At 60.8% G+C, this 112044-nt stretch carries 112 protein-coding genes and 1 tRNA gene (2 of these 113 only partly in view); 61 read left to right on the top strand and 52 right to left on the bottom strand.

Features of this window, described 5'->3' with window-relative positions; translation table 11 throughout:
* The 3 genes in view from AC07OT_RS08520 to AC07OT_RS08510 are tightly spaced (at most 46 nt apart) and all read right to left on the bottom strand, a layout consistent with a single transcriptional unit that may run on beyond the window.
* Positions 1–436 carry the 5' portion of a cob(I)yrinic acid a,c-diamide adenosyltransferase gene (locus AC07OT_RS08520; protein ID WP_027605529.1) on the bottom strand. The gene continues 143 nt to the left of window position 1, outside the view, so 436 of the gene's 579 nt are visible here — the first part of the coding sequence; the start codon lies at positions 434–436; the stop codon falls past the left edge of the window.
* A gap of 2 nt (positions 437–438) precedes the next feature.
* Complete coding sequence (locus AC07OT_RS08515) at positions 439–2472, bottom strand: sensor histidine kinase (RefSeq protein WP_115487178.1); 2034 nt, start codon at positions 2470–2472, stop codon at positions 439–441.
* Positions 2473–2518: 46 nt separating this feature from the next.
* A complete protein-coding gene (locus AC07OT_RS08510; RefSeq protein WP_495107882.1) occupies positions 2519–3436 on the bottom strand; it encodes a putative 2-dehydropantoate 2-reductase in 918 nt (305 codons plus the stop codon).
* Between the two features lie 123 nt (positions 3437–3559).
* Here AC07OT_RS08510 and AC07OT_RS08505 point away from each other — a divergent pair, with 123 nt between their 5' ends.
* Both AC07OT_RS08505 and AC07OT_RS08500 read left to right on the top strand, forming a co-directional pair.
* Positions 3560–4045, top strand: coding sequence for a YajQ family cyclic di-GMP-binding protein (locus AC07OT_RS08505; RefSeq protein ID WP_003175814.1), 486 nt, complete (start codon positions 3560–3562; stop codon positions 4043–4045).
* A 135-nt stretch (positions 4046–4180) separates the two neighbouring features.
* Complete coding sequence (locus AC07OT_RS08500) at positions 4181–5023, top strand: mechanosensitive ion channel family protein (protein WP_027605532.1); 843 nt, start codon at positions 4181–4183, stop codon at positions 5021–5023.
* Between the two features lie 191 nt (positions 5024–5214).
* Here the strand turns inward: AC07OT_RS08500 and AC07OT_RS08495 are convergent, their stop codons facing one another.
* A complete protein-coding gene (locus AC07OT_RS08495; protein ID WP_098478850.1) occupies positions 5215–6513 on the bottom strand; it encodes an OprD family porin in 1299 nt (432 codons plus the stop codon).
* 744 nt (positions 6514–7257) lie between these two features.
* On the opposite strand from AC07OT_RS08495, the gene AC07OT_RS08490 reads away from it, so the two are divergent.
* Both AC07OT_RS08490 and AC07OT_RS08485 read left to right on the top strand, forming a co-directional pair.
* Entirely contained in the window at positions 7258–7683 is a 426-nt protein-coding gene (locus AC07OT_RS08490) for an HIT domain-containing protein (RefSeq protein ID WP_495107881.1), read from the top strand.
* Between the two features lie 3 nt (positions 7684–7686).
* Positions 7687–7893, top strand: a complete 207-nt coding sequence (locus AC07OT_RS08485) for a SlyX family protein (protein ID WP_027605535.1) — start codon at positions 7687–7689, stop codon at positions 7891–7893.
* Between the two features lie 70 nt (positions 7894–7963).
* Here the strand turns inward: AC07OT_RS08485 and AC07OT_RS08480 are convergent, their stop codons facing one another.
* Entirely contained in the window at positions 7964–8566 is a 603-nt protein-coding gene (locus AC07OT_RS08480; RefSeq protein ID WP_005790922.1) for a cold-shock protein, read from the bottom strand.
* A gap of 428 nt (positions 8567–8994) precedes the next feature.
* Here AC07OT_RS08480 and AC07OT_RS08475 point away from each other — a divergent pair, with 428 nt between their 5' ends.
* The 21 genes from AC07OT_RS08475 (at position 8995) to nadA (ending at position 25400) form a co-directional block, all read left to right on the top strand.
* Positions 8995–9468, top strand: a complete 474-nt coding sequence (locus AC07OT_RS08475) for a Dps family protein (RefSeq protein WP_027605536.1) — start codon at positions 8995–8997, stop codon at positions 9466–9468.
* 179 nt (positions 9469–9647) lie between these two features.
* Positions 9648–9989 carry a ribbon-helix-helix domain-containing protein gene (locus AC07OT_RS08470; protein ID WP_065939167.1) on the top strand — a complete coding sequence of 114 codons (342 nt, stop codon included), beginning with the start codon at positions 9648–9650 and terminating at the stop codon, positions 9987–9989.
* Between the two features lie 179 nt (positions 9990–10168).
* Positions 10169–10390 (top strand): FmdB family zinc ribbon protein, encoded by a 222-nt coding sequence (locus AC07OT_RS08465; protein ID WP_010208103.1) that lies wholly within the window; start codon positions 10169–10171, stop codon positions 10388–10390.
* A gap of 107 nt (positions 10391–10497) precedes the next feature.
* Positions 10498–12273, top strand: coding sequence for an aspartate--tRNA ligase (aspS, locus tag AC07OT_RS08460; protein ID WP_027605538.1), 1776 nt, complete (start codon positions 10498–10500; stop codon positions 12271–12273).
* A gap of 135 nt (positions 12274–12408) precedes the next feature.
* A complete protein-coding gene (locus tag AC07OT_RS08455) occupies positions 12409–13155 on the top strand; it encodes a YebC/PmpR family DNA-binding transcriptional regulator (protein WP_027605539.1) in 747 nt (248 codons plus the stop codon).
* A 157-nt stretch (positions 13156–13312) separates the two neighbouring features.
* Complete coding sequence (gene ruvC, locus AC07OT_RS08450) at positions 13313–13837, top strand: crossover junction endodeoxyribonuclease RuvC (protein ID WP_027605540.1); 525 nt, start codon at positions 13313–13315, stop codon at positions 13835–13837.
* Positions 13838–13904: 67 nt separating this feature from the next.
* Complete coding sequence (gene ruvA, locus AC07OT_RS08445; protein ID WP_003175802.1) at positions 13905–14516, top strand: Holliday junction branch migration protein RuvA; 612 nt, start codon at positions 13905–13907, stop codon at positions 14514–14516.
* On the top strand, positions 14517–15575 hold the full coding sequence (ruvB, locus tag AC07OT_RS08440; protein ID WP_003193867.1) for a Holliday junction branch migration DNA helicase RuvB: 1059 nt from the start codon (positions 14517–14519) through the stop codon (positions 15573–15575).
* Between the two features lie 140 nt (positions 15576–15715).
* A complete protein-coding gene (gene ybgC / locus AC07OT_RS08435) occupies positions 15716–16171 on the top strand; it encodes a tol-pal system-associated acyl-CoA thioesterase (protein ID WP_495107880.1) in 456 nt (151 codons plus the stop codon).
* A 1-nt stretch (position 16172) separates the two neighbouring features.
* Positions 16173–16868 carry a protein TolQ gene (gene tolQ / locus AC07OT_RS08430; protein WP_015885609.1) on the top strand — a complete coding sequence of 232 codons (696 nt, stop codon included), beginning with the start codon at positions 16173–16175 and terminating at the stop codon, positions 16866–16868.
* A gap of 23 nt (positions 16869–16891) precedes the next feature.
* Positions 16892–17344: a protein TolR gene (tolR, locus tag AC07OT_RS08425; RefSeq protein ID WP_161793227.1), complete on the top strand. Its 453-nt coding sequence runs from the start codon at positions 16892–16894 to the stop codon at positions 17342–17344.
* The gene (tolA, locus tag AC07OT_RS08420; protein WP_053135848.1) at positions 17344–18417 is read left to right on the top strand and encodes a cell envelope integrity protein TolA; all 1074 of its coding nucleotides are present in this window, start codon (positions 17344–17346) and stop codon (positions 18415–18417) included. The genes tolR and tolA overlap by 1 nt, the downstream gene beginning before the upstream one ends.
* 17 nt (positions 18418–18434) lie before the next feature.
* Complete coding sequence (tolB, locus tag AC07OT_RS08415) at positions 18435–19715, top strand: Tol-Pal system beta propeller repeat protein TolB (RefSeq protein ID WP_043293513.1); 1281 nt, start codon at positions 18435–18437, stop codon at positions 19713–19715.
* A gap of 55 nt (positions 19716–19770) precedes the next feature.
* Positions 19771–20271 (top strand): peptidoglycan-associated lipoprotein Pal, encoded by a 501-nt coding sequence (pal, locus tag AC07OT_RS08410; protein WP_003209827.1) that lies wholly within the window; start codon positions 19771–19773, stop codon positions 20269–20271.
* 6 nt (positions 20272–20277) lie between these two features.
* Entirely contained in the window at positions 20278–21114 is an 837-nt protein-coding gene (ybgF, locus tag AC07OT_RS08405; protein ID WP_027605544.1) for a tol-pal system protein YbgF, read from the top strand.
* Positions 21115–21277: 163 nt separating this feature from the next.
* Positions 21278–21925 (top strand): 7-carboxy-7-deazaguanine synthase QueE, encoded by a 648-nt coding sequence (gene queE, locus AC07OT_RS08400; RefSeq protein ID WP_495107879.1) that lies wholly within the window; start codon positions 21278–21280, stop codon positions 21923–21925.
* 1 nt (position 21926) lies between these two features.
* The gene (queC, locus tag AC07OT_RS08395) at positions 21927–22604 is read left to right on the top strand and encodes a 7-cyano-7-deazaguanine synthase QueC (protein WP_115487173.1); all 678 of its coding nucleotides are present in this window, start codon (positions 21927–21929) and stop codon (positions 22602–22604) included.
* Between the two features lie 63 nt (positions 22605–22667).
* Positions 22668–22743: transfer RNA gene (locus tag AC07OT_RS08390), tRNA-Lys, on the top strand.
* Between the two features lie 192 nt (positions 22744–22935).
* Complete coding sequence (locus tag AC07OT_RS08385) at positions 22936–23514, top strand: NAD(P)H-dependent oxidoreductase (protein WP_495107878.1); 579 nt, start codon at positions 22936–22938, stop codon at positions 23512–23514.
* Between the two features lie 162 nt (positions 23515–23676).
* Complete coding sequence (locus AC07OT_RS08380) at positions 23677–24060, top strand: MerR family transcriptional regulator (protein ID WP_495107877.1); 384 nt, start codon at positions 23677–23679, stop codon at positions 24058–24060.
* Between the two features lie 281 nt (positions 24061–24341).
* Complete coding sequence (nadA, locus tag AC07OT_RS08375) at positions 24342–25400, top strand: quinolinate synthase NadA (RefSeq protein ID WP_027605549.1); 1059 nt, start codon at positions 24342–24344, stop codon at positions 25398–25400.
* A gap of 75 nt (positions 25401–25475) precedes the next feature.
* On the opposite strand, the gene AC07OT_RS08370 is transcribed toward nadA, so the two are convergent.
* From AC07OT_RS08370 to gcvH, 6 genes are all read right to left on the bottom strand, one after another.
* Positions 25476–25964 carry an RDD family protein gene (locus AC07OT_RS08370; RefSeq protein ID WP_065925902.1) on the bottom strand — a complete coding sequence of 163 codons (489 nt, stop codon included), beginning with the start codon at positions 25962–25964 and terminating at the stop codon, positions 25476–25478.
* A 94-nt stretch (positions 25965–26058) separates the two neighbouring features.
* Positions 26059–26271, bottom strand: a complete 213-nt coding sequence (locus AC07OT_RS08365) for a cold-shock protein (RefSeq protein ID WP_014339904.1) — start codon at positions 26269–26271, stop codon at positions 26059–26061.
* A gap of 393 nt (positions 26272–26664) precedes the next feature.
* Positions 26665–27789 carry a glycine cleavage system aminomethyltransferase GcvT gene (gcvT, locus tag AC07OT_RS08360; RefSeq protein ID WP_495107876.1) on the bottom strand — a complete coding sequence of 375 codons (1125 nt, stop codon included), beginning with the start codon at positions 27787–27789 and terminating at the stop codon, positions 26665–26667.
* 39 nt (positions 27790–27828) lie between these two features.
* Positions 27829–29205 carry an L-serine ammonia-lyase gene (locus tag AC07OT_RS08355; RefSeq protein WP_141155893.1) on the bottom strand — a complete coding sequence of 459 codons (1377 nt, stop codon included), beginning with the start codon at positions 29203–29205 and terminating at the stop codon, positions 27829–27831.
* A 177-nt stretch (positions 29206–29382) separates the two neighbouring features.
* The gene (gcvP, locus tag AC07OT_RS08350; RefSeq protein ID WP_495107875.1) at positions 29383–32223 is read right to left on the bottom strand and encodes an aminomethyl-transferring glycine dehydrogenase; all 2841 of its coding nucleotides are present in this window, start codon (positions 32221–32223) and stop codon (positions 29383–29385) included.
* Between the two features lie 10 nt (positions 32224–32233).
* Positions 32234–32617, bottom strand: a complete 384-nt coding sequence (gene gcvH, locus AC07OT_RS08345; protein WP_065939158.1) for a glycine cleavage system protein GcvH — start codon at positions 32615–32617, stop codon at positions 32234–32236.
* A gap of 347 nt (positions 32618–32964) precedes the next feature.
* Here gcvH and AC07OT_RS08340 point away from each other — a divergent pair, with 347 nt between their 5' ends.
* Positions 32965–37632, top strand: a complete 4668-nt coding sequence (locus AC07OT_RS08340; RefSeq protein WP_495107874.1) for a hypothetical protein — start codon at positions 32965–32967, stop codon at positions 37630–37632.
* A 9-nt stretch (positions 37633–37641) separates the two neighbouring features.
* Here the strand turns inward: AC07OT_RS08340 and gcsR are convergent, their stop codons facing one another.
* The 6 genes from gcsR to arcD (AC07OT_RS08310) form a co-directional block, all read right to left on the bottom strand.
* Positions 37642–39150: a transcriptional regulator GcsR gene (gene gcsR / locus AC07OT_RS08335; RefSeq protein WP_495107873.1), complete on the bottom strand. Its 1509-nt coding sequence runs from the start codon at positions 39148–39150 to the stop codon at positions 37642–37644.
* Positions 39151–39269: 119 nt separating this feature from the next.
* Positions 39270–39632, bottom strand: a complete 363-nt coding sequence (locus AC07OT_RS08330; RefSeq protein WP_027605557.1) for a DUF5064 family protein — start codon at positions 39630–39632, stop codon at positions 39270–39272.
* 18 nt (positions 39633–39650) lie between these two features.
* Entirely contained in the window at positions 39651–40580 is a 930-nt protein-coding gene (gene arcC, locus AC07OT_RS08325; RefSeq protein WP_065925908.1) for a carbamate kinase, read from the bottom strand.
* 80 nt (positions 40581–40660) lie between these two features.
* Entirely contained in the window at positions 40661–41671 is a 1011-nt protein-coding gene (locus AC07OT_RS08320) for an ornithine carbamoyltransferase (RefSeq protein WP_141155889.1), read from the bottom strand.
* A 12-nt stretch (positions 41672–41683) separates the two neighbouring features.
* Entirely contained in the window at positions 41684–42940 is a 1257-nt protein-coding gene (gene arcA, locus AC07OT_RS08315; protein ID WP_027605560.1) for an arginine deiminase, read from the bottom strand.
* 24 nt (positions 42941–42964) lie between these two features.
* Positions 42965–44392 carry an arginine-ornithine antiporter gene (arcD, locus tag AC07OT_RS08310; protein ID WP_065939154.1) on the bottom strand — a complete coding sequence of 476 codons (1428 nt, stop codon included), beginning with the start codon at positions 44390–44392 and terminating at the stop codon, positions 42965–42967.
* Between the two features lie 442 nt (positions 44393–44834).
* Between arcD (AC07OT_RS08310) and arcD (AC07OT_RS08305) the strand changes: the two genes are divergently transcribed.
* Positions 44835–46262, top strand: coding sequence for an arginine-ornithine antiporter (gene arcD / locus AC07OT_RS08305; RefSeq protein WP_065939153.1), 1428 nt, complete (start codon positions 44835–44837; stop codon positions 46260–46262).
* Between the two features lie 30 nt (positions 46263–46292).
* Here arcD (AC07OT_RS08305) and AC07OT_RS08300 read toward each other — a convergent pair whose 3' ends face one another.
* The 7 genes from AC07OT_RS08300 to AC07OT_RS08270 form a co-directional block, all read right to left on the bottom strand.
* On the bottom strand, positions 46293–47642 hold the full coding sequence (locus tag AC07OT_RS08300; protein WP_495107872.1) for a CoA transferase: 1350 nt from the start codon (positions 47640–47642) through the stop codon (positions 46293–46295).
* Positions 47643–47682: 40 nt separating this feature from the next.
* Positions 47683–49026 carry a sensor histidine kinase gene (locus AC07OT_RS08295; protein WP_092488927.1) on the bottom strand — a complete coding sequence of 448 codons (1344 nt, stop codon included), beginning with the start codon at positions 49024–49026 and terminating at the stop codon, positions 47683–47685.
* Between the two features lie 68 nt (positions 49027–49094).
* Entirely contained in the window at positions 49095–49559 is a 465-nt protein-coding gene (locus AC07OT_RS08290) for an LTXXQ domain protein (protein ID WP_027605565.1), read from the bottom strand.
* Positions 49560–49701: 142 nt separating this feature from the next.
* The gene (locus AC07OT_RS08285) at positions 49702–50379 is read right to left on the bottom strand and encodes a response regulator transcription factor (RefSeq protein ID WP_027605566.1); all 678 of its coding nucleotides are present in this window, start codon (positions 50377–50379) and stop codon (positions 49702–49704) included.
* A 7-nt stretch (positions 50380–50386) separates the two neighbouring features.
* A complete protein-coding gene (locus AC07OT_RS08280) occupies positions 50387–50794 on the bottom strand; it encodes an SH3 domain-containing protein (protein WP_027605567.1) in 408 nt (135 codons plus the stop codon).
* Positions 50795–50900: 106 nt separating this feature from the next.
* A complete protein-coding gene (locus tag AC07OT_RS08275) occupies positions 50901–51200 on the bottom strand; it encodes a YciI family protein (RefSeq protein WP_027605568.1) in 300 nt (99 codons plus the stop codon).
* Between the two features lies 1 nt (position 51201).
* Entirely contained in the window at positions 51202–51798 is a 597-nt protein-coding gene (locus AC07OT_RS08270) for a septation protein A (RefSeq protein WP_027605569.1), read from the bottom strand.
* Between the two features lie 87 nt (positions 51799–51885).
* Here AC07OT_RS08270 and AC07OT_RS08265 point away from each other — a divergent pair, with 87 nt between their 5' ends.
* The 5 genes from AC07OT_RS08265 (at position 51886) to rluB (ending at position 56582) form a co-directional block, all read left to right on the top strand.
* The gene (locus AC07OT_RS08265; protein ID WP_141155885.1) at positions 51886–52749 is read left to right on the top strand and encodes a PHP domain-containing protein; all 864 of its coding nucleotides are present in this window, start codon (positions 51886–51888) and stop codon (positions 52747–52749) included.
* Positions 52750–52762: 13 nt separating this feature from the next.
* The gene (locus AC07OT_RS08260; RefSeq protein ID WP_027605571.1) at positions 52763–53392 is read left to right on the top strand and encodes an L-threonylcarbamoyladenylate synthase; all 630 of its coding nucleotides are present in this window, start codon (positions 52763–52765) and stop codon (positions 53390–53392) included.
* Positions 53393–54211 (top strand): segregation and condensation protein A, encoded by an 819-nt coding sequence (locus AC07OT_RS08255; RefSeq protein WP_065925916.1) that lies wholly within the window; start codon positions 53393–53395, stop codon positions 54209–54211.
* 12 nt (positions 54212–54223) lie between these two features.
* A complete protein-coding gene (gene scpB / locus AC07OT_RS08250) occupies positions 54224–55138 on the top strand; it encodes an SMC-Scp complex subunit ScpB (protein WP_115487148.1) in 915 nt (304 codons plus the stop codon).
* Positions 55139–55334: 196 nt separating this feature from the next.
* Positions 55335–56582 carry a 23S rRNA pseudouridine(2605) synthase RluB gene (rluB, locus tag AC07OT_RS08245; RefSeq protein ID WP_495107871.1) on the top strand — a complete coding sequence of 416 codons (1248 nt, stop codon included), beginning with the start codon at positions 55335–55337 and terminating at the stop codon, positions 56580–56582.
* 128 nt (positions 56583–56710) lie between these two features.
* On the opposite strand, the gene AC07OT_RS08240 is transcribed toward rluB, so the two are convergent.
* Both AC07OT_RS08240 and AC07OT_RS08235 read right to left on the bottom strand, forming a co-directional pair.
* Entirely contained in the window at positions 56711–57670 is a 960-nt protein-coding gene (locus AC07OT_RS08240; RefSeq protein WP_495107870.1) for a CgnE/CgnB domain-containing protein, read from the bottom strand.
* Positions 57671–57743: 73 nt separating this feature from the next.
* The gene (locus AC07OT_RS08235) at positions 57744–57881 is read right to left on the bottom strand and encodes a hypothetical protein (RefSeq protein ID WP_003175756.1); all 138 of its coding nucleotides are present in this window, start codon (positions 57879–57881) and stop codon (positions 57744–57746) included.
* Between the two features lie 638 nt (positions 57882–58519).
* Between AC07OT_RS08235 and AC07OT_RS08230 the strand changes: the two genes are divergently transcribed.
* Positions 58520–59941 (top strand): amino acid permease, encoded by a 1422-nt coding sequence (locus tag AC07OT_RS08230; RefSeq protein WP_146477315.1) that lies wholly within the window; start codon positions 58520–58522, stop codon positions 59939–59941.
* A gap of 66 nt (positions 59942–60007) precedes the next feature.
* On the opposite strand, the gene AC07OT_RS08225 is transcribed toward AC07OT_RS08230, so the two are convergent.
* A complete protein-coding gene (locus AC07OT_RS08225; protein ID WP_141155882.1) occupies positions 60008–60382 on the bottom strand; it encodes a c-type cytochrome in 375 nt (124 codons plus the stop codon).
* Positions 60383–60452: 70 nt separating this feature from the next.
* Between AC07OT_RS08225 and arfB the strand changes: the two genes are divergently transcribed.
* Positions 60453–60866, top strand: coding sequence for an alternative ribosome rescue aminoacyl-tRNA hydrolase ArfB (gene arfB / locus AC07OT_RS08220; protein ID WP_495107869.1), 414 nt, complete (start codon positions 60453–60455; stop codon positions 60864–60866).
* Here the strand turns inward: arfB and AC07OT_RS08215 are convergent.
* The 3 genes from AC07OT_RS08215 to AC07OT_RS08205 form a co-directional block, all read right to left on the bottom strand.
* A complete protein-coding gene (locus AC07OT_RS08215) occupies positions 60863–62059 on the bottom strand; it encodes an MFS transporter (protein ID WP_495107868.1) in 1197 nt (398 codons plus the stop codon). The genes arfB and AC07OT_RS08215 overlap by 4 nt on opposite strands.
* 104 nt (positions 62060–62163) lie before the next feature.
* Positions 62164–62337, bottom strand: coding sequence for a hypothetical protein (locus tag AC07OT_RS08210; RefSeq protein ID WP_162844272.1), 174 nt, complete (start codon positions 62335–62337; stop codon positions 62164–62166).
* A 367-nt stretch (positions 62338–62704) separates the two neighbouring features.
* Positions 62705–63016, bottom strand: a complete 312-nt coding sequence (locus tag AC07OT_RS08205; RefSeq protein ID WP_027605580.1) for an Mpo1-like protein — start codon at positions 63014–63016, stop codon at positions 62705–62707.
* A gap of 162 nt (positions 63017–63178) precedes the next feature.
* Between AC07OT_RS08205 and AC07OT_RS08200 the strand changes: the two genes are divergently transcribed.
* Positions 63179–64237: an AraC family transcriptional regulator gene (locus AC07OT_RS08200; protein WP_495107867.1), complete on the top strand. Its 1059-nt coding sequence runs from the start codon at positions 63179–63181 to the stop codon at positions 64235–64237.
* On the opposite strand, the gene AC07OT_RS08195 is transcribed toward AC07OT_RS08200, so the two are convergent.
* From AC07OT_RS08195 to AC07OT_RS08170, 6 genes are all read right to left on the bottom strand, one after another.
* On the bottom strand, positions 64194–65648 hold the full coding sequence (locus AC07OT_RS08195; protein ID WP_027605582.1) for a TrkH family potassium uptake protein: 1455 nt from the start codon (positions 65646–65648) through the stop codon (positions 64194–64196). The two genes, AC07OT_RS08200 and AC07OT_RS08195, sit on opposite strands and share 44 nt — an antisense overlap.
* 169 nt (positions 65649–65817) lie before the next feature.
* A complete protein-coding gene (locus AC07OT_RS08190; protein ID WP_495107866.1) occupies positions 65818–67161 on the bottom strand; it encodes an imelysin family protein in 1344 nt (447 codons plus the stop codon).
* A gap of 126 nt (positions 67162–67287) precedes the next feature.
* Positions 67288–69339 carry a putative bifunctional diguanylate cyclase/phosphodiesterase gene (locus tag AC07OT_RS08185; protein WP_065939140.1) on the bottom strand — a complete coding sequence of 684 codons (2052 nt, stop codon included), beginning with the start codon at positions 69337–69339 and terminating at the stop codon, positions 67288–67290.
* 585 nt (positions 69340–69924) lie between these two features.
* Positions 69925–70521 carry a superoxide dismutase gene (locus tag AC07OT_RS08180; RefSeq protein WP_003212997.1) on the bottom strand — a complete coding sequence of 199 codons (597 nt, stop codon included), beginning with the start codon at positions 70519–70521 and terminating at the stop codon, positions 69925–69927.
* A 178-nt stretch (positions 70522–70699) separates the two neighbouring features.
* Positions 70700–71299 (bottom strand): LysE/ArgO family amino acid transporter, encoded by a 600-nt coding sequence (locus tag AC07OT_RS08175; RefSeq protein WP_141155878.1) that lies wholly within the window; start codon positions 71297–71299, stop codon positions 70700–70702.
* Between the two features lie 5 nt (positions 71300–71304).
* Positions 71305–71706: an ACT domain-containing protein gene (locus AC07OT_RS08170; RefSeq protein ID WP_027605586.1), complete on the bottom strand. Its 402-nt coding sequence runs from the start codon at positions 71704–71706 to the stop codon at positions 71305–71307.
* Between the two features lie 100 nt (positions 71707–71806).
* Here AC07OT_RS08170 and AC07OT_RS08165 point away from each other — a divergent pair, with 100 nt between their 5' ends.
* From AC07OT_RS08165 to AC07OT_RS08120, 10 genes are all read left to right on the top strand, one after another.
* The gene (locus AC07OT_RS08165; protein ID WP_495107865.1) at positions 71807–72700 is read left to right on the top strand and encodes a LysR family transcriptional regulator ArgP; all 894 of its coding nucleotides are present in this window, start codon (positions 71807–71809) and stop codon (positions 72698–72700) included.
* A 52-nt stretch (positions 72701–72752) separates the two neighbouring features.
* Positions 72753–73751, top strand: a complete 999-nt coding sequence (locus tag AC07OT_RS08160; RefSeq protein ID WP_027605588.1) for an NAD-dependent epimerase/dehydratase family protein — start codon at positions 72753–72755, stop codon at positions 73749–73751.
* Between the two features lie 127 nt (positions 73752–73878).
* Positions 73879–74724 carry an ATPase gene (locus AC07OT_RS08155; protein ID WP_495107864.1) on the top strand — a complete coding sequence of 282 codons (846 nt, stop codon included), beginning with the start codon at positions 73879–73881 and terminating at the stop codon, positions 74722–74724.
* A 150-nt stretch (positions 74725–74874) separates the two neighbouring features.
* Complete coding sequence (locus AC07OT_RS08150; protein WP_495107863.1) at positions 74875–76134, top strand: D-mannose isomerase; 1260 nt, start codon at positions 74875–74877, stop codon at positions 76132–76134.
* A gap of 104 nt (positions 76135–76238) precedes the next feature.
* Complete coding sequence (locus AC07OT_RS08145; RefSeq protein WP_027605591.1) at positions 76239–77525, top strand: ABC transporter substrate-binding protein; 1287 nt, start codon at positions 76239–76241, stop codon at positions 77523–77525.
* 80 nt (positions 77526–77605) lie between these two features.
* Complete coding sequence (locus AC07OT_RS08140) at positions 77606–78514, top strand: carbohydrate ABC transporter permease (protein ID WP_003175732.1); 909 nt, start codon at positions 77606–77608, stop codon at positions 78512–78514.
* Positions 78507–79352, top strand: a complete 846-nt coding sequence (locus AC07OT_RS08135; protein ID WP_092358420.1) for a carbohydrate ABC transporter permease — start codon at positions 78507–78509, stop codon at positions 79350–79352. The genes AC07OT_RS08140 and AC07OT_RS08135 overlap by 8 nt, the downstream gene beginning before the upstream one ends.
* 2 nt (positions 79353–79354) lie before the next feature.
* Positions 79355–80515: an ABC transporter ATP-binding protein gene (locus AC07OT_RS08130; RefSeq protein ID WP_065939136.1), complete on the top strand. Its 1161-nt coding sequence runs from the start codon at positions 79355–79357 to the stop codon at positions 80513–80515.
* An 87-nt stretch (positions 80516–80602) separates the two neighbouring features.
* The gene (locus AC07OT_RS08125; protein ID WP_027605594.1) at positions 80603–81949 is read left to right on the top strand and encodes a carbohydrate porin; all 1347 of its coding nucleotides are present in this window, start codon (positions 80603–80605) and stop codon (positions 81947–81949) included.
* A 100-nt stretch (positions 81950–82049) separates the two neighbouring features.
* A complete protein-coding gene (locus tag AC07OT_RS08120; RefSeq protein ID WP_495107862.1) occupies positions 82050–82895 on the top strand; it encodes a D-hexose-6-phosphate mutarotase in 846 nt (281 codons plus the stop codon).
* A gap of 136 nt (positions 82896–83031) precedes the next feature.
* On the opposite strand, the gene AC07OT_RS08115 is transcribed toward AC07OT_RS08120, so the two are convergent.
* Positions 83032–83892: a MurR/RpiR family transcriptional regulator gene (locus AC07OT_RS08115; protein ID WP_495107933.1), complete on the bottom strand. Its 861-nt coding sequence runs from the start codon at positions 83890–83892 to the stop codon at positions 83032–83034.
* A 219-nt stretch (positions 83893–84111) separates the two neighbouring features.
* Here AC07OT_RS08115 and zwf point away from each other — a divergent pair, with 219 nt between their 5' ends.
* From zwf to AC07OT_RS08100, 3 genes are read left to right on the top strand one after another with little or no spacing between them, the layout of a single operon-like run.
* Complete coding sequence (zwf, locus tag AC07OT_RS08110) at positions 84112–85578, top strand: glucose-6-phosphate dehydrogenase (protein ID WP_495107861.1); 1467 nt, start codon at positions 84112–84114, stop codon at positions 85576–85578.
* Positions 85565–86278, top strand: coding sequence for a 6-phosphogluconolactonase (gene pgl, locus AC07OT_RS08105; RefSeq protein ID WP_027605597.1), 714 nt, complete (start codon positions 85565–85567; stop codon positions 86276–86278). The genes zwf and pgl overlap by 14 nt, the downstream gene beginning before the upstream one ends.
* A 17-nt stretch (positions 86279–86295) precedes the next feature.
* Positions 86296–86961, top strand: a complete 666-nt coding sequence (locus AC07OT_RS08100) for a bifunctional 4-hydroxy-2-oxoglutarate aldolase/2-dehydro-3-deoxy-phosphogluconate aldolase (RefSeq protein ID WP_026067364.1) — start codon at positions 86296–86298, stop codon at positions 86959–86961.
* A gap of 101 nt (positions 86962–87062) precedes the next feature.
* Here the strand turns inward: AC07OT_RS08100 and AC07OT_RS08095 are convergent, their stop codons facing one another.
* Both AC07OT_RS08095 and AC07OT_RS08090 read right to left on the bottom strand, forming a co-directional pair.
* Entirely contained in the window at positions 87063–88238 is a 1176-nt protein-coding gene (locus AC07OT_RS08095) for an aminotransferase class V-fold PLP-dependent enzyme (protein WP_495107860.1), read from the bottom strand.
* 10 nt (positions 88239–88248) lie between these two features.
* Positions 88249–88485 (bottom strand): DUF3820 family protein, encoded by a 237-nt coding sequence (locus tag AC07OT_RS08090; RefSeq protein ID WP_017139191.1) that lies wholly within the window; start codon positions 88483–88485, stop codon positions 88249–88251.
* A 207-nt stretch (positions 88486–88692) separates the two neighbouring features.
* Here AC07OT_RS08090 and AC07OT_RS08085 point away from each other — a divergent pair, with 207 nt between their 5' ends.
* On the top strand, positions 88693–89160 hold the full coding sequence (locus AC07OT_RS08085; protein WP_010208206.1) for a ferritin-like domain-containing protein: 468 nt from the start codon (positions 88693–88695) through the stop codon (positions 89158–89160).
* A gap of 136 nt (positions 89161–89296) precedes the next feature.
* Here the strand turns inward: AC07OT_RS08085 and AC07OT_RS08080 are convergent, their stop codons facing one another.
* Positions 89297–89767: a MaoC family dehydratase gene (locus AC07OT_RS08080; protein ID WP_024077080.1), complete on the bottom strand. Its 471-nt coding sequence runs from the start codon at positions 89765–89767 to the stop codon at positions 89297–89299.
* A gap of 57 nt (positions 89768–89824) precedes the next feature.
* Entirely contained in the window at positions 89825–90769 is a 945-nt protein-coding gene (locus AC07OT_RS08075; protein ID WP_495107859.1) for an alpha/beta hydrolase, read from the bottom strand.
* A 223-nt stretch (positions 90770–90992) separates the two neighbouring features.
* Between AC07OT_RS08075 and fadD2 the strand changes: the two genes are divergently transcribed.
* A complete protein-coding gene (gene fadD2 / locus AC07OT_RS08070) occupies positions 90993–92681 on the top strand; it encodes a long-chain-fatty-acid--CoA ligase FadD2 (protein ID WP_495107858.1) in 1689 nt (562 codons plus the stop codon).
* 336 nt (positions 92682–93017) lie between these two features.
* Complete coding sequence (gene fadD1 / locus AC07OT_RS08065; RefSeq protein ID WP_495107857.1) at positions 93018–94709, top strand: long-chain-fatty-acid--CoA ligase FadD1; 1692 nt, start codon at positions 93018–93020, stop codon at positions 94707–94709.
* 54 nt (positions 94710–94763) lie between these two features.
* On the opposite strand, the gene AC07OT_RS08060 is transcribed toward fadD1, so the two are convergent.
* Positions 94764–95141, bottom strand: a complete 378-nt coding sequence (locus tag AC07OT_RS08060; protein ID WP_027605603.1) for a hypothetical protein — start codon at positions 95139–95141, stop codon at positions 94764–94766.
* Between the two features lie 201 nt (positions 95142–95342).
* Between AC07OT_RS08060 and AC07OT_RS08055 the strand changes: the two genes are divergently transcribed.
* The 3 genes from AC07OT_RS08055 (at position 95343) to def (ending at position 97195) form a co-directional block, all read left to right on the top strand.
* The gene (locus tag AC07OT_RS08055) at positions 95343–95528 is read left to right on the top strand and encodes a CsbD family protein (protein WP_016973106.1); all 186 of its coding nucleotides are present in this window, start codon (positions 95343–95345) and stop codon (positions 95526–95528) included.
* Between the two features lie 167 nt (positions 95529–95695).
* Positions 95696–96652 (top strand): YihY/virulence factor BrkB family protein, encoded by a 957-nt coding sequence (locus tag AC07OT_RS08050; RefSeq protein WP_115487127.1) that lies wholly within the window; start codon positions 95696–95698, stop codon positions 96650–96652.
* Positions 96653–96655: 3 nt separating this feature from the next.
* A complete protein-coding gene (gene def / locus AC07OT_RS08045) occupies positions 96656–97195 on the top strand; it encodes a peptide deformylase (RefSeq protein ID WP_027605605.1) in 540 nt (179 codons plus the stop codon).
* Positions 97196–97234: 39 nt separating this feature from the next.
* On the opposite strand, the gene AC07OT_RS08040 is transcribed toward def, so the two are convergent.
* From AC07OT_RS08040 to gntR, 7 genes are all read right to left on the bottom strand, one after another.
* Complete coding sequence (locus AC07OT_RS08040; protein ID WP_141155868.1) at positions 97235–98053, bottom strand: class I SAM-dependent methyltransferase; 819 nt, start codon at positions 98051–98053, stop codon at positions 97235–97237.
* Between the two features lie 60 nt (positions 98054–98113).
* Positions 98114–98551, bottom strand: a complete 438-nt coding sequence (locus AC07OT_RS08035) for a GNAT family N-acetyltransferase (RefSeq protein ID WP_495107856.1) — start codon at positions 98549–98551, stop codon at positions 98114–98116.
* Positions 98552–98838: 287 nt separating this feature from the next.
* On the bottom strand, positions 98839–99351 hold the full coding sequence (locus tag AC07OT_RS08030) for a hypothetical protein (protein WP_419480087.1): 513 nt from the start codon (positions 99349–99351) through the stop codon (positions 98839–98841).
* A 134-nt stretch (positions 99352–99485) separates the two neighbouring features.
* On the bottom strand, positions 99486–100895 hold the full coding sequence (locus tag AC07OT_RS08025) for an MFS transporter (protein ID WP_495107855.1): 1410 nt from the start codon (positions 100893–100895) through the stop codon (positions 99486–99488).
* A gap of 12 nt (positions 100896–100907) precedes the next feature.
* On the bottom strand, positions 100908–101645 hold the full coding sequence (locus AC07OT_RS08020) for an NAD-dependent epimerase/dehydratase family protein (protein ID WP_495107854.1): 738 nt from the start codon (positions 101643–101645) through the stop codon (positions 100908–100910).
* A gap of 10 nt (positions 101646–101655) precedes the next feature.
* Entirely contained in the window at positions 101656–102288 is a 633-nt protein-coding gene (locus AC07OT_RS08015) for a glutathione S-transferase family protein (RefSeq protein ID WP_141155864.1), read from the bottom strand.
* Positions 102289–102715: 427 nt separating this feature from the next.
* Entirely contained in the window at positions 102716–103747 is a 1032-nt protein-coding gene (gene gntR / locus AC07OT_RS08010) for an HTH-type transcriptional regulator GntR (RefSeq protein WP_027605612.1), read from the bottom strand.
* A 212-nt stretch (positions 103748–103959) separates the two neighbouring features.
* Here gntR and AC07OT_RS08005 point away from each other — a divergent pair, with 212 nt between their 5' ends.
* Together AC07OT_RS08005 and AC07OT_RS08000 are read left to right on the top strand one after the other, a co-directional pair.
* Positions 103960–104493, top strand: a complete 534-nt coding sequence (locus AC07OT_RS08005; RefSeq protein ID WP_495107853.1) for a gluconokinase — start codon at positions 103960–103962, stop codon at positions 104491–104493.
* An 84-nt stretch (positions 104494–104577) separates the two neighbouring features.
* On the top strand, positions 104578–105930 hold the full coding sequence (locus tag AC07OT_RS08000; protein WP_027605614.1) for a GntP family permease: 1353 nt from the start codon (positions 104578–104580) through the stop codon (positions 105928–105930).
* A 160-nt stretch (positions 105931–106090) separates the two neighbouring features.
* Here the strand turns inward: AC07OT_RS08000 and alaC are convergent, their stop codons facing one another.
* Positions 106091–107302 carry an alanine transaminase gene (alaC, locus tag AC07OT_RS07995; RefSeq protein ID WP_495107852.1) on the bottom strand — a complete coding sequence of 404 codons (1212 nt, stop codon included), beginning with the start codon at positions 107300–107302 and terminating at the stop codon, positions 106091–106093.
* A gap of 196 nt (positions 107303–107498) precedes the next feature.
* Between alaC and AC07OT_RS07990 the strand changes: the two genes are divergently transcribed.
* A complete protein-coding gene (locus tag AC07OT_RS07990) occupies positions 107499–107978 on the top strand; it encodes a GyrI-like domain-containing protein (protein WP_115487120.1) in 480 nt (159 codons plus the stop codon).
* Positions 107979–108248: 270 nt separating this feature from the next.
* Here the strand turns inward: AC07OT_RS07990 and AC07OT_RS07985 are convergent, their stop codons facing one another.
* Complete coding sequence (locus tag AC07OT_RS07985; RefSeq protein ID WP_495107851.1) at positions 108249–108758, bottom strand: GNAT family N-acetyltransferase; 510 nt, start codon at positions 108756–108758, stop codon at positions 108249–108251.
* Positions 108759–108903: 145 nt separating this feature from the next.
* Here AC07OT_RS07985 and AC07OT_RS07980 point away from each other — a divergent pair, with 145 nt between their 5' ends.
* Genes AC07OT_RS07980 through AC07OT_RS07965 form a run of 4 tightly spaced genes read left to right on the top strand, consistent with a single transcriptional unit; the run spans position 108904 to position 111441 of the window.
* On the top strand, positions 108904–109323 hold the full coding sequence (locus AC07OT_RS07980; RefSeq protein WP_065925269.1) for a YybH family protein: 420 nt from the start codon (positions 108904–108906) through the stop codon (positions 109321–109323).
* A gap of 42 nt (positions 109324–109365) precedes the next feature.
* On the top strand, positions 109366–109710 hold the full coding sequence (locus AC07OT_RS07975; protein ID WP_495107850.1) for a YciI family protein: 345 nt from the start codon (positions 109366–109368) through the stop codon (positions 109708–109710).
* A gap of 34 nt (positions 109711–109744) precedes the next feature.
* Complete coding sequence (locus AC07OT_RS07970; RefSeq protein WP_495107849.1) at positions 109745–110221, top strand: SRPBCC family protein; 477 nt, start codon at positions 109745–109747, stop codon at positions 110219–110221.
* A complete protein-coding gene (locus tag AC07OT_RS07965; protein WP_495107848.1) occupies positions 110218–111441 on the top strand; it encodes an RNA polymerase sigma factor in 1224 nt (407 codons plus the stop codon). Before AC07OT_RS07970 ends, AC07OT_RS07965 begins: the two co-directional genes overlap by 4 nt.
* Positions 111442–111565: 124 nt before the next feature.
* Here AC07OT_RS07965 and AC07OT_RS07960 read toward each other — a convergent pair whose 3' ends face one another.
* On the bottom strand, positions 111566–112044 hold the 3' portion of the coding sequence (locus tag AC07OT_RS07960; RefSeq protein ID WP_065925265.1) for a LysR family transcriptional regulator. It continues 376 nt past the right edge of the window; only the last 479 of its 855 coding nucleotides appear in the window; the start codon falls outside the window, past its right edge — the gene reads right to left on this strand; its stop codon occupies positions 111566–111568.

Here is a 112044-nt window from a genome sequence, read left to right as displayed (position 1 = left end):
AATGCTGACAGCGCCGCTCGGCACTGCGCGCCAGGCTGCGGCACACATGGGCCTGGGCAATCAGCGCTGAACCACCGGGCAAGATGAAATTCTCCAGGGGCCCGAGCTCTTCGTTCCAGCGATCGATCGCCGCTTCCAGTCGATCCACTTCCGCCGCGTTCAATGCCTTGTACTCCGGCATGGCCAACTCCCCACCCAGATCGAACAATCGATGCTGGCAAGGCGTAAGCACCTCGATCACGTCCTGTAAGCCTGGATGCTGCCCGCCGAGGGCTTCGAGATACGCCAGCAGTAACCCCAACTGGCTATTGAGCGTATCGACCTCGCCGATGGCCTCCACCCGGGGATGGTCCTTGGGCACGCGGCGGCCGTCGCCGAGGCCGGTTTCGCCTTTATCGCCGGTGCGGGTGTAAATCTTCGACAGGCGAAAGCCCATGGTCAGTGCTCCAGTTGGGTGAGTTCGTAAGGTGGCAGTTGGCCCGCCAGGGGCAGGCGCAAGGTGAAGCAGGTGCCTTGGCCGAGGGTGGAATGCACCTCCATCTGGCCCTTGTGGTTGTTGGTGATGATGAAATACGACACCGACAGCCCAAGCCCGGTGCCCTGGCCGATTTCCTTGGTGGTAAAGAACGGCTCGAAGGTGCGTTTGCGCACGTTTTCGCTCATGCCGATGCCGTTGTCTTCCACCTGGATTTCCGCCCACGGCGGGTTAAGGCGCGTGCGCAGGATGATGCGCCCCGGTTCGCTGTCGTCCTCGCGCAGGTGAATGGCCTGGGCGGCGTTTTTCAGCAGGTTGAGCAGCACCTGTTCCAGTTCGTTGGCCGTGCCGGGCACGGGGCCCAGTTGCGGGTCGAACTGGCGGATGATCGCCTGGCCCTTGAAGTCGAAGCCAATGGCCAGGTCAAAGTCATTACCGGCGATTTCTACCGCCTGGTCGATCAGCGCCGGCAGGTCGCAAGGCGCCATCTGCCGGTTGCTGCGGCGGCTGAAGCTGAGCATGTGGGTGACGATTTTCGCCGCCCGTGCCCCCGCCTGCTGGATACCGTCGAGCAGTTGCGGCACTTCGCGGCTTTGCAGGTAGCGGTTGACAGTGTCCAGCTCAACCCCCACCTGTTCGGCGTGTTCCAGGTTCTTGGGCAAGTCGGGGGACAGGCGCCGGCGAATGTTCTGCACGTTATGCAGGATCGCCCCCAGCGGGTTGTTGATCTCGTGGGCCATGCCGGCGGCAAGTCCGCCGACGGAGAGCATTTTTTCCGACTGCACCATCATCTCTTCCAGGGACAGGCGCTGGGTGATGTCGTCGATACGGATCACCACGCCGCGCCCGGCACCGCCCATCAGCGGGTAGAAGGTCAGGGCGTAATGCTTGGGTTCGTCGTCCTTGATCCAGGTGACGCGCTCGATGCGTTCCACCGTGTGCTGCTCCACCGTGGCCTTGATCTGCGGCAGGTACGGCTTGAGCGGCTGGAAGGCGAGGTAGATCGGTTGATTCAGCGCTTCATCCAGGCGTGTGCCGGACAGAGCCGTGGCTTCCTGATTCCATTGGGTGACGTAGAGCTGTTCGTCCAGGGCGATCAGTGCCGAAGGCATCGAGTCGATGATGCTGTTCAGGTAGTTCTGGAAACCGGTGAGCTTTTTCTCGATCTTGCTGCGCACCTGGACTTCCAGCTCCAGCTTGCGGTTGGTGTGGCGCGTCTCTTCGGCCAGGCCTTGTGCCTGGTCGTAGGCCGCCTGGGAATCGTCCCGCGCGCGCTTGAGCTGCTGCTCCCGGGCTTCGATGCGCGACAGCATGGTGTTGAAGGCTTCGGCCAGGCTGCCGATTTCGTCGTGGTTGCCTGGGCCGGCGCGCAGGGCGTAGTTCTCTTCGCGGGTGACCTGGCGTGACAGCTCTTCGAGTTCATGGATCGGCCGGGTGATCAGGCGTTTGATCTGCCGGGCGATGATCAACCACAGCAGCACACTGAAAATCAGGATGCCCAGGCTCGCCGTCAATGTGCCGGTATAGAAGGCCACCGGCAGCTCACTGCTGGCCACCAGCAACAGGTGGCCGGACGGTTGGCCGGGACGGGGCAGGGTGATGACCTGGTTACTGCGAAATTCGGTCACTCGCCAGGCTTCGATATGCCGGTAGGTGTCCGGCAGGTGCAGGCGATCGCCGTGTTGCATCTGCGCCAGGCGGTTGCCTTCGCCGTCGTACAAGGCGGCGGCGCGCAGGGGCGAATAGCTGGTCAGTTCATTGAGCAGCGCATCGGCCTTGGCTGGGGACTCAAGGGCTTCGGCGGCGAGGGCCGGGTTGGACACCAGCCGGCCGATGGCCTGCAAGGCCTGGGGCGCCATGCTTTCCTGGGAGATCCAGTAGGCGGCGCTGATAAAGGTCAGGTTGGCCACCAGCAGGACGGTGGTCAGCAGCACCAGCAGGGCGGCCAGCAGTTTCTGCCCGACCGGTAGGTTTTCTAGACGCTGGCGCAGCGGCATCAGGGTTTTCCCAGGTGATAGACAGGCGGGCAGGGTAGCGCGTGGCTCAGTCGCGGGGCAATCCGCGTGCAAGTAACTGCTCGACCAGGCGCACTTGCAGTTGTTGAACATGGGGCAGGCTCAATTGGTGACGGGCGGCCGCCTGGCAAGCATAGCCCAACAAGTAGCTGATTTCGGTGCGGCGGGCGTTGGCTACGTCCTGGTACATGGAGGAATAATTGGCGGCCGTGGCCTGGATGACCCGTTCCACTTCCTGGTGCAGATCCCGCGCGGCGGCGGGTTGGCCGCAGCATTCCAGCAGTTCGGCAAGTTCGGCACACAGGGTCGCGACTTCACATTGATGGTTCTGCAGTTCGCCGTTGCGGCACTGGTAAAGCACCGTCAGCGGGTTGATCGCGCAATTGAGCGCCAGTTTGCGCCACAGACGCGTCAGGATGTCGGCACTCCATTCGTGGGGGATGCTCGCAGCGTGCAGGTCATCCAGCCACAGCGGCGGAGTAGGGTGGCTCGCATCTCCCAGCCAGGTGTAGCCATGGCCGGCGAACACCACGCGCCAGTCACCGTCGCGAAACGCGCCTTCGGTGCTGGAGGCAAAAATGCAGCGCGCCTGGGGCAGTTGCGCGGCCACCGCGTCCTGGCTGCCAAGGCCGTTCTGCAGCAGGATCAGCTCGGCGTCCGGTGCCAGGCGGTGTTGCAGTTGTGCGACAGCGCCCTGGGCGTCGTAGGCCTTGCACGCTACCAGCAGGCGATGAATCGGCTCGGGGCTGTCGGGCGTTTCGGCGAACACCGGGTAGGTGTGGGCGACGCCGTGTTCCACCAGGGTCAAGCCGGGTGAAGCCCGGTAGCTGGACAGGCGCCTGGCATCGCGCAGGATCAACCTGACGGGCAAGCCGGCACGAGCCAGGCGGGTGGCCCACAGTGTGCCCAGGCTGCCCGCGCCGAGAATATGCCAGGTGGTCGACATCAGTTTTTGCTCCGTAGGGTCGCTCACAGTGAACGGGACGAAAGAACCGCTATAATGCCCCGGCATTTTAGCTCGGGCGCGCTCCATCTCTACTGAGCCCGCCCCTTATATTGGAGAAATCACATGCCTTCGTTCGACGTGGTATCTGAACTGGACAAACACGAAGTCACCAACGCCGTCGAGAACGCCGTCAAGGAGCTGGACCGCCGCTATGACTTGAAAGGCAAGGGCAGCTTCGAATTCAAGGAAAAGGAACTGACCGTCAACCTGACCGCTGAAGCCGATTTCCAGCTGGAAGCGATGATCGAGATCCTCAAGTTGTCGCTGGTCAAGCGCAAGATCGACGCGCAGTGCCTTGAAATCAAGGACGCCTACGCCTCCGGCAAGCTGATGAAGCAGGAAGCCGTACTCAAGGAAGGTATCGACAAGGAGCTGGCGAAGAAGATCGTTGCCCATATCAAGGATGCCAAGCTGAAAGTCCAGGCTGCCATCCAGGGGGAGCAGGTTCGTGTCACCGGCAAGAAGCGCGATGACCTGCAGGAGGCCATTGCCGCCCTGCGCGCCAAGACCTTCGACATGCCGCTGCAGTTCAATAACTTCCGCGACTGATGGCACATTGGGGAACCTGTGGACGTTTTCGGCGTCCCACGCCCCAGAGCCAGCGCCCGCTCTTGAGCCCTACGGGGCTCATTTGCGTTTTCAGGCAGTCAATAAGCCGCACATCCGCCATACAGGAGAAGCTACATGGATTTAAACGCTGAAATGGATCACTTGATCAAGACGTCGCAGTCATGGATCCCGATGATCATGGAATACGGTAGCCGGGTGTTGCTGGCGGTGATCACCCTGGCCATTGGCTGGTGGCTGATCAACGTATTGACCCATCGCGTGGGCCGCCTGCTGGCCATGCGTAACGCGGACCTGGCGCTGCAGCACTTCATCACCAGCCTGGCGAACATTGCGCTGAAAGTCATGCTGATTGTCAGTGTGGCCTCGATGATCGGCGTGGCGACCACCTCGTTCGTCGCCGCCATCGGTGCCGCTACCCTGGCCATCGGCCTGGCGTTGCAAGGCAGCCTGGCCAACTTTGCCGGTGGCGTGCTGATCCTGTTGTTCCGCCCGTTCCGCATTGGTGACTGGATCGAAGCCCAGGGCACCTCCGGGACCGTCGATAGCATCCAAATCTTCCACACCGTGCTGCGTACCGGTGACAACAAGACCGTCATCGTGCCCAACGGCATCCTGTCCAACGGCATCATCACCAACACCAACCGTCAGCCGACCCGCAAGGTGGTGTTTGACGTGGGTGTGGACTACGAGGCGGATCTGCAAAAGGCCCGTGAAGTACTGCTGGACCTGGCAAAAGATCCGCGCGTACTGACGGATCCTGCTGCGGTGGCCGTGGTGTCGACCTTGGGCGATAGCTCGATCACGGTTTCCCTGCGCTGCTGGACCAATACCCCGGATTATTGGGATGTGGTGTTCATGTTGAATGAACTGGCGCGTGATCGTTTAAAGGCAGCGGGGATTGATATTCCATTTCCGCAGCGCGTTATTCGAGTGATGCAGGAAGCAGCTCCGAAGTAAGTGAAAGAAGCGCGTTTAACTTGGCCGAAAGGTCAGGTTAAACGTGTCACCTGAATCTCGTTAGTTAGCTTGCTAGTTATTTATTCGCTGAAATAAAACTGCAATAAAAAAAGCCGCTCCCTTGTAAACAGGGGAGCGGCTTTTTTGTTTAAGGCCGGGGCCTTAAGTCATCGTTGTAATTGAACCGGCAATTACAAGATGTTCAGCGGGTATTGCGCGATCAGACGCAGTTCGTCGATGGACGAAGAACCGTAGTAGACGCCGTCAGACGAGCGATAGGTCGCTTGACGAATACGCAGGCTCAGGTCTTTGGCAGGGCCGCTCTGGATCACGTATTTACCTTCGATGTCGCGTTCCCACTCTTTGCCGTTCGACGTCGTGGCGGTGTTGGCGCCGCTACCGGTCACGTAACGAGTCATGAAGCTCAGGCCAGGAATGCCGAAGGTTGCCATGTTGATGTCGTAACGAGCCTGGTAGGACTTCTCGCCTTCGGCGTTGAAGTCGGAACGGGCAACGGAGTTGGCCAGGAACACTGTGCCGCCGCCGTCTACACCGTAACCGTAGTCGCCGTCGCCGGTAACCTTCTGAGCTGCCAGAGTAAAGGTGTGAGCGCCGATGGTGTAGGCACCTTGCAGGCTGAATGCACGGTTGTCGAGCTTGGTACGCTGATCAAATGGCAGCGCGCTGTCTTTTGAGGCGCGTTGCAGGCCTTCGCCTTCGCTCTTGGTGTCGTAGATGTTGAAGTCCAAGGCGAACGACTGGTCGTCACTAAGTGCGTGGGTCCAGTTCAGGTTGCTGTAGTACTTGCGGAAGTAATCTTCGGTTTTCGCGTAGTACAGGCTGCCGGTGAACTCTGGGGTAAACGAGTAGACGCCGCCGACAAAGTCGGTCTTCGTCAGGCCCAGGCTGTCATGGTAGGTCTGGTTCTGCGCGACGCTGGAAGTGAAGTGACCGCCTTCCAGTTTCAGGCCCTTGATCTCGTTGCTGGTGATCGAGATACCCTGTGGCAGCTCTGGCAGCAGACGGCTGTCATCGGAAGCGAACACTGGAGCTGTCGTGTACTGGTCACCGATTTTCAGCACGGTATCGGAGATACGGAACTTAACGGCGCCACCGCCTTTGGAGTAATCGTCTTGTGAGCGACCATCGGAGCCGGTCGGGAACAGGCCGGTACCCGCACGACCCTTACCGCTGTCGAGCTTCACGCCCAACAGGCCGATTACGTCAACACCGACACCGATGGTGCCTTGGGTGAAGCCCGATTGGTACAGGGCGTTGAAGCCCAGGCCGGACTCTTCAGCGCGGCTTTGTGAGGTCGGGCCCGACGGGTTGTTACGGAAGTCGCGGCTGAAGTACAGAGCGCGAGTGTTAATGCTGAACGTACTGTCTTCAACAAAGCCCTTGGAATCGTCCTGGGCGGACGCCATTGCGAACTGCGAGGTGCCTGCTGAAACAGCCAGGGCGATCATGCTCCACTTCATCACGCGCATCGTGATTTGCTCCTTTGGTTTTAGGAAGAGTACTGCCGTCCCACCTGTATTTTTATCTGGGCGGCTCTTTCTTTTTTGTGTCGGCGCAAAGTTATATCACGCAGACTCTATTGACGATACTTACCCATCTTTCCTTTCAGCTTCTTTACGAGGCTGTCGTAAATTGCTAGTTCCATGTCGCAAATTCACAGTCCGAATGTAACGGGACTGACAACTTCAATGCTGTTTTCAAACGTCTTTCAGCGTTTGTCGTCTTCCTTGGTATGCATTGAAACGCCACTGTTTTTTATCGCGAAACACTCACTTCCCTGCAGGTGCCGTTGTCGACGATAGGGGGGTGAATGCAACAAGCGCGCCCAAACCGGTAACTGAATGTCATTTTTTCGTGAAAAACGTTACGACGGGGTAAAAACCGCATAAGCACGGGCTTTTTACGCCGTTTGGTTTGGGCTTGACGCCCGTGTGTTACCGCTGTTCGGGGGTGCAAAAAAACCTTGCCCGAGAAAAACGTTACCGGTCCACCCCCATGAGTGGGTAGTTGGCGGATCTCTTTGAGGCACAAGTGGGTCATTTTGGTGCATCCCGGTGAGGCCCGAGTTAGCGTAGCTCAATTATTCGCCTGCATCGAAAGGGTGCGTTTTTTTCTCCGGATGCGCCGGGCCTCTCCCGCATTCGCCGTGAAGCCGCCTGCATTCAAAGGTATGCTGGGCGCCAGAACTTGACCTGCCAAACGGAGTGCCCGTGGTGTTCGCCTTAGACCAACGCCTGCAACAAGACACACTGGTGATCGGGGACTTCCCGTTGTGCCGCCTGCTGCTGTCCAATGACTCGAATTACCCGTGGTTCATCCTGGTGCCACGCATCAACGGTATCAGTGAAGTGTTTCAGCTGGATGTCGCAGATCAACAGATTCTCTGGAAGGAAACTACGCTGCTGGCGCAGTTACTCAACGAAGGCCTGGACGCCGACAAGATGAATATCGGTGCGCTGGGCAATGTCGTCAGCCAGTTGCACGTGCATGTGATCGTACGCAAGCGTGATGACGCCGCGTGGCCTGCGCCGGTGTGGGGCAAGCATCCGGCCCAGCCGTACACTGAAGAGCAAGTGGCGGCCATTCGTGTGCGCCTGCGCGCGTTGCTGCCTGCCGACTTTATCTTTACCCAGGGTTGAACCATGGACTTGCAAGACCGCGTTACCGATCTGGAGAGCCGCCTGGCTTTTCAGGACGACACCATCGAGACCCTCAATGACATCCTGGTCGCCCAGCAGCGCGCGGTTGAACGCCTGCAGCTGCAGATGACCGCGCTGCTCAAGCGCCAGGAAGAAATGGGCGGCCAGTTCGAGACGTCCGAAGAAGAGGCGCCGCCACCGCACTATTAATCCGAGGGCAATAAAAAAACCGCGACCCAGCCAGGCTGGATCGCGGTTTTTTTTGCTGCGAAGGCTGGAATCAGCGACGCGGCAGGGCTGCGATCACGTCTTCGGCTTGCAGGCCTTTGTCGCGATTCATCACGGAGAACTCCACGCGCTGGCCTTCAACCAGGACGCGATGGCCTTCGCCACGGATAGCCCGGAAGTGGACGAAGATGTCGTCGCCCGAATCGCGGGAAATAAAGCCGAAGCCTTTAGAGGTGTTGAACCACTTGACGGTACCGGTATCCCGATTGGTCATGTCGTAGTTTTGCGACGCGGCCGCCGGGGACGAACGGTAGAAGCTGATGGCCAGGTGAAGAACGATAGCGACCACAGCAATCACCAGGCTGAGCAGGATGGCCGGATGGCCGCCCACTTCAGGCATAGGTGCCAGGAGGGTGAGGGTTTGTACGACAACGGTCAGTACCAGCAGCGCGCTGACCAGGTTTTGCAGTTGATGACGTGTGCCTTTGTTCCAGTAAGGGATTACGGGAGCGAGCGTCAGGTTAAGAAGGCCGAACAAGGCCAGGTACAGAGCGTCGTGTTGTTGCAGGTAGGGCAGGCTTTCAGGCTGCAGGCTCGGGATAAAGGACAGCAGCAACGCTGCAACGCCCGTTAGCAGGTGGACGATTTTCAACATTTTGATTAACTCACGTTAAGACGGATCACAAGGAAGAGCTGACTGGCACGGTTCGCTTCTGAACAATGGGAGGCGTTGGGCACGTGCGCGGGTATCAGCCTATGCCGCTTGCCGTGGAAATTAACGACGGCGACACGCTGCCTATTTAACAGCAAAGGCCGTGCCTACTCAAATCGAGCATTTTCCGCGGTTGAAAGGGGCGTGGCATTTCTGCGTGAAACGCTTGTCCTAGACATGTGCAGGTGTTTCTGGCGGCCTTAAAAGAAATTTCCGATGTGCCCAAAGGCTTGTACTGCACGGGCTGACAGGTCGTGCAGGGGCGATTTGCCGCATGTCGCCCGAGGGTGTCGGGCTGCGTCTCTGCGCCGCTCTTGCTAGAGTGGTCGTGCACCTGATCAATGAATGCTTGTCAATTGAAGGGGATAAACATGGCAATCGATATCGGTATCAGTGAAGAAGATCGTAAATCCATCGTCGATGGGCTTTCACGACTGCTCTCCGATACCTATGTACTGTACCTGAAGACCCACAACTTCCATTGGAACGTCACGGGCCCCATGTTCCGTACGCTGCACCTGATGTTCGAAGAGCAGTACAACGAACTGGCGCTGGCGGTGGACGCCATAGCCGAGCGTATCCGTGCCCTGGGTTTCCCGGCACCAGGCGCCTATTCGATCTACGCCCGTCTTTCCTCCATCAAGGAAGAAGAGGGTGTTCCAAGCGCAGAAGAGATGATCAAGCAACTGGTGGCGGGCCAGGAGGCGGTCACGCGTACCGCACGCGGTATTTTCCCGTTGCTCGACAAGGTCAGCGATGAGCCGACCGCGGACCTGCTGACCCAGCGCATGCAGGTTCACGAGAAAACCGCGTGGATGCTGCGCTCCCTGCTCGAAAACCAGTAAACGTCACCCACAGTGGCGCCGTTGTGGCGCCACTTGCTTGTTTCCACGCATTTCCTGGCGTTGTCCTACGCCTATCAACGCCCCGTCTTCTGGCTGCCTGCTTCGTCCTGCTGTCTTATAGGGCCATTGTCCAATGGGAGAGCCCATGGGCTGTTGTTTGGCAATGGAGTGTCAGGTGTATGTCACGTGGAGTGGATGTGGGAGTGATGGAAACCGGTGGTTTCCACAAGATAAGCGTCGACCCCTTCGCCAAGGGGTTCGATATGGGGCTGGCCAAGCCATTGTCCCGATCGGTAAGGCTCAATGGGTTTTCCACTTGTCTTCGGCTTGAGCAGATCTATTGGAATATCCTCACGGAAATAGCCAGGATCAATGCCTGCTCTGTCAGCGCATTGCTGTCCTATGTCGATCGGGAAGTGCACCTCCGGTACGGAGGAGTGAAGAACTTCAGTGGGTTGGTCAGGGTGGTGTGTGTGGTTCATCTGTTAAAAGGTCGTGCCGTCTCAGCCAACCTAGAGTAATCGGCACGTCCCGGGGCAGGTCCGCCGTGGAGGTGGACCAGGCTCCGGGCAGAAAGCCGGCTGCGCTGCCTTGATTTACCAGATATAATCCCGCGCTTTGCTGCTGCCGGGGCTTTCTCCCTCTGCTCTCTATCAGGAGCGGGCGCGGCACAGTAACGATCGACCGCCGAGACATCGCCATGCCCATGTACGACTATCAATGTGCTTCCTGTGGACATCAGTTGGAAGCCATCCAGAAGATCAGCGCAGCGCCGCTGGTCGATTGCCCGGCCTGCCAGGCGCCCGAGCTCAAGAAGATGTTGTCCATGCCGGGCTTCCGCCTGAGCGGCAGCGGCTGGTACGAGACCGATTTCAAGACCGGTTCGAAGAAGAACCTGGCGGGCGGCGACAAAGCAGACTGAGTTGAACTCCATGCGCAGGCTCCTGCATTATCCGTCCCCTGCTTTAATGTACGGTGACGAGGCAGGCCTCCACCGAATTTCGAATTACGAGAAGTGAAACCACTACCATGATGCGCAGCCACTATTGCGGCCAACTGAACGAGACCCTGGATGGTCAGGAAATCACCCTTTGCGGATGGGTTCACCGTCGCCGCGACCACGGCGGGGTGATCTTCCTCGATATCCGTGATCGTGATGGCCTGGCCCAGGTGGTATTCGATCCGGACCGCGCCGAGAGCTTCGCCGCCGCTGACCGTGTGCGCAGCGAGTACGTCGTGAAGATCACCGGCAAGGTTCGCCTGCGTCCGGCCGGTGCCGTGAACGCGAACATGGCGTCCGGTGCGATCGAAGTGCTGGGCTACGAGCTGGAAGTACTGAACGAGTCGGAAACCCCGCCGTTCCCGTTGAACGAATACTCCGACGTCGGCGAAGAAACCCGTCTGCGCTACCGTTTCCTGGACCTGCGTCGTCCGGAAATGGCCGAGAAGCTGCGCCTGCGTTCGCGCATGACCACCAGCATCCGCCGCTTCCTTGACGAGAACGGCTTCCTTGACGTCGAAACGCCTATCCTGACCCGGGCCACCCCGGAAGGCGCGCGTGACTACCTGGTGCCTAGCCGTACCCACGCCGGCAGTTTCTTCGCCTTGCCGCAGTCGCCGCAGCTGTTCAAGCAACTGCTGATGGTGGCCGGCTTCGACCGTTACTACCAGATCGCCAAGTGCTTCCGCGACGAAGACCTGCGCGCCGACCGCCAGCCGGAATTCACCCAGATCGACATCGAGACCAGCTTCCTCGATGAGAAAGAGATCATGGGCATCACCGAGCAGATGATCCGCAACCTGTTCAAGGAAGTGCTGGACCTGGAGTTCGGTGAATTCCCGCACATGACCTTCGAAGAGGCCATGCGCCGCTACGGTTCGGACAAGCCAGACCTGCGTAACCCGCTGGAACTGGTGGACGTGGCCGACCAGCTCACCGAAGTCGATTTCAAGGTGTTCAGCGGCCCGGCCAACGACCCGAAATGCCGCATCGCCGCCCTGCGCGTGCCTGGCGGCGCGAGCATGCCGCGCAAGCAGATCGACGACTACACCAAGTTCGTCGGCATCTACGGTGCCAAGGGCCTGGCGTACATCAAGGTCAACGAGCGCGCCAAGGGTGTTGAAGGCCTGCAGTCGCCAATCGTGAAGAACATCCCGGAAGCCAACCTCAATGTGATCCTGGATCGCGTGGGCGCGGTCGACGGCGACATCGTGTTCTTCGGCGCCGACAAAGCCAAGATCGTCAGCGAAGCCCTGGGCGCGCTGCGGATCAAGCTGGGCCACGACCTGGACCTGCTGACCTGCAAGTGGGCACCGATGTGGGTCGTCGACTTCCCGATGTTCGAAGAGAACGACGACGGCAGCTTCAGCGCCTTGCACCACCCGTTCACCGCGCCGAAGTGCTCGCCCGAAGAGCTGGAAGCCAACCCGGCAGGCGCGCTGTCCCGTGCGTATGACATGGTGTTGAACGGTACTGAGCTGGGTGGCGGTTCGATCCGTATCCACCGCAAAGAGATGCAGCAAGCGGTCTTCCGCCTGCTGGGCATCAACGAAGCGGAACAGGAAGAGAAGTTCGGCTTCCTGCTCGACGCCCTGAAATACGGTGCGCCGCCCCACGGTGGCCTGGCTTTCGGCCTCGACCGCCTGGTGATGCTGATGACCGGTGCCCAGTCGATCCGTGAAGTGATCGCCTTCCCGAAAACCCAGAGTGCTGCGGACGTCATGACCCAGGCTCCGGGTGTGGTGGATGCCAAGGCATTGCGCGAGCTGCATATTCGCCTGCGCGAGACGCCGAAGGCTGAGTAAGGCTGCTGCGTGAAAGCGCACTGAGGTTTACGCAGTCTAAAAAGGCGCATCTTCGGATGCGCCTTTGCGTTACAAGGGGTGTATCCCACCCGGGGTGGGGTTGATAAGGTTTCTAGAGAATTTCGGAGTTGTGTTATGGCTGGCCATTCCAAGTGGGCGAACATCAAGCACCGCAAAGAGCGTCAGGATGCCAAGAAAGGCAAGATTTTTACCAAGTGGATCCGTGAGCTGACGGTCGCTGCTCGCCAGGGCGGTGGTGACCCGGGCTCCAACCCGCGTCTGCGCCTGGCCCTGGACAAGGCCCTCGGCGCGAACATGAGTCGCGACATTATCGACCGTGCCGTGGCCCGTGGGGCCGGGGCTGCCGACACCGACGACATGGTCGAGTTGACCTACGAAGGCTACGGCCCGGGTGGCGTGGCGGTGATGGTCGAATGCATGACCGATAACCGCAACCGTACTGCAGCCGCCGTGCGTCATGCGTTCAGCAAGTGTGGCGGCAACCTGGGGACTGACGGTTCGGTGGCCTACCTGTTCGAACGCAAGGGGCAGATTTCCTTCGCGCCGGGTGTGGATGAAGATGCACTGATGGAAGCGGCGATGGAGGCGGATGCCGACGACGTGGTGACCAATGAAGATGGCTCCATCGACGTGTTTACCTCGTTCGCCGGCTTCTACGCCGTGCGTAACGCCCTGGAAGCGGCCGGTTTCAAAGGCTCCGACGCCGAGATCGTGATGCTGCCGACCACCAGTGCCGAGCTGGACTTGGACGGTGCGCAGAAAGTGCTGAAGATGCTCGATATGCTCGAAGACCTGGATGATGTGCAAAACGTGTATTCCAACGCCGACATCCCGGAATCCGTGGCCGAACAGCTAGGCTGAAGAGTGACGTAGATCTAAATGTGGGAGGGGGCTTGCTCCCGATGGCGGTGTATCAGTCAGCCTATGTCTAACTGGACGATCGCCATCGGGAGCAAGCCCCCTCCCACATTAGAACTACGGTGTATCAAAAAATGTGTTTATCCGACCTGCAGGCGTTATGACTTTAATCCTAGGTATCGACCCCGGTTCGCGCATCACCGGTTTTGGTGTGGTGCAACACACCCCGCGCGGCTGCGTCTACGTCGCTTCGGGCTGTATTCGTACCGGCGCAGGCGAGTTGGCTGAGCGCCTGCAGATCGTCTATCGCGGCGTGCGTGAAGTGATCCAGACCTACGGACCGGTGACCATGGGCATCGAAAAGGTGTTCATGGCAAAAAACGCAGATTCGGCGTTGAAGCTCGGCCAGGCCCGTGGCGCCGCCATCGTCGCCGGCGCCGAGGAGGGCATGGAGATCGCCGAGTACACCGCGACCCAGGTCAAGCAGTCCGTGGTCGGCACCGGCGCGGCCAATAAAGAGCAGGTGCAGATGATGGTCATGCACATGCTCAAGCTCACCTCAAAGCCGCAGATCGATGCCTCCGACGCCCTGGCCATTGCCATTTGCCATGCGCACACGCGCTCCAGCCTGTTGCCTCACGGCTTGGGCACGGCACGCAGTCGTGGCGGGCGCCTGCGTCTCTGATAGCATCAGCGCAATCGTTATTTCCGGTCAGGCCTCGCTCTGACCCCAAGCTTTAAGGATCTGAACCGTGATTGGACGCTTGCGCGGCACTCTGGCTGAGAAACAGCCGCCGCACCTGATTCTGGATGTAAACGGGCTGGGGTATGAGCTGGAAGTGCCCATGACCACCCTGTATCGCCTGCCGTCGGTCGGTGAGCCCATAACGCTGCATACCCATCTGGTGGTGCGCGAAGATGCGCAACTACTCTATGGTTTCATTGGCAAGCGTGACCGCGACTTCTTCCGCGAGTTGATTCGCCTCAATGGCGTGGGGCCTAAATTGGCCCTGGCGTTGATGTCGAGCCTGGAAGTGGATGAGCTGGTACGTGCCGTGTCGGCCCAGGATACCTCGGCGCTGACCAAGGTACCGGGCGTGGGCAAGAAAACCGCCGAGCGCCTGCTGGTAGAACTCAAGGACCGCTTCAAGGCCTGGGAGGTGGTGCCGAGCATGTTCGCCCTGGTGCCGAACCAGCCGGACATGCCGGCGGGCCAGGTCGCGAGTGCTGAAAGCGATGCCGTCAGTGCGCTGATCTCCCTGGGCTACAAACCCCAGGAGGCCAGCAAGGCCGTCTCGGCCATCAAGGACAAGAACCTGAGCAGCGAAGACATGATCCGCCGAGCCCTGAAGGGAATGATTTAAGTGATTGAAGCTGATCGTCTGATCGCGGCCACCGGCCCGCGCGACCGTGAAGAAGTCCAGGACCGCGCCATCCGTCCCCTGAGCCTGGCCGAATACATCGGCCAGCCCACCGTGCGCGAGCAGATGGAGTTGTTCATCCAGGCCGCGCGCGGGCGCAGTGAGTCCCTTGACCACACCCTGATCTTCGGCCCTCCAGGGTTGGGTAAAACCACCCTGGCCAACATCATTGCCCAGGAAATGGGCGTGTCGATCAAGTCCACCTCCGGCCCGGTGCTGGAGCGGCCAGGTGATTTGGCGGCCTTGCTCACCAACCTCGAACCGCACGATGTGCTGTTTATCGACGAAATCCACCGGCTCTCGCCAATCGTCGAAGAAGTCCTGTACCCGGCGATGGAAGACTTCCAGCTCGACATCATGATCGGCGAAGGCCCGGCGGCGCGCTCGATCAAGCTCGACCTGCCACCGTTCACGCTGGTGGGCGCGACGACCCGTGCGGGCATGCTGACCAACCCGCTGCGAGACCGTTTCGGCATTGTTCAACGTCTTGAGTTCTACAGCACCGCCGATCTGGCGACCATCGTCAGCCGTTCGGCCAGTATTCTCGGCTTGCCCCTGGACCCGGAGGGCGCGTTCGAAATTGCCCGTAGGGCCCGGGGCACGCCACGGATTGCCAACCGCCTGCTGCGTCGCGTGCGTGACTTTGCCGAAGTCCGGGCCAAGGGGCACATCACCAAGGCCGTGGCGGACCTGGCCCTGAACCTGCTGGATGTGGACGAGCACGGCTTCGATCATCAGGATCGACGTCTACTCTTGACCATGATCGAGAAGTTCGATGGCGGTCCGGTAGGTGTCGACAGCCTGGCGGCGGCCATCAGTGAAGAGCGCCATACCATCGAGGATGTGCTGGAGCCGTACCTGATCCAGCAGGGCTATATCATGCGCACGCCAAGGGGGCGAGTGGTGACGCGCCATGCCTATCTGCACTTCGGGCTAAACATTCCGTCACGATTGGGTGAGATGCCTGTGGTAGACGAATTCCTTGATGCAGTGGACGATTAAAAGCTTCACGCCAGTCGATTTATTCGATGTTTGTGCTGTCCTAGTGGCTGGCGTCGTCATTCAGTCACTGGATATGTTTTTCGAGAATGAAAAAACAGTTGCCCCAGCGGATTGGCAACCTGAGGAGTAAGCACTAGAGTATGCGCGCGCAAAACGGGGATCAGTCGTTCGCACATCGCTGTCGCGTTTATTACGAGGACACCGATGCCGGCGGCATCGTGTATTACGTCAATTATCTCAAGTTCATGGAGCGGGCTCGTACCGAGCGGCTACGGGAGCTGGGCTTTGCCCAATCCCAGCTGGAAGGGGAGGACCTGTTATTCGTCGTGCATTCCAGCGAGGCGCGTTACCACGCACCGGCGCGACTGGACGACGAGCTGCTGGTCAGCGCTGAAGTAATCGAATTGAACCGTGCCAGCCTGCGTTTCAAGCAGCAGGTCAGGCGGGCAACGGATGCAACGCTGCTCTGTGAGGGGCAGTTCCTGGTGGCGTGTGTGCGCACCAACAGTTTGAAACCTCGGGCCATTCCCGAAACTCTACGTGCGGCCTTTGCCGCCGTGAGCGGCGCGGGTAAACAATCAAAGCAGGAGATTTAGCGTGGAACCTACCGTCGTCGACCATTCCTCCATGTGGAGCCTGGTCAGCAATGCCAGTGTCGTGGTTCAACTGGTGATGCTGACCCTGGTAGCCGCATCGGTTACCTCTTGGGTCATGATTTTTCAGCGCAGCAACCTGCTGCGCGCCGGTCGACGTGCCCTGGAGAGCTTTGAAGAGCGCTTCTGGTCGGGTATCGACCTGTCCAAGCTGTACCGCCAGGCCGGCAGCAACCCGGACCCGGATTCGGGCGTCGAGCAGATCTTCCGCGCCGGCTTCAAGGAATTCTCGCGCCTGCGCCAGCAGCCCGGTGTCGATCCGGAAGCGGTCATGGAAGGCGTGGCCCGTGCCATGCGCGTCGCCATTTCCCGTGAAGAAGAGAAACTGGAGCAGAGCCTGCCGTTCCTCGCTACCGTCGGTTCCGTCAGCCCGTACATCGGCCTGTTCGGTACCGTGTGGGGGATCATGAACTCGTTCCGCGGCCTGGCCCAGGCCCAGCAAGCGACCCTGGCCACCGTGGCCCCGGGTATTGCCGAAGCCCTGATCGCCACCGCGATCGGCCTGTTCGCCGCTATCCCCGCAGTAATTGCCTACAACCGCTTTGCCGCCACCAGCGAAACGTTGATCGGCCGTTACTACACCTTCGCCGATGAATTCCAGGCGATCCTGCACCGTAAAGTGCACACCAGCGAAGAATAAGCAGGTAATTCCCAATGGCTTTAATCGCTCGAGCTCGCAAAAAGCGCAAGCCGGTCGCCGAGATGAACGTAGTGCCCTACATCGACGTGATGCTGGTGCTGCTGGTGATCTTCATGGTGACCGCGCCGATGCTCAACCAGGGCGTGAAGGTTGATCTGCCCAAGGTTTCCAGTGAAGCCTTGCCGCAGGACAACAACACTCAGGTCCTGACCATTTCGATCAAGGCTGACAAGACCTATTACTGGAACCTTGGCAGCGAAGTCGACACGCAGAAACAGCAGGACAAGGCCTTGACCCTGCCGGCGATGACCGATGCGGTGACCAAGATCATTCGCTCCGGCAACGAAGGCGGCAAGCACACCCAGGTGTTCATCCGCGGCGACAAGTCGGTCGACTACGGCTCCGTCATGGGCGCCATGGGCGGGCTGCAGAAGGCCGGCGTCGGTAACGTTGGCTTGATTACCGAGGCGCCCTGATGCACCAACAGCGAGAGCCGTCCGCCTCGGAAAGCTTCTTCTGGCCTAGCGTCTGGGCAATTGCCCTGCACGTCCTGGTCTTTGGCATGCTGTTCGTCAGCTTTGCCATGACCCCGGACCTGCCGCCAGCCAAGCCGATCGTGCAGGCGACCCTGTATCAGCTGAAATCGAAAAGCCAGGCCACCACCCAGACCAATCAGAAGATTGCGGGTGAGGCCCAGAAGTCGGCTGCGCGCCAGACTGAAGTCGAACAGATGGAACAGAAGAAGGTCGAGCAGGAAGCGGTGAAGGCTGCTGCGGAACAAAAGAAAGAAGAGGCGGCTCAAAAGGCCGAGGAATCGAAAAAGGCTGACGAAGCCAAGAAGGCCGACGAGGCGAAAAAGGCTGATGAAGCCAAGAAAGCCGAAAAAGCTGCCGAAGCTAAAAAAGCTGAAGAGAAACAATTGGCTGATATAGCCAAGAAGAAATCTGAAGAAGAAGCCAAGAAGGCTGCCGAAGAAGAGGCCAAGAAAAAGGCCGCTGAAGACGCCAAGAAGAAAATAGTCGAAGACGCGAAGAAGAAAGCCGCCGAAGACGCCAAGAAAAAAGCTGAAGCAGACGAGGCGAAGAAGAAAATCGCCGACGACGCGAAGAAGAAAGCTGCCGCCGATGCCACCAAGAAAAAGGCCCAGGAAGCAGCGCGTAAATCCGCCGAAGAGAAAAAGGCCCAGGCCTTGGCAGATTTGCTCTCCGACACGCCGCAGCGTCAGCAAGCCTTGGCCGATGAACGTGGTGATGAAGTCGCGGGCAGTTTCGACGACCTGATTCGGGCGCGGGCAGCAGAAGGCTGGACACGTCCACCTTCGGCACGCAAAGGCATGACAGTAGTGCTGCAGATCGGCATGTTGCCGGACGGTACGGTGACTTCGGTCAGCGTGGCCAAGTCCAGTGGTGACGGTTCGTTCGACAGTTCGGCGGTTGCCGCGGTCAAGAATATTGGCCGGTTGACCGAGATGCAGGGAATGAAACCAAGCGACTTCGCTCCCTATCGTTCATTCAAGATGACATTCACACCTGAGGATCTAGCCTTGTGAGAAACCTTCTTCGAGGAATGCTTGTCGTTATTTGCTGTATGGCAGGGATAGCGGCGGCGGATGAAAAGAACATCCTGGTCACCAGCGGCAGCGATCGGGCTACCCCGATCGCGGTAGTGCCGTTTGGCTGGCAGGGCGGCAGCGTGCTGCCGGACGACATGGCCCAGATCGTCAGCGACGACCTGCGCAACTCCGGTTACTACGCACCGATTCCGAAAGGCAACATGATCAGCCAGCCGACCCAGGCCAGCGAAGTCATATTCCGTGATTGGAAAGCGGTGGGCGCGCAGTACCTGATGGTCGGCAGCATCACGCCGGCCGGCGGTCGCCTGCAGATCCAGTACACCTTGTTCAACGTGGCCACCGAGCAGCAGGTCCTGACCGGCAGCGTATCGGGTACCGCCGAACAACTGCGCGACATGGCCCACTACATCTCGGACCAGTCGTTTGAAAAGCTCACCGGTATCAAGGGCGCGTTCTCGACACGCCTGCTTTATGTAACGGCCGAGCGTTTCTCCGTAGACAACACTCGCTACACCCTGCAGCGTTCGGACTACGACGGTGCGCGGGCAGTGACCTTGCTGCAATCCCGTGAGCCAATCCTGTCGCCGCGCTTCGCGCCGGACGGCAAGCGTATTGCCTACGTGTCTTTCGAACAGAAGCGTCCGCGTATCTTCGTCCAGCACATCGATACTGGCCGTCGTGAGCAGATCACCAACTTCGAAGGCCTCAACGGTGCACCGGCCTGGTCGCCGGATGGTTCGCGCCTGGCATTCGTACTGTCCAAGGACGGCAACCCGGACATCTATGTGATGAACATGGCTTCGCGCCAGATCAGCCGCGTGACCAGCGGTCCTGGTATCAACACCGAACCGTTCTGGGGTAAGGATGGTTCGACCATCTACTTCACCTCGGACCGCGGCGGTAAGCCACAGATCTACAAGACCAGCGTTGGCGGCGGGGGTGCGGAACGCGTGACCTTTATCGGTAACTACAACGCCAATCCTAAGCTTTCGGCTGATGAAAAGACGTTGGTGATGATTCACCGTCAGGATGGTTTCACTAATTTCCGGGTTGCGGCCCAGGATTTGCAGCGTGGAACGGTAAAAATCCTCACAGATACCAACCTTGATGAGTCAGCTACTGTTGCGCCCAACGGCACCATGGTAATCTACGCCACCCGCCAGCAGGGCCGGGGAGTCTTGATGCTCGTGTCCATTAATGGACGCGTAAGGCTCCCGCTTCCTACCGCACAAGGCGAAGTCAGAGAACCGTCCTGGTCCCCTTACCTGAACTGACGCGGCGCTACAAAAAGAAGTACTTAACACACTGGGGTTCATTAGGAGTTTCACGATGGAAATGCTGAAGTTTGGTAAGTTTGCTGCTCTGGCTCTGGCTCTGTCCGTAGCCGTTGGTTGCTCGTCTAAAGGCGGCGACAATGCCGGTGAAGGCGCAGCTGTTGATCCAAACGCTGGTTACGGCGCTAACACTGGTGCAGTTGACGGCTCCCTGAGCGAAGAAGCTGCTCTGCGCGCTATCACCACTTTCTACTTCGAATACGACAGTTCGGACCTGAAGCCAGAAGCCATGCGCGCTCTGGACGTTCACGCGAAGGACCTGAAAGCTAACGGCGCTCGCGTTGTTCTGGAAGGTAACACTGACGAACGTGGTACTCGTGAGTACAACATGGCACTGGGCGAGCGTCGTGCGAAAGCCGTTCAGCGCTACCTGGTACTGCAAGGTGTTGCTCCAGGCCAACTGGAACTGGTTTCCTACGGTAAAGAGCGTCCAGTTGCTACTGGCCACGACGAGCAGTCCTGGGCTCAAAACCGTCGCGTCGAACTGCGTAAGTAATTCGTCATGCGAACGTGCCGTCGTGCTCTAACTGTATTGGCTCTCAGCCTCGCCCCGCTTGCGGTGTGGGCTGCGGTTCCTGTGGAAGACAGCAACTCTGGCTATAACAATAGCGGGAGCAGCTATCCGCCAGCGGGTTATGGCACGAACGGCGCCTATGCTGGGGGGGCGGCTACGTCCGCTCCCTCGGCACAGGGCGAACTGTTCAACCAGCTGCAACGCATGCAGGATCAATTGGCGCAGCAACAAGGCACCATTGAAGTTCTGCAAAATGAGGTGCGTCAGCTGAAGCAGGAAGGCCTGGAGCGTTACCAGGATCTTGATCGACGTATAGGAGCCGGTGTTACACCTGCCGCTACTCCTGATAATTCTTCTGCCGGTGGCGCGCCCAGCGCGGCTATCGGTGGTGCAGCAGCAGGGGCCGCCGCTGCGAGCCAAGCCCCTGCCGCCAGCAGTGAACCGGGTGATCCGGCGAAGGAAAAGCTGTATTACGATGCAGCCTTCGACCTGATCAAGGCCAAGGATTTCGATAAGGCCAGCAAAGCCTTTACCGCCTTCCTGGGCCGCTACCCAAACAGCCAGTACGCGGGCAATGCCCAATACTGGTTGGGCGAGGTGAATCTGGCAAAGGGTGATCTGCAGGGGGCGGGCCAGGCATTTGCCAAGGTCAGTCAACTGTACCCCAAGCACGCCAAGGTGCCCGACTCGCTGTATAAACTCGCTGACGTAGAACGCCGCCTGGGTCATACCGACAAGGTCAAAGGCATTCTGCAGCAGGTCGTAGCCCAATATCCGGGTACCTCCGCTGCACAGTTGGCCCAACGGGATCTGCAACGCTTGTAAGCGATGCAGCCGTTTAGAAGAAACCCGCGCCTGGCGCGGGTTTTTTCGTTAGAATCCACGCCCTTTTATGACACACGCTTCCTGGGGCCTACGCGTTGGCGGGGTTCTTTGAAGTGCCTGACGGAGGCGGACAGCCTGTTTAGCTGTTACGCCCGTGGCGACTATGCAAGACACATTACGCATCACCGAAGTTTTTTACTCGTTACAGGGTGAAACGCGAACCGCTGGCTTGCCCACGGTTTTTGTGCGCCTGACCGGTTGCCCCTTGCGTTGCCAATACTGTGACAGCGCCTACGCCTTCAGTGGCGGCACCGTGCGCACCCTCGAAGACATCCTGGAACAGGTTGCCGGCTACCGGCCCCGCTACGTCTGTGTAACGGGTGGCGAGCCCCTGGCCCAGCCCAACGCCATCCCCTTGCTCAAGCAGCTGTGTGATGCCGGTTACGAGGTCTCCCTGGAAACCAGCGGGGCCCTGGATATTTCCGCGGTAGACCCGCGTGTCAGCCGAGTGGTTGACCTCAAGACGCCAGGCTCCAAGGAAGCGCACCGCAACCGCTACGAGAACATCGAACTGCTGACGCCCAACGATCAGGTCAAGTTTGTGATTTGTTCCCGTGAAGACTATGACTGGGCCAACTCCAAGCTGATCCAGTACGGCCTTGATCGCCGTGCCGGTGAGGTGTTGTTCTCTCCCAGCCACCACGACCTGAACGCGCGCGATCTGGCCGACTGGGTGGTTGCCGATAACCTGCCCGTACGCCTGCAATTGCAGCTGCATAAATACCTGTGGAACGACGAACCGGGGCGCTGAGATGACTGATCAAAAGCGCGCGGTCATCCTGCTGTCCGGTGGCCTCGACTCCGCAACGTTAGTGGCCATGGTTCGCGCCGAAGGCTACAGCTGTTACACCATGAGCTTCGACTACGGTCAGCGCCACCGTGCCGAACTGGAGGCAGCCGCCCGTGTGGCCCGAGACCTGGGCGTGGTCGAACACAAGGTGATTGGCCTGAACCTCGACGGCATGGGTGGCTCGGCCTTGACCGACAGCACTATCGACGTCCCTGAGAGCTCCACCCAAGGCATCCCGGTTACCTACGTACCGGCACGCAACACGGTGTTCCTGTCCCTGGCGCTGGGCTGGGCGGAGGTTCTGAATGCCCGGGACATCTTCATCGGGGTTAATGCCCTTGATTACAACGGCTACCCGGACTGCCGCCCCGAATACGTCGAGTCGTTCGAGCGTATGGCCAATTTGGCGACAAAAGCCGGGGTAGAAGGGCAGGGTTTCCGGATCCAGGCACCGCTGCAAAATCTGAGCAAGGCCGCTATCGTGAAGGCTGGCGTAGGACTTGGTGTCGATTACGCGCTGACAGTTTCCTGCTATCAGGCAGACGATGACGGCCGTGCCTGTGGGAAATGCGACAGCTGCCGACTGCGTGCAGAGGGCTTCCAAATGGCCGGAATTACGGACCCGACGCGTTATTTCTGATTTATTTCAAATAAGGTGTTGAATAATCCTTAGAAATCAGTATTATACGCGCCACCACACAGCGGGTCGTTAGCTCAGTTGGTAGAGCAGTTGGCTTTTAACCAATTGGTCGTAGGTTCGAATCCCACACGACCCACCATTTTTGGCGGTTTAGAAAATCCGGAAGGCCCACGCAAGTGAGGATTTCCGGGTTTTTTTTTGCCTGCGATTTGGTGCTTACCTGCCGGTGCGCAATGCACCCAAGCTATACCAGCATTTGGCAAACCTCCCTGTTGACTCTCCTGTTACGGGCACACCCTATCCTGCCCGCTCGACTTTTCAGGATGAAGTGATGATGAGCAAGCGAGTACTGGTGATTCTGGGACACCCCTCAACCGACAGTTTCTGTGGGGCATTGACCGACACCTATGTGAAGGCGGCCACAGAGGCCGGGCACGATGTGCGTCTGTTACGCCTGGATGCTCTGCGGTTTGATCCAGTGCTGCACGATGGTTACAAACAGGTTCAGTTGCTGGAGCCCGATCTGCTCAAGGCCCAGGCCGATATCACCTGGGCTGAGCACCTGGCGTTTATCTATCCCATCTGGTGGGGCGGAATTCCGGCCCTGATGAAAGGCTTCTTCGATCGGATATTCCTTCCCGGATTTGCCTTCAAGTACCGCGAAGGCAAAGCCTTTCCCGACAAGCTTTTGAAGGGGCGCACGGCTCACCTGCTGGTCACGATGGATACCCCGCCGTGGTACTACAAGTGGGTCTACTGCATGCCGGGCCTGCACCAGATGCGCAAGACTACCCTGGAGTTCTGCGGCATCAAACCATTGAAGACCCTCACGTTCGGGCCGATCCTCGGTTCCGGCGACTCCCTGCGCGAAGCCTGGCTCAAGCAAGCCCAGGCTATCGCTGGTCGCTGACACCCCCATTGCCCGGCATCGCCTTGCAGCAGGCGATGCCGGCTTTATCCCTGCCAATTACACTGCCTTTTGCCACCTTCGAGTTTCCGACCCCGTAGACATGTGTGAAGATGCGGCGCGCCAAAGTGCTCTCCCCACTCTTGTGCCAAAAAAGGACTTTTCATGTATATCGGCAAAGCCGCCCAGCTATCGGGCACTACCGTCAAGACGATCCGCCACTATGAAGACATTGGCTTGCTGCCGCCGCCCGTGCGCGAGGGTAAGTATCGGGTCTATAACCAGCAATGCGTTGAGCTGTTGACGTTCATCAAGTGTGCTCAGCAGCTGGGTTTCAAGCTTAAGGAAATGCAGGCGATTCTTCAGGACCACCGGGGCCTGGAGCTGCCGTGGGATTTGGCCAGCCAGGCCATTGCCGATAAAAAGCTCGAGCTGAAAGCCCAGATCGAAGGGCTGCAAAACATCTACGACGGTCTTGAGCAGTTCGAAAGCAACCTCAAGGACGCCCGGTACCAATGCCAGTTTGAGCCTCTTTCCAAAACGGTCTGAACGAACTTGCTGCATGAACTCTGCCCGCTGACGGCTATGTGCTTGAGGTGATTTCTGAAGGCGGGGGGGACCCAAGGTACCATTGCGGTTTTTTAATCGACGGGCACACGCGTCAAAGCCAGATTAGGCTTTTGAAACCATTGGATATTCTGTAGCCTTGCGCAGCTTCACCTTTACCCGTGCTTGATGAACACAATCACTTCGTCCGGCGGCGCCCGAAGGGCTCCAGAGCCGGTGGTACACTCGACTTTCGCGCTACTGCGCCTGCAGGTCTTGCGAACATGACGCACATTTCCGAACGCCTACTGGTTCAAGCCCACCTCGACGCCAAGCAGCCCAAGGCCCTCAGCGCCGAGGAAGAGGCGAGCCTGCGTGCCGCCATCGCTGCCGAGCTCAAGGCTCAGGACGCGGTGCTGGTTGCCCACTTCTATTGCGATCCGGTGATCCAGGCCCTGGCCGAAGAAACCGGCGGCTGTGTCTCCGACTCCCTGGAAATGGCCCGCTTCGGCGCCGCCCACCCGGCCAAGACCGTACTGGTCGCCGGTGTACGTTTCATGGGCGAGACCGCCAAAATCCTCACCCCCGAAAAACGCATCCTCATGCCGACCCTGGAAGCCACGTGCTCCCTGGACCTGGGGTGTCCGGTGGATGAGTTTTCGGCGTTCTGCGACCAACATCCCGAGCGCACCGTGGTGGTGTATGCCAACACTTCGGCGGCGGTCAAGGCCCGGGCCGATTGGGTGGTGACCTCCAGCTGCGCGCTGGAAATCGTCGAAAGCCTGATGGACAACGGCGAGACCATCATCTGGGGCCCGGACAAGCACCTCGGTACCTACATCCAACGCCAGACCGGTGCCGACATGCTGCTGTGGGACGGTGCATGCATCGTCCACGAGGAGTTCAAGTCCAAGCAGTTGGAAGACATGAAGGCGCTGTACCCGGACGCAGCGATCCTGGTGCACCCGGAATCGCCGACCTCGGTAATCGAACTGGCCGACGCGGTGGGCTCCACCAGCCAGTTGATTGCGGCGGCACAGCGGCTGCCGAACAAGACCTTCATCGTGGCGACCGACCGCGGCATCTTCTACAAGATGCAGCAGCTGTGCCCGGACAAGGTCTTCGTCGAAGCGCCCACGGCCGGTAACGGCGCTGCGTGCCGCAGCTGCGCGCACTGCCCGTGGATGGCGATGAATACGCTGGAGCGTACGCTGCAGTGCCTGCGTGAGGGCAGTAATGAGATATTCGTCGAGCCGTCGGTGATTCCGCACGCCGTGCGACCGCTCAAGCGCATGCTGGATTTCACCCAGGCGGCGCGCCTCAAGCTGGCGGGTAATGCCTGAACCGAGGCGAGCTCGGTTGAAAATGTGGGAGGGGGCAAGCTCCCTCCCACATTTTGATTTCGTTCAGGCAGCGGGTTATTTCTTTTGCTTCGGGATGCGCACCAACTGCGTATCCGAGTAGATGTCATGCCAGCTGCGTTTGTGCTTGTCGAACAACGACCAGACAAACCCCAGCCCCACGCATAACCACGACGCAATCGACACCACAAAGCGCAACAGCGCCTGCCACAGGCTGATCCGCGAGCCGTCGGCGTTTTGCACGCGCACGCCCCAGACCTGCATGCCCAGGGTTTGCCCGGAATGGGTCCAGAACTTGGCAAAGAAACCAAACAGCACAAAGAACAGAATCGTCGACAGCAGCGGGTCACCGTCCAGTGCGCCGGATTCGGTGAGGGTGCGCATCCTGGCTTCGCCCACGAATGCGATCCACACCAGCTTGTAGATAAACGCGGTGACGATCAGCAGCGCGGTGCACAACAGGAAGTCATAGAACATCGCTGCCAGGCGACGGCCCAGGCCAACGGCGGGGAACTCGCCTTGGGGACTCAGCAAGGGTTTGGACATGGCAGGGCTCTCAGAGGAAAAAAATCATTTTACGGAATAGCGCCCATAAAAAAGCCCCTGATGTCATGTCAGGGGCTTTTTGTCGCAGGAAGGATCAACCTTCTGCTTGTACTTCGTCAGCCTGCATGCCTTTCTGGCCTTGAACTGCAACGAAGGTGACCTTCTGGCCTTCCTTCAGGCTTTTGAAGCCGTTGCCTTGAATAGCGCGGAAATGCACGAACAGATCCGGACCGCTTTCTGGAGTGATAAAACCAAACCCTTTCTCGTCGTTAAACCACTTGACGGTACCGCTCTGACGATCAGCCATTTTCTTATTTCCTTGACGCTAAAAATTAATGACAGCCCCTTTCACATGAAAGAGTACTGGGCTGGGTTGCAGGAAAGTAAGAGACGTCGAACGGGTTGTAGCACAACTACTTCAGCTACTGCCCAGGTCCAGGTTCCAAGCGACCCATGCAAACACAGTGGGCAAACTCTACGCCAACTAATGGAGAAAAAACAAGCCCTGGCAAAAGCCCGGATTTTGCTCGGTCGCATGACACTTCGTTGAATAATGTGAAACCGACTTATTCGATAGAATGGGTCACTTGTTATAGGTTAAATCTTATAATAATGCCTATCGTTGCTGCACTGTTTTATGGCGGTTGCGTTACAGATTAGTGCACGTTAACGCAACCGCGTTACTTATAGGAACAGTCAATCAGCCACGATAGTAACGTTGCGGCACAAATGGCAGTTTGCTTACACGAAGTGGCACTTTTTTCCCACGCACCAACGCAGAGACTTCGGTGTCCAGTGCGGTGAATGCGCTGTCCAGGTAACCCATGGCCAGTGGGCCACCCAGGCTCGGGCCAAAGCCACCGCTGCACACGCTGCCGATCACGCTGCCGTGGGCATCGACGATCTCTGCGCCTTCACGCACAGGCGTGCGCTCCTGGGGCAGCAGGCCTACGCGCTTGCGGCTTACACCGGTTTGCTGCTGGGTGAAGATGCGATCGGCACCCGGGAAGCCACCGGCACGCGCACCGTCGGCACGACGGGCCTTGGAGATAGCCCACAGGAGGCTGGCTTCGATCGGGGTGGTCTCGGTGTTCATGTCGTGGCCGTACAGGCACAGGCCGGCTTCCAGGCGCAGCGAGTCACGGGCGCCCAGGCCGATGGCCTGCACTTCGTCCTCGGCCAGCAGGCTGCGCGCCAGGCTTTCGGCGCTGGCGGCAGGCACGGAGATTTCAAAACCGTCTTCACCGGTGTAGCCCGAGCGGCTGACGTAGCAATCCACGCCCAGCAGGCGCACCGGCGCGAATTGCATGAAGGTCATCCGGGTGACTTCCGGTGCCAGGCGCGCCAGTACCTTCACTGCGGCCGGGCCTTGCAGGGCCAGCAGCGCACGCTCTTCAAACAGCGGCTCGATGCGGCACTGCTCGCCGATATGCTGGCGCAGGTGCGCCAGGTCCTGGTCCTTGCAGGCCGCGTTGACTACCAGGAACAGTTCGTCGTTACCCAGGTTTGCCACCATCAGGTCGTCGAGGATGCCGCCCTGGTCATTGGTGAACATGGCGTAGCGCTGCATGCCGACCGGCAGGTCGATGATGTCGACCGGTACCAGGGTTTCCAGGGCCTTGGCGGCATTGGCGCCGGTCAGGCGGATCTGGCCCATGTGGGACACGTCGAACAGCCCGGCCTGTTCACGAGTGTGCAGGTGCTCCTTCATCACGCCCAGTGGGTATTGCACCGGCATGTCGTAGCCGGCGAAGGGCACCATGCGTGCACCCAGCTCGAGGTGCAGGGCGTGCAATGGGGTTTTCAACAGGGTTTCGGTGGACATGTTCAGCTCCTGAAAAACGTGCCGACGCGCCTTTAGGCGTCAGCACTCGATAATGTTGACCGCCAAACCGCCACGGGCGGTTTCCTTGTATTTGCTTTTCATGTCGGCGCCGGTCTGGCGCATGGTGCGGATGACCTTGTCCAGCGAGACGAAGTGTTGCCCGTCGCCACGCAAGGCCATGCGCACCGCATTGATGGCCTTCACCGAGCCCATGGCATTGCGCTCGATGCAGGGCACCTGCACCAGCCCGCCAATCGGGTCGCAGGTCAGGCCGAGGTTGTGTTCCATGCCGATTTCGGCGGCGTTTTCCACCTGGGAAACCGTACCGCCCAATACTTCGCACAACGCGCCAGCGGCCATGGAACAGGCCACGCCGACTTCACCCTGGCAACCGACTTCGGCACCGGAGATGGAGGCGTTTTCCTTGTAGAGAATGCCGATGGCGGCGGCGGTGAGCAGGAAGCGCACCACGCCGTCTTCATTCGCGCCGGGAATAAAGCGCATGTAGTAATGCAGCACCGCCGGCACAATCCCGGCCGCGCCGTTGGTGGGCGCCGTGACCACGCGCCCGCCGTTGGCGTTTTCTTCGTTGACGGCCAGGGCGTACAGGTTGACCCAGTCCAGCACCGACAACGGGTCGCGCAGGGCCGACTCCGGGTTCTTGCACAACTGGCGATGCAAGGCGGCGGCGCGACGCTTGACCTTCAAGCCGCCGGGCAAGATGCCTTCGTTGTGGCAGCCGGCCTCTACGCAGTCCTGCATCACCTGCCAGATCTTCAACAGGCCGGCACGGGTTTCCGCTTCCGGGCGCCAGGCACTTTCATTGGTCAGCATCACCTGGCTGATGGACAGCCCGTAGGTGGTGCAATGGCCGAGCAAGTCCTTGGCATGTTTGAACGGGAACGTCAGTGGGGTGGCGTCTTCGACGATCCGGTCGGCGCCGGCGGCATCTTCATCCACCACAAAACCGCCGCCCACCGAGTAGTACTCGCGGCTGCGGATCTGGATACCCGCCGCATCAAAGGCACGAAAAATCATGCCGTTGGGGTGGTAGGCCAGGGGTTTGCGAATCATCGCCAGGTGTTCTTTCTCGTTGAACGCAATGCTGTGTTCGCCGAGCAGGTTCAAGCGACCGTCGCCGCGCATCTGCGCCAGGCGTGCGGCCACGGTTTGGGTGTTCACGGTGTCCGGGTGTTCGCCTTCCAGGCCCAGCAGCACGGCCTTGTCGCTACCGTGGCCTTTGCCGGTGGCGCCGAGGGAGCCATAGAGTTCCACCTTGATGCCGGTGGTGGCGCTCAGCAGATTGTCACGCTTGAGGCCTTCGACGAATCGAGCGGCCGCGCGCATGGGGCCGACGGTGTGGGAACTGGAGGGGCCGATGCCAATCTTGAACAGGTCGAACACGCTTAAGGACATGAGTTGTTCTCCGGTTTCTTGTTATGTATTGGGTGTACTCGGTCAATGTGGGAGGGGCGGTGCGACGATTCGACTTGCCCCCGATAGCGGTGGGTCAGTAGAAAGTTCTGGTGACTGACACACCGCTATCGGGGGCGAGCCCCCTCCCACATTTTTGACCGCGCTCAGCCAGTCGGGTTATGCGTAACTTTCGATCGACGGGCACGCACACACCAGGTTGCGATCACCAAACACGTTGTCGACCCGGCCAACCGGTGGCCAGTACTTGCCTTCGATCAACGAAGCCACCGGGTACACCGCTTGTTCACGGCTGTATGGGTGGTTCCATTCACCAACCAGTTCCGCCGCGGTATGAGGTGCGTTTTTCAGCGGGTTGTCGTCCTTGTCCAGGGTGCCGTTTTCCACCGCGCGGATTTCCTCGCGGATGGCGATCATCGCGTCGCAGAAGCGGTCCAGTTCTTCCTTGGACTCGCTTTCGGTCGGCTCGATCATCAACGTACCCGCCACCGGGAACGACATGGTCGGGGCGTGGAAGCCAAAGTCGATCAGGCGCTTGGCCACGTCATCCACGCTTATGCCGCTGCTGTCCTTCAGCGGGCGCAGGTCGAGGATGCATTCGTGCGCCACCAGGCCGTTGCTGCCGGTGTACAGCACGGGGTAGTGCTCTTCGAGGCGACGGGAAATGTAGTTGGCATTCAGGATCGCCAACTGCGACGCGCGCTTGAGGCCTGCGCCGCCCATCATGCTGATGTACATCCAGGTGATCGGCAGGATGCTTGCACTGCCGAACGGGGCCGCACACACCGCGCCTTCCTTGCGCGCCATGGCCGCGTGGCCGGGCAGGAAGGGCGTGAGGTGGGACTTGACGCCAATCGGGCCAACGCCCGGGCCGCCACCGCCGTGGGGGATGCAGAAGGTCTTGTGCAAATTCAGGTGGGACACGTCGCCGCCGAACTTGCCCGGTGCGCACAGGCCAACCATCGCGTTCATGTTGGCGCCGTCGATGTACACCTGGCCGCCGTTGTCGTGGATGATCCCGCAGATTTCGCGGATACCTTCCTCGAACACGCCGTGGGTGGACGGGTAGGTAATCATCAGCGCGGCGAGGTGCTCACGGTGCTCGATGGCCTTGGCGCGCAGGTCTTCGATGTCGACGTTGCCACGGGCGTCGCAGGCGGTGACGACCACACGCATGCCGGCCATGTTGGCGGTGGCCGGGTTGGTGCCGTGGGCCGACGATGGGATCAGGCAGATGTCGCGACGTGCTTCGCCACGGCTCTGGTGATAGGCACGGATGGCCAACAGGCCGGCGTACTCGCCCTGGGAACCGGCGTTCGGCTGCAGGGAGATCGCGTCATACCCGGTGGCCGCGCAGAGCATGGCTTCCAGGTCGGAGGTCAGTTGCAGGTAGCCGGCGCTTTGCTCGGCCGGGGCGAACGGGTGCAGGGCACCGAACTCGGCCCAGGTCACCGGGATCATTTCACTGGCGGCGTTGAGCTTCATGGTGCACGAGCCCAGCGGGATCATGGTGCGGTCCAGGGCCAGGTCCTTGTCCGCCAGCTTGCGCAGGTAACGCATCAGCTCGGTTTCCGAGTGATAACGGTTGAACACCGGATGGCTGAGGATCGGCGACTGGCGCAGTAATGCGTCGGGGAGGCGGCTGTCCACCGTGGCGTTGACGTCCGGCAGGGCTTTGCCATTGGCAAAGATCGCCCACAGGGTTTCGATATCGGCCTGGGTGGTGGTTTCGTCGACCGACAGGCCAACCCGCTCGGCGTCCACCACGCGCAGGTTGATGCGCTGGGCGCGGGCCTTGTCGTGCAGCGCAGCGGTGTCGCCGCCGGTGTGCAGGGTCAGGGTGTCGAAGAAGTGTGCCTGCTCGACCTTGAGGCCCAGGGCGGTCAAGCCCTTGGCGAGCATCGCGGTCAGCTGGTGAATGCGCTTGGCGATCTGGGTCAGGCCCTTGGGCCCGTGGTACACGGCATACATGCTGGCGATGTTGGCGAGCAGCACTTGCGCGGTGCAGATGTTGCTGGTGGCTTTCTCGCGGCGGATATGTTGCTCGCGGGTCTGCATGGCCAGGCGCAGGGCCGGCTTGCCGAAGCGGTCTACCGACACACCGACCAGACGCCCCGGCATGTCGCGCTTGAACGCATCCTTGGTGGAGAAGTACGCCGCGTGCGGGCCACCGAAGCCCAGCGGCACGCCGAAGCGTTGCGCGCTGCCGATGGCCACATCGGCACCGAACTCACCCGGCGGGGCCAGCAGGGTCAGGGCCAACAGATCGGCAGCCACAGCCACCAGGGCGTTGGCGGCATGGAAACGCTCGGTCAAAGCGCGGTAGTCGAACACGTCACCGTTGCTGGCCGGGTATTGCAGCAGGGCGCCGAAGAACGGGCTGACATCGGTCAGTTCGCGCTCATCGCCCACCACTACGTCGATGCCCAGCGGCTCGGCACGGGTGCGCAGTACGTCGAGGGTTTGCGGGTGGCTGTGGACCGAGGCGAAGAAGGCGTTGCTGCCCTTGTTCTTGCTCAGGCGCTTGCAGAAGGTCATGGCTTCGGCGGCGGCGGTGGCTTCATCGAGCAGCGAGGCGTTGGCGATCGGCAGGCCGGTGAGGTCGCTGATCAGGGTCTGGAAGTTCAGCAGCGCTTCCAGGCGGCCTTGGGAAATTTCTGGCTGATAAGGCGTGTAGGCGGTGTACCAGGCCGGGTTTTCCAGAAGGTTGCGCAGGATCGGCGACGGCGTATGGCAGTTGTAGTAGCCCTGGCCGATGTAGGTCTTGAACAGTTGGTTCTGGCTGGCGATGGCCTTGATCCTGGCCAGGGCCTCGGCTTCGCCCAGGCCGTCTTCCAGGCCGAGCACGCTGGTGCCCTTGATGCTTTCCGGGATCACGCTGGCGCTCAGGGCTTCCAGGGAATCGAAGCCCAGGCTGGCGAGCATCTGCTGCTCATCTTCCTGGCGCGGGCCGATGTGGCGGGCGATGAACTCATTGGCGGTGCTGAGATTGATGGTCATGGCGCGCTCCTCAGGCTTCGGCGTTGGCTTTGATCAGACGGTCGTACGCGTCCTGATCCAACAGTTTAGCGACTGCCCCGGCATCGGCCGGTTTAAAGCGGAAGAACCAGCCTTCGCCCAGCGGGTCTTCGTTGACCAGTTCCGGGTTGCCATCGAGTTTGGCGTTCACTTCCAGCACTTCACCGTCCAACGGCATGTACACGCCGCTGGCGGCCTTGACCGATTCAACCGTGGACGCTTCAGCGCCCTTGTCATAGGCCTGCAACTCCGGCAGTTGCACGAACACCACATCACCGAGCGCGTTCTGCGCGAAAGCGGTGATACCCACGGTGACGCTGCCGTCAGCTTCGGCGCGCAGCCATTCGTGATCTTCAGTGAAACGCAACTCGCTCATGGAAACTCCTCAGGGCCAGAATCGTCTGGTGGGCAGGATTGGAATAATGGGGAGTTGCTTAGCAATATCGCGGCCAATGTGATTAATCCTTTATTAATCAATAGCTTGTCAAAAGCGGTTATAACGATAGCGTATTTGTGTGTAGCGATTTCGCTACAGTCCGGCCGTCGAAAAAAAGCCTATGCGGATCAAAGCCTTGCATGGCGCGCAAAAAACAAGGTTGTAGCGATATCGTTCCACTGTAGCGCTTTCAGTACGCATGGACGTCGTTTTTCGCGATTTATCTACCGTCCGGGAGGCCGGCCGGCGTTTTACCGTGCGCGCACTTCGTCATCAGGATGCGCCCCATGAGTGCTTCAAAGGTTATTCCCCCAGAGATTTCCCAGGCGCGGACGTCTCGCGACTATTTATCCAAGGTCTTCGCCCGACGCCTGGGCCTGACCCAAGTGGCCCGCGCAATGATCCAGGAATGGATCGGGCAGTGGTTTGCCGGTTCCGGCCTGCAGGCCGGTAACAGCTGGATCGGCGTGATCCAGCCAACCTCGAGCGGCCGCCGCCACATGCCGCTTATCACCTTGAGCGATGCGCTGATCCAGCGCTGCATGAAGGGTGACGCGCTGAACTACACGCCAGGCCATCATGTGCTGTTGGTGCAGTCTGCACCGCAGGTGTTCGAACCGGCGAGCGGCGCCATCACCGTGGACGATATCGAGTGGATGCTCAACACCCTGGCGCCCGATGTGCTGGCGGGTTTTGCCGAGCGCTTGGTGCAATACTGGAACGCGCGCGTGTCGGACGGTTCGGCCGACAGCCGTTGGCACGCGATCAGCAGCCAGTTACGTGCATGCCTGCTCACGGCGCGGCAGAACCCGCCATTGACGCCGGAGCAGGCGCGGCTGCTGGTGGGGCTGGGCGATGAGCAGGCACAGCAGCTTTGGGGGTATCGGGCGGATCGAGAGGCCTTGGGTGACGCCGATGCGCTGCATATCTATCAAGTCTATGCGGCCCAGGCCGGGGACCCGGGCGAATGGCTGCCGCTGTTGGTCTTGCAGCGTCGAGTCCAGGGGCAACAGGTCACCCTCGTCTATATCCCGGTGATGAACCTGTTGCAGCTCGAGTCCCTGGACGCCTTGGGTGACCTGCTGCCGCGCTATATGAGCCGTTACCGGCCAGGGGCGCCGCTGCAATGGGTACTGCGCGAGCCCGAGGGCGATGTGTTCGATGCGTTGGCCCAGGCCTTGCTCGAACGCCAACTTCGCGATGTGCGGCGGGTTGACTGGTCGGCACTGCCCGACATCGGCAGCTATGAACAGCTGTTCACCACGCTCACCTCGCCACTGGCCTGGTTCGACCCGGATGCTCTCGAACAACCTCATGAAGAACAGCTGCCGGTCTGGCTACAGCGGGCCAGCAGCGCGGATCGCCTGGCTTACGGTCAGTGGCTGGAGCGCCTGGCGCAGCTGCAGCGCAGCACCGGCGGTGCAACGTTCCTCGATGGCCTCGAGCCGATCGATGTGTATGCGCGCAAGGCGCTGCAACGGCAAATGCGCCTGGATCATCCAGCGCAGGCCCCCATCAACCCGGACGACTGCCTCCTGACCTTTGAGCGCACCCAGGGCGGCACGGTTGGCTGGACGCAACGGACCACCCGGACCTTGACCCAGTGGTCGCTGGAAAACCCCTTCGCCAGCGCCTATGCCAGTGTGCACATCAGCCACCAGGCCACGTCAGGTAACGTGCCGCGCTGGGTCACGCCGGCCTATCTCAAGGGGCTGATCGAACGGGTGGACGTGGGCAAGCACTATCCGCCGTTGCTGGAGCACGCACTGATCGCTGACCCGACGCAGTCTGCACGGCGGCGCCGTTTGTTTGTCGCTCAGATGGCGCTGCAACTGCCGATGCGCGCCCTTGAAAACAGCCTGCGCCAACGCAACGGCTTTACCCGCTCCGGTGCTCGGGTGGTGCACGCGTTGCTGCGGGAAGATCCGCTCCAGCGTGTGGTCGACGGTGAGGTGATCGTCGCCCGGCCCCTGGCGTTCCTGGCCCATGCAGGCGGGCTGGCCCATCAAGCGCACAACCTGTTTGTCATCGGTCCCCGCGACAACAGCACGCTGCCGCATATTCTCTACCGGCCGGATCAAACCGACGCGATGCTGCAACAGTTTCCCAGCCGCCAGGCATTGCTCGACGCGATCGCAACGGTGGGCAGCGATCTTCAACCCGTGGTGCTGCAGCGTTTACCGCAGGACAGCCGTGCCCTGTTTGCCAACGGCGGTTTTCTGCGTCCCCATGTCCAGCGTGTGCTGCAGGGCGATGAGTTCGACGTACTGCCCGCATCGAGCCCGGCGCTGCTGAGTGACGAACCGGTGCGTGGCGAGTTCCTTGAGAGCGTCTTCGATGAAAACGCCCGAGACCTGTGGCAGCGCGCCGTCAAACAGTCGGTTTCCAACGAGGCGCTGCGTTGGACCCTGTTCAAGAATGATCTGTGGCAAGTGTTCAATGCGCTTTTGCCGATGGTCAGGGGCCCGGTGGCGGTGGCGGGCTGGTTGTCCCAGACCTTCAGGACATTCCAGGCGGTGCTGGCGCTGCCGGCCGAGACGAGCCGCGAAGATTCCGCCAATGCCTTCGCCGAGCTGATCGGCAGCGTGGCCGGCCTGCTGATGAGCCCGGTGGTCACGCTGGCTCAACGGCTGCGCTTGAGTTCGGGCGGTGCCCAGGCCCCTGACTTGATCCCGGCCAGCCACACGCGCCACTCGGCGTCGACGTTTGCCTGGCAGCCTTCATTCGCCGACGTCACGGCAATGGATTTTTCCTGGGCCAACTCAAGGTCCAGGCTTACGACCCAGCAGCGTGCCCAGCTCGAGACCTTCCAATGGTCACCCAGGCAGGGCGAACGCTGGCCCGACTCGCCGACACTGGCCTCGGCGGCCAGCCCGGTGCGTGGTCGGGTGCTGGTCCAGCGCGACGGCAGCGCGGCCCGTCACGAGCAGTACACCTTGATAGACAGCAAAGTCTATGGCGTGAGGGCGGTCAGGGATGGCTGGCGGGTCGTCGATCTGCGGCAACCCCAGCGTCTCGGCCCGTGGCTGGACAAGGATGCCCATGGGGTGTGGAAAGTCGACCTGGGCCTGCGCCTGGTTGGCGGGCAGCCAAAGAGCACGGTGGCCCAGCGGCGTGCCCACATCGAGCGGCAAAAGCTTGAGCTTGAGCACGAATACAGCGCGGCAAGCAGCGAATTGCAGAGCCTGGAGCGTGTCGTGACCGCGGCCGAAGACCTGTGTGAGAAGGCGCACCTGACCTCCGAGGCGGCCTTCACCGAGCAGCACCGGCGCGATGCCCGGGCGCGCTACCTGCGCGAGTTGGAAAAAAAGGCCGATGCGCAACAGAAAAAACTCAATGTGCTGATGCGCAGAAACGCCAACAAGCCCCTGGACGGCTTTGAACGGGAGCAGTGCCTGCAGTTGGAAGACATCGTGCTGAACATGCGCCGGCAGATGTTCGTGCTGACCTTCAGTCGCCGCGAGGAGCAGTTTTCCGAAGCGCATCTCGCGCAACTGTCGGAGCGAGTGGCGGGGGAGGACGCGACCGCGGCCCAGGCGGTGATCGGGACCTTGACCGAAGAGAGCCGCAGGATCGGCGAGTTTCACGACAAGATGGTCAACCTGAGCTTCTGGGAACGGGTCAATTACGAGCGGTTGCTCAGCATTCCTGCCTACAAGTCCTACATCGGTGAGTTGCAACCGTCCTCATACGGGCTGCCATTGGACTGGCGGACCGTGCAGTTGCAGGTGCTCAAGGAGCAGCTGTGGCGCCGGCTGCCGCTGCCTGAAGAACAGGATGATTACAGTCGGATCGACGCGGCCATGGATGAGGCGATCCAGTCGGCCCAGTCCCAGAAAACCATCGATGAGCCAGGCTTGCTGAGTGTGCAACAGCGCATCGACGGCACCCGGGCGGTGCTGCACGAATACGCGAAAACCCTGGCGCTCCTGGATGAATACCGTGCCGCCGCGCCGGAATTGATCCATGGGGATGTCGAGGTGCCGGTGCAAGCCACGATCCTCAGCCTGGAACAGGAGTCGAGAATCGCCCTGGCAAAGCTGCTGCGTGAGCACGAGCGCAACCCTCAGCCTGGCCGGGTACGCTCCCTTGAGGGCGATCAACGGTTGATCCGCGATTCGAAGAAACGCTATCAATTGGGACGGGTTCGCGCCCGCACGCCGGAGGCGACCGAAGACATCGTTGATGTTATCAACCCGATTGACCAGGCCGTGGTGGTCAGCCTGCATCAGCAGCCGGGTTCGGATGCGTTCGAAGCGATCACCGAGGCTGGCGCGGTGATGCCGCGGCCGACGCGTTCCCTGGAAAACCTCAAGGCCGACGCGCGCCGCTTGTTGGCCAGGGCACCGCTGGTGCTGCAGCAGGCCCGCGACGAAGCGCGCAGTGCCACGCTGCCGGCCAGCGTCGAAGCCCGGTTGACGCGGCAGTCCGAGGGTATCAAGGCGGTTGCCGAAAAGATCCGCAAGGCACTGCCGTCAACGCCGGATACCGCGGCCCAGGCGCTGCTCGATGAACTGGAACAGGCCGCCAGCCATTCTCTGGACCAGGGGCGAGGATTACGCATCGAGATGATCAAGCGCTTGCCGCCCGATGAGGATGGGATTGCCTGGCTCCAGGCCCGGGATCAGGTGCAGATACTGCGCATCGAGGGGCGTATTGCGCTCAAGCGGGTGGATGATTTCCTGCAGGAGTATGTGGTCAAGGACAGGCAGGGCAAGGTCCTGGCTTATGCGCATTTTCATTACTCATCCCCCACGGACCCCGATTTACCCTACAACGCCGGCCATCTGAAAAGGCCGGAGCAGCGTTTCATGAGCTTTCGCAGCCTGCTCGACAAAACCGACAACGAGGCCATCGCGATCTACTATTCGCGCATCAGCCCGCCCATGGCCACGCAACTGTTTTTCAGCGCCACCGGCGTTATCAAGCATCGTGGCCGGCGTGCGTTCTGGTGAGGCAGGCGCTCAGGGTTTTGCGCGAATGCCGTACTTGCGCAAGCGGTGGGCGATGGCGGTGTGTGAGGTTTGCAGGCGGCTGGCCAACTGCCGGGTCGAGGGGTAACTGACGTAGAGTTTCTCCAGCAGGCTGCGTTCGAAGTCCTCGACGGCCTGTTCCAGGCTATCGACTTCGCCGTCGCTCTGGCGCGCCACGGAGGTGCCGGCGATGTCCAGGTCACCGATGTCCACCAGGCTGCTTTCGCAGATGGCGGCGGCGCGGAAGATCACGTTCTGCAACTGGCGCACATTGCCCGGCCAGCGGTTGCCCAACAGCGCCGGATAGGTGCCGGGCGCCAGGCGGCACACCGGGCGCTGGATCTGCGCACAGGCCTGTTGCATGAAGTAGCGGGCCAACAGCAGGATGTCCTGGCCGCGCTCACGCAGGGGCGGCACCTCCACGTTGAGCACGTTGAGGCGGTAGAACAGGTCTTCGCGGAAGGTACCTTCGCTGACCATTTTTTCCAGGTCGCGGTGGGTGGCGCTGAGGATGCGCACATTGACCTTCACTTCGCGGTCGCCGCCGACCCGGCGGAAGCTGCCGTCGTTGAGAAAACGCAGCAACTTGGCTTGCAAATAGGGCGACATTTCGCCGATTTCATCGAGAAACACCGTGCCCTGGTTGGCCAGCTCCATCAGCCCCGGCTTGCCGCCGCGTTGGGCGCCGGTAAAGGCGCCGGGGGCGTAGCCGAACAATTCACTCTCGGCGAGATTCTCCGGCAGCGCCGCGCAGTTCAGCGCCAAAAACGGCGCACTGTGGCGCGCGCTGATGGCGTGGCAGGCCCGCGCCACCAACTCCTTGCCGGTGCCGGTTTCGCCCTGGATCAACAGCGGCGCATCGAGCGCGGCCACCCGTTGTGCGCGTGCCTTGAGGGTACGGATCACCGGGGATTCGCCCAGCAGCGCATCAAAGCCTTCGGCATGATCGTGGTGCAGCGCCGACAGTTGTTCGCCGATGCGGTTGGGTTGGTACAGGGTGAGCAGGGCGCCGGCATCGGTGATCGGCGTGGCGTCGAGCAAAAACGTCTGGCCGTTGACGCTGATTTCACGCAAGGGCAGGCGAAAGCCGTTTTCCAGCAAGGTGTCCAGCAAGGCCGGGTCATTGAACAGCTCGGCGATACTTTCCCCGGCCGGTTCGCGACCGTACAGCGCGATCAGCGCCGGGTTGGCCAGCAGGATCTTGCCCGCGCTGTCCAGGGCCAGCACCGGGTCGGTCATGGCCGCCAGCAGGGCGTCGAGTTGCAGGTGGCGGCGCTGGCCGGGAAGGATGTCCACCACCGTCACCGCTTGTACGCCGTGCACGCTGAACAGCGCGTCACGCAGTTCTTCGAGCACGTCGGCGCTGAGGGTCGGCGCATCGATATAGACGTTGGGCGGCACCATTTCCACCGCATCCAGGTTGAGATTGCGCCCACCGAGCAAGGCCAGGACTTCCTGGGTGATACCGACGCGGTCGATAAAGCTGACGTGGATACGCATGGGGCGAATGTTGGTTCTGGCGTACTGAGGGTGGCCAGTATGCCTGACAGGTGATGGAGATCAAAAATGTGGGAGCGGGCTTGCTCCCACATTTGAGTGTTGGTGTCGGGGGCGTCGGGTTATTCCAGGTGTTCAGGCTTGATCGGGTCCCCGGATTTCACATCCAGTTGATGCCGCACATCCTCGAACATCAGGTCGTACTGTTTGTGCATCGAGCCATTCAACACCGCAATCTTCGGCATCCCATACTTCTGCGCGATGTTCATCGCATGCCGGGCAAAGTCGAATGCCTGGTCCTTGGGCAAGAAGAACTCTTCCTTGAGGTCCTTGCCCTGCACCGAGCCGTGCAGCTTGAACAGCATGCCCTTGCCTTCCTTTGGGTCCTGGCTGACTTCGTAGTCGATACACAGGTTGTAGCTGTAGTCGTCCTTGTTCAGCGCGTGACGTTCGACGTGCAGGTGACCGGGTTCAAAGGTGGCCATAGGCGTATCTCCTCTACTTCACAGATAGGTGATGCCAGGTGTCGCCGTGCTGATGCGTGTGCCGGCGCTGCCCTGGACGATGGCTTCGATGTCGGAGAGTGAACCGATCACCGCGGTTTTGCCAGTCTGGCGAGCGAACTCGCAGGCGGCTTGGACCTTGGGGCCCATGGAGCCGGCGGCGAAGCCGAGTTTTTCCATGTCGTCGGGGTGGGCCTGGCCGATGGCTTTCTGGGTCGGCTTGCCGAAGTCGATAAAGGCGGCATTGACGTCGGTGGCAATCACCAGCAAATCGGCGTCCAGTTGCGTGGCCAGCAACGAGGAGCACAGGTCTTTGTCGATCACGGCTTCGATGCCCTTGAGCTTGCCGTCTTCACCGTACAGGGTCGGGATACCGCCACCACCGGCGCAGATCACGATGGCGCTTTTTTCCAGCAGCCACTTGATCGGGCGAATCTCGAAGATGCGTTTGGGTCGTGGGCTGGCCACGACGCGGCGATATTTATCGCCATCCGGGGCGATGGCCCAGCCTTTCTCGGCGGCGAGTTTTTCCGCTTCGGCCTTGGAATACACCGGGCCGATGGGCTTGGTCGGGTTCTGGAAGGCCGGGTCCTTGGCGTCCACTTCCACCTGGGTGAGCAGGGTGGCGAACGGCACTTCGAAGTCCAGCAGGTTGCCCAGTTCCTGTTCGATGATGTAGCCGATCATGCCTTCGGTCTCGGCACCGAGCACGTCCAGCGGGTACGGCGAAACGCTGGTGTAGGCCGCCGCCTGCAACGACAGCAGGCCGACCTGCGGGCCATTGCCGTGGGCGATGACCAGTTCGTTGCCGGCATGGATCTTGGCGATCTGTTCGGTGGCAATGCGGATATTGGCGCGTTGGTTGTCTGCGGTCATGGGTTCACCACGGCGCAGGAGGGCGTTGCCGCCCAGGGCTACGACGATGCGCATAATGCAATCCTTCTATAGGTGTGAACACAGAGGCCAATGTGGGAGGGGGGCAAGCCCTCCCACATTTGACCGTGTAGCCTTTAGATATCCGCGAGTGCCGACACCAGGATCGCCTTGATGGTGTGCATGCGGTTTTCCGCCTGCTCAAAGGCGATGTTGGCCGGCGACTCGAAGACGTCCTCGGTCACTTCCACACCATTGGCCAGGTTCGGATAACGTGCGGCGATGTCCTTGCCGACCTTGGTTTCGCTGTTGTGGAACGCCGGTAGGCAGTGCATGAATTTCACCCGAGGGTTGCCCGAGGCTTTCATCATCTTGGCGTTGACCTGGTACGGCAGCAGTTGCTCGATGCGTTCGTCCCACGCTTCCACCGGCTCACCCATGGACACCCAGATATCGGTGTGGATGAAGTCCACGCCCTTGACCGCTTCTTTCGGGTCTTCGGTGATGGTAATGCGCGCGCCGCTTTCCTCGGCGAAGGCCTGGCACTGTTTGATGAAGTCTTCATGGGGCCACAGGGCTTTCGGCGCGCCGATGCGCACGTCCATGCCGAGCTTGGCGCCGATCATCAGCAGTGAGTTACCCATGTTGTAGCGCGCGTCACCCAGGTAGGCGTAGCTGATGTCATGCAGCGGCTTGTCGCTGTGCTCGCGCATGGTCAGGGTGTCGGCGATCATTTGGGTCGGGTGGAACTCGGCGGTGAGGCCGTTGAACACCGGCACGCCGGCGAACTTGGCCAGTTCTTCGACGATTTCCTGCTCGAAGCCACGGTATTCAATGGCGTCGAACATGCGACCGAGTACGCGGGCGGTGTCTTTCATGCTTTCTTTGTGGCCGATCTGCGACGACACCGGGTCGATATAGGTGACGTGGGCACCCTGGTCGTGGGCCGCCACTTCGAAGGCGCAACGGGTGCGGGTCGAGGTTTTTTCGAAGATCAGCGCGATGTTCTTGCCTTGCAGGTGCGGACGCTCGGTGCCGGTGTATTTGGCGCGCTTGAGGTCGCGGGACAGGTCCAACAGGTAGTGCAGCTCGCGGGTGGTGTGGTGCATCAGCGACAGTAGGCTGCGGTTGCGCATATTGAAAGCCATGATGGAATCTCCTTAATAGTCGATAGGGTCGCGGATGATCGGGCAGGTCATGCAGTGGCCGCCGCCACGGCCACGGCCGAGTTCACCGGCGCTGATGGTGATGACTTCCACGCCGGCCTTGCGCAGCAGGGTGTTGGTGTAGGTGTTGCGGTCGTAGCCGATCACTACGCCAGGCTCCACGGCCACCACGTTGTTGCCGTCGTCCCACTGCTCGCGTTCGGCGGCGAAGCTGTTGCCGCCGGTCTCGACCACGCGCAGGGCCTTGAGGTTGAGCGCTGCGGCCACGGTCTCGAGGAAGTTGGTTTTCTCCCGCTGGATGTCGATGCCGTGGGGTTTGCTTTCGTCAGGGCGCAGGGTGAAGGGCACGATCTGGTTGACCACTTCGGGGAAGATGGTCACCAGGTCGCGGTCGCAGAAGCTGAACACGGTGTCCAGGTGCATCGCCGCGCGGGATTTCGGCAGGCCGGCAACGATCACCCGTTCCACCGCTTTGTTCTTGAACAGGTTGCGCGCCAGTTGGCCGATGGCCTGGTGGGACGAACGCTCGCCCATGCCGATCAACACCACGCCATTGCCAATCGGCATGACGTCACCGCCTTCGAGCGTGGCGGCACCGTGTTCCTGGTCGGGGTCGCCGTACCAGATCTGGAAGTCCGCGTTGGTGAACTCGGGGTGGAATTTGTAGATGGCGCTGGCCAGCAGGGTTTCCTGGCGTCGCGCCGGCCAGTACATCGGGTTGAGCGTCACGCCGCCGTAGATCCAGCAGGTGGTGTCGCGGGTGAACTGGGTGTTGGGCAGCGGCGGCAGGATAAAACTGGCGTGGCCGAGGAAGTCGCGGAACATCTCGATGGTCTTGCCACCGAAGCTGCTCGGCAGGTCATCGGCCGACACGCCACCGATCAGGAACTCGGCGATCTTGCGCGGCTCCAGGCTGCGCAGCCAGGAACTGACTTCCTCGACCAGGCCGAGGCCCACGGTGTTGGAGGTGATCTTGCGTTCCAGGATCCAGTCCAGGGCTTCGGGGTTGGCAACGATATCGGTCAGCAGGTTGTGCATTTCCAGCACATCGATGTCCCGTTCGCGCATCTTGGTCACGAAGTCGAAATGGTCGCGCTTGGCCTGGGCTACCCAGAGCACGTCATCGAACAGCAGTTCATCGCAGTTGTTAGGGGTCAGCCGCTGGTGGGCCAAGCCTGGGGAGCACACCATGACTTTGCGCAGTTTGCCGGCTTCGGAATGTACGCCGTACTTCACTTTTTCCGTGGTCATTACAGATCCTCCAAGGAACAACAATTACAGAGTCAGGAAGCCGTCGTAGAGGCCATAGGCAGCCACCAGGGCGCCAATGACGACTGCGGCGAAAATCAACTTCTCGACGTTGGTGAAAATCGGTTTGCCCAGTTCATGCTTGGCCTTGGCGAACAGGATCGCGCCGGGGGCATAGAGCAGGGCGGACAACAGCAAGTATTTGACGCCGCCGGCGTAGAGCAGCCAGACCGCGTAGATCAGTGCGATCGCGCCGATAAACAGGTCTTTCCTGCGCTCCTTGAGGGCGTTTTCGTAGGTTTCGCCGCGTACCGCCAGCAGTAGCGCGTAGGCCGCCGACCACAGGTACGGCACCAGGATCATCGAGGTGGCGAGGTAGATCAGCGACAGGTAGGTACTGGCGGAAAACAGCGTGATCACCAGGAATATCTGGACCATGGCGTTGGTCAGCCACAGGGCGTTGGCCGGCACATGGTTGGCGTTTTCCTTGCGCAGGAACTCCGGCATGGTGTGGTCCTTGGCGGCGGCGAACATGATCTCCGCACACAGCAGCACCCACGACAGCAGCGCACCCAGCAACGAGATGATCAAGCCGACGCTGATCAGCACCGCACCCCAGTGGCCCACCACATGCTCCAGCACGGCGGCCATCGACGGGTTCTGCAGCTTGGCCAGCTCCGGTTGGGTCATGATGCCCAGGGACAGCACGTTCACCAGCATCAGGAACAGCAGCACGGTGATAAAGCCGATCACGGTGGCCTTGCCGACGTCGGAGCGTTTTTCTGCACGGGAGGAGAAGATGCTTGCGCCTTCGATACCGATGAACACCCACACGGTGACCAGCATCATGTTGCGCACCTGGTTCATCACGCTGCCCAGGTCCGGGTTTTTCACGCCCCAGATGTCAGCGGTGAAGATGTCCAGCTTGAAGGCGAACACGGCGATCAACACGAACAGCACCAGCGGCACCACCTTAGCGACCGTGGTCACCAGGTTGATGAACGCCGCCTCCTTGATCCCGCGCAGCACCAGAAAGTGCACGGCCCACAGCAAGACCGACGCGCCAATCACTGCCGCAGGTGTATTGCCTTCGCCGAAGATCGGGAAGAAGTAACCGAGGGTGCTGAACAGGAGGACGAAGTAACCGACGTTGCCCAACCAGGCGCTGATCCAGTAACCCCAGGCCGACGAAAAGCCCATGTAGTCACCGAAGCCGGCCTTGGCGTAGGCGTAGACGCCGCCGTCCAGGTCAGGTTTGCGGTTGGCCAGGGTCTGGAAGACAAACGCCAGGGTCAGCATGCCCACGGCGGTAATTACCCAGCCGATCAATACCGCGCCAACATCGGCACTGGCGGCCATGTTTTGCGGCAGAGAGAAGATCCCGCCGCCAATCATTGAGCCGACGACAAGTGCAACCAGTGCACCCAATCGAAGTTTTCCGGGAGATTCAGACATCGCATAACTCCAATGCAGGAGAAGAGAGACCACAGAATAATTCCGTGCGCTAATCAAACAGCTGACTCAGATCACTTCATTGGCACATTCCATTGTGAATTAATGACTTAGACTGGGAAATCGTGGGCAATAGTTTTCCGCGCAAAGGCGCTTTCCAGAGCGATCTCTGCGGTTTGGTCAATCATTTAGTGCTGCGTATGGACGTTTGAAACTAGCCCGTTTTCCCGAATGTGCAAACTTTTCGCAACGGCGACAATAAATAGCTTGGAAGCGACAAAGTATTCGGCGTATTTAAAATCTAAATAAGCCTAAACTATAAAAACTGTCATGCCGTTGAGTTATGAGCGTGGCGGTTTTATCGCTGTCTTTAATAAACGCTACACTCGCTGAGTTAATTAGTTGAGTGCACGGTTGTCAGCTCAAATCTTATTCAGGAGTCTGCATGTCTCAACCGACCCAGAAACTTCGGCTTGGCGCCCTGATTGCCCTGGTGGTGGGCTCGATGATCGGCGGGGGGATTTTCTCGTTGCCGCAGAACATGGCCGCGCGCGCGGAGGTGGGCGCGGTGTTGATCGGTTGGGCGATCACCGCCGTGGGCATGCTGACCCTGGCGTTTGTCTTCCAGACCCTGGCCAATCGCAAGCCGGAACTGGATTCCGGGGTGTACGCCTACGCCAAGGCGGGTTTCGGCGACTACATGGGGTTCTCATCGGCCTGGGGTTACTGGATCAGCGCGTGGATGGGCAATGTCGGTTATTTCGTGTTGCTGTTCAGCACCCTCGGCTATTTTTTCCCGGTGTTCGGCCAAGGCAACACGCCGGTGGCCATCGGCTGCGCATCGTTGCTGCTGTGGGCCGTGCATTTCCTGGTGATGCGCGGGATCAAGGAAGCCGCGTTCATCAACCAGATCACCACCGTGGCCAAGCTGGTGCCGCTGCTGATGTTCGTGGTGATCGCCGCCGTGGCGTTCAAGGCCGATATCTTCACGGCTGACATCTGGGGCCTGGAAAAGCCGCAATTCGGCAGTGTGGTGGACCAGGTGCGCAATATGATGCTGGTCACGGTATTTGTGTTTATCGGCATCGAAGGCGCCAGTGTGTATTCGGCGCGGGCCGAGAAGCGCGCGGATGTGGGGCGGGCCACGGTGATCGGCTTTCTCGGCGTGCTGGCGCTGTTGGTGCTGGTGAATGTGTTGTCCCTGGGCATCATGAGCCAGGCGGAGCTGGCCGGCCTGCAAAACCCGTCCCTGGCCGGTGTGCTCGAGCATATCGTCGGTCCCTGGGGCGCGTTGCTGATCAGTATCGGCCTGGCCGTGTCGCTGCTGGGTGCCTTGTTGTCCTGGGCGCTGCTGTGTGCAGAGATCCTCTATGCCACCGCCCATGACAAGACCATGCCGGCCTTCCTGAAAAAGGAAAATGCCAACCAGGTGCCGGTCAACGCCTTGTGGCTGACCAATGTGATGATCCAGGTCTTCCTGGTGATCACGCTGTTTTCCCACAGCACCTACACCACCCTGATCTACCTGGCGTCGTCGATGATCCTCGTGCCTTACCTGTGGTCGGCGGCTTACGCGGTGTTGCTGAGCGGGCGTGGTGAAACCTATGAAGGTGCCCACCGCCATCGCATCAAGGACCTGCTGGTGGGGTTGATCGCCCTGGGTTACGCCGTATGGTTGCTCTACGCCGGGGGCCTTAAATACCTGCTGCTGTCGGCGCTGTTGTATGCGCCGGGCGTGATCCTGTTCGCCCTGGCCAAGCGCGAACAGGGCCAGCCGTTGTTTACCCACGTTGAGAAAGGCATTTTCAGTTGCGTGATCGCCGGCGCGGGGCTGGCGGCATATGGGTTGTACAGCGGGGTGTTGTCGTTGTGATGGGACTTGCTCCCGCTAGCGGCCGTCAAGTCACCATTGAGGCCGGTGGGAGCCCAATTCTCCCGCCGGCAAATCCCATTGCAATGGCGTACCGCTGATAGTCAGCTGGGGCAGCAGCCGATGGGCCTGGCCCCAGGCGGTCTGTTCGACGACCAGGCCTTGATCCCCTGGTTCTTCCTCGCGCAACGCCGGTTGGTCGGGCACTTGGCCTGCTTGCACCAGTAACGTTGCGGTGCGTGCCAACGACAACCGCGCCGAACCACCGCGCCCCGACTGCAACCGTTCGCCCAGCGCCTGAATCGCACTGGCCGCCATCAGATACCCGGTCGCGTGATCCAGCGCCTGCAACGGCAGCGGCAGCGGTTTATCCGCGTGTTTCCAGAGCATGCCGGCCTCGGCGATCCCGCTGCTCATCTGCACCAGGCTGTCGAAGCCCCGGCGATTACGCCACGGGCCGCTCCAGCCGTAGGCGTTGAGGCTGACGTCGATCAGGCCGGGGGCGAGGTGTTGCAATTCGGGAGCGGTGTAGCCCAGATGCTCCAGGGCGTCAGCGCGGTAACCGTGGAACAGGATGTCGGCGTCCCTGAGCAAACGCTCGAAAACCCGCCGGCCTTCGGGCGTTTTCAGGTCCAGGCGCGCGCAGCGTTTGCCCAGGGTCATTTCCGGGACCACGCCGGGTTCGTTCCAGGTGGGTGAGTCGATGCGCAGGACATCCGCGCCGAGGCCGGCAAGGAAACGACTGGCCACCGGGCCGGCCAAGACGCGGGTCAGATCCAGCACCTTGAGGCCGGCCAGCGGGCGTGCCAGCGAACCGTGCCAGGGTTTGTCGGTCGTGGTTTCGAAGGCCTGGCGTTGGACCAGCGCCTCGGCGTTCACCGCCAACCCCTGCGGGTGCTGCTGCCAGGCTTGCCAGGCACGCATCTGCGCGGCGCAGCCACCTTGGTCGACAATCGCCTGTTCCAGTTCTGCCGCGTTCCACGCCGCGACCTTGCCGGCCATCCCGGCGCGGTCGGCGACCTTGCCCAGCACCCGTTCGGCGGCGGCACGGTGATGAGGCGCGTTGGTATGCAGGCGAATCCAGCCATCGGTGCTGGCGTAATCGCCGGCCACCGGATCCCACAACGGTGGCACTTGCCAGCCCAGCGGGCGGATCGAGGAAGAGAACCAGAAAGAGGCGAGACGCCGGTCCACACTCACGTCGGGCAGGCGCCCGGTCCGTTGCCGGATCAACTGGGCGACGGCCTGCCCGGCGGCGCCGATGCTGGCACTGGCCAGTTCGGTGACGGCGAAGGTCGAGGGCAGGGCGCCAGCCTCGGTGAAGGTCAGCGGGGTGTGGGGTAGATCGAGTGCGGCTTGGATGGGAGTCAGCAGGTCAGTCATCAAAGGCCCTCCGTAAGAGAAGGGCCACTATAGAAGATCATCACACCGGCGTGACAACTCCCGGTTCCAACGGCAGGTCGATGCTGGCGATAAAACCACCGGTTGGGTGATTGGCCAGGATCAGGCTGCCACCGTGGCGTTCGGCCGCGCGTCGCGCGATCGCCAGGCCCAGGCCGTGGCCTTGGGCGGTCTGGCCGGGAGCGCGGTAGAACGGTTCACCGAGTTGGCTCAGGTGTTCGGCGTCCACACCGGGGCCATGGTCGCGCACGCTGATCAGGATACGTTCGCCCTGGCGCTGTGCGTGCAATTCAATGGGTTGTCCCGGCGGGTTGAAGCGCTGGGCATTGCGCAGCAGGTTATCCACAGCCCGTTCGATCATGGTCGGCCAGCCCTTCAGTTGCAGGTCGGCATCGGTGCTCAGTTGCACCACCTGGTCCGGCGCGCTGAGTTGGGCATCCTTTTGCAGGGTTTTGAGCAGGGGGATGAGGTCGACGTCTTCGGCGCTGGCATTGTCGGCATCGACGCGGGCCAGCACCAGGATCTCGCTGATCAGCGCTTCCAGGCGGTCGCATTCGCGGGTCAGGCGTGGCCAGAGTTTTTCCCGTTCTTCGGGGCTGGCGCGTTCGGCCAGGGCCAGGGCGATGCGCAGGCGCGCGAGGGGCGAGCGCAGTTCATGGGACACGTCGCGCAGCAGTTGGCGTTGGCTGCCGATCAGGCTTTGCAGGCGTGCGCCCATGCGGTTGAAGTCGGTGGCGAGTACACCGAACTCATCGCGGCGGTTGGCCAGTTGCGCCAGGCTGTTCTGCTGGTAGGTGGCCTGGCCGAGGTCATGCACCGCGCCGCGCAGGCGGCTCAGTGGGCGGGTGATGGACAAGGTGACGAACAGGCTGAACAAGGTCAGCACCACCAGGGCAATCGTCAGTGCGCTCAAGGGCCATGTCAGGCTGCTGCGGTGCCACTCGTCCAGCTCCGGGTGCGGGATGCGGTAGATCAACAGGTAGGTGTCGCCGGTCTTCTCGCTGGTGTACTCGGCGGTCAGGCGTCGCCAGGGCAGATGACCTTCCTTGCTGTCGTTCTGTCGGGCTTCAAAGGCGGCGGCGCGGCGCGGGAAGGTGCCGCGCACCACCGGCTCGCCACTTTCGTTGAGCACTTGCACGTCGATGTGGTACTGGCGCTTGCGCTGTTGCAGCAGGTCCTGGGCGGCATCCTCGCCCTGGGCTTCGTAGAGTTGGGTCCACTCTTGCGCGAGGTTATTGAGGCCGGGGTGGCGGCTGAGAATCCAGGCATCCTGGTTAAGCATGTGCCCAAGCAGGATCGACAACCCGGCAACCAGGGCGATGGCCAGCCAGAAACTGGCCAGGATGCGCCAGAACAATGAACGCACAGGAAACCCTCAAACAGGAAAAGCCCAGTGGCGGTGGCCACTGGGCTGGGAGTGTTAACGCGGGTGCATTATTGCGCTTTTTGCGGCTGTTGCGCTTTCCAGGCCTGGAATTCCTTCCATTCGGCACGGCGCTGTTCTTGCTTCTTGACGATCTCGTCGAACTTCTTCTGCTGGTCAGGCTTGAGCACGGCACGGATATCGGCCTGGGTCTTCTGCTTGCCGGCGGCGATTTCATCCTGCATGGCTTTCTGGTCGGCGGCCGGGAGTTTGTCCAGGTACTTTTTGACCAGGTCTTTGCGAGCGTGCCATTGGTCACCCATCAGCTTGCCGATCTGCTCGCGCTGTTCGCGGCTCAGGTCCAGTTGGCTGAAGGGGCCGCCTTTGCCACGCGGACCGTGTTCACCGCCGTGGCCCGGGCCACCCATCATGTGCCCTTCAGGGCCGCCCATCGGGCCTGGGCCTTCTGGCAGTGCGGCCATGGCAACGGTCGGCAGGGCGGCGGCGAACATCAAAGCGATAAGGGTCTTGCGCATGGTGATTCTCCTGTCTCTATTCCGGTGAGTCCGGATGTGAGTAGGTTACGGAGATCAAGGTCAGCGGCGGTCAGGTGTGGGTAAAGCTTGAGTAAAGAGGGTTTTGTTGTGAACTGACAAAACCCTGCAGGCGCGAGAGGGGCTAGAGGCTGTAGTAGTAGCCCCGGCTGCGCAATGCCACGATCCGTGGCCGGCCATCCGGGTGCGGGCCGATCTTCTTGCGCAGGTTGCTGACGTGCATGTCCAGGCTGCGATCGTAAAGGGTCAGCTTGCGGCCCAGGGCGATCTGCGCCAGTTCCTGCTTGTCCAGTGGCTCGCCGGGCTGGCGCAATAATGCTTCCAGCAGGCGGCTTTCGGAGACGGTGAGGGTGAACTCCTGTTCATCGATGCTGACCACGCCGCGCACCGGGCTGAAGCACAGGTCGCCCAGTTCCAGTTGGCTGGACACGGCTGCCGGGTGGCTGCGGCGCAATACTGCGCGCAGCCGCGCGGTGAGTTCGCGTGGGTCGCAGGGCTTGGCCAGGTAGTCGTCGGCGCCCAATTCCAGGCCGAGGATGCGGTCCAGGGGTTCGCCCCGCGCCGAAAGCATCAGCACCGGCAGCTCCGGATGGTCGTTGCGCAATTGCTTGAGCAGCTCCAGGCCGCTGCCGTCGGGCAGCATCACGTCGAGCACCACCGCCGCCGGGGCGCTGTCGGCCAAGGCTTTGCGCGCGCTCAAGCCATCGTGGCAGGCGCGCACCTGGAAACCTTCCTGGCTCAGCCAACTGCTCAGCAGCTCGCAGAGTTCCTGGTCATCATCTATCAGTAACAGCTCGCTCATGACTCACTCAATTTAGCCATTGTCGACGGCGACGGTGCCCACCGCTGGCGAAGATCCCGCACAGCAGGGCGATCAGTGCGACGGCCCCACCGGTGACGAACCATTGCTGCTGCTCGGTCAGCCAGCGGGTCAAGGCGCCGCCCTGTGCATCTTTGAGTTGCTGGGCCAGGCGTTGGTTCTCCTGGCGAAGGCGACTCAATTGAGCGCTTTCGCGGGTGGCATCCGCGCTTTGCAGTTGCTTGCTCAGTTCTTCACGCTGCCGTTCGCTTTCTTTCAAACGTTGCTGCAACTCGGTGATCTGGGCGCCGGCGCTCAAGGACAGGGGCGTGGAACTGCCGGTGCTCGAGGTTTCTTCAGCGTGGGCCGTAGCCCCGATCATTAACACTGCCAACAGACACAACTGACGTAAGCGCATCGGAACTCCTGATTCCACACGAATATTCAGAACGTTGTCGGCAGGTTGCCGAGAATAATGAGCAATTAGGCGTGCGCCGCCCTCAATAGGTTCGGCGCCACCAGGATCAGGGCAGGACCTGCTTGAAGGGTTTGATCACTACGTCGGCGTAGACACCTGCGGCGACATAGGGATCGGCCTTGGCCCAGGCCTGGGCATCGGCCAGCGAGGCGAACTCGGCGACGATCAGGCTACCGGTAAAACCGGCGTCGCCCGGGTCATTGCTGTCCACGGCCGGGTGCGGGCCGGCCAGCACGATGCGGCCTTCGGCTTGAAGGACTTTCAGGCGCTCGACGTGGGCCGGGCGCACGGACAGGCGTTTTTCCAGCGAGTTGGCGACGTCGGTGGCAATGATGGCGTAGAGCATGTCAGTCCTCGGTTTTCGGCGTAGTAGGCTCGGTGTCATGCAGGTGGCGCGACAGGTAGATGCCCTGGGCGACCAGGAACAGCACGGTCATGCCCAGGCTGCCGAACACTTTGAAGTCGACCCAGTAGTCCTGGAAGGTAAACGCCACGAACAGGTTGGCGGCGCCGCAGAAGATGAAAAACGCGATCCAGGCCAGGTTCAAGCGTGTCCACACCGGTTCCGGCAGGGTCAGCGCGTGGCCCATGATCCGCTTGATCAGCAGGCGATCACCGATGAAGTGGCTGCCGATGAACGCCAGGGCGAACAGCCAGTTCACCACCGGCGCTTTCCATTTCAGGAAGGTTTCGCTGTGGAAGGCCAGGGTCAGGCTGCCGAAGACCAGGCAGGCGACCAGGGTCAGCCACTGGCTTTTTTCCAGTTTGCGCTGGGAAATGAAGATGGCGCCGTAGACCACCACAGAGCTGATGATGAGCACGGCGGTGGCACTGTAGATGCCGCCGACAGTCAGCTCATGGCCGGCCAGGTCGATGACCCTGGGGTCGAGTTTGTAAACGATGAAAAACAGCAACAGCGGGATGAAGTCGATGAATTGTTTCACAGTAAGAGCCAGAAGCTGGATGTGGCGGCATAATAACAAACATCCTTGGTTGCGATAGCGCCAGCTGACTTGAGGTTACACCCCCCCGTGAATGTTGATTTGCACTGCCACAGCACGGCCTCCGACGGCGCCCTGGCGCCCGCGGTACTGGTTGCGCGTGCGTTTGAAAAAGGCGTGCGAGTCCTCTCGTTGACCGACCACGACACCCTCGAAGGCCTCGACGAAGCCCGTACAACGGCCCATGCCCTGGGCATGCAGCTGGTCAACGGGGTGGAATTGTCCTGCACCTGGGGCGGCGCCACCATTCATGTGCTCGGCTACGGCTTCGATCAAAAAGCGCCGCCGCTGGTGGAGGCTATCGCGCAATTGCACGATGGCCGCTGGCTGCGGTCCGAAGAAATAAGCCGAAAACTCAGCCTCAAAGGCATGCCCAACGCCCTCGACGGCGCCCGCGCCATCCAGCAGGAACTGGGTGACAGCGGCAACGCGCCGGCCCGTCCGCACTTTGCCGACTGGATGGTGCGTGAGGGTTTTGTCAAAGACCGTGCCGAAGCCTTTCGCAAGTGGCTGGGCGCCGGCAAATTGGGCGATGTGAAGCAACATTGGCCGACCCTCGAAGATACCGTCGAGACCCTGCGGGCCTCCGGGGCCTGGGTCAGCCTGGCCCATCCCTGGCATTACGATTTCACCCGCAGCAAGCGTCGCAAGCTGATTGGCGACTATATTGGAGCGGGTGGTCACGCGATTGAAGTGGTCAACGGCTTTCAACCCGCCGAACAGGTGGGCAGCCTGGCGATCCTTGCTCGCGAATTTGGTCTGCTGGTCAGCGCCGGCAGTGACTTTCATGGCCCTGGCGGCTGGTCCGAGATCGGCGAGTACCGCGCGGTCCCGGAAGATTTGCCGCTGTTGTGGGGGAGATTCAAGCATGACCCCATTATTGCCACCGTCTGAACAGGTAGAACCCGTGAGTCAATTCTTCCAGATTCATCCGGAAAACCCCCAGGCGCGCCTGATCAAGCAGGCCGTAGAGATCATTCGCGCCGGCGGTGTGGTGATCTATCCAACCGATTCGTCCTACGCCATCGGTTGCCAGATCGGTGACAAGGGCGCAGTCGAGCGTGTCAGACGCCTGCGCCAGTTGGATGACAAGCACAACTTTGCGCTGATCTGCAGCGACTTGTCCCAGCTGGGCCTGTTCGCCAAGGTCGACACCGGCACCTTCCGCCTGCTCAAGGCCCACACGCCAGGGCCCTACACTTTTATCCTCAACGCCACCCGCGAAGTGCCGCGCCTGCTGCTGCACCCGAAAAAACGCACCATCGGCCTGCGGGTGCCGGAGCATCCGATCGCCCTGGCGTTGCTGGCCGAGTTGGGTGAGCCGTTGATGAGTGTGTCGTTGATCATGCCCGGCGACACCGAGCCCCTGGAAGACCCATACGAAATGCGCCAATTGCTGGAAAAACAGGTCGACCTGATCATCGACGGCGGTTTCGGCGGCAACAAGGCCTCCACCGTGATCAACCTGGCCGACGGCGAACCTGAAGTGATCCGTGTCGGTTGCGGCGATCCTGCGCCCTTTATGGCCGAGGCCTGAATGTCAGCCGTGGAAACCGTCGACAGCCAGGCGGGCGCCCAGCAGGAGCTGCCGTTTGCCATGGTCTACGGCCAGGCGGTGCTGGAAATGCCGCTGGACCTGTACATTCCGCCGGACGCCCTGGAGGTCTTCCTTGAGGCTTTCGAGGGCCCGCTGGACTTGCTGCTGTACCTGATCCGCAAACAGAACATCAACATCCTCGACATCCCGGTGGCGGAAATCACCCGCCAGTACATGGGCTATGTCGAGTTGATGCAGTCGGTACGCCTGGAACTGGCTGCCGAGTACCTGGTGATGGCCGCCATGCTCGCCGAGATCAAGTCGCGCATGCTGTTGCCGCGGGCGGAGACGGTCGAGGCCGAAGAGGATGACCCGCGCGCCGAACTGATCCGCCGCCTGCAGGAATACGAGCGCTTCAAGGCCGCCGCCGAAGGTATCGACGGCCTGAGCCGCGTCGGCCGCGACGTGGTGGTACCCAAGCTCGACGCCCCCGAAGCCCGCGCGCGCAAGCTGCTGCCGGACGTGAGCCTGGAAGAGTTGCTGATGTCCATGGCCGAGGTGTTGCGCCGGGGCGATATGTTCGAACACCACCAGGTCAGCCGCGAGGCCCTGTCCACCCGCGAGCGCATGAGCGATGTGCTCGAACGCCTCAAGGGCGGCGGGTTTGTGCCGTTTGTGGAGCTGTTCACGGCAGAGGAAGGGCGCCTGGGGGTGGTGGTGACCTTTATGGCGGTCCTCGAGCTGGTCAAGGAGTCCTTGGTCGAGCTGGTCCAGAATGAGCCTTTTGCGGCTATCCACGTGCGGGCGCGAGCCGAATAAAGAGCTGAAACGATGAATCTGACTGAACCCCGCGAACTGGCCCCGTTGCTGGAGGCCTTTCTCCTGGCCTCGGGTAAGCCGCAATCCCTGGAGCGTCTGTTCGAACTGTTTGAGGAAGCCGAGCGCCCTGAACCGCCGGTGTTCAAGAAGGCACTGGAAATCCTGCGAAAATCCTGCGACGGCCGCGCCTTTGAACTGCGCGAGGTGGCGTCGGGTTATCGCCTGCAGATCCGTGAGAAGTTTTCCCCGTGGGTCGGCCGTCTCTGGGAAGAACGCCCGCAGCGCTATTCACGGGCGATGCTGGAGACCATGGCGCTGATCGCCTATCGCCAGCCCATCACCCGTGGCGAAATCGAGGACGTGCGGGGCGTGGCGGTCAACAGCCATATCGTCAAGACGCTGCTGGAGCGTGAGTGGATCCGCATCGTCGGCTACCGCGACGTGCCCGGCAAACCGGCGATGTTCGCCACCACCAAGGTGTTCCTCGACCATTTCAACCTGAAAAACCTCGACGACCTGCCGCCCCTGGCCGAATTGCGCGAGATGGAAGCCGAGCCGGTACTCGACTTCGACGAGGCCCCGGTCCCGGCGAGCCTGCAGGAACTGGCCGACGCCACCGCCGAGCCGGAAGAGCCCAAGGACGAAACCAGTTTCCACACGTTGTTGCTGGAACTGGACGACATGGAGCAGGGCATCAAGACCGACTTTGATGACTTGCTGCGCGATGGTGCGGCCGAGCCGGACGCCCAGGTGAGTGTGGAGGTCGAACCTGAACCTGAGGACGATATCCTCGGCGTGGCCGAAGCCCGCGAAAAACTCCTGGCCGCCGTCGCCGCCCTCGAACAACCGCCCCTGAGCGACGAAGAAGACGAAGCCCGGGCATTGGCCGAAGCCATCGAGAATGAACGCCGCCAGTTCGAGGACTGACGCACTCGAATGTGGAGCCTGGGGCATCACCGGTCGGCGGAAAAACCAATGACCTCGCGCTTATCGACTAGTCTCTGATGCGCAATGCGCGCCATGGGCGTATGATTCGCGACCCTTTGCCGACCTATTCGGCCAAAGCCCCGCTTTCAACACTCTTCAGGCCACGCCTGAATCGACCCACCGGGAGGTGCTTAAGATGAACGACAAAGAGCAGAACGACAGCCAGGAAATCGGCCCTGCAGGCGAAAAGCTGCAAAAGGTGCTGGCGCGTATCGGCGTGGGCTCGCGCCGCGACGTCGAAGCCTGGATCACCCAGAAGCGCATCAAGGTCAACGGCGTCGAGGCCACCCTCGGCCAGCGCGTCGACCTGCACGATGCAATCACCATTGATGGCAAGGTCATCAAGCGTGAAGAGGCCGCCGAATCGGTGCGCCGCGTGATCATGTACAACAAGCCCGATGGCGAGATCTGCACCCGTGACGACCCGGAAGGCCGTCCGACCGTGTTCGACAAGATGCCCAAGCCCAAGGAAGGCCGTTGGATCAACATCGGTCGTCTCGACATCAACACCACCGGCTTGCTGATGTTCACCACCGACGGTGAACTGGCCAACCGCCTGATGCACCCGTCCTACGAGATGGACCGCGAATACGCCGTGCGTGTGCGTGGTGAAGTCGATGACGAGATGATCGAACGCCTCAAGGCCGGCGTGGTGCTGGAAGACGGCCCGGCCAAGTTCACCGACATCAAGCAAGCGCCGGGCGGTGAAGGTTTCAACCACTGGTACCACTGCGTGGTGATGGAAGGCCGTAACCGTGAAGTACGTCGCCTGTGGGAATCCCAGGGCCTGGTGGTCAGCCGCCTGAAGCGCGTGCGTTTTGGTCCGGTGTTCCTCAACTCCGACCTGCCGATGGGCCGCTGGCGCGAAATGAGCCAGTACGAAGTCGACATCCTCAGCGCCGAAGTCGGCCTGACGCCGGTCGCCATGCCGCAGATGAACGCCAAGAGCAAAGACAAGCTCGATCGTATGCAGCGTAAATCGTCGCGCCCCGTGGCCCGCACCGAGCGTGTTGCCCGCACCCTGCGCCCGGCGCTGGATGCACCGGCGACCGGCGGGCGTATCTCGCGTCAACCGCACATCGAAGGCGAGCGTCGCCCCACCGCGCCATCGCGCCAGGAAGGCGAACGTGCGCCACGCACCCCACGCCCAGCCGGTCGTGGTGATGCGCCAAGCGGTGGTCGCGGCAACCGTGGTGACGCCGGTCGCGGTGCTCCTGCATCCGATCACCCAGCCGACAGCGCCAACACCAAGCGCCCGGCCAAGCCCGCGCCGAAAAAGCGCCCAGGCCTGAAGCTGGTGGCGGACGAGCCATCGGGCAAGCGCCGTGGCGCACCGGCCGGTTCGGGTCAGCGTCCAGGCTTTGGTCGCAAGAAGCCGCAGTGATGTAACCGCGGCACACAAACGCCAACCCTAGGGTTGGCGTTTTTTTTGCCTTGGAATAGAGGTAAAGCATGTGGGAGGGGGCTTGCTCCTTCCCACAGTTGGATCTCCATCATTTTCAAGGTCGGTGTTCAGAACGCAAAAGTGCCGTCAAACACCGGTTTGTCATCCAGCGCCAACACCCCGCTGGCAAAGATCAGGTCCAGGTGATGGCTGCCTTTCTGACCGCCGCCCAAGCCCAGGTGCAAGCCGCAATGGCGCTCCTCGAACCCGGCATTGCGCGCATACAGGTCCTTCACCCCTTCATTGGTGCCAATCCCCAGCTCCTCCACCCGGCGGTTGGACGGGTTGGCATTCAGGTATTTATTGAAGTCGTCGGCCAGCCCCGGCACGTCACTGGCCACGCTGCAGATGGTCGAGTTTTCGATCCACAGTTCCAGCGGTGATTGCAGCACGCCGTACTTGCGCGCGAAGGGGATGGTGCTGAGAAAGGTGCCGACGAACCGCACCTGGCCATTGATGGCTTCGCTGTGGGTGGCGATTTCGCCGGGGGCCAGGTCGTGGTTGCCGATGCCGTTGATATTGGTCCACTTCTTGATGCTGCTCATGGGCGCCTGCAGGCGTGAGCCGTGTTTGTCGGTAAAGCTCAGCACAGCGGCTTGGGACATGCGCCGGATCAGTGTGGCGTTGAGGTCGGCGATGCGCTGCGGCTCGACGCTGAAAGTGTCGTAGAAGTAGTCGCCGTAATCCTTGAACAGCAGGGATTTTTTCCAGTGTTCGGCCATCACGCCCTGCAGGGCGCGGATAAAGTCCGGGCCTTCTGCGCGCGGGTTGGGCAGGGTGGAGGAATCGTAGAGGAACAGGTACAGGTCGCAGGTTTCGATGGCCTGCGCCAGGCGGTCGCTGTCGGCCAGGTCCAGACGCTGCACCTGGAAGTTGAAACGGGCGGCGCTGCTCTGGGCGATCGCCTGGGCGATGGCGTCGTAGCGCTCGGTGTGGCCCAGCAGCACGGTGGGGCAGTTCAGGCCGCCGAGGGCCGGATGGTGTGCAAGGTAGTAGAGAAAGTGTTCAACGGCGCGGGCCTTGTCCATGACGTATGTCCTTGTGTGCCTTGGGTAAGGAGGCAGGTGCCGTGCACTGCACCTGCCGAATACGTGCCGGGTGTCAGAACGGCCACATCGCCGTGCCAAATGGCACCACGGCATCGGCTTGCATCATTTCAACGGCGGCCTCGTGGGTCGGCGCTTCAAACCAATCGTCGAGCTGCAGTTCGGTTTCCAGGTCGTTTTCCAGTGCTTGCATGGTGTATCTCCTAGAGGACGTTGTTTGAGAACGGCTTGCCAGCGGGCTTCGCTGGGCAAGTGAAAGAACCTAGGTGAGAGTGTTTGGTAATGCAAAAATTTTATTGACACGGTCTCATTTGGATTTTTTCTTCTGTTTTTTCGCCGGCTTTTTTTCTTCAGGAAATACAGTGAGCTGGCGTCGCTAATGGCGATGAATTTTCCTACCGCCATTTTTTCAAAAACTTACAGCTGTAACGCCGATTTTCCATGCTGTAACGATTAATTTACGTATGGCTCACGGCATGATTGGCCTATTTACCGCTGTAAGGAATACCTGACAGATCGTCGCACGTGCTCCGCGGGTACGGCTTGAAGCTGTCGAGCGGTGTACAATGCGCCGCGTTTTACTGTGACCCCCTTGCGTAACCACGCAAAAGGCCAAGACCTCAGGGTTTACCCACCCTGATCACTCCGCCTGGCCACGAGCCCGGCGGGTTCGATTTCGTCACAGATAAAAACAAACAGGTGACGCATGACCATTAGAAAGACGCTGTACTCCTGGTGCCTGCGCTGGGGTTTGAGCGGCGCTGCTTGAGTCGGTAATTCAAGGCAGCAACCTGCATTCAACATCATCAAACCTTGCGTGAGACCCTTTTCATGAGTGAACCCCATTCCTCTTCAGGCGAGCTGAAACGCGGCCTGAAAAATCGGCATATCCAGTTGATCGCCCTCGGTGGCGCCATCGGCACCGGCCTGTTCCTGGGCTCGGCCGGCGTGCTCAAATCCGCCGGCCCGTCGATGATCCTGGGTTATGCCATCTGCGGCTTCATTGCCTTCATGATCATGCGCCAGCTCGGCGAAATGATCGTCGAAGAGCCGGTCGCCGGTTCCTTCAGCCACTTTGCCCACAAGTACTGGGGCGGTTTCGCCGGCTTCCTGTCGGGCTGGAACTGCTGGATCCTGTACATCCTGGTGGGCATGTCCGAGCTGACAGCCGTCGGCAAATACGTGCACTACTGGTGGCCGGAGATTCCGACCTGGGTGTCTGCGGCGGCGTTCTTCGTGCTGATCAACCTGATCAACCTGGCCAACGTCAAAGTCTTTGGTGAAGCGGAGTTCTGGTTCGCCATCATCAAGGTGGTGGCTATCGTCGGCATGATCGCCCTTGGCAGCTACCTGCTGGTCAGCGGCAGCGGCGGCCCGCAAGCCTCGGTGAGCAACCTGTGGGAACACGGCGGCTTTTTCCCCCATGGCGTGGGCGGCTTGGTGATGGCCATGGCGATCATCATGTTCTCCTTCGGCGGCCTGGAAATGCTCGGCTTTACCGCCGCCGAAGCCGACCAGCCACGCACCGTGATCCCCAAGGCGATCAACCAGGTGATCTACCGTATCCTGATCTTCTACATCGGCGCCCTGGTGGTATTGCTGTCGCTGACACCATGGGACAGCCTGCTGGCCACCCTCAACGCCTCCGGCGATGCCTACAGTGGCAGCCCGTTCGTGCAGGTGTTCTCGATGCTGGGCAGCAACACCGCCGCGCATATCCTCAACTTCGTGGTGTTGACGGCGGCGTTGTCGGTGTACAACAGCGGCACCTACTGCAACAGCCGCATGCTGCTGGGCATGGCTGAGCAGGGTGATGCGCCCAAGGCGCTGGCCAAGATCGACAAGCGCGGCGTGCCGGTGCGTTCGATCCTCGCGTCGGCGGCGGTCACGCTGGTGGCGGTGTTGATGAACTACTTCATCCCGCAACATGCCCTGGAACTGCTGATGTCCCTGGTCGTGGCCACGCTGGTGATCAACTGGGCGATGATCAGCTTCTCCCACTTCAAGTTCCGCCAGCACATGAACCGCACCGGCCAGGTGCCGTTGTTCAAGGCGTTGTGGTACCCGTACGGCAACTATGTGTGCCTGGCGTTCGTGGTGTTTATCCTGGTGATCATGTTGATGATTCCGGGGATCCAGGTGTCGGTGTACGCGATCCCGCTGTGGGTGGCGTTTATGGCGGTGTGTTATTGGATCAAGAACAAGCGCAGTGCTGAAGCGGCGTTGAGCACCGCGAGTGCAGCATTGAAGTAAACAGGCGCCTACCTGGAAAACCCCGCATCCTGCATAGGGCGCGGGGTTTTTTGCGGTTTGAAGCCGTCAACTTTTTGAAATCACACCGCTCATGTATTCATTCAAGTCGCGAAAGTCCTTAACGTTCCAGGCATGCGGCGCGACCTTCACCCCATTCTCGCGCAGCGTTTTTGGGATCAGGTCTCCATTCGGGCGAAGTATGACCGAAGACACAATCACGCCCGGGTAAGCTGCCAGCCGTTTTTTGAAGGCTGGGGTTGTCAGGTCAGGTGTAGGCGGGTTGCTTTTATTGGCCAACGGCCCCGTTGCCTTAAGGTCTGGCCCGTGGCACATGGCGCAGCGCTGTGAATAGAGGTTTTTGCCATTGGCGTTATCTGCAAAGGACAGTGACGTTTGAATGAGTGATAAGGTGCCGAGCAAAGAGACCAACAGTATTTTCATTGTTATGCGTCCTTGTTGTTGAGGTTGTTGTCCTGATTGGGCGTGTCTGTTGCCTAGGGTTTATTGAGTGATGCTGGTTATTTCCAACAATGTGCACCTGGCCGATGCCGAAATCGAGCTGACCGCCATCCGCGCCCAGGGCGCCGGCGGGCAGAACGTCAACAAGGTGTCGAGCGCGGTGCACCTGCGGTTTGATATTCCGGCGTCGTCGCTGCCGGCGTTCTACAAGGAGCGACTGCTGGCACTGCGTGACAGCCGTATCACCAGCGAAGGTGTGCTGGTGCTCAAGGCCCAGCAGTACCGGACCCAGGAACAGAACCGCGCCGACGCGCTGGAGCGCCTGGTGGAGCTGATCCTCAGTGCCACCAAGGTCGAGAAGAAGCGCCGCCCGACCAAGCCCACCCTTGGCTCGAAAAAGCGTCGCCTGGAATCCAAGACCAAGCGCGGCAGCATCAAGGCCGGGCGCGGCAAGGTCGACTTCTAGACATCGCGCGCTTCGCGGGCCTTGGGCGCTTGCCGGTACAGGTAGACACTCAGCAGCAGCCCACCGAGGGCGGCAAGGGCGGCGAACAGGAAGATCGACGCAAAGCCGAAGCCGGCTGCCACAGCCCCGGCCAGCGGCCCGGTAATGCCCAGCGACAGATCGATAAACAGCGAATACGCGCCCACCGCCGAACCACGGCTGGACGCGGGCACCAAGTTGACCGCCTCCACCCCCAGCGCCGGAAACACCAGGGAAAAGCCGAACCCACTCAACGCCGCGCCGGCCAGGGCCAGGTTGGCATCCGGCGCCAGCCACAACAGCAGCAGGCCGAGGATCTCCACCGACAGGCAGGCGATCGCCACGCGAAAGCCGCCGATACGGTTGATCAAGTTGCCGAACAGCAGGCGCGCACCGATAAAGCTGGCGCCGAACAGGCTCAATGCCCACACCGCGTTATCCCAGTGCTGGGTGGTGTAATACAGGGTGATAAAGGTGGCGATGGTGCCAAAGCCGATGGAGCCCAGGGCCAGCGCGCAGCCGTGGGGCAGGACTCGGCCCAGGACGTTCATGAAGGGCAGGCGCACACCGGCCACAATCGGTGCGGCCACTTTGTTCCAGGCCAGCAACACGCCGACGACCGCCAGCAGGATAATGCTGACACCCATGCTCCACAGTCCGAAATGCCTCACCAGCAACACGCCCAGTGGTGCGCCGACGGCCAGCGCGCCGTAGCTGGCGATACCGTTCCAGGAAATCACCTTGGCGGTGTTCTGCGCACCGACCCGGCCGATCCCCCAACCGATGGCGCCCGAGCCCACCAGGCTTTCCGCGCTGCCCAGTACCAATCGACCGATGAGCAGGCTGGCCAGGCTGACGGCCGGCACGCTTGAAAACCACGCCGCAAGCAGCATGAACACGCCGCTCGCGCCGCAGCCCACCAGGCCGATCAGCACCGCCCGCTTGCTGCCCAGGTTATCGATGATTTTGCCGGCATAGGGGCGGCTCAGCAGCGTGGCCAGGTACTGCACGCTGATCACCAGGCCGGCGATCACCGCGCCGTAGCCCAGTTCGCTGTGGACATAGCCCGGCAATACGGCCAGGGGAATGCCGATATTCAGGTAGCCGATAAAGGTGAACAACACGATGGAAACAACTTGCAGCGTGACCGCCATGGGGCGCTGGGTATCTGGCATGGGAGAGGTCCACTGTCGCAGCAGGTAAAGATAGGCTGCTAATGATACCGGGGCTTGGGCGTGCGCAGAGCGGTAAAACGCAAAAACGTCAGATCAAAAAGACGTCAGGCTTGAAGGGGGGCGAGTAACTGGGTGGTGACCAGGGCGGCCAGGGCGTTTTCCTGGGTGCCGAAGCGCTTGAGCAGCAAGGCTTGTTTGTCCGCGCTGAGGCGGTTCCACACGTCGACCATCTGCAGGGCAGTGTCGAGTACGGCGGTGTCCGGGAGGGTGTCTGTCATGGCGGGTACCTCGGGGGTGATTCAGGCAGTGTGGAAAGCGTTCAAAGGTACGCTTTCCACACGGTCTGGTACGGCGTCAGTCCTGGCTCTTGCTGTCGACTGGTTTTGCTTCTTTGGCCTCAGGCTGCTTCGCGCTGGCCTGCTGCGGTGTTGGCTGCTCAGTTTCGTGCAGGCTTGGGAAGGGGAGATTAGGTATCTCGTGCATCGTCGTCGCTCCTCGCAAAGTCTGTTTTTTCAATCGCAGGTGATTCCGCGCTCTCAAAAAGCCTTGGCAGGATACAGCACTGTAAATGACAAAAAGACTTTTATATCGCCGGGTGTACGAACCTTTTATCGTTTTTACGCAAGTGACAAGAGGTCACATCGCTCAGAACGGCACCTTGCCGAGGATCATGTCGCGGTACATCACAAAATCCCCGAGCAAGCTGTAGAACGGGTGCTGGAAGGTTGCAGGACGGTTCTTTTCGAAGAAGAAGTGCCCGATCCAGGCAAAACTGTAGCCGGCAATCGGCACGGCCAATAACAGCCCCAGTGAGCCTCGGCCGATGGCATAGGCCAGGATGCCGATCACCAGGGTAGTGCCGATAAAGTGCAGGCGCCGGCAGGTGCTGTTGCCGTGCTCGGTCAGGTAATAGGGGTAAAACTCGGCAAAGCTGTTGAATCGCTTGAGGTTTTCCACTGCGGCCGGCCCTTTGATTGTTGTGCCGCCGAACAGATGTTCGGCGGGGAGCTTATTTGAGTCTAGAGTGATCAGTGGTAACAGCCAGTGACAATAGATGCCACTTTAGTATCCTTGGCTTTCCTGGCTGCCGTTTTGAGCCTGCTTTATTAAGAAGACGCCATGAGCGAACGAACAACTTCTGCAAGCTGGGCGATGGGGATAGTCAAGGCACTGGAAATGGACGGCCTGGATTGCCGAGCCTTGTTCAAGCAACTGGGCCTGGACTACGCCGCGCTGAGTGACCCCGATGCGCGGTTCCCGCAGGACTCCATGACCCGCCTGTGGCAGCGCGCAGTCGAGCTGTCGGGCAACCCGGCGATTGGCCTGAACATGGGCAAGGTGGTGCGCCCGGCGTCGTTTCATGTGGCCGGTTACGCCTTGATGTCCAGTAACACCCTGGCCGAAGGCTTTATGCGTCTGGTGCGTTACCAGCGGATCATCGCCGAAAGCGCCGACTTGAGTTTTCGACTATTACCTGAAGGCTATGCGCTGATTCTGACGGTGCATGGCGATCATCTTCCGCCGACCCGACAAAGCGCCGAAGCCTCCCTGGCCTGTGCGTTGGCGCTGTGCGGCTGGCTCACCGGGCGGACCCTGCAACCCCGCAAAGTGCTGTTGCAGGGCGATCAACCGGAAGACCTGGCCCCCTATAAACAAGCGTTCCATGCCCCGCTGGAATTCAATGCGCCGTATGACGCGCTGATCTTTGAGCGCGCCGACATGGACGCGCCGCTGCCCACGGCCAACGAGGCCATGGCGCTGTTGCACGATCGATTTGCCGGTGAGTACCTGGCGCGGTTCTCCGAAAGCCGTGTGACCCACAAGGCGCGGCAGGTGCTGTGCCGACTGCTGCCCCAGGGCGAGCCCAAGCGCGAAGTGGTGGCCCAGACCCTGCACCTGTCCCAGCGCACCTTGCAGCGGCGCCTGCAGGAAGAAGGCACGAGTTTCCAGACCCTGCTCGACGACACCCGCCGCGAACTGGCCGAGCAGTACCTGGCGCAGCCGAGCATGACCCTGTTGGAGATTGCCTACCTGCTGGGCTTTGCCGACCCGAGCAACTTCTTTCGCGCGTTTCGCCGCTGGTTCGATGCCACGCCCGGCGAATACCGGACGCGACTGCAGGACGCGTCGACGGTCAGTGACGCCAGAACGCCGGAATGCACAGAACAAAGACTGTGATGATTTCCAGCCGGCCCAGCAGCATGCCCAGGGACAGGATCCACTTGGCCGCATCCGGCAGGCTGGCGAAGTTGCCGGCCGGGCCAATGGTTTCCCCCAGGCCCGGGCCGACGCCGGACACGGTGCTGGCGGCACCGGTGAGTGCGGTCATCCAGTCCAGGCCCAGCAGCGACAAAGCCAGGGCGATGGCGCAGATGGTGATGGCGAAGAAAAACGAAAAAGTCAGGATCGAACGCACGATCTCTTCGTCGAGGCGGTGGCCGTTGTACTTCTGCTTGATTACCGCGCGCGGGTGAATCAGCTGGTTCAAGTTGGCCTTGAGCAGGATATAGGCGACCTGGAAGCGGAAAATCTTGATCCCGCCCGCCGTGGAGCCGGAACAGCCGCCGATGAAGCCCAGGTAGAAGAACAGCATCAGTGAGAAATTGCCCCACAGGCTGTAGTCCCCCAGTGCAAAACCGGTGGTGGTCACTACCGACGTGACGTTCAACGCCACATGGCGCAGGGCATCCAGCCAATGCAGGTTGGTGGTCCACCAGTACCAGGTGCCGAGCACCAGCCAGGTCACCAGCAACAAACCGAGCAAGCCCTGTACTTGCTGATCCTTGATCAATGCCTTGCGATTACCCCGCAAGGTGGCCACGTACAGGGTGAACGGCAAGCTGCCGAGGATCATCACCACCACCGCCACCCAGTGCACCGCCGGTTGTTTCCAGTGCGCCAGGGACTCGTCCGAGGTGGAGAACCCACCGGTGGAAATCGCCGACATCGCATGGTTGATCGCATCGAACAGGCCCATGCCGGCCCACCAGAACGCCAGGCTGCCGAGGATGGTGATGCCGACGTAGGCCGCCACGATCAGCCGCGCCACCATGTGCGAGCGGGGCATGACCTTCTCCGAGCGGTCCGAGGATTCGGTCTGGAACAGGCGCATGCCACCGATACGCAGCAGCGGCAGGATCGCCACCGCCATGCCGATAAAGCCGATGCCGCCGAGCCAGTGCAGCAGCGAGCGCCACATCAGAATGCCGGGTGACAGGGTGTCCAGGCCGCTCAGCACCGTGGAACCGGTGGCGGTGATGCCGGACATGCTTTCGAAAAACGAGTCGGTGTAGCTGATGTGCTGGGTCAGCAGGAACGGCAGCGCGGCGAATACGCATACCACCACCCAACTGCTGACCGTGAGCAGGTACATGTCTCGCGGACGCAGGTGCACGTGTTCGGGACGCCCGGGAATCACCAGGGCAAGCCCGGCGACAAAAGTGATCAGGCTGGCCCAGAGGAACGAGGGCAGGTCGCTGGTCCGTTCGAAAATCACCAGGGTGGCCATGGGCACGACCATGGCGATCGCAAGGGTGATCAGGAAGATGCCGATGATGAAACCGATGATGCGTAGGGTCGGCAACGCCATGAAGTGAGCTCGAAATAGGGCAGAGGCGCCATTCTACCTGGGGTGCCGGGCATGTAAACCGGGCCTTGAAAGCGACGCAAATCAAATGTGGGAGGGAGTGGTGGTACTACTGTGAAAGGCAGGTAAAAAAAAGGCGACCCGAAGGCCGCCTCATTCAACACCGCACTGATCAGAATTCGTGATCAGCGTTATCCGGGTTCAGGTCGCTGATGCCCAGCTTGCCGGCAGCGGCTTCGATCGAACCGGTCTGCTTGACCAGGGCGGCGATGGCGTCACGCACGATCTGGTTGCCTGCGTCGTTACCGGCCGCGATCAACTGGTCGTAGTGTTCACCTTTCTGAGCGTGATCAACCATGACCTGGATTTTCGCTTCGGTCGCCGCCAGGTCCGCTTTCAGCGCGGTGTCGGCAGCCGGGTCGGCCTTGGCCACCAGGGACGACAGGCTGGCGCCGGTCAGTTTGGTGCCGTCGACGCGGGTGTACTCGCCCAGGTAGACGTTGCGGATGCCCTTGGCGTCGTAGAAGTGCGAGTAATGGGTGTTGTCGCTGAAGCAGTCCTGTTCATCTTCCGGCGAGTTGGCTTCCAGGGAAACCTTCATGCGCTCACCGGCCAGTTCGCCCAGGGACAGGCTGCCCATGCCGAACAACATTTTGCGCAGGCCGTCGGTGGCAGGTTCTGCCTCCAGGGTGGCGCGGTAGTTGTCTTCGACGTTGGGTTTCCAGTTGCCGACCATTTCCTGCAGGTCGCTGACCAGCAGTTGGGTCACGGCGGTCAGGTAGGCGCGGCGGCGCTCGTTGTGGCCGCCGGTTGCGCCGTCGCCGGTCAGGTAATCCGACGCAGGGCGGTTGCCGGCGCCTGGGCCGGTGCCGTTCAGGTCCTGGCCCCAGAGCAGGAATTCGATGGCGTGGTAGCCGGTGGCGACGTTGGCTTCGGAACCGCCCAGCTCATTGAGGCTGGCGAGTTTTTCCGGGGTGATGTCCTTCACGTCGACCTTGTCTTCGCCGACCTGGATCTCGGTGTTGGCGATGATGTTGGCGGTAGCGCCCGGGTTACCCAGGGCGTGCTCGTAGGATTTGTCGACGTAGTCGATCAGGCCTTCGTCCAAGGGCCAGGCATTCACCTGACCTTCCCAGTCGTCGATGATGGTATTGCCGAAGCGGAACACTTCGCTCTGCAGGTACGGAACGCGCGCGGCAACCCAGGCGGCGCGGGCGGCCTTCAGGGTTTCGTCGTTCGGTTTGGCGAGGAAGGCGTCGATTGCGGTTTGCAGGGTTTTTGCCGTGGACTCGGCATCGCTGTACACCGCGAAGACCATGTCGGCGTAATGCGCAACCACGGCCTTGGCGGCCGCTTCGTCGACCTGACCGGCAGGGGTGGCAGCCGCTGGAGCGGTAGTGCTGGCAGCCGGGGTCGGCGCCTGGTTTGCTGCGGGCTTGTCTTTACCTTCGCCGCAACCGGCGAGAGAAATGGCAATGGCCAGCAGACTGGCGGTGGCCAGGGGCATACGAATCATGGCGAACATCCTGCTTCGGTTGTTGATGGGCGCGCGGGGGTCGCGCAAAACTGCGACATAATGCGAAAGATTTGCATTTTGTGTAAAGGGTTATACGCGGGAAATATTCAGTATCGTTTTGCCCGGTCAGAGAATGGCCGCGCCATTGCGCTCGGCCTGCTTCAAAAAAGCCGCCAACTCCCGGGCCGGCAGGGGTTTGCTGTAGTAGTAACCCTGACCTTCGTGGCAACCCTCGGAGATGATGTAGGCCTCCTGCTCCGCGGTTTCCACGCCTTCCGCGATGACCTGCATGCCCAGGCTTTTGCCCAGCTGGATAATGGCGCGAACGATGGTGGCATCGTCATCGTCGTCCAGCAGGTCCTGGACGAAGCTTTTGTCGATCTTGATCTTGTCCAGGGGCAGGCTTTTCAAATAGCTCAAGGAGGAATAGCCGGTGCCGAAATCATCAATCGCGATCAAGGCCCCGGAACGGCGCAGGCTCAACAGGTGTTGGGCGGCGGTGCTGATGTCTTCCATCAGGCCGGTCTCGGTGACTTCCAACTCCAGGCTGCGCGGCGGCAGGCGGTAGATCTGCATCAGGTTGTTGACCACCCGTGGCAGCTCGGTGTGGTGCAACTGCACGGTGGACAGGTTGACCGCCATGCGCAGTTCGGTGAAGCCCAGGTCATGCCATTCGCGCAATTGTCGACAGGCCTGGTCCAGTACCCATTCGCCGATCGGAATAATGGTGCCGTTCTGTTCTGCCAGCGGGATGAACAGGTCGGGCGGCACCAGGCCGTGTTCCGGGTGCTGCCAGCGGATCAGGGCTTCCACGCCTACCACACGCTGGTCGCGATAGCTGATCTGCGGCTGGTAGACCAGGTGGAACTGGTCGCGGCTGAGGGCGTCGCGCAGGTCTTTTTCCAGCTCGCGGCGACGGCGCATTTCGCTGTCGACGCTGGCGATATAGAACTGATAGCGGTTGCGAGAGCGGCTCTTGGCCAGGGTCATGGTCTGTTCGGCTTTTTGCAGCAGCTTCTCGGTGCTGTCGCCATCTTCGGGAAACAAGGTGATGCCGATAGTGGCGCGCAGGCGAATTTCCTCGTGGTCGAGAGCGAACTCCGCCTCCAGGTCGTCGAGGATGCTTTGCGCCAGTTCGGCCGCTTCGTAGGGCTGGTCGATATCGGCCTGTACCAGCGCGAACTGGTCGCCCCCCAGGCGGGCGAGGGCGCCGAGGCGACCGCTGTGGGCGCGCAGACGGTCGGCCAGGGCCAGCAGCAATTTGTCGCCGGCCTGGTAGGTGAACTGCTCGTTGACGCTTTTGAAGTCATCCAGTCCCACGCACAGCACCGCTACGCGACGCTGGCGGCGGCCGGCGTCGATGAGGATCTTGTCCAACTGCTCCTGCAGTTTCTGGCGGTTGGGCAGGCCGGTGAGAAAATCGTACTGGGCCATGCGCAGCAGGCTGGATTCCGCCTCATGGCGCAGGTGGGTGTTGCGCTCGATGGATTCGAGCAACTGGTTGGCGGTGTTGATCCACAACCCCAATTCGTTGCGCTCGTGGCCCTTGAGTTGCGGGATCTTGTGCTCGCTGGGGCGGTCCGGGTTGATCGATGTCAGGTGTTCGATAATCCGCGACAGCGGCTTGGTCAGCAGCCAGTGGTACACCAGGTACAACACCAGGCCCATGGCCAAGGCGCGTAACACGCCGGAAATGAAGATGATCACCGAACTGACAATAAAGCCCTGGCCGTACGTGGCGGTGTCGAGGGTAATGCTCAGGTCGCCGTAATACTCGCTGTAGGGGCCTTTGCCGACCAAGGCGGTGGTAAAGGTGCGTTCTTGGCCAAGAATCAGGTCGGTGAGCCAGCGGCTGGGGGAGTGCTGCAAGGCGCGGCTTTTTTCTGCCAGCATGGTTTCGTTGGGATGGCCGATGGAGGCCATGCGCACCGCCTCGTCCTGGAACAGCCCCTCTATCACCTGCATGCCCATCTCGCGGTCCAGGCTATAGACGGCCTGGGTCGAGGGGTCGCGAAACATGTCGAGGATGCGCTGGGCATCACCGGCCACGGCCTGGCGCGTCTTGTAGGCATCGAAAACGATCTGCGCCACGCTCAGCGTCACGCCCACGATCAACGCCGACAGCAGCACGACCCGTAGCAACTTCACCGACAAGCTGTTTTTGAGTTCCAGCTTCAAAGGGGCATTCCTTGTCTCATGCGGGTGGCCTTCAATATGCCATGAGTATTGGCAATCTGGTGGTGGCAGTCAAAGGAACATTGCGGCTGGGGGGGCTGGAGTCTATCGAAGGGCGTTCGGGAGGGGAGAGGGCGGATCATATCCGCCGCTCTCTTGCACAACACAGGGTTCAGGCGATTGCCTGATAGGCACTCTGCGCGGGATCGTCAGCAGGTTTATTAACCATTAAATCGGTCTAACGTCGGATGTACGTCCTCACCTGGTTTTCCGGAGGCTCCCCCTTGGCCCCCGCCCCCGCCCGCCAAACCTGTGAGCAGTTGCATCCCCATTTTCAGCCCCTCTCCCAATAGTGGGTTGAGCGCTGAGAGGCCCGCCGACAACAAGTCAACACCAGGGCCACTATCACCACCCGCTCCGGATACACCAGCCATAATTGCCACTCCTGAAAATAAACGAGAGAGTTATTTCTCTCACCGATTGTGTGGCAGGTTCGTGCCGGTGAGTTCCACGTTTCCTGAATGGGGTTCTTTTTTCAGGCATAAAAAAGCCCGGCAATCGCCGGGCTCTTTCTACTGCAAGCGTCGCTTAGGCAGTGAAGGTCTTGCCTTCGAACTGCTCAGCCACGAACTTCCAGTTGACCAGGTTCCAGAACGCTTCCACATACTTTGGACGTACGTTGCGGTAGTCGATGTAGTAGGCATGTTCCCACACGTCGCAGGTCAGCAGCGGGGTGTCGCCGCTGGTCAGCGGGTTGCCGGCGCCGATGGTGCTGGCCAGGGCCAGGGAACCGTCAGCCTTTTTCACCAGCCAGCCCCAACCGGAACCGAAGGTGCCGACGGACGTCTTGGTGAATTCTTCCTTGAACTTGTCGAACGAACCGAACGCGGCGTTGATGGCTTCAGCCAGTGCGCCGGTAGGTTGGCCGCCGGCGTTTGGTGCCAGGCAGTTCCAGTAGAAGGTGTGGTTCCAGACCTGAGCGGCGTTGTTGAAGATGCCGCCCGAAGAAGACTTGACGATTTCTTCCAGGGTCTTGCCTTCGAACTCGGTGCCTGGCACCAGGTTGTTCAGGTTCACGACATAGGTGTTGTGGTGCTTGTCGTGGTGGTATTCCAAGGTTTCCTTGGAGATGTGCGGCTGCAGGGCATCGTGTGCGTAGGGCAGCGGCGGCAATTCGAAAGCCATGATGATTCTCCTAATCAGGTCAGTTGCGGTGAGCGCAAGGCCGATCACGGGCGGCCAAACAAGCGCCGGGGAGTTTGTACTCTTTGCGGCGCAGGGTCCGGATCATAGCACCGGGGGTGCGGCAAAACCACGCAACAACTGTGTGGGATAGAGGTTCCAGAGCGTTTTGGAATATTCATCAGGCGCTGATCAATTGATAGGCCACGCTGAACATCATTACCGCTACCAACAGGTCCAACAGGCGCCATGTCGCCGGGCGTGCCAGCCACGGCGCCAACCAGGCCGCGCCGAGCGCCAGGGTGGCGAACCACAGGAACGATGCACTCGCGGCCCCGGCCACGTAGGCACCGGGTTCGGTTTGTTGCGCGCCCAGTGAGCCGATCAGCAGCACCGTGTCCAGGTACACATGAGGATTGAGCAACGTGACCGCCAGGGCGCTGAGCAATACGGCGCGCAATGAGCGGACCTTGAGATTGCCGCCTTGCTCCAGGCCCTGTGTCGAAAACGCCCGGCGCAATGCCAAGGTGCCGTACCACAGCAGGAACGCGGCGCCGCCCCAGCGGGCAATTGCCAGCAGCAGCGGGTTTTGGGCCAGCACCGTCGCCAGGCCGAATACCCCGGCGGCCACGAGCAAGGCGTCGCACACCACGCACAACGCCGCCACCGGCAGGTGATGTTCACGGCGCAGGCTTTGCGCCAATACAAATGCGTTTTGCGTGCCGATGGCCATGATCAGCCCCAGGGCCACCAATAATCCGTTCAGATAGCTTTGCCACATAACCATTACTCCGAAGTCGCTGCCAGTTGCCGCAATACGTCCATGGCTCGCTCGGCATCCGCGCGGCCGACGAACAGGTGGTCGTGGTAGTAGCCGGCGATCACGTTGCAACTGATCCCGGCCTTGCCGAGTGCGCTGGCGAAGGCTGCCGTCAGGCCCACGGCTTGCAGCGCTGAATGCACATTCAGGGTGATCCACGCCGCGATGTAGTCGAACGCCAGGCCGGCCTGTTCCGCCTGCCGGCGCTCCAGGATCAGGGTCAGGCCTTCCTGTTCGCGAAAGCTGCCGATGGCCTCGCAACCGGCCGGGATCCGATGGTCAGGCAGGGTGCAGAACACGTAGTCACCGTCATTGAGCTGCGGGCTCATGCTGCGCAGCAGAGTTGCCAGGGCGGTTTCGCCAGCCATGGTGAAGGGTCCTTATAAAGAGAGAAGCGATGCTGGCTATTCTCATGGCCCAGGCTGTATAAGAAAAACCAATATTGCTGATCGCTCATTAGAGAAACTGATGTTCGACTATAAATTGCTTTCCGCCCTGGCGGCGGTGGTGGAACAGGCCGGCTTCGAGCGCGGAGCCCAGGTATTGGGGCTGTCGCAATCGGCGATTTCCCAGCGCATCAAGTTATTGGAAGCACGCATCGGCCAGCCGGTGCTGGTGAGGGTTACGCCGCCGGCGCCCACCGATATCGGTCGACGTTTGCTTAACCATGTGCAGCAGGTGCGGCTGCTGGAGCGCGACCTGCAAAGCCAGGTGCCGGCGCTGGACGAAGAAGGCATGCCTGAGCGCCTGCGCATCGCCCTGAATGCCGACAGCCTGGCCACCTGGTGGGCCGAGGCGGTCAGTGACTTTTGTGCCGAGCAGCATTTGCTGCTGGATCTGGTCGTAGAAGACCAGACGGTGGGGCTCAAGCGCATGCGTGCCGGCGAGGTAGCGGCCTGCATTTGCGCCAGTGAACGCCCGGTGGCCGGAGCCCGCAGCCTGTTGCTCGGCGCCATGCGTTATCGGGCGTTGGCCAGCCCGGCGTTTGTTAAACGGCATTTCCCCCAAGGTGTGCGTGCCGAGCAACTGGCGCGCACACCGGCACTGGTGTTTGGCCCGGATGATTTCCTGCAGCACCGCTACCTGGCGTCTCTGGGCGTGGACGGCGGTTTCGAACACCATTTATGCCCATCGTCCGAAGGCTTTATCCGCCTGGCGGAAGCCGGGCTCGGCTGGGGGCTGGTGCCTGAGTTGCAGGTGCGCGACCAGCTGGAAAAAGGCGTGCTGGTCGAGTTGATGCCAGATAAGCCCATCGATGTGCCGTTGTACTGGCATCATTGGCGCAGCGGCGGGCAGCTGTTGGGCCTGTTGACCGACCACCTGGCCCAAGCCTGTGGACAATGGTTGGTGCCGTTGGACTGATGGCGGTCGTCAAGGCAACAGCGATGAAAAATGAAAGAACACGGGGTAATACATGAAGATTCTGGTCACCGGCGCAAGCGGCTTCATCGGCGGGCGCTTTGCGCGTTTCGCCCTGGAGCAGGGCCTGGACGTGCGGGTCAACGGGCGGCGCGCCGAGGGTGTGGAGCACCTGGTTCGACGCGGTGCCGAGTTTATCCAGGGTGACTTGAGTGATGCCGACCTGGTGCGCGACCTGTGCCGCGATGTCGAAGCCGTGGTGCATTGCGCAGGCGCCGTGGGCTTGTGGGGGAAGTATCAGGACTTCCATCAAGGCAACGTGCTGGTGACTGAAAACGTCGTGGAAGCCTGCCTCAAACAGCGCGTGGGCCGTCTGGTGCACCTGTCGTCGCCGTCGATCTACTTCGACGGGCGCGATCACCTCGGGTTGACCGAAGAACAAGTCCCCAAGCGCTTCAAGCATCCCTATGCGGCCACGAAGTACCTGGCCGAACAGAAAGTGTTCGGCGCCCAGGAGTTCGGCCTCGAGGTGCTGGCCCTGCGCCCGCGGTTCGTCACCGGTGCCGGTGACATGAGTATTTTCCCGCGCCTGCTGAAAATGCAGCGCAAGAACCGCCTGGCTATCGTCGGCGACGGTCTCAACAAGGTCGACTTCACCAGTGTGCACAACCTCAACGAAGCGCTGCTCAGCAGTTTGCTGGCCACCGGTTCGGCCCTGGGCAAGGCCTACAACATCAGCAACGGCACACCGGTGCCGGTGTGGGATGTGGTCAATTACGTGATGCGCCAAATGGAGCTGCCCCAGGTGACCCGTTATCGCTCCTACGGCTTGTCCTACAGCGTGGCGGCGCTTAACGAAGCCTTTTGCGCAATGTGGCCCGGTCGTCCGGAGCCGGCGTTATCGCGCCTGGGCATGCAGGTAATGAACAAAGATTTCACCCTCGACATCAGCCGGGCCAGGCATTATCTGGATTACGAGCCCAAGGTCAGCCTGTGGACCGCCCTCGACGAGTTCTGCAGTTGGTGGAAGGCCCAGGATCCCGGGTTCAAATAAGGTCACAACAGGCAACACATCGGGAACCGAATTCCAGGTTCCGGGTCGATCAACGCGACGAGGTTGGGGTTTATACTCCCGTCGCTCGGCTTTCCAGCCAGCTAACTCACCGATTCAGGGTTGATTCATGCGTAACGATGCCAAAGACGATTTCGACAACATTCCCAGCCTGCGGGCCGATCTTGGGGATGACGATGATTTCGAACCTTCCCCGGCCACCTCGGTGCGTTCGCGCAACACGCCCGTGGTCAAGGTCAAGGGCGCCAGCACCGGCCCGCTGTGGGCATTGATCGGCGCGCTGTTGATCGCCTTCGCCGGCCTGGCCTGGTGGAGCTTCCAGCAGATTTCCCTGATGGGCCAGCAGTTGGTAGCCACCCAGGAAAGCTTTGCGCGCATCAGCGAAGAAGCGGCAGGGCGCCTGCAGGACATTTCCGGCAAGGTCGTAGCCAGTGAAGCCAATGTGAACAACGGCAGCGAAGCACTGAAACTGCAGATCAAACAGCTGGAAACCCAGTTGCTGGAGCAGGGCAAGCAGCAGCTCGGCGTTGCCGGCCAGGCCACCGAGCTGGACAAGCGCCTGGCGCAAATGACTGCCAGCACCACTGAGCTGTCGAGCGCCAATGCCAAGCTGCAGGGCCAGGTGCAAGCCTTGACCGATGCAGTGGCCACCCTGAAGGCTGCGCAGGGCGATGCCGGCAAGCGCGATACCGAGATAAAGGAATTAGTCGCTGATGTGGCCGCCTTGAAAAAGCAAGGTAACCCGAGCGCAGCCATCGCCCGTCTTGAGCAGGACCTCGTGGTACTCAAAAGCGCCCAGGACAGCCAGCCGGTCAACAGCGATGCGCCGACCAACAAGGAGTTCGACGTGTTCCGCATCCAGACCACCCGCAATATCACCACCTTGCAGAGCCAGGTGCAGAACCTGAATCAGCGCTTGAATGCGCCGGCGGCGGCAACGCCGCTCGGCCAGTAATATCGGGCCTGTGGCAAGCTTGCTCGCCACAGGCCGCCTAGCGGCTTGAATGTCACCGTCTGGTGACATTTCCCATCCCCTTCGTTACTTGCCCCCACCTTGCCCTTGTTTAGACTCCGGTCATCCCACAAACAATAATAAGGGCCACCCATGACCACGCGACCACTGCCTGCCAGCAGTTGGCTGAATGCACCTGCCCATCACGCCTGGCTCGCCGCCGAAGGCCAGCGCCTGCTGGCCTTCGCCAAGGCCTCCCGTCTGCCTGAGGGTTTTGGCAACCTCGACGACAAAGGCCAGTTGCCGGCCGATGCCCACGCCGAAACCATGAATACCGCGCGCATGACCCACAGCTTCGCCATGGCCCATGCCATGGGCTTGCCGGGTTATGCCGAATTGGTGGCGCACGGTGTTGCGGCCCTGGGCGGACCTTTGCGTGACAGCGAACACGGTGGCTGGTTCGCCGCGCCCCAGGCCCTGGACGGCAACACCGGCAAGGCGGCCTACCTGCATGCGTTTGTCGCCCTGGCCGCCAGCTCGGCCGTGGTGGCGGGCGCGCCTGGCGCGCAAAATCTGCTGAACGACGCCGTCCATATCATCGACCAGTTCTTCTGGAGCGAAGAGGAAGGCGTGATGCTCGAATCCTTCGCCCGGGACTGGAGCGGCGTCGAAGCCTATCGCGGCGCCAACAGCAACATGCACGCCACCGAAGCCTTCCTGGCCCTGGCCGATGTCACTGCCGACACACGTTGGCTGGACCGCGCCCTGCGCATCGTCGAGCGAGTGATTCATACCCACGCCGCCGCCAACCAGTTCATGGTGATCGAGCATTTCGACGCGCAATGGCAACCCCTGCTCGATTACAACGAAGATAACCCCGCCGATGGCTTCCGCCCGTATGGCATCACCCCTGGCCATGGCTTTGAGTGGGCGCGGCTGGTGCTGCACCTGGAAGCCGCGCGCCTGCAGGCCGGGCTGGCCACGCCGGACTGGCTGCTGAGCGCCGCCAAGGGCCTGTTCGCCAGCGCCTGCGACTATGCCTGGGCCGTGGATGGCGCCCCCGGTATCGTCTACACCCTGGACTGGAACCACCGCCCGGTCGTGCGCGAGCGCCTGCACTGGACCCACGCCGAAGCCAGCGCCGCTGCCCAGGCCTTGCTCAAACGCACGGGTGAGCTGCATTACGAAACCTGGTACCGGCGTTTCTGGGAATTTTGCGACACCCATTTCATCGACCGCCTCCACGGCAGTTGGCACCACGAACTCAGCCCGCATAACCAGCCCAGCAGCACCATCTGGGGCGGTAAACCGGACCTGTACCATGCCTGGCAAGCGGTCGTGCTGCCTGCACTGCCCCTGGCCCCGAGCATGGCCAGCGCTTTAGGCGCTGGGTGTTATGTCACCAAGTGGTGACATTTGTGCATCCCTTTGTTACCTGTGCTCGAAAAAACCATGTTTAAACTCCGTGCAGCGCAAGCTCCAGACTTGCATGCATAACAACAAGAAAAGGTATTCAGATGAACGCGATTAATCGCCTCGCCGTAGCTATTTCCGTTGCCTCGTTGTTTCCCCTCAGTGCATTTGCCGCCGACTCCAAAGGGACGGTTGAAGTTGTGCATTGGTGGACCTCGGGTGGCGAAAAAGCGGCTGTAGATGTCCTGAAGGCCCAAGTCGAGAAAGATGGCTTCACCTGGAAAGACGGCGCCGTCGCAGGTGGCGGTGGCGCTACTGCCATGACCGTGCTGAAAAGCCGCGCGGTCGCCGGCAACCCGCCAGGCGTTGCCCAGATCAAGGGCCCCGACATCCAGGAATGGGCGTCCACCGGCCTGCTCGACACCGACGTCCTGAAGTCCGTCGCCAAAGACGAAAAATGGGATTCCCTGCTCGACAAGAAAGTCTCCGACACCGTTAAGTACGACGGCGACTACGTTGCCGTACCGGTCAACATCCACCGCGTGAACTGGCTGTGGATCAACCCGGAAGTCTTCAAGAAAGCCGGTATCACCAAGAACCCAACCACCCTCGAAGAATTCTACGCCGCCGGCGACAAGCTCAAAGCCGCAGGCTTCATCCCGCTCGCTCACGGTGGCCAGCCTTGGCAGGACAGCACCGTGTTCGAAGCGGTGGTCCTGTCGGTAATGGGCGCCGATGGCTACAAGAAAGCCCTGGTCGACCTCGATAACGCTGCGCTGACCGGCCCGGAAATGGTCAAGTCCCTGACCGAGCTGAAGAAAGTCGCGACCTATATGGACGTCGACGGCAAAGGCCAGGACTGGAACCTCGAAGCAGGCAAGGTCATCAACGGCAAGGCCGGTATGCAGATCATGGGTGACTGGGCCAAGTCCGAATGGACCGCCGCCAAGAAAGTCGCCGGCAAAGACTACGAGTGCGTAGCCTTCCCGGGCACCGACAAAGCCTTCACCTACAACATCGACTCCCTGGCGGTGTTCAAGCAGAAAGACAAAGGCACTGCCGCTGGTCAGCAGGACATCGCCAAAGTCGTGCTGGGTGAAAACTTCCAGAAGGTGTTCAGCATCAACAAGGGCTCGATCCCTGTTCGCAACGACATGCTGAACAAAATGGACTCCTACGGTTTCGACTCCTGCGCCCAGACCGCCGCCAAGGACTTCCTGGCTGACGCCAAGACCGGCGGCCTGCAGCCAAGCATGGCGCACAACATGGCCACCACCCTGGCGGTGCAAGGTGCGTTCTTCGATGTCGTGACCAACTACATCAACGACCCGAAAGCCGATCCGGCCGACACCGCCAAGAAACTCGGCGCTGCGATCAAGTCTGCCAAGTAACGGTTGACCTTGTGAGGGGGATCCCTGCCCCCTCACAAGGCGTGCTTCTGTAGTCCTTTTTCCCTGTATTGGATTTTCCCATGAGTTCTGTTGCTGTGTTCAGCAAAGCCTCGCCGTTCGATGCACTGCAGCGCTGGCTACCCAAACTGGTGCTGGCGCCCAGCATGTTCATCGTGTTGGTGGGCTTCTACGGCTACATCCTGTGGACGTTTGTGCTCTCGTTCACCACCTCTACGTTCCTGCCAAGCTACAAATGGGCGGGTCTTGCGCAATACGAGCGGTTGTTCGACAACGACCGCTGGTGGGTGGCGAGCAAGAACCTGGCGCTGTTCGGCGGGATGTTCATCGGCATCACCCTGGTGATCGGCGTGACGCTGGCGATTTTCCTCGACCAGAAAATCCGCCGCGAAGGTTTTATCCGCACCATTTACCTGTACCCGATGGCGCTCTCGATGATCGTCACCGGTACCGCCTGGAAATGGCTGCTCAACCCGGGCATGGGCCTGGACAAACTCCTGCGTGACTGGGGCTGGGAAGGCTTCCGTCTCGACTGGCTGATCGACCCGGACCGCGTGGTCTACTGCCTGGTGATTGCCGCCGTGTGGCAAGCCTCCGGTTTCATCATGGCGATGTTCCTCGCCGGCCTGCGTGGGGTTGATCAGTCGATCATCCGTGCCGCCCAGATCGACGGCGCGAGCCTGCCGCGCATCTACTGGAGCGTGGTGCTGCCGAGCCTGCGTCCGGTGTTCTTCAGTGCGGTGATGATCCTGGCGCACATTGCGATCAAGAGCTTCGACCTGGTGGCGGCCATGACGGCCGGTGGCCCGGGCTATTCGTCCGACCTGCCCGCCATGTTCATGTACTCGTTCACCTTCAGCCGTGGCCAGATGGGCATGGGCTCGGCCAGTGCAATCCTGATGCTCGGTGCGATCCTCGCGATCATCGTGCCTTACCTCTACTCCGAGCTGAGGACCAAGCGTAATGACTAGTCTCACTGCCAAACCTGCCATCAGCCTGAGCCGCATCGCGATCTACGCGGTGTTGATCCTCGCTGTGCTGCTGTACCTGGTACCGCTGGTGGTGATGTTGCTCACCAGCTTCAAGACCCCGGAAGACATCAGCACCGGCAACCTGCTGAGCTGGCCGACCGTGGTCAGCGGCATCGGCTGGGTCAAGGCCTGGGCCACCGTGGATGGCTACTTCTGGAACTCGCTCAAGATCACCGTGCCGGCCGTGCTGATTTCCACCGCCATCGGTGCATTGAACGGTTATGTGCTGTCGTTCTGGCGCTTCCGTGGTTCGCAGCTGTTCTTCGGCTTGCTGTTGTTCGGCTGCTTCCTGCCGTTCCAGACCGTGCTGCTGCCCGCGTCGTTCACCCTCGGCAAGATGGGCCTGGCCAGCACCACCACCGGCCTGGTGTTTGTGCACGTGGTGTACGGCCTGGCGTTCACCACGCTGTTCTTCCGTAACTACTACGTGAGCATCCCGGATGCGCTGATCAAGGCGGCACGCCTGGACGGGGCGGGTTTCTTCACCATCTTCCGTCAGATCATTCTGCCGATGTCCACGCCGATCATCATGGTCTGCCTGATCTGGCAGTTCACCCAGATCTGGAACGACTTCCTGTTCGGTGTGGTGTTCTCCAGTGGCGACTCCCAGCCCATCACGGTGGCGCTGAACAACCTGGTCAACACCAGCACCGGGGCCAAGGAATATAACGTGGATATGGCGGCGGCGATGATCGCCGGGCTGCCGACCCTGCTGGTCTATGTGATCGCAGGCAAGTATTTCGTGCGCGGCCTGACGGCCGGCGCGGTCAAGGGGTAATCATGGCTACGCTTGAACTTCGCAATGTAAACAAGACCTATGGCGCCGGCCTGCCCGACACCTTGAAGAACATCGAACTGTCGATCAAGGAAGGGGAGTTCCTGATCCTGGTCGGCCCTTCGGGTTGCGGTAAGTCTACGCTGATGAACTGCATCGCCGGCCTGGAGACCATCACCGGCGGCGCGATCATGATCGGCGACCAGGACGTCAGCGGCATGAGCCCCAAGGACCGTGACATCGCCATGGTGTTCCAGTCCTACGCGCTGTACCCGACCATGAGCGTGCGCGAGAACATCGAGTTCGGCCTCAAGATCCGCAAGATGCCCCAGGCCGACATCGACGCCGAAGTGGCGCGCGTGGCCAAGCTGCTGCAGATCGAACACCTGCTCAACCGCAAGCCGGGCCAGCTCTCCGGCGGCCAGCAACAGCGCGTGGCCATGGGCCGGGCCCTGGCACGTCGGCCGAAGATCTACCTGTTCGACGAACCGCTGTCGAACCTCGACGCCAAGCTGCGCGTCGAAATGCGTACCGAAATGAAGCTGATGCACCAGCGCCTCAAGACCACCACCGTCTACGTGACCCACGACCAGATCGAAGCGATGACCCTGGGCGATAAAGTGGCGGTGATGAAGGACGGCATCATCCAACAATTCGGCACGCCGAAAGAAATTTACAACGACCCTGCTAACCTATTTGTGGCAAGCTTTATCGGTTCACCACCGATGAACTTCGTGCCTATGCGCCTAAAACGCAAGGACGGGAAGTTGGTGGCGCTGCTCGACAGCGGCCAGGCGCGATGCGAATTGCCGCTGGGTATGAACGACGCCGGCCTGGAAGACCGTGATGTGATTCTGGGCCTGCGCCCGGAGCAGATCGTGCTGGCGGCGGGTGAGGGTAATGGTTCATCGAGCATTCGTGCCGAGGTCCAGGTCACCGAGCCGACCGGCCCGGACACACTGGTGTTTGTGCAGCTCAATGACACCAAGGTCTGCTGCCGTTTGGCGCCTGATGTGGCGCCGCAGGTGGGCGAGACCCTGACACTGCAATTCGATCCATCCAAGGTATTGCTGTTCGACGCCAACACGGGCGAGCGCCTCGGCACTGCTTCTTCATTGCCCGCACAGGGGCATGCGGACAACGTGGCCCAATTCAAAGGTCGCTGAAGTAGATAAGTTGTTGTTTTATATGAAAAAAAAGTAACCCGCGTTAGATAAAAACAGTTTAATAACAATAAAGACGAGGATGTAGGGATGAAAAAGCAACACAACAACACTCGGCTGATCTGCCAACTGTCAGCAGCAGCAGCCCTTGTACTGTCCGCCAATGCGATGGCGGCCGATGCATTCAGTGCCGACTCCAAGTGGATGACCGGTGATTGGGGCGGCGAGCGTACCAAGCTGATCGAACAAGGTATCGACATCAAGGCTGACTACGTAGGGGAAATGGGCGCCAACCTGCGTGGCGGCTACAACGACGACAAGACCGGCCGTTACTCCGACCAGTTTGGGTTGGGCGTGGCGCTGGACCTGCAAAAGCTGTGGGGCTGGGATAACACCCAGGCCAAGATCCAGCTGACTAACCGTAATGGCCAGAACATCTCCAACGACCGCATTGGCGACCCGCGTGCCGGCACGCTGAGCTCGTCCATGGAAGTCTACGGTCGTGGCCACATGGTGCGTCTGACCCAGTTCTGGATTCAGCACCAGATGTTCGACAACAAGCTGGACGTGAAGCTCGGCTACTTCGGTGAAGGCGAAGACTTCAACACCTTCCCGTGCGACTTCCAGAACCTGTCGTTCTGTGGCTCCCAGGTCGGCAACTATGTAAACACCTGGTACAACTGGCCGGTCAGCCAGGCCGCGATCCGCGTGAAGTACAACATCACGCCTGAGCTGTATGCGCAAATCGGTGCGTACAACCAGAACCCGTCGCAGCTGGAGCACGGCAACGGCTTCAAGCTCAGCGGCAGCGGCACCAAGGGCACCGTGATTCCGGTGGAATTGGTCTGGTCGCCTAAGGTGAATAACCTGCCGGGCGAATACCGCGTGGGTTACTACAAGAGCGCCGCCGATGCTGCTGACGTTCGTGAAGACGTCAATGGCAACGATGCTGCCACCACCGGTGCGGCCTACCGTACCCGCAGCAGCAAAAAAGGCTACTGGTTCGTTGCCCAGCAGCAGCTCACCACCCATAACGGCGACGCTTCCCGTGGCTTGAACATCGCCGCCAACGCGACCTTCCACGACAAGGAAACCAACCTGGTCGACAACTACCAGTCGTTGATGCTGGTGTACAAAGGCCCATTCGACGCGCGTCCAAAAGATGACGTCGGCATTGGTGCTGCGCGTCTGCACGTCAACGATGACGTGAAGAAAAATGCCGAACTGCTGAATGCCGCCAACGGCGTTGCCGACTACGACAACCCGCTGTTCTCGCCGATCCGCGAAACCGAGTACAACTTCGAAATCAACTACGGCTTCCACGTCACCAACTGGCTGACCGTGCGTCCCAACCTGCAATACGTTGTCCAACCGGGCGGCGTGGATAAAGTCGACAACGCGCTGGTGGCGGGCCTGAAAATTCAGTCTACGTTCTAACGCTGTTGCGATAAGCTCCTTCTCTCTGTGCGCATTTTGCGGGTAGCCATGGCTATCCGCTTTTTTTTGGGTGGCACTGTGATATTTGGGACCGTGGCACATGCATGAGCAACCGCTGCAACGCTTTTTCAAATCCCTGCGCGAGCGTCCGGTGTTCGCCTGGGAGCGCTTTCAGATGCGCGACGTGTTGGTAATCGACCATCCGCTGTGCCAGGCGGTGTTCAGTCGCCAGGGTGCGCAACTGTTGCACTTTCAGCCCCGTGGCCAGAAACCCTGGCTGTGGTGTGCGGCCAAGTGGCCGCAAGTCGGCGCCATCCGTGGCGGCGTGCCGGTGTGCTGGCCGTGGTATGGCCGCCATCCGAGCGAAAACGCATGGCCGTCCCATGGTTGGGCGCGTTTGATCGACTGGAAACTGCTCGACAGCAGCAGCGACGACGACGGCGTGCGCCTGCACTGGCAATTGCAGCTGTGCGACTGGCAGGTCGACCTGCACGCGCACCTGGGCGACACCCTGGAACTGCGCCTGAGCACCGAGCATCAGGACGAGTTGCCGTGCCAGTTGAGCCATGCTTTGCACGCTTACTGGCGTATTGGTCACGTTGATGAGATAGCGCTGTCTGGGCTCGACGGCGCGCACGGTTACGACCAGCTCAATCGCCAGGCGTGCCAGCAGGAAGGCGAACTAAGGGTGGATGGCGGGTGCCAGCGGGTGTTCCAGCACGATGGCGAACTGCAGCTCAAGGATCATGCCTGGCAACGTGAACTGTGCATCGATACCGGCGACAGCGCCGACACCGTCGTATGGCATCCGGGCAGCCGGCCACTATTGGGCGTTAGTTTTAACGAGGCGTCGGGGTTTGTGTGCGTGGAGTCGGCGATGGCCGGGGCGAGCCTGGCGCCGGGGGAGCGGGCGCATCTCAGTTTGCAGGCACGGGCTGGGGTTTAGCGGTGTGGTTGATGGCCTCATCGGGGGCAAGCCCCCTCCCACAGTTTGATTTGTGAATACCTTCAAATTTGGGAGGGGCGGTGCGACGATTCGACTTGCCCCCGATGAGGCCAGTGAAGCCAACACACAGGCTGGCTTAGTTGAACTCATCCCCCACCGGATATCGGCTGTCATTCAAGCTCTCTTTGATCTTGCGCAGATGCGGCTGGAAATCCACCCCACGGCGCAAGGTCATGCCGGTCGCCAGTACATCCAGCACCGTCAATTGAATGATCCGTGAGGTCATCGGCATATAGATGTCGGTGTCTTCGGGCAGCGGAATGTTCAGGCTTACGGTACTGGCCTTGGCCAGCGGCGAGTTCTCGGCGGTTACGCCCAGCACCGACGCACCGTTTTCCCGGGCGATACGCGCCACTTCCACCAGCTCACGGGTGCGGCCGGTGTAGGAAATGATCACGAACAACTCGCCCGTGTGGGCCACCGAGGCGATCATGCGTTGCATCAGCACGTCGGCGTGGGCGGTGACCGCCAGGTTGAAGCGGAAAAACTTGTGCAGCGCGTCCATGGCCACCGGCGCCGAAGCGCCCAGGCCGAAGAAGTGGATCTGCCGCGCCTGGATCAACAGGTCCACGGCCTTGCTGATCAGGGCCGGGTCCAGGGCCTGGCAGGCGGCGTCCAGCGAGGCGATGGCGCTGCCAAAGATCTTCTGGGTGTAGGCCTCGGGGTTATCATCGGCCTCCACGGCGCGGCTGACATACGCTGCGCCACTGGCCAGGCTTTGCGCCAACTGCAATTTAAGTTCAGGGTAACCGCTGACGCCGAACGAACGGCAGAAACGGTTGACCGTCGGTTCACTGACCGAGGCGGCCTGGGCAAGGGCTGCGATGGAGAAGCGGGTCGCCTGCTGCGGGTTGAGCAGGATGACCTCGGCCACTTTTTTCTCGGCCTTGTTCAATTCTTCGAGGCGGTTCTGGATCTGTTCCAGAAGATTTCGCACGCGGTCCATTCAGTCTTTCCTTCGGGCGACGATGCAAATAAAGGGTGGCAACCAATCGACGAGTGGCCTTTTGCGGTGGCCTATCCTACTGAGGGTAGCTGAACACCACCACTCGGAATGCGTATTTCCGGAAAATGTTGTGGTTATTACTACATTTTTCCTTGAGTGATGCCTTGAAAAAAGGTATTTGTAGCTTAACTTGATAAAAGAACAAACATCATGCCTTCGATAACCGTGGAACCCTGCACCTTTGCCCTGTTTGGCGCCTTGGGTGATCTGGCGCTGCGCAAGTTATTTCCTGCCCTCTATCAACTCGATGGCGCCGGGCTGCTGCACGACGATACCCGTATCCTGGCCCTGGCCCGGGAAGCCGGTTCCGAGCAGCAACACCTGGCCCATATCGAAAAAGAATTGCGTAAATACGTCGGCAAGGAACTGGACGAGAGCATCGCCCAGCGTTTCCTGGCGCGCCTGACCTATGTCCACGTCGACTTCCTAAAAGCCGATGACTACGTGGCCCTGGCGGAAAAGGCCGGCACCGAGCAACGCCTGATTGCCTACTTCGCCACGCCTGCGGCGGTGTACGGTGCGATCTGCGAGAACCTGTCCAAGGTCGGCCTGGCGGAAAACACCCGCGTCGTGCTGGAGAAACCCATCGGGTCGGACTTGGAATCCTCGCGCAAGGTCAACGATGCCGTGGCGCAGTTCTTCCCGGAAAACCGCACCTACCGTATCGACCACTACCTGGGCAAAGAGACCGTCCAGAACCTGATCGCCCTGCGTTTCGCCAACAGCCTGTTCGAAACCCAGTGGAACCAGAACTACATTTCCCATGTGGAAATCACCGTGGCCGAGCAGGTCGGCATCGAAGGCCGTTGGGGCTATTTCGACAAGGCCGGCCAGCTGCGCGACATGATCCAGAACCACCTGCTGCAACTGCTTTGCCTGATCGCCATGGACCCGCCGGCCGACTTGTCCGCCGACAGCATTCGTGACGAGAAGGTCAAGGTGCTTAAGGCCCTGGCGCCGATCAGCCCGGATGGCCTTACCACTCAAGTGGTGCGCGGCCAGTACATCGCCGGCTACAGCGCCGGCAAGCCGGTGCCGGGTTACCTGGAAGAAGAGAATTCCAACACCCAGAGCGACACCGAAACCTTCGTCGCGCTGCGGGCCGATATCCGTAACTGGCGTTGGGCCGGGGTGCCGTTCTACCTGCGTACCGGCAAGCGCATGCCGCAGAAGCTGTCGCAGATCGTCATCCACTTCAAGGAACCGTCTCATTACATCTTCGCCCCCGAGCAGCGCCTGCAGATCAGCAACAAGTTGATCATCCGCCTGCAGCCGGACGAAGGCATTTCCTTGCGCGTGATGACCAAGGAGCAGGGCCTGGACAAGGGTATGCAACTGCGCAGCGGGCCTCTGCAACTGAATTTTTCCGACACCTATCGCAGCGCGCGCATCCCTGATGCCTACGAGCGTTTGCTGTTGGAAGTGATGCGCGGCAATCAGAACCTGTTTGTTCGCAAAGATGAAATCGAAGCCGCGTGGAAGTGGTGTGACCAGTTGATCGCCGGGTGGAAAAAATCCGGTGATGCGCCCAAGCCGTATGCGGCGGGGTCCTGGGGGCCGATGAGCTCGATTGCACTGATCGCGCGGGATGGGAGGTCTTGGTATGGCGATATCTGAATTGAAACTGCCTCGGGGCGTGACTGCCCACGAGTACCGCACGCCTGTGCTGCTGGCGGACGGCCTGGCCAACGACGTGGCCGAACAACTGCGCGCAGCCATCAGTGCCCGTGGCGAAGCGACCCTGGTGGTGTCCGGTGGCCGCAGCCCCGTGGCGTTTTTCCAGAACCTGGCCAAGCAAGGCTTGGACTGGTCCAAGGTCACCATCACCCTGGCCGATGAGCGCTGGGTGCCGGTGGAACACGCCGACAGCAATGCCGGCCTGTTGAAGCAGCACCTGTTGCAAGGCCCGGCGGCCAAGGCCAGGTTCCTCAGCCTGTACAGCGCCGCCGCCAACCTTGAAGACGCTGCCGAGCAGGCCGATCGCTTGCTGGCCGAGCTGCCGGCCATTGATGTGCTGGTGCTGGGCATGGGCGATGACGGCCACACCGCATCGCTGTTTCCCAACAGCCCGAACCTCGCCGCTGCACTGCAGGCCGACGGTACCCGCCGTTGCTGGCCGATGCTGGCGCCGACCGTGCCGCACCAGCGCCTGACCATGAGTCGCGCATTGCTGGCCACGGCCCACTACACCGCGCTGTCGATTTCCGGCAGTTCGAAATTGACCACCTTGAGCGCCGCGCTGGCCAGTGACGACGTTGCTGCCATGCCGATTCGCGCGTTTTTGCAACCTACTTTAGAGATTTACTGGTGCCCATGAGCCAAGGATCAGCCGCTATGAAAAGCCCTCAACCGACCGTGTCCATGGCGGATAAAGTTGCCCTGATCGACAGCCTCTGCGCCAAGGCGCGGATCCTGCCGGTGATCACCATCGCCCGCGAGCAGGACATCCTGCCGCTGGCCGATGCCCTGGCAGCCGGTGGTTTGACCGCATTGGAAGTGACCTTGCGTTCCGAGTTCGGCCTCAAGGCCATTCAGGTGCTGCGTGAGCAGCGGCCTGAACTGTGCACCGGCGCCGGCACCGTACTCGACCGCCACATGCTTGAAGCGGCGGAAGTCGCCGGTTCGCAATTTATCGTCACCCCCGGCATCACCCGCGACCTGCTGGAAGCCTCGGTGCACAGCCCGATCCCGCTGCTGCCAGGCATCAGCAACGCCTCCGGCATCATGGAAGGCTACGGCCTGGGCTACCGTCGCTTCAAACTGTTCCCGGCCGAGGTCAGCGGCGGTGTTGCCGCGATCAAGGCCCTGGGCGGCCCGTTCGGCGAAGTGAAATTCTGCCCGACCGGCGGCGTCGGCCCGGCCAATATCAAGAGCTATATGGCGTTGAAAAACGTGATGTGCGTGGGCGGTAGCTGGATGCTTGACCCGGAGTGGGTCAAGAACGGCGACTGGGCCCGCATCCAGGAAGTCACCGCGCAGGCGCTGGCGCTGCTGGATTGAGCTGATTCATCGAATCGTTGTTGCTGTGCTTAACGGCATTTTTGCGGTGCACTTGGTCGGTGTACCGCTTTTTTTTGCCGGTAAAAACCTGAGGCCCACCTTTAGTCTCTGCTTAGCTCGGTAATGGCATTGACCAGGACATTGATGTCCTCCGCCGACGTCACCAACCCCGGTGTCACGCGGATACAGGTACCAAACGCCGCACCGGTGCGCGTGGTGGTAAACAGCCCATAGTCCTTGAGCATGCGATCCACCATCACCTGCTGATCCCGCCCGCTGAACTTGAATGCCGTGATCCCGCAATACAGCCGTGGATCGTCCGGCGTCAGCACCTCGATCCCCGGCAACGGTCGCACCTGGCTCACCCATACATCCCGCAGATAACTGACCCGCGCACCCTTGGCCGTCGCGCCGCCCATGGTGCGATGTTCTTCAAGCACCAGCGGCAGCGTCATTAACGCGGGGAAATTCGGCGTGCTGTACGACGTACGCGCACGCACGTCGGTGGCGGGGTAGTGGAACTCGCCCATGTCCGGATCAATATCTGCCAGGCGTTCGGGGGCGATATAGAGGAACCCCAGGGTCAGCGGCGCGCCGATCCATTTGTGCAGGTTGAAGCCGGCGAACGCAATGCCCAGTTCGGCGAGGTTGAACTCGATCTGGCCCAGTGCATGGGCGCCGTCGAGGATCACGTCAATGGCATGCTCACGTGCAGCCTTGGCGATGGTTTCAACAGGCATCACCAGGCCGGTGCGGTGGGTCACATGGGTCAGTGCCATGAGCTTCAGGCGCGGGCATTGGGCGAACGCATCGCGATAGGTCTGCACCAGGCTGTCGAAACTGGCCGGGTGGGTATGGGACAGTTCTATCACTTCTACACCGCGAACCCCGGCCAACCAGCGCATCGCGCCTTTGACGGTGTCGTACTCCAGGTCGCTGATCAGCACCTGATCGCCGGGTTGCAGGCGGTTGTAGTTGCGGATCAGCGACTGCAAGGCTTCGGTGGCGTTGCGGGTAAAGGCGACTGCCTCGGGGTCGACGTCGATCAGGCCCGCCAGTTGGCGACGGATCTCGACGTTTTCACCTTGCTCGAAGCGCTGGCGCACATACAGCGAGTTGCTGCGGTTGATAAAAGCCACGTGCTCCAGGTACTGCGCCTGCACCTCGCGGCTCATACGCCCGAAGTAGCCGTTCTCCAGGTTGATCGGGCCGGGCTCCAGTGCATAGCGCTGGGCGATGGCCTGCCAGTGAGGTTCGTTGTCAGCATTCCTTGGCATGGCGAGTCTCTTAATGGCGGGGGGCGGGTTTGCCGTGTTTAACGCGCAGCGGTTCCAACAATTCGGACAAGCCGTTGTGGTCGATTTCCTGCATCAATGCCAGCAGCCCGCCCAGTTCGCCGTGGGGAAAGCCCTCGCGGGCGAACCAGTTCAGGTAGGGACCCGGCAGGTCGGCGATGATCCGGCCCTTGTATTTGCCGAAGGGCATTTCGCGGGTGATCAGCAGTTCGAGTTTTTCGGGATTCATGGGCTTCGTGTTGAGTGAGGCGAGGTCTTCGAAAATACAGGCATTCTGCATGAAGGCCAAATGACAGATCATGCAAATAACGTACATACAGATGGTTCAAATATTTTTAAGTTATTGAAAATAAACATAAAAGTAATTTTTCAAAACCTGGCACGAGCGCTGCAATCATTAAGACAACCCTTCTTCACCTGCCTAAGGAATTGAAAAATGACTGACATCAACAAAGAATCGATCTCCGTACTGAACGACCTGATCGAGACCAGCATCGACGGCCAGAAAGGCTTCAAGGAATGCGCAGAAGACATCAAGCATCCGGAACTCAAGGCGCTGTTTGCCAAGCGCTCCGCTGACTGCGCTACCGCCGCCGCCGAATTGAAGACCGCCGTGCGTGCCCTGGGCGGTGATCCGGAAGACTCCGGCAGCGTAGCCGGCGCCCTGCACCGTGGCTGGGTCGACGTGAAGTCGATGCTCACCGGTAAGGACGAAGAGGCTGTGCTCAACGAAGCCGAGCGCGGCGAAGACCACGCACTGAAGGCTTACAAAGAAGCCATCGAGAAGATCAACAAGCACAACCTGCTGGGCATTCGTGACCTGGTTGAGCGTCAGTACCACGGCGTGCAACGCAATCACGACCAGGTAAAAGCCCTGCGTAACCAGGCTCGCGCTCAGTCCTAAGCGCTGCTGTGTAACACATGTGGGAGGGGGCTTGCGCCCGATAGCGGTGGATCAGTCGATATTTCAATGACTGACACACCGCCATCGGGGGCAAGCCCCCTCCCACATTTGTATTGTGTTGGCCTTGAAACCCTACTCAGCCGATGCTGATCGGCGGCAGCTCGGTCAAGGTCACGACCTGCTGCTTGCGGGGTGCAAGAATTTCCGCCTCGCCATCCACGACCAGCTCATCGCGCTGGTTGAACACACGGGTGGCAATGCGTACGCGAAACTTCGGCAGCTTCTCGAGGATTTCCAGGCGCACGGTCAGGGTATCGCCGATTTTCACCGGCTTCTGGAAGGTCATCTGCTGGCCGATATAGATAGTGCCCGGCCCGGGCAGCTCACACGCAACGGCTGCGCTGATCAGGGCGCCGCTGAACATACCGTGGGCGATACGCTCCTTGAACATGGTCGCCTTGGCGTATTCGGCATCCAGGTGCACCGGGTTGTGGTCGCCGGACATGGCGGCAAACAGCTGGATATCACGCTCTTCGACGGTCTTGCTGTAGCTGGCGGTCTGGCCGACTTCAAGGGCTTCGTACGGGGTGTTGGTTACCTGGGTCATCTAAAGGTGCATCCTGTGGCTAATCGGTAATTTAACTGTCTGATTTTAAACGTAAATTTATTCGCAGTGGGCCGGCCTGCGCAAGGTCAGGGCCTGGTCGAGCCACCTCAGCACATCGGCGCTGACTTCGTCGCGATTGGTTTCGTTGAACACTTCGTGACGCGCCTGCGGGTAGATATTCAGTTGCAGGTGCTGGCTGCCGGCCTCTCGCAGGGCATCGGCCAGGCTTTTGAGACGCTTGCCCTCACTGACCGGATCACATTCGCCGCCCATCACCAGGATCGGCAGGCCCGGATCGATCTGGGCGAGATTGGACGCTTTGCTGATTTGCTGCAAGCCGCCGAGCAGATCGATCCATAGTTGATTGGTACAGCGGAAGCCGCAGAGTGGATCGTTGATGTATTTGTCGACTTCGTTCGGGTCACGGCTGAGCCAGTCGAACGCGGTGCGATTGGGCTTGAATGCTTTGTTGAACGAGCCGAACGACAGGAACTCGATCAACGCACTGCGCCCACGGACACCCTGGCGCAGGCGTTCGGCGCGTGCGATCAGCCGAGCGGCACGGTACAGCGCCACCGGCTGGAAATTCGAACCGCTGAGAATCGCTCCATGCAGGCTGGCGCTGTGGTGCAGCAGGTAGGCCTGGGCGATATAACTGCCCATGCTGTGGCCGAGCAAAATGATCGGCAGCCCCGGATGCTGCTGGCCGATGTGCTGGTTGAGGCTGGCCAGGTCACCCACCACTTTGTTCCAGCCGTCCTTTTCGGCATACAGGCCCAGCGTGCCTTCGTCGGCGGTGCGGCCGTGGCCACGCTGGTCCGGCGCATACACACCATAGCCGGCACTGCCCAGGGCTTCGGCCAGCCGCGCATAGCGCCCGCTGTGCTCCGCCATGCCGTGGGACAGCATGACCACCGCCTTGGCCGGGCCGTCGGGCATCCAATGATTGACGTACAGGCGGCTGCGGTCATTCGCGGTCAGCCAGAAGGTGCTGTGGTTCATGGGGTTCCCTTTCTCAAGGTCTGCTCAAGGTCTGCTCGACGTTGTTGCAGTGTATAGCTCATCTGTCAGGCGACGGGGTATCTGCCTGCGCATCAGGGACAAGATTCATACAATCAATGACGCAATTTGCTGTATTTGCCTGTTTGGCCATAGCTGCTAACGTCCCCCAAGCTCCGCTTTCTATAAAAGCGGCCGGACACCTTCAGGTAAGGGGACAAGAATAATGCAACCTGATTTCTGGAATGACAAACGCGCGGCGGGCGTTCCCAATGACATCGACCTTTCGGCCTACAAGTCGGTAATCGAAGTCTTCGAGCGCTCGTGCAAGGCCTTTGCCGACCGTCCGGCATTCAGCAACATGGGCATCACCCTGACCTACGCCGAGCTTGAGCGCCAGAGTGCGGCGTTCGCCGGCTACCTGCAGCAGCACACCGACCTCAAGCCCGGCGAGCGCATCGCCGTGCAGATGCCCAACGTGCTGCACTACCCGATTGCCGTGTTCGGCGCACTGCGCGCCGGGCTGATCGTGGTCAACACCAACCCGCTGTACACCCCGCGCGAGATGCGCCACCAGTTCAAGGACGCCGGCGTGCGTGCCCTGGTCTACCTCAACCTGTTCGGTTCGCGGGTGCAGGACGTGTGCACCGACACCGAGATCGACTACCTGATCGAAGCCAGGATGGGCGACTTCATGCCTGCTGCCAGAGGCTGGCTGGTCAACACCGTGGTCGACAAGGTCAAGAAGATGGTCCCGGCCTACCACCTGCCGCGTGCGGTGTCGTTCAAGCGCGCCTTGCGCATGGGCGCGGGCCTGGGCGTGACTCATCATCCGGTGACCCTGGATGACATCGCCGTGCTGCAATACACCGGCGGCACCACCGGCCTGGCCAAGGGGGCGATGCTCACCCATGGCAACCTGGTGGCGAACATGCAACAGGTGCGCGCCTGCATGTCCCAGACCGGCGATGACGGCCACCCGCTGATCAAGGAAGGGCAGGAGGTGATGATCGCGCCGCTGCCGCTGTACCATATCTATGCCTTCACCGCGAACTGCATGTGCATGATGGTCTCGGGTAACCACAACGTACTGATCACCAACCCCAGGGACATCGGCGGGTTTATCAAGGAGCTGAAAAAGTGGCGCTTTACCGGGCTGCTGGGGCTCAACACGCTGTTTGTGGCGTTGATGGACCACCCCGAGTTCAAGAACCTGGATTTCTCCCACCTCAAGCTCACCAACTCCGGCGGTACGGCACTGATCAAGGCCACGGCCGAACGCTGGCAGCAAATCACCGGCTGCTCGATCGGCGAGGGCTATGGCCTGACGGAAACCTCGCCGGTGGCCAGCACCAACCCCTATGGCAACAAATCACGCCTGGGTACCGTGGGCATCCCGGTGCCCGCCACGGCGATGAAGGTCATTGATGACGAAGGCACCGAGCTGCCCTTGGGCGAACGGGGCGAGTTGTGCATCAAGGGCCCGCAGGTGATGAAGGGCTACTGGCAGCAACCGGCCGCCACCGCAGAGGCCCTGGACGCCGAAGGCTGGCTGAAGACCGGTGACATCGCGGTGATCGACGACGATGGGTTTGTGCGCATTGTCGACCGCAAGAAGGATTTGATCATCGTCTCGGGTTTCAATGTGTACCCCAACGAAATCGAGGACGTGGTGATGGCCCATCCGGCCGTGGCCAACTGCGCGGTGATCGGCGTGCCGGACGAGCGCACGGGGGAGGCGGTGAAACTGTTCGTGGTGGCGCGTGCAGAAGGGGTGAGCCTTGAGGAATTGAAGGCGTACTGCAAGACCAACTTCACGGGTTACAAGGTGCCCAAGCACATTGTCTTGCGCGACTCGTTACCGATGACGCCGGTAGGGAAGATCCTGCGCAGGGAACTACGCGACATCGCCTGATGTGAAATGCGGTAAAAATGTGGGAGTCGCGGTGCGACGATTCGGCTTGCCCCCTCCCACATTTATCGTGTGTCGTCCTGAAGGCCTTATTCCAGAGCCTTTCATCAAGGAATTTCAGTTCTGTTTAAAGTGTGACCAAATATTGTAGGACAGTCGTGATTATGACTGCGGGGCCCTCTTTAGGCTCTAGTCGGCCTTTGGCAAAGCTGCTACTCTCGGCGCGCTTTGTGACGTCTAGGCCTGCTTGAAAGCGCCAGATTCACCTAAAAAAACATACACCAATAATAATCGCATCAAATGCGATGATGAATTCGCGTCGCTGAGGAGTGGGCTTCCATGCACGAAGACTTTTGGAAGGATAAGTACCCCGCCGGGATTGCTGCAGAAATCAATCCAGACGAGTATCCGAATATTCAGGCGGTATTGAAGCAGTCCTGCCAGCGCTTCGCCAACAAACCGGCCTTCAGCAACCTGGGCAAGACGATCACCTACGGTGAGTTGTACGAACTGTCCGGCGCCTTCGCCGCGTACCTGCAACAGCATACCGACTTGAAGCCCGGCGATCGCATTGCCGTGCAGTTGCCCAACGTCCTGCAATACCCGGTCGCGGTGTTCGGCGCCATCCGTGCCGGCCTGATCGTGGTCAACACCAACCCGCTGTACACCGCGCGGGAAATGGAACACCAATTCAATGATTCCGGCGCCAAGGCGCTGGTCTGCCTGGCCAACATGGCCCATCTGGCGGAAAAGGTCGTGCCCAAGACCGCCGTCAAGCATGTGATCGTCACCGAAGTCGCCGACCTGCTGCCGCCGCTCAAGCGCCTGCTGATCAACAGCGTCATCAAGTACGTGAAGAAAATGGTCCCGGCCTATCACTTGCCCAAGGCGATCAAGTTCAACGACGTACTCGCCAAGGGCCAGGGGCAAGCGGTCAACGAAGTCTGCCCGGCCAGCAGCGATGTGGCCGTATTGCAATACACCGGTGGCACCACCGGCGTGGCCAAGGGCGCGATGCTCACCCACCGCAACCTGGTCGCCAATATGTTGCAATGCAAGGCGCTGATGGGCTCCAACCTCAATGAAGGTTGCGAGATCCTGATCACGCCGCTGCCGCTGTACCATATCTATGCATTCACCTTTCATTGCATGGCGATGATGCTGATCGGCAACCACAACATCCTGATCAGCAACCCGCGCGACCTGCCGGCGATGGTCAAGGAACTGTCGAAGTGGAAGTTCAGCGGCTTTGTCGGCCTGAACACTCTGTTCGTGGCGCTGTGCAACAACGAAGCCTTCCGCAAGCTGGACTTCTCCGCGCTGAAAGTCACCCTGTCGGGCGGCATGGCCCTGCAATTGGCGGCGGCCGAGCGTTGGAAAGCGGTGACCGGTTGCGGCATCTGCGAAGGCTACGGCATGACCGAAACCAGCCCGGTGGCCACGGTGAACCCGATCCAGCATATCCAGATCGGTACCATCGGCATTCCGGTGCCGTCGACCCTGTGCAAGGTCATCACCGACGACGGCGTCGAGCTGGCCCTGGGTGAAGTCGGCGAACTGTGCGTCAAGGGCCCGCAGGTGATGAAGGGCTACTGGCAGCGTGAAGACGCCACCGCCGAGATCCTCGACAGCGAAGGCTGGCTGAAGACCGGCGACATCGCGATCATCCAGCCGGATGGCTACATGCGTATCGTCGATCGCAAGAAGGACATGATCCTGGTCTCCGGCTTCAACGTGTACCCCAACGAGCTGGAGGACGTGCTGGCGGGCCTGCCGGGCGTACTGCAGTGCGCAGCCATCGGTGTGCCGGATGAAAAGTCCGGGGAACACATCAAGCTCTTCATCGTGGTCAAGCCGGGCGCCACCCTGACCAAGGAGCAGGTCATGGAGCACATGCGCGCCAACGTCACCGGCTACAAGGTGCCCAAGGCCGTGGAGTTCCGCGATGCGTTGCCGACCACCAACGTGGGCAAGATCCTGCGCCGCGAGTTGCGCGATGAAGAACTGAAGAAACTCGGTCTTAAAAAGTAATCCAATCCAAATATGGGAGGGGCTTGCCCCCTCCCACATTTTTTGACCGCGTTCTTACACGGCGAATTGCGCGAAGCTCACACCCGCACCTGCCGGCCGCACATCCTTCAAGAACGAATCCTTATCCGCGCTCAGCTCCAGGGTAATCTCCGGCTTGCGCTTGCCCGCGTTGCGCACCACCAGCCCTTCGAGCTTTTCACGCAGGAACACGGTCGGTACCTTCAGGTGCAGCAGCTGGTCGGTCTCGGCGTTGTGCATCAACAGGTGAATCCACTCGTACTGGCCGACGGCAATACGCCCCACCGGCAGATCGAACCACCAGATGTTGCGTTTGCGGTCCAGGTCGGTGAAGTGGCAGTTGTTGACGCCGAGTACGGCACCGCCCAGTTCCTGGTTTCTGCGGGCGATGGCCTGTGCTTTATTGAGTTTCATAACCTTCCTACGGGATCTGTTATTCAGCGTTGGAGCCTGAATGTGCCGGGCATTCTCGGGGGTTGGCTGCAAAACATAAAGCCAAACCTGTCGTTGGCGATGAAATGTTCACCGAAAAATAATTGAAACTCTGCCGAATGGCCTTGGGTCAATCTCTACGTAATGACCAAAACCCTTTGATTGTTCTTTCGGAGAAATACCATGGGCAGCACAGCGGATAAGGCAAAAGGTTTGAAAGACGAAGCCGTCGGTAACATCAAGCAAGGCGTCGGCAAAGTCACCGGCAACGACAAACTGCGCGCTGAAGGCGTCGTGCAGGAAAAGAAAGGCCAGGTTGAAAAAGCCGTGGGCGACACCAAGGACGCGGTGAAAAAAGCGACCAAGTAAGACTGCCATCGTGCAGCCGGACGGCCATCCACGGATGGCCGTTTTTATGTCACATGCAGTGATTAAAGTTTCGAAATTGTTTCAAGGTCGCCAAATAGGCTACCTTGATGTAGAAAACGGCCCCTGAGTCGCCCATGAACCCCCTTTTTGCGGCGAAAGGAGACGCTATGATTTTTCCGGTTCTCGATGGTCTCAAGCTCCACACAGTGCTGGTGCGCACCGTCAAGGAATTCGTCGATGACGAGATGTCCACCTACGCCTCGGCACTGGCCTACCAGATGCTGTTTTCGTTGTTTCCCTTCCTGCTGTTCCTTATCGCCCTGATCGGTTTCCTGCACCTGCCGGACTTTTTCACTTGGCTGCGCCTGCAATCGGAACTGGTGTTGCCGCCCCAGGCCCTGGAGCAGGTCAACCCGGTGATCGACCAGTTGCAGCAATCCAAGGGCGGCCTGCTCTCGGTGGGTATCGTGATTGCCCTCTGGACCGCCTCCGCTGGCGTGCGCCTGATGATGAGCGCCATGAACGCCGCGTACGACGTCGTGGAAGGCCGGCCGATCTGGAAGCGTTTTCCGCTGTCGATTTTCTACACCATCGGCATCGCCGGCATGCTGCTGGCCGCTGCCGCGTTGATGGTGCTCGGTCCGCAGGTGATGGAATGGCTGGCCGGCCAGATCGGCATGCAGGAATTCGTGGTGACCTTGTGGACCATCGTGCGATGGCCGCTGATCGTGATCCTGCTGATGTTTGCCGTGGCCCTCATGTATTACGTGATGCCGGACGTCGAGCAGAAATTTCGCTTTATTACCCCAGGTTCGGTGCTTGCGGTGGTGGTGTGGATCGTCGCCTCCCTCGGTTTTGGCTACTACGTCAAAACCTTCGCCGACTACAACGCCATGTATGGCAGCATCGGTGCGATCATCGTGTTGCTCCTGTACTTCTACATTTCCGCCGCCGTGCTGTTGCTGGGGGCGGAGATGAATGCCGTGATCGAGCACATGTCGGCCGAAGGCAAGGAGCCAGGCGCTAAGGATTTCGATGAGCCCGCGCCCGCGCCCGCGCATGAAAAACAACATGTCTCCGGCCTCGGCCGCGACCACTCCAAACCCACTACCGATGAAGTCTGATCGATGATCCGTGAAATCCTGAAAATGGGCGATGAACGCCTGCTGCGTATCGCCCCGCCGGTACCGCCGGAAATGTTCGACAGCCCCGAGCTGTGGCAATTGATCGACGACATGTTCCAGACCATGGAGCACGTGGGCGGCGTCGGCCTGGCCGCGCCGCAGATTGGCGTCGACCTGCAACTGGTGATCTTTGGGTTCGAAGCCAGCGAGCGCTACCCGGATGCGCCGCCGGTGCCGCAGACCATCCTGATCAACCCATTGATCACGCCGCTCAGCCCGGTGCTGGAAGAAGGCTATGAAGGCTGCCTGTCGGTGCCCGGACTGCGTGGTGCGGTGGACCGTTACCAGCAGATTCGCTATGAGGGGTTTGATCCGAAGGGCGAGCCGATCGTCCGTTTTGCCGATGGCTTCCACGCGCGGGTGGTGCAGCATGAATGCGATCACCTGATCGGTCGGCTGTACCCCTCGCGCATTACCGACTTCAGCAAGTTCGGCTTTATTGAAGTGATGTTTCCCGACATGGACCCAACCGCTGACGAGTAATCGCCGGCCCGTTGAGAACAAAATGTGGGAGGGACCAGGTTATTTGGCCGGTTTGACGAACCGCAACGTCATCCGGTCCGACTCGCCAATCGCCACATACTTCGCCTTATCCTGCTCTCCCAGCTTCAACGTCGGCGGCAACGTCCACACGCCGGCGGGATAATCCTTGGTGTCCTTCGGGTTGGCGTTGACCTCGCTCTGGCCTGCCAGCTTGAACCCCGCGTCGGTGGCCAGTTTCACCACCTGGGCGGTGGTCAGGTAACCGCTGTCCTTGATCGCCTCCAGTTCGGCCCCGTCCTTGGCCCGGTGATCTTCCACACCGAGCACGCCACCCGGTTTCAACACCGTGTAGAACGCGCGGAACGTGGCCTCGGCGGTATCGGCCAGCACCCAGTTATGCACATTGCGGAACGTCAGCACGGCATCCGCCGAAGCAGGTTTGCCGAACACCGGTGCCTTGGGGTCGAACTCGACCACGTCTGCCTTGGCATAGCGCGTCGGGTCGGCGGCGAATTTGTTTTTCAGGTTCTCTTCGGACGTGCGCGCATAGGCGCTGCTGCTTGGCGCTTGCACGGCGGCGATGTAACGCCCGTGCTCCTTGAGCAACGGTGCCAGCAGTTCGCTGTACCAACCGCCCCCTGGGGTAATTTCGATCACGGTCTGCCTGGCGCCCAGGCCAAAGAATTCCAAGGTCTGCTGCGGGTGGCGATAGCCGTCGCGGGCGCTGTTGGCCGGGTCGCGCCAATTGCCGGCCAACACACTGGCGTACTGCTGGGCGCTGATCGGTGCGTCGGCGGCCTGGCTGAACGTGGGAACGAGGAGGGCGGTAAGGGACAGAGCTGCAAAGGTCGCTTTCATGATCATCCGAAAAGTGGGCCACTGTGTCGCCGAGGCTAGCATGGGGCCCATACGGGGCGATCACACATTATCCGAGGACGACCTCACTAAACGATCTAAGCCCATGGCGATCATCGGTTTGTTGCGCTTGTAGCGCACCAGCCGCTCGCTGAGGGATTGCGGCAATAGCGTGTCCTGGGTGAAACCCATGCGCTGATACAAACCCTCCAGGTCCGGATGGCAAAACAACCACAGCGTGCCTTGCACCTCGGCCGCCGCCGCCGCTATCAATCGCCCCGCCAACCCCTGGCCGCGATACGCCGGGTCGACAAACAAGCCGGTCAACCACTGTCCGCCGACCACGGGTGTCAGGCACAGACCGGCGACAATCTCGCTGTCGCGCGCTACCCACAAACGCCCGCCCTTGAGCGCCTTCATCGGGGAGTCATGACGGCGATAAAACTTGTTCAGCAGCGGCCACAGCGGCTCAGCCAGGGGGGCGATGTGCAGTTCGGGCATGGTGTTTGGGCAACATAATCAAGGGCCGGGGATTATAAGCGCCTTCTGTGCGGCAATAGGTGGTATACCCAGTGTTACATCCCCTGTAAGTGGAGCATGCATCATGGCCAAAGGTATGGATTCAAAGAAAGCCGCGAAGAAGAAACCGGCAAAGACCGCCGACGAAAAACGCGCCGACAAGAAAGCCAAGAAAACCGAGACAGGCCTGTTCGGTCACTGAGTTAATGATCATTCCCACGCACCCGCGTGGGAATGCCGCCAGGGACGCTCGGCGCCCCACCTGTGACTTAGATCGCCGCCAGGGTTTCTTTCACTGCCTGCGCCTGCGGGTCAGTGGTCTTAGCCGCTACCTGCTGCTCTTGCTGCTGCTTCAAACGCTCGGCCACTTGCTTGGAAATGGCGTCCTGCTTTTCCTGCGACATGTTCTGCACGTCCGCCTCGGTCAACCCTTGTTCCTTGAGCAATTGCTCACGGATACGCTCGGCCGGGGTTTTGCTCATGTAATCGGTGAAGTCTGCTCGGGCGGAGCTGGTGGTGGAGCCTGTGGCGGGTACATTCGTCGTCGCCGTGGTGGCCGCTGTGCTGGCCTGCAACTGCACGCGGGTCTTGGCGAAAGCTTCGTCGATGCGATCGCCGGCCTTGTCCAGATCCTTCTGCGCGGCCGGCAGGGTCACGTTTTGCTGCGCCACTTGCAGGGCACCGCTGTACAGCGTGCTGGCGGCGGCGTTGGCCGGGTCCATGTCGGGACGCGTGATCTTTTGAAGGGTCGACACCGCTTGGGGGTTGTTGTTAACCAGCATGATCGGTCACCTGGGAAAATGTTCGGTGCCATAGCGGGAGCAAATAACATGCCGGGTCCGATAATCCCCGGTTTGACTGGGTTTGGCCTGGACGCCGCGGCAAACATTGTCCTGCCGGCGGCCAACCGTTGCCGTCAATGGGCGATATGTTCCAAGGCCAGGTTGCGCGTACGCGGGCCGAACCAACTGATGGTGATCATCACGATCAGCATGCTGCTGGCAATAAACGCCAACACACCGGGTGTGCCCAGGTGTTCGAGGATAAAACCGATCAACAGGCTGCTGAACACCGTCGACAAGCGGCTGAACGAATAGCAGAACCCCACCGCCCGCGCGCGGATATTGGTCGGGAACAGCTCGCTCTGGTAGGAGTGGTAACTGAAGCTCAGCCAGGCGTTGCAGAAGGTGATCATCACTCCGCAGACCACCAGCCCCACCGCCGTGGTTTGCAGGGCGAACAGGCTGCCGAAGATCACCGCACCCATGGCGGAGCCGACGATCTGCCATTTGTTTTCAAAGCGGTTGGCCACCTTCACAAACAGCAACGGCCCCAGCGGGTAGGCGAGGGTGATGATAAAGGCGTACAGCAAGCTGTGGGTCACGCTGACACCCTGGCCCGAAAGCAGTGCCGGCAACCAGTTGCCGAAACCAAAGAAGCCGATGGCCTGGAACACATGGAACACAATCAGCATCAACGCACGGCGGCGGTACGGCGGTTGCCAGATGTCGGCAAAACGGCCACTGCCTTGCACGCTGACGGCTTCGGGTTCGGGTTCATCCAGCGGTTTGCCATGGTCTTTCCGGCAGCGTGCCTCCAGGGTGTCCATGATCCTGCCGGCTTCTTCGAAGCGGCCTTTCTGCGCCAGCCAGCGCGGTGATTCCGGCAGGCGCTTGCGCAGTTGCCAGATAAACAGCGCAAACACCGCACTGCTCAGCACCACCCAGCGCCAGCCAGACACCCCGAACGGTGCCTGGGGCACCAGCCACCATGACATCAACGCCACGGCCGGCACCGACAGGAACTGGATGAAAAACGCAAAGGCAAACGCCGAGCTGCGCATGCGCTTGGGCACCAGTTCCGACAGGTAGGCGTCGATGGTCACCAGCTCGATGCCCAGGCCAATACCCACCAGGAAACGCATGCCGATAATGCCCAGCGCGGATGTCTGAATGCCCATCAATACCGTGGCGACGGTGTACCAGATCAGCGCGAAGGTGAAGATCGCCCGGCGCCCGAAGCGGTCGGCAATCGGGCTGAGCAGGCTGGCGCCGAGGAACAGGCCGAGGAAGGTCGCCGAGGCGAACGCCGCCTGGTCGGAGAAGCCAAACACGCCCTCGCTGCCGGTGTGGAAAATCCCGTCACTGATCAGGCCGGGGCTGATGTAGGCGGTCTGGAACAAATCATACAGCTCGAAAAAACCGCCGATCGACAGCAGCGCCACCAGGCGCCAGACCGTGGCGACGGCGGGCAGGCGGTCGATACGCGCGCTGATATGGGCGGCGCGGATCGGATCGATGCCGTCTGTAGCGGGGAGTGCAGGCATGGCGGGGAAAACTCAGTCAGTGATGGGGATATCGAAGGTCTGAAATGCATCGTCCAGCGGATGGTAACCCAACACCCGCGTGGTTTCGCTCAGATCCAGGCGCTTGAAACGGTTATTGGAAATGCCATGGGCGATCAGGTGTTTCACGCCCTCGGCCTCCACTGCACGCTGCAGCAGCTGCACGGCGTCCCGCGGGCTGAGCCAGGCGCTGAGGTCGCGGGCGTTGTTCAGGTCGTGGGTTTCAACGAATTCGAACGCGCCGATGCGCAGGGCAATCGTCGACAGCGGGGTTTTCGCCGCGTAGTAGCCACACAGCGCTTCGCCGTAGCATTTGCTCACGCCATACAGGTTGCCCGGCATCACCTGCATGCCTGGGGTGATCTGCCGGTCTACCGGGTAGCCTTCGATGGTTTGTGCGCTGCTGGCGAACACCAGGCGCTGTACACCCGCCGCCACGGCGGCTTCGAACAGGTAGGTGGTGGCGAGGATATTGTTCGGCAGCAATTCGTCGAACGTGGCGCTGGCGTGGGGGATGCCCGACAGGTGCACGATCACATCGATGCCTTCGAGCAGGCTGGCGAGGCTGGCTTTGTCGCTGAGGTCGGCGTGCACGAAGCGGTGTTCGCCCAGGTCGAAATCAGGCGCGATGCGGTCGGTGAGGGTGAAACGGTAGCGGTCTCTCGAGGCTTCGAAAAACGTCTTGCCGATTCTGCCGCAGGCGCCGGTGAGCAGTACGTTGAGTCCTTTCACGTGCGTCTCCTCAGTTGTGCCCGTCGAGGGCGAAGAGCTGGAAGCCCTGGTGCTGGCCGAGGCGCTGGTAGTAGGCAGCGATGGCGGGGTAGGCCGGGCGCGCCATGGGCGTCATCTGCCAGCGGTGCACCGAAAGGCCGATGAGGATGTCGGCGAGGGTGAATTCATCGCCGGCAACAAAGGCGCCGGTTTTGGCCAGTTGTTGCTCGAGGATGCCCATCTTGTCGTTCCATCGTTGCACGGCGGCTTCAATCTGCGCCGCGTCCAGGCCGTCCGGGTTATTGCGTACCAGGGCGGTGAAGGCATCGCCCCAGGCACGGTTGAGCTCGACGGCCTGCCAGTCGATCCACTGCTCGACCCGGGCCCGTGGTGCGGGCTCGATGGGCAGCAGGTCGTGGCGCTGGTAAAGCCCCACCAGGTAGCGGCAGATGGTATTGGACTCCCACAGCACGCCGTGGTCGTCGATCAGCACGGGTATCTGCGCGTTGGGGTTCAGGGCGAGAAATTCGGCGGACTGGGTGGGCTGGAAGCCGATGCCCCAGTCTTCGCGCACGTAGTCGATGCCCAGTTCCTGGCAGGTCCAGAGCACTTTGCGCACGTTGATGGAGGACGTGCGCCCCAGGATTTTCAGTGAATGTGCCATGGTGCTTTCCTTGCGATGGAGAACAGCCAATCTAGCAGGCGGGAGAAGCTACGGCGATGCCTCCGAGCGGGCGGGGTCAAAATGTGGGAGGGGGCTTGCCCCCGATAGCCATGGGTATCTACACAACTTGCAGATCCTGACGAATCTCCCTGTGGCGAGCGGGCTTGTCCCGCGTTGGGCTGCGTAGCAGCCCCAGTAAAGAAGAATGCGGTGTATCAGACACTCTGTAGAGGCTGGTTTTGGGGCTGCTACGCAGCCCAGCGCGGGACAAGCCCGCTCGCCACAACAGCCCTGTCTGCCGGACGTTCAGTGTTGAGCCAAAGTTGTGTGGATACCTAAGCCCCGATAGCGTGTCAGCCACCAAATGTTCTGGCTGACATTCTGCTTTCGGGGGCAAGCCCCCTCTCACATTTTGACCGCGTAGGGACTACGTGCTCTCGCGAACCTGCAACTCAAAACCCATATCCACCACCGGCTTGGCGATCCTGTTGCCCGCCATGATCGTCAACAAATGCTCCGCCGCCCGCCGCCCGATCGCTTCCCTGGGGGTACTGATGCTGCTCAGGCGCGGCACCATGAAGGACGACGCCGGCAAGTCGTTGAAGCCCAGCACCGCGACACGTTCTGGGACTTTGATGCCGTGGCGCATGGCTTCCAGCAGCGCGCCCTGGGCCAGGTCGTCGTTGCCGAAGAAGATCGCATCCACATCCGGATGGGTGGCCAGCAGTTGCAGGAACAGCTCGCCGCCCAGGCCCACCGAGGAAGGGCGTGGTGTCAGCAGTTCCAGCGCCGGGTCGTACAGGCCCGCCTGTTGCAGCGCACGGCGAAAGCCTTCGCCACGCAGCAGGGTGCGTTGGTCCAGTTGCGCGCCGATATACGCCAGGCGCTTGCGCCCACGGGAGATCAAATGTGCGGCCGCGGTTTCACCCGCCGCCAGTTGCGAGAAGCCCACGCAGTTCACGCCGGCGTTGGGGTCGAGGTCCATCATGTACACACACGGCACATTACTGGCCTCGACCATCCGTCGGGCGCTTTCGGTGCGATCGAAGCCGGTCAGCAGCAACCCCCGTGGCTGGTAGGCCATGTAGTTGCGCAGCAGGTTTTCCTCTTCGTCGCGCGAATAGTGGGAGTTGCCGATCAGTACTTCAAAGCCCTTGGGCCGCAGCACCTGGTGGATGGCTTCGAGGGTTTCGATAAACAGCAGGTTGGACAACGACGGCACCAATACCACCACCGAATGGCTCTGGGCCGAAGCCAGGGCACGGGCGGCGGGATTGACCACGTAGTTGAGCTCGGCAGCGGCGTGCTGGACTTTTTCCACCAACTCGGTGGCCACGGTGCTGATGCCACGCAACGCGCGGGAGGCGGTAATCGGGCTGACGCCGGCCAGGCGGGCAACTTCGTTGAGGGTAGGGCGACCGGTGGTGCGGGTATTTTTATCGTTCTTGGAGGTCATCAGGCGGCTTGCCAAACAAAAATCGAGGCACTAAGGTAGCGCTGTCTCCAAAAGGCTGCAAATTATTGAACTATGGGTTGCCTGATCCGGTTCAAATGATTGGAGCGGATGCACGCGTCACTCCATAAAAATGACAAGACGGCGCGGGAAAAGCCTGTTTTTGCACTTGCCTTACGGCGTGCAAAGGTAGCGCTATCTGCGTCTTGAGGTGTTTCATGAGTCAACCTGTTACCGCCCTGGTCATCATGGGCGTCGCCGGCTGTGGCAAGACCAGTGTCAGCGAGGCCCTGTGCCAGCTGAACGGCGCCACCGCCATTGAAGGCGACAGCTTTCACCCTGCCGCGAACATCGAAAAGATGAGCGCCGGCCACCCCCTCAACGACGACGACCGCGCCGGCTGGCTCGACATCCTGTGCGATGAATTGCGCCGTTCGCTCAAAGCCGGTGAACACCCGGTACTCACCTGTTCCGCGCTGAAAAAGAAATACCGTGACCACCTGCGCGAAGCCGCGCCGGGCCTGGGCTTTGTGTTTCTGGAACTGACCCGTGAAGTCGCTGCCGACCGCGTGTCCCATCGCCCCGACCATTTCATGCCGGCAAGCCTCATCGACAGCCAGTTCGCCACCCTTGAATCGCCCAAGGGCGAGCCGCTGACCCTGGCCCTCAACGCCAGCGAAGACAGCGTCGAGGAGTTGGCCAGGCAGACCAACGCCTGGTGGCTGACACACGGTTTTGAACCATCCAACTGATTTTTTGCCGGAAAAGATAGCGCTATCCCCGGCAGGAAATTCAACACCCGCTTTAATAACAACAACAAACAGGAGAGACCCCCCATGTTTGGCATGTCCCACGAGTCGTACCTGCTGTTAGATGCAGTCGTTACCATCATCGGGCTGATCGTCTTGATCACCCGCTTCAAGGTTCACCCGTTTATCGCGCTGATCATCGCGGCCGGCTTCCTTGGCCTGACCTCGGGCATGCCGGTGGACAAGATCATCAAGGCGTTCCAGGACGGTTTCGGCGGGGTGCTCGGCTTTGTCGGCATCATCCTCGCGCTGGGCACCATGCTCGGCAAGATGATGGCCGAATCCGGCGGTGCCGATCAGATCGCCCAGACCCTGATCCGCGCCTTTGGCAAGGACAAGGTCCAGTGGGCCATGATGTTCGCCGCGTTCCTGGTGGGCATTCCGCTGTTCTTCGAGATCGGCTTTGTGCTGCTGATCCCGCTGGTGTTTATCGTTGCGCGCCGCACCGGCGTGTCGCTGATCAAGATCGGCATCCCACTGCTCGCCGGCCTCTCGGCAGTCCACGGCCTGGTGCCGCCGCACCCGGGCCCGCTGCTGGCCATCGGCGTGTTTGGCGCCGACATCGGCAAGACCATCCTGTACGGCCTGATCGTCGCGCTGCCGACGGCCATCATCGCTGGCCCGATCTTCGGTACGTTTATCGCCAAGTACATCCCGGGCAACCCGTCCCAGGAACTGGTCGACCAACTGGCCCGCGAGCCTGAGAACAAAAACCTGCCGAGCTTCAGTATCACCCTGGTCACCGTGCTGCTGCCGGTGTTCCTGATGCTGCTCAAAACCTTCGCCGACATCGCCTTTGCCGAAGGCAACGTGGTGCGCAACTGGATGGACATGATCGGTCACCCGATCACCGCCTTGCTGCTGGCGTTGCTGTTGTCGCTGTACACCTTTGGCAGTCGCCAGGGCATCCATTCCAAGCAGATCCTCAAGCTGCTCGACGCCAGCCTTGCACCGACCGCCGCGATCATCCTGATCATCGGTGCCGGTGGTGGTTTCAAGCAGATGCTGGTGACCAGCGGCGTGGGTGACGTGATCGGCCACATGGCGGTGAACGCACAGATCAACCCGATCCTGCTGGCGTGGCTGGTGGCGGCGGTGATTCGTGTGGCGACCGGTTCGGCCACCGTGGCGACCATTACCGGCGCCGGCATCGTGGTGCCGGTGGTGGGGATGATTCCCGGGGTTAACCGTGAGCTGCTGGTATTGGCGACGGGGGCGGGTTCGTTGATCCTGTCGCACGTCAACGATGCGGGGTTCTGGCTGGTGAAGCAGTACTTCAACATGACCGTGGCCGAGACCTTCAAGACCTGGACGGCGATGGAGACCATCCTGTCCGTTGTGGCACTGATCTTTATCATGTTGCTGTCGTTGGTGGTGTAACAGACACACCACAAGGCAAGGGTGAAAACCCAATCAAATGTGGGAGGGGGCTTGCCCCCGATGGCGGTGGGTCAGTCACCAGATGCAGTGATTGAACCTCTGCTATCGGGGGCAAGCCCCCTCCCACAATTTTTAACTGCATTTCTGCAACAGAAATGGCTCAGGCTTTCTGGACCAGCCCATCCGCCCGGAACATCCCGCGAATCCCCCGCACCGCCTGGCGAATCCGGTCCTGGTTCTCGATCAGCGCGAAGCGCACATGATCATCCCCATACTCGCCAAACCCGATCCCCGGCGACACACAGACCTTCGCTTCCAGCAGCAGCTTCTTGGCAAATTCCAGCGAGCCCATGGCGGCATACGCCTCGGGGATCTTCGCCCAGACGTACATCGACGCCTTGGGATTCTCCACCATCCAGCCCAGCTCATGCAGGCCCTTGACCAGCACATTGCGGCGCTGGCGGTACTGCTCGGCAATGTCCTTTACGCACTGTTGGTCGCCTTCCAGTGCGGCAATCGCGGCGACTTGCAGCGGGGTGAAGGTGCCATAGTCGTGGTAGCTCTTGATCCGCGCCAGGGCGTTGACCAGTTCCGGGTTGCCCACCATGAAACCGATGCGCCAGCCGGCCATGTTGTAGCTCTTGGACAGGGTGAAAAACTCCACCGCAATGTCCTTGGCGCCCGGCACCTGCATGATCGACGGGGCTTTCCAGCCGTCGTAGACGATGTCGGCGTAGGCCAGGTCATGCACCACCAGCACGTCGTACTGCTTGGCCAGGGCGATCACCCGTTCGAAGAAATCCAGCTCCACGCACTGCGCGGTCGGGTTGGACGGGAAGCCGAGGATCATCATCTTCGGCTTGGGGATCGACCCACGGATTGCCCGTTCCAGCTCGGCGAAGAAGTCCACGCCTGGAATCAGCGGCACCGAACGCACCTGGGCGCCGGCAATCACGGCACCGTAGATATGAATCGGGTAGCTCGGGTTGGGCACCAGCACCGTATCGCCCTGGTCCAGGGTGGCCAGCATCAGATGCGCCAGGCCTTCCTTGGAACCGATGGTCACGATGGCTTCGGTCTCGGGGTCGATGTCCACTGCGTAGCGATCCTTGTACCAGCGCGAAATTGCCCGGCGCAGACGCGGAATGCCTTTGGAGGTGGAATAGCCGTGGGTGTCTTCACGCTGGGCGACGGTGACCATCTTCTCCACGATATGGGGAGGCGTGGCGCCGTCGGGGTTACCCATGCTCAAGTCGATGATGTCTTCGCCGCGCCGACGCGCAGCCATCTTCAGCTCGGCAGTGATATTGAAAACGTAAGGGGGGAGTCGATCTATGCGCGCAAAGCGGCGCGGCGAACCTTGGTCGGCCATTGTTGCCTCGAGAGTACGTAAGCGCCCGGAACCGTCCGAGCGACGTCGGCCACTGCGGTGGCCTGCGGGGCAGACAATACGGTCGATGATGGCCAGTTGTCCAGATGTGTCGGGAAATTTTCTGCATGGAGTACTGCAAGGATATGCCCCTATACTCGATACGGGTTTGTTCCCTCATAAGAAGGAGACTGTTCAGATGGACCAGCAGACAAAACAACCGTTAGAACCCCGCATGGAAGACGGCAAGGCCCTGGTGATCGCCGGGGTGCAAGGGCGTTATTCGAAGGCCACCGTGGGGGATATCCCCAAGTTGTGGAGCGTGTTCGACGAAAGCGTAAAACACATCAAGAAACGCGTCGGCGGGGTGGCCTACGGCGTTTGCCATAACCCCAGCCACGGTGAATTCGATTACATGGCCGGGGTGGAAGTACCGTCCAAGGGCGATGTGCCGAGCAACTTCGAGTGCGTCGAACTGCCTGCGCACCACTACGCCGTGTTCCCGCACTATGGCCCGGTGCAGGCACTGGAGCAGACCTATGAGCGCATCATGTTCGAGTGGTTGCCGCACTCGGGCTACAAGGTGGCGGGGGCGGATTTCGAGCGTTATAGCGCGGATTTTGATGAGCGCAAGGGCACGGGCACGGTGGAGATCTGGTTGCCTGTGGAAGCCAAGTAACCGGCTGGCTGAACACGTCCCTCTGTGGCGAGCGGGCTCGCCCCGCGTTGGGCTGCGCAGCGGCCCCAAAACCTACCGCTGCGGTTCACCCGGAAGAATGCGGCAGCGCTGAATAGGGCTGCTGCGCAGCCCATTGGGGGCAAGCCCCTCGGCAGAGCCATGGTTAAGACGCATGGCGCTAACTTGGCTGTCGGGTTGCTGAGCGATAACTGAAATATTCATGTCACATATTCATTACTTTTTCTCGGGTAAGTTATCTATACGTGACATTTAAAGCAGGCCAACATCGTATCGACCCAACACCCACCTCAACCTCCGCTCATACCCAACCCGCCCCTTATACGCCTCCCCGCTGTCCACCCATCCTGCGCCCAGATACAACCCCATCGCCGCCACATTGTCCGTGTCCACCGACAACTCCAGTGCCTTGATCTGCGGCCACGCCTGCAATGCCGCCGCCGGCAAGGCTTGCAAACAGGCCTTGCCGAATCCACGCCCTTGCTGCTGCCGATCCACCTGCAATGCATGCAGCGTTGCGCTGTGTTCATCGGCCCAGTGGGGCAGGCAGGGTGGGCGTTTGAGCAGGAGGAAGGCTACCGGAATGTCGTCGGCCAGCAGGGCAAAGCCTTTGACGCCGGGGCTGGGCTTGGCCAGCAGCGAATTGAGGGCGCAATACATGTCGCCGCAAAACGGCAGCTGTTCAGGGTGAACTTCGATGGCGCTGACGTGCTGTTGTTGCACGGCATTCAGCGTTTCGTAGGCGACAAGGCGGGTTTGCATCGGCGTGTCCGAACAGCGGCAAGGAAGGGCGCAGTCTATCGGGTTTGTGCTGGACGACATTATTTTTCAACGGGCTGTCGATTTGCCCGAGGGCCGTTCGACTAAGGGTGTCTTCCGTGATTTTCCAACCCGAAGGAGTATCGCCATGAGTACCGCCATCAACACCCTGATCGAACAATGGAAGCAAGCCGTGCTTTCCCGGAATATCGATAAGATTGTCAGCTATTACGCCGACGATATCGTCTCGTTCGACGCCGTGACCGCCCTGCAATTCAAAGGTAAGGCGGCCTACCGTGCGCACTGGGAAGCCTGCATGGAGCACTGCCCCGGCCCGGGCATTTTCGAGTTCCACGAACTGCGTATCGTCGAGTCCCAGGACAGCGCATTCGCCCACTGGCTCGCCCACTGCGGCGGCGCCGGGCCGGACGGTGAAGTAAAGGCTTGCTGGATGCGCGTGACCGCTGGTTATCAACGCTTCAACGGCGACTGGAAGGTGGTGCATGAGCATTGGTCGGCGCCGTTCGACATGGCAAGTGGCACGGCATTGTTCGACCTGAAACCTTGAGCGCCGCGAACTATAGTCAATAGTCCGAAGACGGAGACGCACATGAAATACCTCTGCCTGATCTACAGCAACGAGCAGGTGCTGCACACCTCGCCGGACAGCCCCGCAGACCCGGAATGTCTTGCCTACGCGCAGTCCATCCAAAAAAGCGGGCGGATGCTCGCCGCCGAGCCGCTGGAGTCGGTAACCACGGCCACCACGGTGCGCATGCGCAATGGCAAGCTGTCGATCATCGACGGGCCGTTTGCCGAAACCAAGGAACAGCTCGCCGGCTTCTACCTGATCGAAGCCAAGGATTTGAACGACGCGATCCAGGTGGCCGGCGGTATCCCGGCCGCCCGGGTCGGCAGTGTGGAAGTGCGCCCGGTGCGCCAATTGAATCTCTGATCACAACAAGCCTAAAACTCAGGAGGTTTATCCCATGTCCAAGCAACCCGCCGAATTTGAACTGTCCATCAGTCGCTTGATCGATGCACCGCGCAGCCGCGTATTCCGCGCCTGGACCGAGCCCGCCTTGCTGCAGCAGTGGTGGGGCCCCCACGGTATGACCACCCCCGAGTGCGAAATGAACCTGTGGGTCGGCGGGCTGTTTCGCACCCTGATGCGCGCGCCCGATGGCAGCGAGTACCCGACCCAGGGCGTGTTCCTGGAGATCGATGCGCCCAATCGCCTGGTGTTCACCGATGCCTTCAGGCCGGGCTGGATCCCTTCGGGCAAGCCGTTCATGAGTGCTGAAGTCACCTTTGAGGAACAAGAGGGCAAGACCCTCTATACCGCCCGCGCCATGCACTGGAGCGCTGAAGACAAACAGGCCCACGAAGCCATGGGCTTTCACGACGGCTGGGGCCAGAGCCTGGACCGCCTGGTGACGTTGGTGACCCAGGGTATGCCTGATTGACGTCGGCAATCGAGGCCATTTACCGCAGCGAATCCCGGCGCGTCCTGGCTACGCTGATCCGCCTGCTCGGGGATTTCGACCTCGCCGAAGAAGCCTTGCACGAGGCGTTCTTCGTCGCGGTCGAGCGCTGGCCGCAAGAGGGAGTGCCGGACAACCCACGGGCCTGGCTGGTGTCGACCGGACGCTTCAAGGCCATCGACCGTTTACGCCGCCAGGCCCGCTTTACCCCGTTATTGCAGGCGCAGGCCGACGCACTGGAAGCCGCTGACTGGAGCGTTGAGGACGTGGAAGACGACCGCCTGCGCCTGATCTTCACCTGCTGCCACCCAGCGTTGGCGGCCGACGCCCAGGCGGCGCTGACCTTGCGTGAGATCTGCGACCTCACCACCGAGGAAATCGCCCGCGCCTTTCTGGCCACCCCGACCACCATCGCCCAGCGCATCGTGCGCGCCAAGGGCAAGATTCGCGAGGCCAACATCCCTTATCAGGTGCCGTCGCTGGCCGAGTTGCCCGAGCGCCTCGACAGCGTGCTGCGGGTGATTTACCTGGTGTTCAACGAAGGCTATTCGGCGTCCATGGGCGCGGACCTTACGCGCGAGGACCTGACCCGCGAAGCCATTCGCCTCGGCCGCCTGCTGCTGGAGTTGCTGCCGGAGCCGGAAGTGATGGGCCTGCTGGCGCTGATGCTGTTGCACGAGTCCCGCCGCGCGGTGCGCACCTCGGCCAGCGGCGAGCTGGTGTTGTTGGATGAACAGGATCGTTCGCTGTGGGACGCGTCGTTGATGGCCGAAGGTTGTGGGCTGGTGGAACAGGCCCTGAGCCGTCGCGGCTTTGGCCCGTACTGCCTGCAAGCGGCGATTGCAGCGGTGCATGCCGAGGCGCCCAGCGCCGGGGAAACGGATTGGCCGCAGATTATCGGGCTCTACGATGTGTTGCTCAGGGCCGTGCCGTCGCCGGTGATCGAGTTGAACCGCGCCGTGGCGGTGGCCATGGGCGAAGGGCCGTTGGCGGGGTTGCAGTTGGTGGAAGGCATACTGGCGCGCGGGGCGTTGCTGGATTACCACCTGGCGCATTCGGCGCGGGGCGAGTTTTGTCGGCAATTGGGGCGGGTGGAAGAGGCCCGGGCAGCCTACGAAAAAGCCCTGTCGCTGACCCGGCAAATCCCGGAAAAGCAATTCCTGGAACACCGCCTGGCCGAACTCAATCTCCCCAAGCAATGAAGATCAAAAATGTGGGAGGGGGCTTGCCCCCGATAGCAGGGTGCCAGTCGCTGCATTGGGTGACTGACCCACCGTCATCGGGGGCAAGCCCCCTCCCACATTAATCTCAATTGTCTGAAAAAAATCACTCCAGCATCTTCCCCAACAACCAACTCCCCGCCGGCCCTGGCGGATGGTGCCGTGACCACAGTGCATCCACGGCTACCGAGCGCGGCCAACCCCGGGCCTTGAGTTCGACCAGTTGCCCGCCACCAAAGCGCTCCACCAGCCAGCGCGGAATCGGTGCCCAGCCAAACCCCAACTGGGCCATCTCCAACAGCATCAGGTAACTGGGGGCCGACCACACACGGCCGTTGGCGCGGGTTTCGTTCGGGTTGATGATGCTGGCCAGGCGCAATTCGCGGTGCTGTTGCAGGGTGTGCGCGGTGAGGGTACCGACGCCCGCCAGCGGATGTCTGGGTGACACGAACAGGGCAATTTCCGTGCGCTCGTCCACGGGGGCGCGGGTCAGGTCTGGCGGATACTCTTCCTGGTGTTCAATAAACGCAATCTGCGCGCGACCGCTTTGGACCAGGGCGATCAGGTCTTCGCACTCGGCGATCA

The organism is Pseudomonas sp. GW821-FHT09C10, from assembly GCF_059418085.1.
This window is presented reverse-complemented; position numbering and strand designations above follow the sequence as displayed.

Excerpts from the sequence above, each read along its gene's own strand:
- AC07OT_RS08515 (WP_115487178.1), bottom strand. The coding sequence starts at position 2,472 with ATGCCGCTGCGCCAGCGTCTAGAAAACCTACCGGTCGGGCAGAAACTG.
- AC07OT_RS08510 (WP_495107882.1), bottom strand. The coding sequence starts at position 3,436 with ATGTCGACCACCTGGCATATTCTCGGCGCGGGCAGCCTGGGCACACTG.
- AC07OT_RS08505 (WP_003175814.1), top strand. The coding sequence starts at position 3,560 with ATGCCTTCGTTCGACGTGGTATCTGAACTGGACAAACACGAAGTCACC.
- AC07OT_RS08500 (WP_027605532.1), top strand. The coding sequence starts at position 4,181 with ATGGATTTAAACGCTGAAATGGATCACTTGATCAAGACGTCGCAGTCA.
- AC07OT_RS08495 (WP_098478850.1), bottom strand. The coding sequence starts at position 6,513 with ATGCGCGTGATGAAGTGGAGCATGATCGCCCTGGCTGTTTCAGCAGGC.
- AC07OT_RS08485 (WP_027605535.1), top strand. The coding sequence starts at position 7,687 with ATGGACTTGCAAGACCGCGTTACCGATCTGGAGAGCCGCCTGGCTTTT.
- AC07OT_RS08480 (WP_005790922.1), bottom strand. The coding sequence starts at position 8,566 with ATGTTGAAAATCGTCCACCTGCTAACGGGCGTTGCAGCGTTGCTGCTG.
- AC07OT_RS08475 (WP_027605536.1), top strand. The coding sequence starts at position 8,995 with ATGGCAATCGATATCGGTATCAGTGAAGAAGATCGTAAATCCATCGTC.
- AC07OT_RS08470 (WP_065939167.1), top strand. The coding sequence starts at position 9,648 with ATGTCACGTGGAGTGGATGTGGGAGTGATGGAAACCGGTGGTTTCCAC.
- AC07OT_RS08465 (WP_010208103.1), top strand. The coding sequence starts at position 10,169 with ATGCCCATGTACGACTATCAATGTGCTTCCTGTGGACATCAGTTGGAA.
- aspS (WP_027605538.1), top strand. The coding sequence starts at position 10,498 with ATGATGCGCAGCCACTATTGCGGCCAACTGAACGAGACCCTGGATGGT.
- AC07OT_RS08455 (WP_027605539.1), top strand. The coding sequence starts at position 12,409 with ATGGCTGGCCATTCCAAGTGGGCGAACATCAAGCACCGCAAAGAGCGT.
- ruvC (WP_027605540.1), top strand. The coding sequence starts at position 13,313 with ATGACTTTAATCCTAGGTATCGACCCCGGTTCGCGCATCACCGGTTTT.
- ybgC (WP_495107880.1), top strand. The coding sequence starts at position 15,716 with ATGCGCGCGCAAAACGGGGATCAGTCGTTCGCACATCGCTGTCGCGTT.
- tolA (WP_053135848.1), top strand. The coding sequence starts at position 17,344 with ATGCACCAACAGCGAGAGCCGTCCGCCTCGGAAAGCTTCTTCTGGCCT.
- tolB (WP_043293513.1), top strand. The coding sequence starts at position 18,435 with ATGCTTGTCGTTATTTGCTGTATGGCAGGGATAGCGGCGGCGGATGAA.
- pal (WP_003209827.1), top strand. The coding sequence starts at position 19,771 with ATGGAAATGCTGAAGTTTGGTAAGTTTGCTGCTCTGGCTCTGGCTCTG.
- ybgF (WP_027605544.1), top strand. The coding sequence starts at position 20,278 with ATGCGAACGTGCCGTCGTGCTCTAACTGTATTGGCTCTCAGCCTCGCC.
- queE (WP_495107879.1), top strand. The coding sequence starts at position 21,278 with ATGCAAGACACATTACGCATCACCGAAGTTTTTTACTCGTTACAGGGT.
- queC (WP_115487173.1), top strand. The coding sequence starts at position 21,927 with ATGACTGATCAAAAGCGCGCGGTCATCCTGCTGTCCGGTGGCCTCGAC.
- AC07OT_RS08385 (WP_495107878.1), top strand. The coding sequence starts at position 22,936 with ATGATGAGCAAGCGAGTACTGGTGATTCTGGGACACCCCTCAACCGAC.
- AC07OT_RS08380 (WP_495107877.1), top strand. The coding sequence starts at position 23,677 with ATGTATATCGGCAAAGCCGCCCAGCTATCGGGCACTACCGTCAAGACG.
- nadA (WP_027605549.1), top strand. The coding sequence starts at position 24,342 with ATGACGCACATTTCCGAACGCCTACTGGTTCAAGCCCACCTCGACGCC.
- AC07OT_RS08370 (WP_065925902.1), bottom strand. The coding sequence starts at position 25,964 with ATGTCCAAACCCTTGCTGAGTCCCCAAGGCGAGTTCCCCGCCGTTGGC.
- AC07OT_RS08365 (WP_014339904.1), bottom strand. The coding sequence starts at position 26,271 with ATGGCTGATCGTCAGAGCGGTACCGTCAAGTGGTTTAACGACGAGAAA.
- gcvT (WP_495107876.1), bottom strand. The coding sequence starts at position 27,789 with ATGTCCACCGAAACCCTGTTGAAAACCCCATTGCACGCCCTGCACCTC.
- AC07OT_RS08355 (WP_141155893.1), bottom strand. The coding sequence starts at position 29,205 with ATGTCCTTAAGCGTGTTCGACCTGTTCAAGATTGGCATCGGCCCCTCC.
- gcvP (WP_495107875.1), bottom strand. The coding sequence starts at position 32,223 with ATGACCATCAATCTCAGCACCGCCAATGAGTTCATCGCCCGCCACATC.
- gcvH (WP_065939158.1), bottom strand. The coding sequence starts at position 32,617 with ATGAGCGAGTTGCGTTTCACTGAAGATCACGAATGGCTGCGCGCCGAA.
- AC07OT_RS08340 (WP_495107874.1), top strand. The coding sequence starts at position 32,965 with ATGAGTGCTTCAAAGGTTATTCCCCCAGAGATTTCCCAGGCGCGGACG.
- gcsR (WP_495107873.1), bottom strand. The coding sequence starts at position 39,150 with ATGCGTATCCACGTCAGCTTTATCGACCGCGTCGGTATCACCCAGGAA.
- AC07OT_RS08330 (WP_027605557.1), bottom strand. The coding sequence starts at position 39,632 with ATGGCCACCTTTGAACCCGGTCACCTGCACGTCGAACGTCACGCGCTG.
- arcC (WP_065925908.1), bottom strand. The coding sequence starts at position 40,580 with ATGCGCATCGTCGTAGCCCTGGGCGGCAACGCCCTCCTGCGCCGTGGT.
- AC07OT_RS08320 (WP_141155889.1), bottom strand. The coding sequence starts at position 41,671 with ATGGCTTTCAATATGCGCAACCGCAGCCTACTGTCGCTGATGCACCAC.
- arcA (WP_027605560.1), bottom strand. The coding sequence starts at position 42,940 with ATGACCACGGAAAAAGTGAAGTACGGCGTACATTCCGAAGCCGGCAAA.
- arcD (WP_065939154.1), bottom strand. The coding sequence starts at position 44,392 with ATGTCTGAATCTCCCGGAAAACTTCGATTGGGTGCACTGGTTGCACTT.
- arcD (WP_065939153.1), top strand. The coding sequence starts at position 44,835 with ATGTCTCAACCGACCCAGAAACTTCGGCTTGGCGCCCTGATTGCCCTG.
- AC07OT_RS08300 (WP_495107872.1), bottom strand. The coding sequence starts at position 47,642 with ATGACTGACCTGCTGACTCCCATCCAAGCCGCACTCGATCTACCCCAC.
- AC07OT_RS08290 (WP_027605565.1), bottom strand. The coding sequence starts at position 49,559 with ATGCGCAAGACCCTTATCGCTTTGATGTTCGCCGCCGCCCTGCCGACC.
- AC07OT_RS08285 (WP_027605566.1), bottom strand. The coding sequence starts at position 50,379 with ATGAGCGAGCTGTTACTGATAGATGATGACCAGGAACTCTGCGAGCTG.
- AC07OT_RS08280 (WP_027605567.1), bottom strand. The coding sequence starts at position 50,794 with ATGCGCTTACGTCAGTTGTGTCTGTTGGCAGTGTTAATGATCGGGGCT.
- AC07OT_RS08275 (WP_027605568.1), bottom strand. The coding sequence starts at position 51,200 with ATGCTCTACGCCATCATTGCCACCGACGTCGCCAACTCGCTGGAAAAA.
- AC07OT_RS08255 (WP_065925916.1), top strand. The coding sequence starts at position 53,393 with ATGTCAGCCGTGGAAACCGTCGACAGCCAGGCGGGCGCCCAGCAGGAG.
- scpB (WP_115487148.1), top strand. The coding sequence starts at position 54,224 with ATGAATCTGACTGAACCCCGCGAACTGGCCCCGTTGCTGGAGGCCTTT.
- rluB (WP_495107871.1), top strand. The coding sequence starts at position 55,335 with ATGAACGACAAAGAGCAGAACGACAGCCAGGAAATCGGCCCTGCAGGC.
- AC07OT_RS08240 (WP_495107870.1), bottom strand. The coding sequence starts at position 57,670 with ATGGACAAGGCCCGCGCCGTTGAACACTTTCTCTACTACCTTGCACAC.
- AC07OT_RS08235 (WP_003175756.1), bottom strand. The coding sequence starts at position 57,881 with ATGCAAGCACTGGAAAACGACCTGGAAACCGAACTGCAGCTCGACGAT.
- AC07OT_RS08230 (WP_146477315.1), top strand. The coding sequence starts at position 58,520 with ATGAGTGAACCCCATTCCTCTTCAGGCGAGCTGAAACGCGGCCTGAAA.
- AC07OT_RS08225 (WP_141155882.1), bottom strand. The coding sequence starts at position 60,382 with ATGAAAATACTGTTGGTCTCTTTGCTCGGCACCTTATCACTCATTCAA.
- arfB (WP_495107869.1), top strand. The coding sequence starts at position 60,453 with ATGCTGGTTATTTCCAACAATGTGCACCTGGCCGATGCCGAAATCGAG.
- AC07OT_RS08215 (WP_495107868.1), bottom strand. The coding sequence starts at position 62,059 with ATGCCAGATACCCAGCGCCCCATGGCGGTCACGCTGCAAGTTGTTTCC.
- AC07OT_RS08210 (WP_162844272.1), bottom strand. The coding sequence starts at position 62,337 with ATGACAGACACCCTCCCGGACACCGCCGTACTCGACACTGCCCTGCAG.
- AC07OT_RS08200 (WP_495107867.1), top strand. The coding sequence starts at position 63,179 with ATGAGCGAACGAACAACTTCTGCAAGCTGGGCGATGGGGATAGTCAAG.
- AC07OT_RS08195 (WP_027605582.1), bottom strand. The coding sequence starts at position 65,648 with ATGGCGTTGCCGACCCTACGCATCATCGGTTTCATCATCGGCATCTTC.
- AC07OT_RS08190 (WP_495107866.1), bottom strand. The coding sequence starts at position 67,161 with ATGATTCGTATGCCCCTGGCCACCGCCAGTCTGCTGGCCATTGCCATT.
- AC07OT_RS08180 (WP_003212997.1), bottom strand. The coding sequence starts at position 70,521 with ATGGCTTTCGAATTGCCGCCGCTGCCCTACGCACACGATGCCCTGCAG.
- AC07OT_RS08175 (WP_141155878.1), bottom strand. The coding sequence starts at position 71,299 with ATGTGGCAAAGCTATCTGAACGGATTATTGGTGGCCCTGGGGCTGATC.
- AC07OT_RS08170 (WP_027605586.1), bottom strand. The coding sequence starts at position 71,706 with ATGGCTGGCGAAACCGCCCTGGCAACTCTGCTGCGCAGCATGAGCCCG.
- AC07OT_RS08165 (WP_495107865.1), top strand. The coding sequence starts at position 71,807 with ATGTTCGACTATAAATTGCTTTCCGCCCTGGCGGCGGTGGTGGAACAG.
- AC07OT_RS08160 (WP_027605588.1), top strand. The coding sequence starts at position 72,753 with ATGAAGATTCTGGTCACCGGCGCAAGCGGCTTCATCGGCGGGCGCTTT.
- AC07OT_RS08155 (WP_495107864.1), top strand. The coding sequence starts at position 73,879 with ATGCGTAACGATGCCAAAGACGATTTCGACAACATTCCCAGCCTGCGG.
- AC07OT_RS08150 (WP_495107863.1), top strand. The coding sequence starts at position 74,875 with ATGACCACGCGACCACTGCCTGCCAGCAGTTGGCTGAATGCACCTGCC.
- AC07OT_RS08145 (WP_027605591.1), top strand. The coding sequence starts at position 76,239 with ATGAACGCGATTAATCGCCTCGCCGTAGCTATTTCCGTTGCCTCGTTG.
- AC07OT_RS08140 (WP_003175732.1), top strand. The coding sequence starts at position 77,606 with ATGAGTTCTGTTGCTGTGTTCAGCAAAGCCTCGCCGTTCGATGCACTG.
- AC07OT_RS08135 (WP_092358420.1), top strand. The coding sequence starts at position 78,507 with ATGACTAGTCTCACTGCCAAACCTGCCATCAGCCTGAGCCGCATCGCG.
- AC07OT_RS08130 (WP_065939136.1), top strand. The coding sequence starts at position 79,355 with ATGGCTACGCTTGAACTTCGCAATGTAAACAAGACCTATGGCGCCGGC.
- AC07OT_RS08125 (WP_027605594.1), top strand. The coding sequence starts at position 80,603 with ATGAAAAAGCAACACAACAACACTCGGCTGATCTGCCAACTGTCAGCA.
- AC07OT_RS08120 (WP_495107862.1), top strand. The coding sequence starts at position 82,050 with ATGCATGAGCAACCGCTGCAACGCTTTTTCAAATCCCTGCGCGAGCGT.
- zwf (WP_495107861.1), top strand. The coding sequence starts at position 84,112 with ATGCCTTCGATAACCGTGGAACCCTGCACCTTTGCCCTGTTTGGCGCC.
- pgl (WP_027605597.1), top strand. The coding sequence starts at position 85,565 with ATGGCGATATCTGAATTGAAACTGCCTCGGGGCGTGACTGCCCACGAG.
- AC07OT_RS08100 (WP_026067364.1), top strand. The coding sequence starts at position 86,296 with ATGAAAAGCCCTCAACCGACCGTGTCCATGGCGGATAAAGTTGCCCTG.
- AC07OT_RS08095 (WP_495107860.1), bottom strand. The coding sequence starts at position 88,238 with ATGCCAAGGAATGCTGACAACGAACCTCACTGGCAGGCCATCGCCCAG.
- AC07OT_RS08090 (WP_017139191.1), bottom strand. The coding sequence starts at position 88,485 with ATGAATCCCGAAAAACTCGAACTGCTGATCACCCGCGAAATGCCCTTC.
- AC07OT_RS08085 (WP_010208206.1), top strand. The coding sequence starts at position 88,693 with ATGACTGACATCAACAAAGAATCGATCTCCGTACTGAACGACCTGATC.
- AC07OT_RS08080 (WP_024077080.1), bottom strand. The coding sequence starts at position 89,767 with ATGACCCAGGTAACCAACACCCCGTACGAAGCCCTTGAAGTCGGCCAG.
- AC07OT_RS08075 (WP_495107859.1), bottom strand. The coding sequence starts at position 90,769 with ATGAACCACAGCACCTTCTGGCTGACCGCGAATGACCGCAGCCGCCTG.
- fadD2 (WP_495107858.1), top strand. The coding sequence starts at position 90,993 with ATGCAACCTGATTTCTGGAATGACAAACGCGCGGCGGGCGTTCCCAAT.
- fadD1 (WP_495107857.1), top strand. The coding sequence starts at position 93,018 with ATGCACGAAGACTTTTGGAAGGATAAGTACCCCGCCGGGATTGCTGCA.
- AC07OT_RS08060 (WP_027605603.1), bottom strand. The coding sequence starts at position 95,141 with ATGAAACTCAATAAAGCACAGGCCATCGCCCGCAGAAACCAGGAACTG.
- AC07OT_RS08055 (WP_016973106.1), top strand. The coding sequence starts at position 95,343 with ATGGGCAGCACAGCGGATAAGGCAAAAGGTTTGAAAGACGAAGCCGTC.
- AC07OT_RS08050 (WP_115487127.1), top strand. The coding sequence starts at position 95,696 with ATGATTTTTCCGGTTCTCGATGGTCTCAAGCTCCACACAGTGCTGGTG.
- def (WP_027605605.1), top strand. The coding sequence starts at position 96,656 with ATGATCCGTGAAATCCTGAAAATGGGCGATGAACGCCTGCTGCGTATC.
- AC07OT_RS08040 (WP_141155868.1), bottom strand. The coding sequence starts at position 98,053 with ATGAAAGCGACCTTTGCAGCTCTGTCCCTTACCGCCCTCCTCGTTCCC.
- AC07OT_RS08035 (WP_495107856.1), bottom strand. The coding sequence starts at position 98,551 with ATGCCCGAACTGCACATCGCCCCCCTGGCTGAGCCGCTGTGGCCGCTG.
- AC07OT_RS08030 (WP_419480087.1), bottom strand. The coding sequence starts at position 99,351 with ATGCTGGTTAACAACAACCCCCAAGCGGTGTCGACCCTTCAAAAGATC.
- AC07OT_RS08025 (WP_495107855.1), bottom strand. The coding sequence starts at position 100,895 with ATGCCTGCACTCCCCGCTACAGACGGCATCGATCCGATCCGCGCCGCC.
- AC07OT_RS08015 (WP_141155864.1), bottom strand. The coding sequence starts at position 102,288 with ATGGCACATTCACTGAAAATCCTGGGGCGCACGTCCTCCATCAACGTG.
- AC07OT_RS08005 (WP_495107853.1), top strand. The coding sequence starts at position 103,960 with ATGAGTCAACCTGTTACCGCCCTGGTCATCATGGGCGTCGCCGGCTGT.
- AC07OT_RS08000 (WP_027605614.1), top strand. The coding sequence starts at position 104,578 with ATGTTTGGCATGTCCCACGAGTCGTACCTGCTGTTAGATGCAGTCGTT.
- alaC (WP_495107852.1), bottom strand. The coding sequence starts at position 107,302 with ATGGCCGACCAAGGTTCGCCGCGCCGCTTTGCGCGCATAGATCGACTC.
- AC07OT_RS07990 (WP_115487120.1), top strand. The coding sequence starts at position 107,499 with ATGGACCAGCAGACAAAACAACCGTTAGAACCCCGCATGGAAGACGGC.
- AC07OT_RS07985 (WP_495107851.1), bottom strand. The coding sequence starts at position 108,758 with ATGCAAACCCGCCTTGTCGCCTACGAAACGCTGAATGCCGTGCAACAA.
- AC07OT_RS07980 (WP_065925269.1), top strand. The coding sequence starts at position 108,904 with ATGAGTACCGCCATCAACACCCTGATCGAACAATGGAAGCAAGCCGTG.
- AC07OT_RS07975 (WP_495107850.1), top strand. The coding sequence starts at position 109,366 with ATGAAATACCTCTGCCTGATCTACAGCAACGAGCAGGTGCTGCACACC.
- AC07OT_RS07970 (WP_495107849.1), top strand. The coding sequence starts at position 109,745 with ATGTCCAAGCAACCCGCCGAATTTGAACTGTCCATCAGTCGCTTGATC.